This window comes from Pseudomonas azadiae (assembly GCF_019145355.1).
GTDB classification, from domain to species: Bacteria; Pseudomonadota; Gammaproteobacteria; order Pseudomonadales; family Pseudomonadaceae; genus Aquipseudomonas; species Aquipseudomonas azadiae.
The window spans coordinates 1,603,748-1,719,090 of sequence record NZ_JAHSTY010000001.1 but is presented as its reverse complement, the minus strand read 5'-3'; the positions used below and the strand labels follow the sequence as shown (position 1 = coordinate 1,719,090).

Sequence of the window (115,343 nt, the reverse complement as noted above, 5' to 3'; positions counted from 1 at the left end):
TGGAGGAGCTTGGGAAAATCCGCATTGGGGTCGACTAATGCCGCTTCGAGCCAGCCGTCGATGCGGTTCTGTGCATCGGTAGGAACGTCGAAGGCAAAAGCGCCGCCTTCGACACCGGCGATAAGCCGGCACCCTTCGTCGACCATCCGCGCGGCCGTCTCCATACCCCAATCCATATGCGGTTGCGGAAGGGTGGTAAGCGCTTCAAACATAGCACCAAAGGCTGGCTCGTAGCGAAACCAGTTGTGTTTCAGGTGCTTCTCAAAACCTGCACGCACGCTTGGATGAGCAAAGGCAATCGAAGTGGTCGGCTGACGCAGGTGTCGTGCGGCGATCATGATGTCGATTAGCTTGTCGAGGCCATTGGCGAGATCTGGTGCGGCGAGCCGCATGGAGCGCATCAGCGCAACGAGTTGCCTACGGTCGATTGACCCGCGGGCGGCCAGCACGCCCCAGATGACGGCGGAATGCCCGTTTTTGTCGGCATGGGTCAGATAACGATCGACTACCCCCTCGACTGCATCCCGATGGGCGAGTCCAACTAGGCGATGCAGCCACTCCGAGTCGTTCTCGCCCTCGCCGCAACCTGCCAGGATGTTGGCGAAGAATAGGTCAAGTTCGAGCGGTTTTTCGAGCGCGTCCAGGACGTTCGGTCTGAAACTGAGCGCCTTCGACTGAAGGTCAGGCGGGAGAAGGTCCATCCGCTTGTCATAGATTTGGGCGAGCCGGCCATTGAGATAGCGATCAGGCTCAAGCTCTATCGACCAAGGCGCAAGCCCGTCGACGGCCTGCGCACCGCGCAACATATCGCTCCTGGACGTCACGACGAACTGATTGTCGGGATGTGCATCGCGCAGCATCCGCGGTAGCTGCTCTGTCCACGTTTCGGAGCCAGTCCGCAGGCTGTTCTGGCCCCAAGGGTCTTCGACATAAAAGAGCTTCGGTCCGGTCTGGACGACCTGCCGGATGCTCGATGGATCGCTATTCGGATTGACCACGACGACATCGAGCGCGCCATTGCGCTTGCGTGCCTGATCGCACAGCGCGCGTGCGGTGAGCGTCTTACCCGTGCCGGATGATCCGGTGATCACGACTGCGTTCTTCTTTTCGAGCTGCCGGATCATATCTGGGAAGTTTGTAGGCTCGACGAATGCGTCGAGTTCGGCGACGCTCGCTAGGAATCCGCCATGGCCACGTATCGTGCCGAGCAGATCGTTATAGGCCCAGACTCCCGGTGAGGTGCCGCGCATGCGGGCCTTGGCTTCCTCGCGGAGCGCGGCGAGGCACGGTCCTTGCCGATCCTTGGGCACCCGCAGGATGGCTGTCAGGATATGTTCGATTTCATACCCAAGGAGCTTCGGCGTCAGGCTGGCGTAAATGGCGACCCGCCCCTCCGGGTCGTCTGGCAGAATCTTGCGCAGTGAGGCCGGAAAATCCTCCTGCCCGGGCCGTTCCTCGAAATCCTTGACCAGAAGACTGCGGGCTTCACCCGAGACATCGGCATTTGTGACCAACAGATACCGGACGTCTGGATAGGTCAGGTGGTCCTTCGCCGGTGTGCGCCGTTTTCCATGCTTGAGCAGCCGCTCGAATGCAGTGAGCGACCAAGGATCACCGCCGCGTAACTTGACCTGCATGATGAGCCGGATCGCGCCGCCCAATTGCGCCTGCGTTTCGATTTGTCCGGGATCATCTTCCTCAAGCTCGACCTCGATGTCGTCGGCATTTGCAGGTTCGAGCGTGATGCGCGAGGCCGATTTGGTTACAAAGAGAATCCGCAAGGCCGCCAGGATCGAGACGTCGAGCTGAAAGTCATAACCGGCGAGCGCGGCGGTGGCGCCGGTGTTGTCTGGCGGGGCTGGAGCTAGGTTGATAGGTTCGGTCATCAGCCTACAATAAACTGGAAAGGGCGCTTAGAGATAGCGAAGAGGGATGACAAGTGGCCGGACGTAACGACTATAGCGAGCAGCCCGAATCTCACGTTTCGCCCCGTCATTTGATGTAGAGATAATGACGGTCTCACCCTCGAACCCCTCCCTATTGCTCATATAATATGGTAAATCGTAAGCGATTGAGTAATCGACATGAAGTCTTTAGATAATTGAGAGGGACCCAAATCATATGCATCTTCATTCTCTAGTGTTTAAAAATTTTCGTAGATTGAATGATGCGCGTGTCGAGTTTGCGAACGACCTGACCATATTTGTTGGAGCCAACAATAGCGGAAAGACATCTGCAACTCACGCTGTAGACCTGTTCTTGTCCGGCTCTAAGGACAAGTTCACTGTCAATGATTTCAGCGCAGGTTGCTGGCCGGCTTTTGAAAATTTCCCAGCAAAAGATGCGGCTGAGCAAGCCTTCGAATTTCCAGCCATAATTCTTGACGTGTGGATCAGCGTCGATCCGGACAATCTCTACCGGGTCGTGGATCTCCTGCCTCGAGCCGCATGGGAAGGTGCACTCGTCGGTATCCGGATTGAATTTGCCGTAAAGGACGCCACCCAAACGCTGGCCAGCTACCGGAAAGTTGCGACCGAGGCTGCAAAGTTCGCCCAGAATAAGGCTGAGCATGGTGCAGACTACAAGCCTTGGCCTCGCAACATGCGCGACTACCTAGCGCGCGAGCTGAAGAATGAATACGGCCTGCGCTATTTCATTCTCGACGAAGCGTCGCTCGATCCCGCCAACGCTGGCGAGACGTACACGCCGAAAGAGATCCTGGGAGACACCGAACGAACGGGACACTCAATTATCAATTCGCTGATCAAAGTGGACTTCCTGAGCGCTCAGCGGCACCTGAGCGACGGTAACGCACAAGCTCGAACCGAAGACTTGTCCAAGCGCCTCAGCCGTTTCTACACTCGCAACCAGAGCAAGCGCGAGGACGACCATAACGCCCTGCGCGCTTTAGCGCTCTCTGAGGATCAACTGACGAAGCATTTTTCGGACGTGTTCAAGGACACGTTCAAATCGCTGCGTAAGCTTGGGTATCCCGGCCTATCCAACCCTTCGCTGGAGATCCGCGCCGCTCTGCGGCTGGAGCGCCTGATGGGCGATCAACAGGCTAAGGTTCACTACCTGCTCGAAGAGGCAACGGGTGGCGCAGAAGCCCTGTCTCTCCCCGACAGCTACAACGGGTTGGGTTTTAAAAACCTCATCTACATGGGCGTCGAGCTCCTCGACCTCCACGCTGTGTGGTCGGTCACGGAGGAGGGCGAGGAAGACAAACGCCAGCCAATCCACTTGATGTTTATCGAGGAGCCGGAGGCGCACATGCACGCGCAACTCCAGCAGGCCTTCGTTCGCAAGCTCACCGAACTCATCCCGCCCGCAGGGGCGGACGGTCACGCCACGCAGTTCGTGATCACGACGCACTCCCCGCACATTCTGTACGAGCGGGGCTTCAAACCGATCCGCTATTTCCGCCGTTCGGCCGAAATCGGCTCCAAGCAATGCTCCGCTGTTTTCAACCTCTCCGCTTTCTACGAGAGCAACAAGGACGACCGGGATTTCCTCCAGCGATATATGAAACTGACGCATTGCGACCTCTTCTTCGCTGACGGCGCAATACTTGTTGAGGGCAACGTCGAGCGCCTCGTACTGCCGTTGATGATCGGTCATGGCGCGGAGAAGCTGAACGCGGCTTATCTCAGTATTCTTGAGGTTGGCGGAGCTTTCGCCTTTCGTTTCCAGAAGCTGATTGAGTTTCTTGGTTTGCCGACCCTGATCGTGACGGACCTCGACAGCGTTTACCCGCCCAAGCCTAAGAAGGTTGCAGACGCCGCTCCGGCGGCCAACGGGAACGCCGCTGCCCAATGCGATAACGACGCTGGTGAAGAAGACGAGGACGATGATCTGGACGATGAGGCTGCGGCTGAAGGAGATGAGCCGAAGCCAAGCTCAAAATGCCCTGCCGGAACGGCTGGAGCTGTGACGGCAAACCAGACCCTGCGTCAGTGGCTCCCCGGTAAGATATTGATTGAAGACCTTTTGACCGCGGCGCCTGAAAGCAAGCTGCAAGCGCCGCACAATGGCTCGGGTGCGCATGTGATGGTGACGTATCAGTGTCCTGTGACCGTGACGTGGGGAGCGGAGACGGCCGAGCTGAAGAGCCGAACCCTCGAAGAGGCCTTCGCCTACGAAAACCTTGAGTGGTGCCAGAAGAAAGAGCACCACGATCTGAAGCTGAGATGGAGCAAGGCGGGAACGATGCCGCTGGCCGATCTCGCTTCGAAAATCCATACGCGCGTCAAAGGTCAGCATTTCAAGAAAACCAACTTCGCCTTGGGCCTGTTGGCTAGCAGCGACACGACGTGGGTCGTCCCTACTTACATCCAGCAGGGCTTGGACTGGCTGACGCAGCACGTCGCAATCGTAAAAGAGGAGGCGGACGACACGGCTGGAGTCGCCGGTGCCGACGAAGCTCCTCCCCAACCTCAAGACGTTCAGGTGGGTCAATGACCAGCCGCGCAGGAAAGCCGGATACGCCGGCTGATATCGAACTGAGGAGCGTGCTGGACGATGATGCGTCTACCGGGTTCGTGATGGTCTCAGGTGCAGGGTCGGGAAAAACGACTTCGATTGTCAGAGCGCTCGATCATCTTCTCAAAACAAGAGGCCGCGCTCTGCGAGCGCAGTCCAAAAAGATCGCCTGCATTACTTACACAGAAGTCGCGGTCGGAGAGATTTGGGGTGATGTCGGCAACAACCCGTTATTCCACGTGTCCACAATCCACAGCTTCCTCTGGGCGGCCGTGAAGCCGTTTCAAAGCGACATCGCATGCTGGGTCGGACGTCGGCTCGACAAGAAAATCACCGATACTGAAGCTGAGATTGAAGGCTTCACGAACAGGACCCGGGCACCAACGCGCGAACGTAAACACGCCGACTTAGAGCGGTATCGAGCTCAAAAGCTCACGATCGGTGATGTGAAGCGCTTCACCTACGGTGTCGGGAGCGACTATCCGAAGGGCATTTTGGGGCACGACGACGTTATCAAACTTTCGACCGAGCTGATCCGCGACCTGCCGGTTATCGCCAAGGTCGTTGGGCAGAAGTACCCGTTCATCTTTGTCGATGAGAGTCAGGACACCGATCCGGATGTCGTTGCGGCACTCAAGGCGATCTCAGTCTTGCTCGGCAATAAGTTCTGCCTCGGGTTCATTGGCGATCCGATGCAAAAAATCTACACGTCCGGGGCGGGCGTCATAGCCCCTCTCGACGGTTGGACGTCTATCGAGAAGCCTGAAAATTTTCGCTGCCCTGTCGCTGTTCTCGACGTGATCAACCAGATCCGCGCGGGTGATGACGGTCTTGTTCAGACCGGTGGCAAAACAAAAGAGGTCGGAGGCGCACGCGTTCCGGTCCAAGGCTCTGCGAAGCTGCTCGTGGTGTCCAAGGCGGACCGTACCCGGAGCCTTGGCGAAGCGCGACAGTGGCTGGCCCATCACAACAACGATGCCCTTTGGCTTAGCGATGAAGCTGACGCAGACGTAAAGGTCTTGGTGATTGCCCACCGGATGGCAGCCAACCGTCTTGGCTTCGGCTCCCTTTACAAAGCCTTCCACGACAAAACGTCTGACGGTCTCAAAGACGGTTTCGATGACGGTACACATTGGTCCGTCATCCCTTTATTGAAGCTGCTGGTCCCCTTGATGCTGGCCAATGTCGATAACGATCAATTCGAGGTTATGAGCCTTCTGCGTCGCTATGCGCCTTTTTTGCAGCGCGAGTACATGCAGACGAACGCTGTGCCCGGCATTTTGAAGGATATGGACACTCGGGTGAAGGCGCTCGCGCAGATCTGCGGAGAGTCTTCAGCAACTCCTGTATTCGCTGCGTTCGAGCACCTGCGGGACGGAGGCATGTTTAAGCTGGATGATCGCCTCCTTGCGGCTATGGCCGAATACGATGCTGAGGCGCCATCGGCCGAGAGCGGTGACCATGCCGCTTTGGTGAAGCTCCTTCACACGCCGATCCGGCAACTATGGGGCTATCGTCGCTACATCGAGGAGCAGTCGCCGTTCAAGACGCATCAGGGGGTAAAGGGCACGGAGTTCAGCCGAGTTCTCGCGATCCTCGATGACGAAGAAGGTCGCCATAACCAGTTCAATTACGGGAAGTATTTCGGCATAACGCCTCTCTCCGACACGGACGAGCAGAACATTCGGGACGGCAAGGAAACGACGATTATGCGCACCCGTCGCCTTCTGTATGTCTGCTGTTCCAGAGCCGGCAAAGATCTTGGTGTCGTGTTTTTTGCGGATAATCCTGCGCAGGCTCATGCCGCCATTGTCGCGTCGCGTCTCTTCCCCGCTCAGGACGTCATCAATCTCGACGGGCCCTAGCCGGATACCGGCCTACCATCCTGTCAGAAGGCTATCGAGGGGTGATCGTTCCGCGTCTCCGTTCGGGGTGATGCCAAATGTCCGCTGCTGGGCAGATCTGCCGTTCGATAAGGCGCGAGGGAACGGCAGAGATGCCCCAGGCCCGGCAATACTTCCAACGTCCGCTTGTAGTCGTGGCGAATCGTTGAACGGTAAAAGAGAGCGCCGACGCGCCTTTAGTTCGTAATATGGTATTAATCATGGCATTGTTTATTTTTTATTTTGTAATGTACTGATAAATATGGAGTTTATATTACTATCAACAATAGAGTGGGAGTAAGGTCGGTCTTCAACAACCTGTTTTATAGGTAAGAGATCGCTTTACCATCCGCCTAAAACAACAAAACCCGCCTTGGCGGGTTTTGTTGTTTTTGGCGAAGACGTATCAGAAGTCGTAACGCACGTTTGCACTGAAGGTGTCGGCGTCGAAACCACTGCTGGTCAGGTAGTTGTACGTGCCTCCCACGGTCCATGCGCCCACGCGGTAGTTCGCGCCCAGGCCCAGCTCGTAGCTGTCGCGCGCGGGCGTCGCGCCGGTGGTGGTGAACGGGGTACCGCCGAGCACGAAGGTGGAGGTGGTGCCGGCCTTGTCGCCGATGAAGTCGTGCCAGGCCATCAGCTTGGCTTCCGGTTCCAGGCTGCCCACACCTACGTCAAAAGCCGCCGCCAGACGCGCGCCCAGGCCCATTTCGCCGATTTCATAGCGCTGGCTGCCGACATTGAGGGCGGCTGAGCTGCCTTTTTCACGGTACGAATCCATCGAGACGTTGGCATAACGCGCACCGACCTGTGGTTCCAGCAGCCACTGCTTGTCGAGCTGGAAGGTGTAGCCTGCCAGTGCGTTAACGCCGAAGATCTCACTGTCGTAGTCGCCCTTGGCACGGGTGCCGGCGATGTAGCGTTTGGACTCGTTGTCGTTCCAGCCATACATCAGCGAAGTGTCGACGAAGAAGTTGTCGCGGGCCCAGTTGCCGTACAGGGTCAGTGCATGGCCGCTGACGTCGGTTTTGCTGCCCAGGTCGGATTTGACGTCGCTGGTCAGGTAGCTGTAAGCCAGGCCCACGGTGGTATCGGTGTTGAGCTTGCCGTCGGCACCCACGGCGATGCCATTGGTATTGGCGTCGTAGCCGTCGATACCGTGGCGGCCGTCCTGGTTGGCATCGCTGGACAGCGCTTGCAGCCATACGCCTTGTTCTGCCAGGACGTCACCGGAGGACAGACCGCTACGCGCTTTGCTGGCGCGGCGGTTGATGGCGCTTGCGACCAGGTTCTGGCTGTTGGTGGCGGCGTGGATCGCCCCACGGCTGACATCCGGGGTCAGGGTTTCGGCAAGTTTGGCCAGCTCTTCGCTGGTGGCGGCGTTGGCGAAACGCTGGAATACCGGGTCGCTTTCGTCCATCTGGCCCAGGACCGTGTTTTTGAACGGCTTGATGGCGTTTACCGCGTTGCGTGAACCACGTGCGCCCAGCAGGTCTTGCGTGATCACCTCATCACTGCGGGTGGCAACCAGTGCTTTCACGTCCTGGCCTTCAATGCCGAAGTTCTTCACCTCAAGCAACGCCGAGGAAGAAACCACGGACAGGTTCTGCGGGTCTTCCCACGTGCCGGAGTTGATGAGGGTGTAGCGAGTGCCCTGGGCCGACGTGCGGAAGTCGTCGGAGCGAGCCTGCAGTTCGATCTGGCTGCCTGCAGAGAAGTAGGTATTGCCGGTGACTTTCAGGATCGGCGCGTTGGGCAGTGTGTTGTTGTCCAGCAGCAGGCGCAGGCGCGCCGTTTCGCTGTCCATGTCGAGGTCGCCCACAATCGTCGTCTGCGGACGAAGCAGCGTCAGGCGGCCGCCGTCGATATCGACGAAGCCGGCGCGGATGGTCGAGCCATCGAACATCGCGTCCCCTCGCACCAGCACGCCACTCAGGCCCAGCAGGTCACCTTTGACCTGACCACCTTCCCAGTAGAAATACGAAGAGGAGGTATTGTCGTCGTCCACCGAAATGGCTGCCGTGCCGCCTTCGATCAGGCCGCCTGTCTGCGTGATGGAGAGGCTGTTGGAACCGCCGGCGGTGTCGAGACTGCGAAAGCGGATACCGATGCCTTCGGCGGAGATAGTCCCGCTGTTGTTGATATCGCTCTTGGATGGAGCGCCTGTCATCTGACCGGTAAAGCGGGCTTTCTCGATATCGATACCCATAGAGTCGATGCCACGCGCGGTGATAGTGCCCGAGTTATTGACGCGCGCCTGGGTCGAGGTGAACAGCATGCCTTCGGCTTTTTCGCCAGTCACAGTGATGTTGCCGTTGTTGTTCACTTCACCCGCGATGGTCGCCAGATACACGTCCAGCCCGACGACGGCGTTGCCGCTAACCGTAATGTCCCCATTATTTACCAAGTCGCCAGCGATGTTGGAATTGAGGACCAAGGAGATACCGCTTGGGAAGGCGGTGGGATGCGCAGCCGTCACGTTGATTTTGCCCTGGTTGACCAGGTTGCCTGCCAGGGTCACGTTCATCAGCCTTACATCTGCGTTTTGCGACGTCCCGGTGAAGGTGGCGTTATTGAAAACATCACCGGAGCTGTTGTATGCCCCGGTGCTCAGGTCGTAGTTGAGGTCGGGTGCGGGTGCGGCATGGATCGCGGCAGTGGCAGTTGCGACGGACAGGGCCAACAACGAGCGGCGCAGGTGGGAAATGTTCAAGGCAGTATCCTTACAGGGCAGAAACTGACAGGGAACTACCTACGCGTCAGCGTCTTTTTTGGCTTCCCTGCCAGCTTGTCAGTGAATGCTGATTCAAGCGCGTGCAAATTTACACGATGCCTGTAGGTCAATTCATCCTAAAAACAATCAACGCCGGAAAAAAAGCTAAAAAATGCGACGCTACGGGCGTTTTTTGAGGTTTTAAGGGGCGATTCAGCAATGAAAGGAACTTTCGGGTAGGCCTTGAGGTCGCGCCCGGATTCATGGCGTGGGCGGATGGTATTCGGGCGTTTTTAAATGGGCCTGCTCACCCTTAATCTCAGGATTCTCACGTGCCAGTGGCGTTTTAACCCATCGGCTCCATGCTGCTTCCCAGCCCTTGTCATGGCTTGCACCTGGGACATAAACGCATTGGGAGAGGGGCGAGCCAAGCGCCTGTTGGTACCTCTGAGCCAAACCAGCTGGAATAATCAGGTCTGCTTCTGTGATGAAATGACGCTGGGGTAACAAGGCGAGTCGGGCACGATAGTCCAGCGGATCCAGTGAACCGTCGAGGGGTGACAATCTTTTCATCGTTGCCCACAGGCGTGGGCTGAGATTGCCGGCAAGGGTTTGTACCTGGGTAACATCATTGCGCTGCGCCGCTAACAATAAGGCGAGAGCGGCGCCACCTGAATACCCCACCAGTTCGAACTCTTCATTGCCATATCGCTGTTTCAATTGGTCCAGCGCCTGGCTGAGGCGGGTGACCACTTCCTGGGAAAATCGTCGATGGGTCCAGAGGGAGGGTTGACAGGCTGCGGTCATGACGAACTGGCAGGGCCGCGCCAGGTAGGCATTCGGCGTCGGATCATCGACCGCCAGCCGTGGCACCAACAGATTGTGCGGGCTCGGATCCAGGCTGGGTTGAGTGGCCGTCGCCCATGCATGGCCATCGCCTTCCAGATAGACACGCAGGCGCGTCATTTTTTCTGCCGTGCGCGGCGCAAGGATCAAGAGGGGGAAGGCATGCCCCGGCAGTATCTCCAATTGTCGGCCGTGTTCGTCAGCCAGTTGTTGCAGCGCCTCGCGCGGCGATTGGCAGGCGATGAGAAGCGCGCTGACCATCACTATCGAGGCTTTATAGAAGCCGGTCAGTGTTCGACGGGGAGAGTATCTGCTCGCCATATGCGACCTAGGCAATGGAGGCATCGCCATTGAAGGAAGAAAGAACTGCCATGTTCAATGAGCGCCAAAGGCTGCTATCAAAGAAACCCTGATCGAATCAAATCCGTATCGAACGGTGTTACCCCTTGATCAGGCGCAAACACCGCCTGTGCCTGCTGCGGTGAAGCCACGCGTTCTCCCCGTGCGCGAGCATGTAAATCGAACAGGGTCTCCAGATCCGGCCTTGGTGTATGCACCAAAGCTCGCAGCATCAACGATACCCCACTGAGGTTGTTCTGGACATTGTTCCATCGCGCCGATGAAGTGAGCCCCAAATCGGCCCAGATCATGCGTCGTTCCTGCACATCCATCACGAATGGCAGACAGATCGCTGTGTCGGATGCGATATCAATACGGTCGAATACGGAGCGCGGCTCGAATACTTCACCCGACGCCACATCGGCGCGGGCCATCCAGCCCGCGAAGCATTCTGGAAGATCGCAGTACGGTTGCTCGGTGTATGAGTTGATAGACGTGACGACATAGCGGATACCTTTCTTGACGAGCACATCAAGGTCAAGATCGATGAACTCCGAAGCCCCTTTGGGCGCGTCGACGATGTCGCCGCTGTGGTAGCCGCCGTAACCCTTAAGGTTGTAGTAAGCGACCGTTTCCTTGAACACGAAGTTGGCGTCGAAAAATGCTGCGGACAAGTCGATGTCTGTGCGTCCGTCACCGTTTTTCCACCACAGGAAGAGGCGGATGAAGCGTGTCTCAGGCATAGGCAACCGACTGCCTCGCACCAGCGTACGTAGTGACTTCGATGAGGCACGTTGCGCCAGCGGCACCTTGTATTCGCGTAGTGTTGGATCGATGAAGCAGCGGCCCAGTGGCGGTAGCGACGCAAAGCGCGTGACGAGAGCGTCCTCGCAGATTCTGGCTGCACGCGCCACTACATCGCAAGCGAGCGGTTCGCGTCGATCCTTGATGCCATAAATTTTGGCAAGTGTGCCTTTCGGGGTGAAGGCCCGCAGGGGCAGGGGGCGCGGAGCACGCAGTTGGGTCAGCAACTGCAGCAGGACAGCTGAAGACACTTGTGCCGCAACCGCCTCGAACGCGTCGAGAACCGGCTCGGGTTGCGCCGCACGCCGCAGGGTCGCATCCAGCCGCCTTGCGAATTCGCCAGGACGGCTCTGCAGTATGGGCGTAAGCGCGGCCATGTGACGCTGGGCAAACAGTGTCTCGACACGTGACCCAAATGAGGCTGGCGCTTCGTTGCGACGTGCTGCTGTGATGGCCGCTAGCGCTTGTGGGTATTTATCGGCGTAGTCGCCCGGGTGCAGTACCTCAGCCAGGCGTTTCCATCGCTCGGCATGGCGCATCACATCTTCTACAGCATTGGGTATTTGGTCGAGCAGGCGCAACAGCAGGCGGCGTATTGATCGCTTCATCGCGGTGAAACGTGTCGAAGTGGACGTCAGTGACACGTCTCCTTCATTCAACGCGACCGCGAGTCGTAGCACGTCAGTCGCCGTTTCGACGTTTCGCTCAAGGAACGCATCCACCCGTGCATCGCCGGCTACATGCGAGATCAGTGCGCCGCCAACCTGTGCACGGATCTCGCGGAACGGGACGACCTCAGGCAGCAGACGGAACACATCGCTTTTGTACTCGCGGATAAACCAGACGACATCGGCAGCGTCGTTTTCGGAGAGCGAGGTGCGCGCTGAAACCAGCGGCGCGAGCAGTGACTCGAACTCAAAGACGCTTCCCGGTTCGATAACACGGGATATGACGTTGCCTTCCAGCAATGCAGGTCGAGAGTGTTCTGCGGGTGGTAAACGCCAAAGCGTCAGGTAGTGCATGACGGCGTTAAGATACAACTCTGCCTCTGAGGCCTTCAGAACCTGCTCTGGAAAGTCAGGATAGAACGGCCGATGGTGTACATGAGCGCCCGTTTCCCGCCGGAGAACTCCGACAATTTCGCGCAGCCAGTGCTTGAGTCCTGTCGCTGACAACGTACCGATTTGCTCAATCAGAGGCTCTGACAACACGCATCGGAACGCCGTGACTTCCCGGACAGCCGACGCAACCTGAGCGCGCGTGGCACCACCAGTGCCCGTCGGGACGTGAACTTTGCTACGGCGACGCAGGAACAGATCCTGATTCATGCTTGATTTTCTCCCTGGCCGCCGTCGTGGACGAGCTGCAGCATTGTTCTGCTGATGTAAAAACGCCTGCAAAAAGCAGGCGCGGTGTGGAGAGCGGAACCCCTAGGTCATAGGAGGATAGAAGGAAGGTGTTCCATAGCCACGCAGGCATTCTAGGTAAGGTTGAATCTGTTTGTCAGCTCGCTTCGGACCTCAAAGGTAACAAGCTGCTTCGAGGAATAGGGGCCGCTTCGCAACCCTGTGTGAAACGGGCACGCCCAGCGTCAGAAAAACTCGTCCAGCAGACAGTAGAACTTCATCCGCTGCTCATCGGGTTCTGCACCGTAAAGCTCAAAAAAGGGTTTCACCCATGCCTGCCCAAGGTTGCGTTCGATGCTTCGCGCCGCAAGGGCGAGGTCTTGATGACGGTCACTGATCCCCAGCCGTGCGCAGTCGATGAAGCCGCTGAAACGACCGTCTGCCGTCATGAAGTTCGGCAGGCAGGCATCGCCATGGGTCACCACCAGATCGTGGGTCTTTGGCTGAGTCGACAGAAGCTCTGCCAGCACGTCCCCAGCACTTTGTCCCAGTCGCTCGTCGTCGAAGTCTGTCTCGTCCACCCGTCCCGCACTGACGTGCGTTTGGGCCTGTGCGATGCGTCGTTCAAGTGAATGATCGAAGGGGCAAAGTGCGATGGGCACCTGATGCAAAGTACGTAGCGCGGTTGCCAGTATGTTGATGATCCGCGCGGCAGAAAGCTCGCTGGCGCTGGCCAGGTTCTGTCCCGGCACGGTGGTCATCAGCAGCCAATGGCGATGGTCTTCCGTGACTTCGTCCAAGACCGCAGGCGCAGGCAGATTCATGTGCCGCAGCCAGCGCAGCCGCTCGATTTCGTTTGCAAGCTCACCGAACTCATCAAGGGGCTCGGACTTCAGGAACACGTCCGTACCGTCGTCCCGGCTTAGGCGAAAGACGTTTGCGCGCGATTCCCCGATAGTCTGCTGTTCAAGGAGCGCATGGAGGAATTGTTTACGCCATTTGTTAGGAATCTTCATGGTCGCCGCCGGCTCACCGCCGCGCAACATCCGAAAAGTAAAACTTATCCAACGTATGCCGCGACTCGGTGTACTCGAACTGCCGCCCATCCTGCAAAAACGTCTGGTTACTCACCACAATCACATGGCTTTGCCCGTCAAGGTCCAGGTGTGCCTGATCGTCCTTGCTGCGGGGCAGGGCTTCGATGGTGCGCTGGGCGTAGCTGATCTGCAGTTGCAGGGTTTGTTCGATAAACGCGTAGATCGATTGTTCGGCAATCACGCGGTCCAGGCCGGGAATTACGTCGGCGACGAAGTGGTTGATGTCGAGGATCACGCGTTTGCCGCCTATACGCCGCACGCGCTTGATGCGCGTGATCAGGGCGCCGGGTTCGGCTTCGATGTGTTGCAGCAGTGCGCCTTCGAGTGGCAACTGGGTGAATTCCACCACTTCGGTGTGTACGTCATCGCCCAGGTCGGCGTGGGTTTCGTGGAAGCTGACGATGCCGCCCAGTTGGAACTCAATCGGGTTGGGTGACAACACGAAAGTGCCCTTGCCGTGGATCTTTTGCGCAAAGCCGCGCTCCTGCAACTGCTCGATGGCCCGGCGCACGGTGCCGCGGCTGGCCTGGTAGCTGTCCATCAGTTCGGTTTCGGAGGGAAGGCGCGTGCCGCGCTGCAGGCGTTCGGTGGTGATGCTGGCAAGCAGATCCGTATAGATCTGGTTGTATTTGCTCATGGCGTTGGCTCTGTGCCCGGCGTGATGAAGGTGTACTGCGCGGTCAAGGCAGGAACCTTAGTGGCACCGTACAAGTTTGTCCATTAGACCCTTTGATTCATGCGGCTTGCAGCGGTTCGACGGCCAGCAAAATTAAACAATGTGTAACTCGTACAGACGAGTTGTTGCTTTAGCTCGTCTGTACGAGTACTTTTGCTTTCGGCGTGCTGCCAATGACTGCCCCCCAATAAAAAAATCAAAGTGGAAACCAAGCATGAGCCACGACTATTCGACTATCGCCCGCGAGGTCCTCGAGCACCTCGGGGGCCGCGACAACCTTGAGCAAGCTGCCCATTGCGTGACCCGCCTGCGCCTGGCGCTCAAGGACCCGAGCCGGGTCAATGGCAGCGCGTTGAACCAGGTCGATCTGGTCAAGGGTTCGTTCTTTACCGGCGGCCTGTTCCAAGTGGTGATCGGTCCCGGCGAAGTGGAAAAGGTCTACGCCGCCCTGCGCGAGCTGACCGGTCTCGCCGCCGCCACCATCGCGGACGTGAAGAAGAAAGGCGCCGATAAGACCAACGCCATGCAGCGGCTGGTGCGGGTGTTTTCCGACGTGTTCATGCCGATCCTGCCCGCGTTGATCATTGCCGGCCTGTTGATGGGCGTGAACAACCTGATGGGCGCCAAGGGCATGTTCATCGAGGGTCAGACGCTGCTGCAGGCTTATCCGAACCTGGACGGCCTGTGGAGCCTGATCAACCTGATGGCCAACACCTCGTTCGTGTTCCTGCCGGCGCTGGTGGGGTGGTCGGCGGCCAAGCGGTTTGGCGGCAGTGAAATCCTCGGCATCGTGCTGGGCCTGATGCTGGTGCACCCCGATCTGCTCAATGCCTGGAACTACGGCAAGGCCGTGGCCGGCCTCGACGGCCAGAGCCTGCCGTACTTCGATATTTTTGGCTGGTTCCAGATCGAAAAGGTCGGCTATCAGGGACAGATCCTGCCGATTCTGATGGCGGCCTATGTGATGAGCGTGATCGAGAAATGGCTGCGGGCCAGGGTGCCCAACGCGATCCAATTGCTCGTCGTGCCGATCACCACCATCGTCGTCACCGGCGTCCTGGCCCTGGCGATCATCGGCCCGGTGACCCGTCACCTCGGCATCCTGATCACCGAAGGCATGGTCACGCTGTTTGACCTGGCGCCGATGGTCGGCGGCGCGCTGTTCGGCCTGCTCTATGCGCCGCTGGTGATCACTGGCATGCATCACATGTTTCTTGCCGTGGACCTGCAGCTAATTTCGACCCAGGGCGGCACCTTTATCTGGCCGATGATCGTCATGTCCAACCTGGCCCAGGGCAGCGCGGCGCTGGCGGTGTTCTACACCAGCCGCAATGCGCGGGACAAAAGCATGGCCTCGACCTCGGCGATCTCGGCGTATTTCGGCATTACGGAACCGGCGATGTTCGGGGTGAACCTGCGCTTCAAGTTCCCCTTTTATGCGGCCCTGCTGGGCTCGGCGTTGGGCAGCGTTTTCCTGTCGTTGAACAAGGTGCAGGCCTCGGCCATCGGGGTGGGGGGCTTGCCTGGGTTTATTTCGATCGTGCCGCAATCCATTGCGGTGTTTGTGACCGGCATGGTCATCGCGATGGTGGTGCCGTTTGTTTTGACCTGTGGGTTGAGCATGAAGATTGTTCGGCCGGGTTATCGCGTCGCTTGATAGATCGCCATCGCGGGCAAGCCCGACTCCCACCTGGATTTGTGAACACATTCAAGTGTGGGAGCTGGCTTGCCTGCGATGAGGCCCTCAAGGCCAGCACACAATTATTGAAGGAACCCCCCATGCAAAACTGGCAACACTCGGTGATCTACCAGATCTACCCCAAAAGCTTCCACAGCCACGCGGGTAACGCCACCGGTGACCTGCTGGGCATCGTGGACAAGCTAGACTACCTGCAATGGCTGGGCGTGGATTGCCTGTGGATCACCCCGTTCCTGCGATCGCCCCAGCGCGACAACGGCTATGACATCAGCGACTACTACGCCATCGACCCGAGCTACGGGACCATGGCCGACTGCGACCTGCTGATCAGCGAAGCGGCCAAGCGCGGCATCCGGCTGATGCTCGACATCGTGGTCAACCACACGTCCATCGAGCACGAGTGGTTCCAGCAAGCGCGCAGCAGCCTCGACAACCCGTACCGCGACTTCTACATCTGGCGTGACCAGCCGAACAACTGGGAATCCAAGTTCGGCGGCTCGGCCTGGGAATACGAGGCGCAAACCGGCCAGTACTTCCTGCACCTGTTTGACCACACCCAGGCCGACCTCAATTGGGACAACCCCAAGGTGCGCGCCGAGGTGTTCAAGCTGATGCGCTTCTGGCGCGACAAGGGCGTGGGCGGCTTCCGCCTGGACGTGATCAACCTGATCTCCAAGCCCGCCGATTTCCCCGAAGACGAGAGCGACGGCCGCCGTTTCTACACCGATGGCCCCAACGTGCATGCGTACCTGCAGGAGATGCACCGCGAAGTCTTCGAAGGCCACGACCTGATCAACGTCGGCGAGATGTCGTCCACCCGCCTGGAGCATTGCATTCGCTACTCCAATCCGGCGTCGAAAGAACTGTCGATGACCTTCAACTTTCATCACCTGAAAGTCGACTACCCGAACCTGCAGAAGTGGGTGAAGGCCGACTTCGACTTCCTGCAACTCAAGCAAATCTTCTCCGATTGGCAAATGGGCATGCAGGCCGGTGGCGGCTGGAATGCGCTGTTCTGGTGTAACCACGACCAACCGCGGGTGGTTTCGCGCTTCGGCAATGACGGTGAGCATCGCGTGGTCTCGGCCAAGATGCTCGCCACCGCATTGCACTTCCTCCAGGGCACGCCGTTTGTGTACCAGGGCGAAGAGCTGGGCATGACCAATCCGGGCTTTGACAGGATCGAGCAATACCGCGATGTGGAGACCCTGAACATCTTTCGCCTCAAGCGCGATGCGGGCGAGTCCGAGGCGGCGAGCATGGCGGCGATCATGCAGAAATCGCGGGACAACGGGCGAACGCCGATGCAGTGGAATGCGGGGATGAACGCCGGCTTCAGCACAGGTGAACCCTGGATCGGCATTGCGGCCAATGCCTCGAGTATCAACGTCGAATGCCAGCGCGATGACCCGGATTCGGTGCTGCATCACTACCGCGCGTTGATTGCCTTGCGCCGCCATGAACCGCTGATTCAGGAAGGCCTATATCGACCACTGCTGCAGGACCATCTGCAGGTCTGGGCGTACCTGCGCGAAGGTCATGGCGAGCGCCTGCTGGTGCTCAATAACTTCTACGGCACGCCCTGCGAAATCCACCTACCGCACGGCGTCATCAACCCGGCAAGCGAGCAACGCCTGCTGATCAGCAACTACCCCGACTGCCCGGTGCGTACGGGCACGGTCGCGCTGCGGCCTTACGAATCCTTTGTGCTGCACCTCAAGGATTGAGACCTGCTGTAACCCCGTGTGGGAGCACGGGTCGCGTTGAAAAACATAATAAAAATATCGGAGTGCTTTATGAAAGCAACAATAAAGCTGGGCCTCGTTGCGTCTTGCCTGAGCCTGCCATTGGGTGCTCAGGCCCTGGAATTTGCGGGGTATGTGCGCAGCGGTGTGGGGACTTCAACCGGCAGCGGCCCGCAGCAGTGTTTCCAACTGCCGGGGGCGCAAACCAAATACCGTCTGGGCAACGAATGCGAGCAGTACGGCGAGCTGCAACTGCGTCAGGACCTGCTGACCCTCGACGACGGCTCGGTGCTCAGCGTCGACGCCATGGCATCGCTCTATAACAAGTACGACCGCCAGTTGAAGTTCCAGGGCGAGAACAACGGCACCGCGCGCATGCCGCAGATGTATGCGCAGTGGTCCAACCTGCCCAGCCTCAATGGCGGCTCGCTGTGGGCCGGGCGGCGTTACTACAAGCGCAACGACATCCACATCTCCGATTTCTACTACTGGAACCAGAGCGCCACGGGCGGCGGTATTGAGGATGTGCTGCTCGGCGACCTCAAGTACAGCTATGCCATTTCCCGCAAGGACAACCTGTACCAGAAAGAATACGCCACCCGTCACGATTTCAACGTCGCGGGCTTCAAGACCAACCCCGGCGGTGAGTTGGAGCTGGGCTTGAGCTACATCGAAAAAGCCGGCGGACGCGACACCAACAGCGGCTGGGCACTCACCGCGCAGCATGAGCAAAAGCCCTTCCTCGGCGGCAAGAACAAGTTCGCCTTGCAGTACGGCGAAGGCCCGGGCACCGGCCTGGGTTACACCGGCAATACCTTCCTGGACCGCAGCAGCAAAAGTTACCGCGCCGTGGAGTTTTTTGACTGGCAGGTGACGCCGCGGTTGGGTGGGCAGGTCGAGGCGGTGTACCAGAAAGACATTCGTCCGGGCAGCCGGGACCAGACTTGGATGTCCCTCGGTGTGCGCCCGGCGTATGCCATCAGCGAGCAGTTCAAACTGGTCGCCGAGCTTGGGCATGACCAAGTCGACGCCGCCGGCGGCACGCGCAAGCTGAGCAAAGTTACCTTTGCCCCGACCTGGTCGCCCAAAGGCCCGGAATTCTGGGCGCGGCCGGAAGTGCGTTTGTACTACACCTATGCGACCTGGAACGAAGCGGCCAAGCGCGCGGCGAATGAGTTGGCGGCGGGGTCGGCATTGTCCGACACCGGCTCCTATGGCACGGCGCGGCATGGGTCGAATGTGGGTGTGCAAGTCGAGTACTGGTGGAAATAACCAAGCCCAATGTGGACGCGCTTATGTGGGAGCCGGGCTTGCCCGCGATGCAGGCGACTCGGTATCCCAGTGGTGCCGAGGTGATGCCATCGCAGGCAAGCCAGCTCCCACAGGTGCGGCGCTCTGGATCAAGCCTTTGTCCCCGACCAGTGATTTTTACAGAACAAAACAGCAGGTGAAGCCATGACCGCAACTCAACCCCTGGAACTGTTGGCGCCTCTATCCGGTGTGCTGCTGGCGCTGGATAAGGTGCCCGACCCGGTGTTCTCCAGCCGCCTGATCGGTGACGGCCTGTGCATCGACCCCACCTCGCAGACCCTCTGCGCGCCGCTGGCCGGGGTGATCAGCAATATCCAGGACAGTGGGCATGCGCTCAGCATCACCGCTGACAATGGCGTCCAGGTGCTGTTGCACATCGGCCTGGACACCGTGAACCTGGCGGGCCAGGGTTTCACCCGGCGGGTGCAGGAAGGCCAGCGGGTGGAGGCCGGGCAAGCGCTGGTCGAATTCGATGCCGACTACGTAGCGCTCAACGCGCGCAGCTTGCTGACCTTGATGCTGGTGGTCAGCGGCGAGCCGTTTACCGTACTGGCAACCGACCTTGTGCAAACCGGTCAGCCACTGATGCAGTTATCCCCGGCACCGTCCGCTCAAGCGCTGGACGAAGAGGCGGGCGATGCGCTGTTCTCCAAGCCTGTGACCTTGCCCAACGCCAACGGTTTGCACGCGCGCCCGGCCGGGGTGTTCGCCCAGGCGGCGAAGGGGTTCACCGCGAGTATTTACCTGCACAAGCAAACCCAGAGCGCCAACGCCAAGTCGCTGGTGGCGATCATGGCGTTGCAAACCATGCAGGGCGATTCCTTGCAGGTGAGCGCGGCGGGGGAGGACGCCGAGGCGGCGATCAACGTGCTGGCTGCTTTGTTGGCTGATGGCTGTGGCGAGGCGGTGACGCGCACGGCCGAGCCGGTCGCAACGGTGTCGTCGACGACGTTGCTGCGCGGCGTGTGTGCGTCACCGGGTTCGGCGTTTGGTCAGGTCGTTCAGGTGACCGAACCCGAGCTGAATATCGCTGAAACGGGGGCCGGTGAAGCGCTCGAACGTGCTGCGTTGGCGCGTGGCCTGCGCACCGCAACCGAAGCGCTGCAAGCCCAGGCTGCCGGCGGCGTCCAGGCGGACATTTTCCGTGCTCACCAGCAATTGCTCGAAGACCCGACCTTGCTGGACCAGGCCCATGGCCTGCTGGCGGAAGGCAAGAGTGCCGCCTTTGCCTGGAACCGTGCCACGGTTGCCACCGCCAAACTGTTCCAGGGTTCGGGCAATGCGTTGCTTGCCGAACGTGCGGCCGACCTGGCGGACGTCGGCCAGCGCGTGCTGAAACTGATCCTGGGTATTGCGGACAGCGCCTGGGACCTGCCGGAGCGCGCGATCCTGATTGCCGAGCAACTGACGCCTTCGCAAACCGCCGGCCTGGATACACGCAAGGTGCTGGGGTTTGTCACGGTTGGCGGTGGCGCGACCAGCCACGTCGCGATTCTGGCACGAGCCCTGGGGCTGCCGGCTATTTGCGGTGTTTCGGCCCAGGTCCTGGGCTTGGCCAATGGCAAGCAGGTGCTGCTGGACGCCGACAAAGGCGAGTTGCACCTGGACCCGGACCTGGCCGATATCGAGCAACGGGAAGCGGCGCGCCAGCAGCAAGCACTGCGTCACCAACGCGACGTGGCGCAAGCGTTCTTGCCGGCAACCACCCGCGACGGTCATCACATTGAAGTCACCGCCAACGTTGCCTCGCTGCAGGAAGTGGAGCAGTCGTTGAGCCTCGGCGGCGAAGGCGTCGGCCTGTTGCGTTCGGAGTTTCTCTACCTGGATCGCAACCGCGCGCCGAGCCCCGACGAACAAGCGGCGACCTACACGGCGATCGCCCGTGCCCTGGGCGGTGAGCGCAACCTGGTGGTGCGCACCCTGGATGTCGGTGGCGACAAACCTTTGGCCTATGTGCCGATGGAAGCCGAGACCAACCCATTCCTCGGCCTGCGCGGCATTCGCCTGTGCCTGGAGCGCCCGCACCTGCTGCGCGAACAGTTCCGCGCGATCCTTGCCAGTGCCGGTTTTGCGCGACTGCATATCATGTTGCCGATGGTCAGCCTGCTCTCGGAGTTGCACTTGGCGCGCGCAATGCTTGAAGAGGAGGCGCTGGCGCTCGGGCTTACCGAGTTGCCGAAGCTGGGCATCATGGTTGAAGTACCGTCTGCCGCGCTGATGGCGGATGTCTTCGCGCCCCATGTGGACTTTTTCTCGATCGGCACCAATGACCTGACCCAATACACCCTGGCCATGGACCGCGACCACCCGCGCCTGGCAAGCCAGGCCGACAGCTTCCACCCGGCGGTGCTGCGGCTGATCGACGCCACCGTCAAGGCCGCCCATGCCCACGGCAAATGGGTGGGCGTGTGCGGTGCCTTGGCATCCGAGGCGCTGGCGGTACCGGTGTTGATCGGGTTGGGGGTGGATGAACTTTCGGTCAGCGTACCGTTGATCCCCAGTATCAAGGCGAACGTGCGTGAACGGGACTTGGCCGACTGCCAGCTCATCGCCCGCCAAGTGCTGGGTCTGGAAGAAGCCGGTCAGGTGCGTGAGGCCTTGCGCCTGTATCACGCCGCCGCTGTTGAAACCTTACCTGTCGTGGAGCACTGAGATGTTCGAGAAATGGCAAAGAGCGTTCTGGAAGGCGCTGACCCCGGATTTGATCGCCGAAACTGCAGCGGCGCCGGGTTTGTTGTCGGCGGATGTGCTGAGTGCGCTGGGCGGCGCGGGTAATCTCAAGTCGCAGCAGCGTGTGGCGCTGACGCGGGTGCGGGTGCAATTGCTGGATGCGGCGAAGGTGGATGCTGCAGCGTTAAAGGCTGCGGGGGTGCCGGGAATGATGGTATTGACGGGCGGGGTGGTTCATCTGCTCACCGGTCTCTAAGCCAAGCGCGGATCAAAATGTGGGAGCTGGCTTGCCTGCGATAGCATCACCTCGGTGCGACAGATACACCGAGGTGCCTGCATCGCAGGCAAGCCAGCTCCCACATGGGTTTTGTGGTGGTATGGAAAACTGCGTTTACAACTGCGGGGTATCTTCCGGCGGCTTGGTCTTATCCACACCCGGCACATGCAAGTTGCCTTCGACCACCTGGTTGCCCTCCAGCTGCGGCTGGGTCACCCAGGTCAGGATGTCGTAGTAGCGCCGGATGTTCGCCACGAAATGCACCGGCTCGCCACCGCGCGCATAGCCGTAGCGGGTTTTGCTGTACCACTGCTTCTGCGACAGGCGCGGCAGCATCTTTTTCACGTCCAGCCATTTGTTCGGGTTCAGGCCCTCGCGCTTGGCCAGGGTGCGGGCGTCTTCCAAGTGGCCAGTGCCGACGTTGTAGGCGGCGAGGGCGAACCAGGTGCGATCCGGCTCGGCGATGCTGTCGTCCAGTTCGTCCTTGATCTTGGCCAGGTACTTGGCGCCGCCCATGATGCTTTGCTTGGGATCCAGTCGGTTGGACACGCCCATCGCCTGGGCGGTGTTCTGGGTCAGCATCATCAGGCCGCGCACGCCGGTCTTGGAGGTGACGGCCGGCTGCCACAGCGATTCCTGGTAGCCGATCGCTGCCAACAGGCGCCAATCGACCTTTTCTGCCTTGGCGTAGGCACGGAAGTGTTTCTCGTATTTGGGCAAGCGCTGCTGCAGATGCTGGGCGAACGTGTAGGCGCCCACATAACCCAGTACATCGACGTGCCCGTAATAGCGATCTTTCAGACGCTGCAACGTGCCGTTCTTTTCAACTTTATCCAGGTAGCCGTTGATCTCGTTGAGCAGGCTGTTGTCTTCACCCGCCGCCACGGCCCAGCTCTGGTTGCTGGCGTTGCCGAGGTCGAACGCCACGCGCACGTTGGGGAAGTACACCTGGTTCATCGCCACTTCGTTGGAGTCCACCAGGGTCAGGTCGATTTGCCCTTCGTCCACCATGCGTAGCAAGTCGACGACCTCAACGGCGTCGGATTCTTCGTATTCAATTGCAGGATTTTGCTTTTTAAGCGCCGCCATCTGTTCGGCGTGAGTGCTGCCCTTGAGCACCATGATCTTCTTGCCCACCAGCTCCGCCGCATTCGTCGGGCGCGATTGGCCGTTGCGGTAGATGATCTGCGGGGTCACTTCAAGGTACGGGTGGGAGAAACGTACCTGCTGCTGGCGTTGTTCACTGCTGACCAGGCCGGCGGCAGCGAGGACCGGGCCGTTGGGCTTGCCCAACTGGCCGAACAGGTCGTCGAGGTTGTCGGCGGTCTCGATCTCAAGCTTTACTCCCAGGTCATCGGCAAAGCGCTTGACCAGTTCGTATTCGAAACCGGTTTCACCGTTGCGGTCCTGGAAATACGTCGCCGGACTGTTCCGGGTGATCACCCGCAATACGCCATCCTCCTTGATTCGCTCGAGCGTGCTGGGTTTATCAACACAGGCGCTGAGCATCAGGAAGAGTCCGGTTGCGATGAGCCATTTGGCGCATCGCGGGCGCAAAGCAGTTGGGGAGAACATCTGCGCAGTATACGCAAACGGCCCACGGCGCCATATCTCGACAGCGTGGGACTTGTCTGCTAGCGCCCGCAAAACTGTGCTGCAGCCCGCAGAAATGCGGCTTGGCGCACGATTGTGACGGTTAAAATAACTGTGCGGAATGCCCCATATGACCCTCGGAATGAGGTGCAATCCGGCCAACTGACGTCCGGCGGCGGCCAGCAGTAGCGTTTCGGGTGCCGTTGACGGCGGTTTACGCTAGAATGCACGGCCTCAAAGCACACCCCTTCCCGAGGCTGTCCCGAAGATGTTGATCCTGCGCGGCGCTCCTGCCCTTTCTGCCTTTCGCCACAGCAAACTCCTTGAGCAACTGAGCCAGAAGGTTCCAGCGGTTACAGGCTTGTATGCTGAATTTGCTCACTTCGCCGACGTGAACGGCGTCTTGACCGCCGACGAACAGCAAGTGCTCGCACGCCTTCTGAAGTACGGCCCAAGCGTTCCCGTGCAAGAGCCGACCGGCCGCTTGTTCCTGGTTCTGCCGCGGTTCGGCACCATTTCGCCGTGGTCGAGCAAGGCCAGCGACATCGCCCGCAACTGCGGCCTTGCGAGCATCCAGCGCTTGGAGCGTGGTATCGCGTTCTACGTCGCTGGGCAGTTCAGCGAGGCCGACGCCGAGCTGATCGCCAGCAGCCTGCACGACCGCATGACCCAGATCATCGTCAGCCGGCTGGAACAGGCTGCCGGCCTGTTCAGCCACGCCGAGCCCAAGCCGCTCACCGCGATTGACGTGCTCGGTGGTGGCCGCGCCGCCCTCGAGAAGGCCAACACCGAACTGGGCCTGGCCCTGGCCGAAGACGAGATCGACTACCTGGTCAACGCCTTCAACGGCTTGAAGCGCAACCCGCACGACATCGAGCTTATGATGTTTGCGCAAGCCAACTCCGAGCATTGCCGTCACAAGATCTTCAACGCCAGTTGGGACATCGACGGCCAGAGCCAGGAAAAAAGCCTGTTCGGCATGATCAAGAACACCTACGTGATGCACAGCGAAGGCGTTCTGTCGGCTTATAAGGACAACGCCTCGGTCATCGTCGGCAGCGTCGCCGGTCGTTTCTTCCCGGACCCGGAAACCCGCCAGTACGGCGCGGTGCAGGAGCCGGTGCACATCCTGATGAAGGTCGAGACCCACAACCACCCGACCGCGATTGCTCCGTTCCCGGGCGCAGCCACCGGTTCCGGCGGCGAGATCCGCGACGAAGGCGCCACCGGCCGTGGCGCCAAGCCCAAGGCGGGCCTCACCGGTTTTACCGTGTCCAACCTGCAGATCCCGGGTTTCGAACAGCCGTGGGAAGTGCCCTACGGCAAGCCTGAGCGCATCGTCACCGCGCTGGACATCATGATCGAAGGCCCGCTGGGCGGCGCCGCGTTCAACAACGAATTCGGGCGTCCGGCACTCACCGGCTACTTCCGTACCTTCGAACAGTCCATCACCACCCCGCGTGGCGATGAAGTGCGCGGCTACCACAAGCCGATCATGTTGGCTGGCGGCATGGGCAACATCCGTGAAGAACACGTCAAGAAAGGCGAGATTCTGGTCGGCTCCAAGCTGATCGTGCTCGGCGGCCCGGCCATGCTGATCGGCCTGGGCGGCGGCGCGGCTTCTTCCATGGCCACCGGCACCAGCTCGGCCGACCTGGACTTCGCGTCGGTACAGCGTGAAAACCCGGAAATGGAACGTCGCTGCCAGGAAGTCATCGACCGTTGCTGGCAGTTGGGTGACAAGAACCCGATCAGCTTCATCCACGACGTCGGCGCCGGCGGTTTGTCCAACGCCTTCCCGGAACTGGTCAACGATGGCGAGCGTGGCGGTCGTTTCGAGCTGCGCAACATTCCCAACGACGAGCCGGGCATGGCCCCGCACGAAATCTGGAGCAACGAATCCCAGGAACGCTACGTACTGGCCGTCGGCCCTGAAGACTTCGCGCGCTTCCAGGCCATCTGCGAACGCGAGCGCTGCCCGTTTGCCGTGGTTGGCGAAGCCACTGCCGAGCCGCAACTGACGGTCACCGACAGCCACTTCGGCAACAGCCCGGTGGACATGCCGCTCGAAGTGCTGCTGGGCAAGGCCCCGCGCATGCACCGTTCGGCGGTCCGTGAAGCCGAGCTGGGCGATGATTTCGACCCAAGCGCCCTGGAACTGGCCGACAGCATCGAACGCGTGCTGCACCACCCGGCCGTGGCGAGCAAAAGCTTTTTGATCACCATCGGCGACCGCACCATCACCGGCCTTGTGGCCCGTGACCAAATGGTCGGCCCTTGGCAGGTGCCCGTGGCCGACGTTGCCGTCACCGCCACCAGCTTCGACGTCTACACCGGTGAAGCCATGGCCATGGGCGAGCGCACGCCGCTGGCCTTGCTGGACGCGCCGGCGTCGGGCCGCATGGCGATTGGTGAAACCCTCACTAACATCGCCGCGTCGCGCATCGGCAAGCTGTCCGACATCAAACTGTCGGCCAACTGGATGTCCGCTGCCGGTCACCCGGGTGAAGATGCGCGCCTGTACGACACCGTCAAGGCTGTCGGCATGGAGCTGTGCCCTGAGCTGGGGATCACCATTCCGGTGGGCAAGGACTCCATGTCCATGGCCACCCGTTGGAACGAAGACGGCACCGACAAGAGCGTCACCTCGCCGCTGTCGCTGATCGTCACCGGTTTTGCACCGGTCACCGACATCCGCCAGACCCTGACCCCGCAACTGCGCATGGACAAGGGCACCACCGATCTGATCCTGATCGACCTGGGCCGTGGCCAGAACCGCATGGGTGCCTCGATCCTCGCGCAGACTCACGGCAAGCTCGGCAAGCAGGCTCCGGACGTCGATGACGCCGAAGACCTCAAAGCCTTCTTCGCCGTGATCCAGGGCCTCAACGCCGACGGTCACCTGCTGGCTTACCACGACCGTTCCGACGGTGGTTTGCTGACCAGCGTGGTCGAGATGGCCTTCGCCGGTCACTGCGGCCTGAACATCGTGCTCGACAGCGTTGCCGAGGACGCCGCCGAGATCAACGGCATCCTGTTCAACGAAGAGTTGGGCGCCGTGATCCAGGTGCGCCAGGACGCGACCCCGGACGTACTCGCCCAATTCAGCGCCGCTGGCCTGGACGACTGCGTGGCGGTGATCGGCCAGCCGATCAACAACGGTGAAGTGAACATCTCCTTCAATGGCGATACCGTGTTTGCCGGCCAGCGCCGTCTGCTGCAACGCCAGTGGGCCGAGACCAGCTATCAGATCCAGCGCCTGCGCGACAACGTCGAGTGCGCCGAGCAGGAATTCGACGCGATCCTGGAAGAAGACAACCCGGGCCTGAGCACCATGCTCAGCTTTGACGTCAACCAGGACGTCGCCGCGCCTTACATCAAGAAGGGCATCCGCCCACAGGTTGCCGTGCTGCGTGAGCAGGGCGTCAACGGCCAGGTGGAAATGGCGGCGGCGTTCGACCGTGCCGGCTTCAATGCGATCGACGTGCACATGAGCGACATCCTCGCCGGTCGCGTTGACCTCAATGAGTTCAAAGGCCTGGTGGCCTGCGGCGGTTTCTCCTACGGCGACGTGCTGGGTGCCGGTGAAGGCTGGGCCAAGTCGGCGCTGTTCAACAGCCGTGCCCGCGATGCGTTCCAGGGCTTCTTCGAACGCAACGACAGCTTCACCCTGGGCGTGTGCAACGGTTGCCAGATGATGTCCAACCTCAGCGAACTGATCCCGGGCAGCGAGTTCTGGCCGCACTTTGTGCGCAACCGTTCCGAGCAGTTCGAAGCCCGTGTCGCCATGGTGCAGGTGCAGGAATCCAACTCGATCTTCCTGCAAGGCATGGCCGGTTCGCGCATGCCGATCGCCATCGCCCACGGTGAAGGCCATGCCGAGTTCGCCAGCGAAGAAGCGCTGCTTGAGGCCGATCTGTCCGGCACCGTGGCCCTGCGTTTCGTCGACAATCACGGCAAGGTCACCGAGACCTACCCGGCCAACCCGAACGGCTCGCCGCGCGGGATCACCGGCCTCACCAGCCGCGACGGCCGCGTGACCATCATGATGCCGCACCCGGAGCGCGTATTCCGCGCCGTGCAAAACTCGTGGCGCCCGGAAGAGTGGAACGAAGACGGCGCCTGGATGCGCATGTTCCGCAACGCGCGCGTGTGGGTGAACTAAGGCCGTGTACAAACTCGCCTTCTTCGTACCCGACAGCCACGTGGAGACGGTAAAAACCGCCGTCTTCGCAGCGGGCGGCGGGCGCATCGGCAACTACGACCACTGCGCCTGGCAAGTGCTGGGCCATGGGCAATTCCGCGCATTGGGCGGCAGCCAGCCGTTTATCGGGCAGGAGGGTCAGGTTGAAGTGGTTGAGGAGTGGAAGGTTGAGCTGGTGGTGGCGGATGAGTTGATCGTGGCTGTTGTGGCTGCTTTGAAACTGAGCCACCCGTATGAGACACCGGCGTATGAGGTGTGGCAGTTGGCGGATTTTTGATTCGTTGGCAGTAGAAACAAGAAACCCGCTGGGCCAGTTTGGTCGGCGGGTTTTTTGTTGCCCGTGAGGGCCTCATCGCGGGCAAGCCCGGCTCCCACATTTGATCGAGTTCCAACTTTGGAATGCCATTGTGGGAGCGGGCTTGCCCGCGATGGCGTCCGCACAGGCGGCCCAGAACTTTCCCACAAGCCTTTCAGGTTGTCCCTCGGAACCTGGCTCAATAGCCTTCTTCGGTCGCTGTCAGTTCAGTGACCGGGATGATCATATTTTGCACGATTATCTGGAGACTGCAGATGGCGAAGCCTTTTAGCGATCCCGCCCTCTCGTCCGCCTTGGACATACTGGTCAAAAGCCCTTTGAACCAGGCTGATGACGATGCCCTTGTCAGTGCAGCGAAAGCTGTGTGGTATTCGGATGCGAATCTTTTGGACGAGGTGATGGCGTTTCTGGAGGAGCACTCCAGTGAGATGGAGCTTCGTCGCGCAGGTTATTTGCTTGAGCGCTTTACACGCTTTTCGTGTGCGACAGATGGTCGGGTGAAGGAGGTGTTGAAGGCGCTTGAGCAGTTTTCAGCGTCAGCTTCCAAGCAAGACGTGAAACCACAAGGCGCTGTTGCGCTGCGCAGTCGTCGTGATGACCTGGCAGTGTCCTGGGGACTGAGTGAGGGGCTGGGGTTGAAGGCTCAAGCGCTGATGCCCTTCCAGACTCGCCATTACGAAGCGGAACAACGTACGGCGTCTGCCTAGACGCAGATTACAAAAATAACGAGAGTGTGAAACAGGAAACCCGCCGGGCCAGTTTGGTCAGCGGGTTTTTTGTTGGCTGTGAGGGCCTCTTCGCGGGCAAGCCCGGCTCCCACATTCGACCGAATTCCAACCTTGGAATGCCATTAAAACTGTGGGAGCGGGCTTGCCCGCGATGGCGTCCGAACAGGCGCCTCAGATCTTTCCCACAAGCCTTTCAGGTTGTCCGTCGGAATTTGCGCAACTAACCTTCGTCAGTCGCTGCCAATTCAGCGACCGGGACTGCAAGCCCGCCGAAATTATGTTGGAGCTCATAAGCGCCGCTATAATCGTGGCGCTTTTCATGGTCATCGCTTTATGGTGGCTGTGTGCGGGAGACCTTTGGGTCTACCCGGGATGCTCCTTCCTTGGTCTTGCAGGCCCGCACACAGCTGCCACCCATCATCTGCAAGTGATGTTGGTAGTACCTATTTTTTGAGGAGCATTACCATGATCAAAGACAGTCCCAATCCCCCATCCGATCAGTTATTCAGCGTACGACTCAGTATCGATAGCGAAACCTTACTCGCCAATACCTCGCAGGACATCGCGTCTCTGCAGGCACTCACGAGCCATCTGGCGTTTGAAGTCGCTGGCGCACCGCGTGATGTTGTGTTGGCGATTTGCCGAATGTTGGAGGGTATTCAGCTAATGGTGGATCGGGTGTTGGACTTGAACGAAGTGCCCGAGCTTAAACCTTCCGGCGCCAGTTAAAACCCATTCGCGAGCAAGCCCGCTCCCACATTTTGATCGGAGCCTGACTTGGCAATGCGGTCAAATGTGGGAGCGGGCTTGCTCGCGAATAGGCCAGAATAGCCACGACATCTCTAGGACCTGGCACCGACCTCAACGCCACTGACCAACCGCTCCAGCGCCTCGCCCAACCACTGAAGTGGCGCGAACCGCTCATCGAAACTGTTATTTCTAACAGTTACCCCTGTTCGCCAATAATGGCTCACTAACTGCTCATTTACGCAGATGGAGAATGATCATGGCTGTTTTGATTACCAGCGTTACAGCGGCAGGTGGGCCACAGATTCCAAGCGGCGGCAGTACGCCTCATAAAACTTTGGACTTTACCGGTCGCGTCATTGTTTCTGGGTTTGTTGATATCAAAGATGGCCCGCAAGGGCAGGCCTTAGGGAGTGCGCAAGCTATTGCTGGTACCGCCTTCGACATTACTGTGAACAATTTGGATGCCAAGAAATACGAGTTCGTGGCCGTTCACAGAGATACACAAGATAGCTCGGAACCATGGGTGATCACGGTTACTTAGGACGCTTACTAAAGTTTGATCGTTCCCACGCTCTGCGTGGGAACGCATCCTGTGACGCCCTGCGTCACCCTCGCGCTGTCAGGCGTTGATCGGGCGAGTCACCAACCGCTCCAGCGCTTCACCCAACCCTGATGCCTTGTCACCCATCAACAGGTGCCAAACACCGCTGTCGAGCTGACTGACACCTTGGCAACCAAGCGCAGTGAGTTGAGCCTCAGACAACCGCGAATCATCCCCCAACTCCACCCGCAACCGGGTCATTGCCACCGCTTCCAGTTGGCGCACATTCTCCCTGCCACCCAGGGCATTCAGCCATTTCTCGGCTTCCTGCACATTCACCGTCACCGGCTTATCCACAGGTGCAACCGCTACTGGTGTTGAGGCAACAAACCCCGGCATCGCCAGGCGAATCTCATCGGCGATGCTGTCAGCCATCGGCCCGACCACCACCTGCAAGCTCCCGCCATTACCCGGCCGAACCACGGCCATGGCGCCCAGTGCTTTGAGCTGCGCATCCACAGCCTTGTTGCGGTCAACCATGTCCAAACGCAGGCGCGTGGTGCAAGCACCCACACTCAGCAAGTTCTCAGCACCGCCCAACGCCTGGATATAAGCCGTAGCCCGCTGGTTGTCACTCATCGCTTCAGCCTGCACCACCGGGATATCTTCCCGGCCCGGCGTCTTCAGGTTGAAGCGGCGGATGCAGTAGCTGAATACGGTGTAGTAGATCACCGAGTAGGCCAGGCCCACCGGTACCACCAGCCAGCCATTGGTGGACTTGCCCCAGCCCAGCACCATGTCGATAAACCCGCCGGAGAAGGTAAAGCCCAGGTGGATATTCAGCATGTTGGTGACCGCCATCGACAGGCCGGTGAGCACCGCATGGATCAGGTACAGAAACGGTGCCAGAAACATAAACGCAAACTCGATCGGCTCCGTCACCCCGGTCAAGAACGAGGTCAGTGCCATCGACAGGAAAATCCCGCCCATGACTTTACGCCGCTCCGGCAAAGCATTGCGGTACATCGCCAGGCACGCCGCCGGTAGGCCGAACAGCATCACCGGGAACATGCCGGTCATGAACTGGCCGCCTTTGGGGTCGCCGGCGAAATAGCGGGTCAGGTCGCCCGTCACCACCGCGCCGGTTATCGGATCGGTAAAACTGCCGAATACGAACCACGCCATATTGTTGAGGATGTGGTGCAGGCCAGTGACGATCAGCAAGCGGTTGAACACGCCAAACACGAACGCGCCGAGGCTGCCGCTTTCCATCAGCAACACGCCGAAGCTGTTGATGCCCTGCTGAATCGGCGGCCAGATCAGGCCAAAGATCACACCCAGGCCCACCGCCGAAAACCCGGTGACAATCGGCACAAACCGCCGCCCGCCGAAGAACGCCAGGTACTCCGGCAGCTTGATGTCCTTGAAGCGGTTGTACAGCCCGCCGGCCAACAAGCCGCTGGCGATACCGGCGAGCATGCCCATGTTGATGGACGTATCCATCACCTTGAGCGTCGAGATCATCACCAGGTAGCCAATCGCCCCGGCCAAACCCGCTGTGCCGTTATTGTCGCGGGCAAACCCCACGGCAATGCCGATGGCGAAGATCAGCGCCAGGTTGGCGAAGATCGCCTGCCCGGCGTCGTGCATCACTGCGATATTCAAAAGATCGGTGTCGCCCAGGCGCAGCAACAGGCCGGCGATCGGCAAAATCGCAATCGGCAGCATCAGTGCACGGCCCAGGCGTTGCAGGCCTTCGATAAAGTGTTGGTACATGGCGTGTCTCCCTATTCTTGTTGTTGTCAGCTCAGCGGCCAGTGGTGTTGACAGGCTTGGCGAACCGCCTGGGCGCTGCTCAGGTCGAGCAGGTCAAGGCTGCGTTGCCGGCATTGCGCCGCGTCCAGGTGGCGGACGCGGTCCTTGATTTCGCCGATCTGCGGCGGGCTCACCGACAGCTCGGTAACCCCCAGGCCGACCAGCACCGGCGTGGCCAGCGGGTCGGACGCAAGAGCGCCGCACACGCCGACCCAACGCCCGTGTTTCGCCGCGCCGGCGCAGGTTTGCGCGATCAGCCGCAGCAAGGCCGGGTGCAGCGCATCAACGCGTGCGGCAAGGCCGGCGTGGTCGCGGTCCATGGCCAGGGTGTACTGGGACAGGTCATTGGTGCCGATGGACAGAAAGTCCGCATGTGCGGCCAACTGCTCGGCCATCAGCGCGGCGGCGGGTACTTCGATCATCACGCCCAGTTCGGGGCGCTGGCTCAATTCCAGCTCGGCACACAGTTCATCCAGGCGCTGACGAATTTGCAGCAATTCGTCCACTTCGCTGACCATTGGCAACAGGATGCGGCAGCGCTCCAATGGGGAGACTTGCAGCAGTGCGCGCAGTTGCTGGTCGAGCACATCGGGGCGCACTTGAGCCAGACGAATGCCGCGCAAGCCCAGCACCGGGTTGGCTTCGACCGGCAGTGGCAGGTAATCGAGCTGCTTGTCGCCGCCCACGTCGATGGTGCGGATGATCACCGACTTATCGCCCATGGCATCCAGCGCGGCCTGATAAGCCTGGCGCTGCTCCTGTTCATCCGGCGCGGTGCGGCGGTCGACGAAGAGGAATTCGGTGCGCAACAGGCCGACGCCATCGGCGCCGTTTTCAAAGGCCACCTGGGCCTCGGCGCTGGAGGCGACATTGGCGGCGACTTCGATGGTCACGCCATCGGTGGTGCGCGCCGGCGCTTGGGCTTGGGCCTGTTGCTGTTGGCGGCGCAGTTTCTGCGCGTCGCGAATCTGGTGCACTTCGGCGTGGCGCGCGTCGCTGGGTTGCAGTTCCAGGCGACCGTTGACAGCGTCCAGCACGACGCGCTGGCCTTGGGGCACGTCGAGGACGTCGGCGCCCAGCGCAACCACGCAGGGCAAGCCTTTGCCACGGGCCAGGATTGCCACATGGGAAGTCGCGCCGCCCTCGGCCATGCAGATACCGGCGGCTTGTTGCGCGCTCAGGTGCAGCAAGTCGGATGGGGTCAATTCATGGGCGCTGACGATCGCCCCTGCGGGCAACTCGAAGTGCCAGGCTTCGCCCAGCAGCGCGCGCAGCACCCGTTGTTGCAGGTCGCGCAGGTCGTTGGAGCGTTCGGCAAACAGCGGTTTGCCCAGGGCCAGCAAGACGGCGCATTGCGCTTGAATGGCGTCGCGCCAGGCATGAGTCGCCGCGCGGCCTTTTCCGATGGCGCCAGTCGCCGCGTCCAACAGCGCAGGATCCTCCAACAGCGCGAGATGGGCGGCGAAAATCTCTTCTTCCTCGACGTTTTTACGCTGGCGAGCGTGCTCCAGTGTGTTGCGGATTTCGCTGCGCACCTGTTCCAGCGCTGTGTCCAGGCGTTGCAGTTGTTCATCGGCGCAATGGTTGCCGGTGTCGGCCGGCAGTTCGATACCCGTCAGGCGAAACAGTGGCCCGCAGACCAGTCCTGGCGCGGCGCACACACCTTGCAGTACACCGGCTTCAGTATGTGCCCGGCGTTGCGCGACGACGACGGGGGCGTGATGCTCTTCTTTAATGGCGGCGGATAAGGCCGCGACCAATGCTTGCAGCGCCGCGTCGGCATCTTTGCCGCGACAGCTCACACGCACTTCATCACCTTCGCCGATCCCCAGGCCCATCAAGCCAATCAGGCTGTCGCACGAGGCCGACTTGTCACCAAAATGCAGCTGCGCCTGGCTGCTGAAACCCTGGGCGGTCTTGCGGACCAGCGCGGCCGGACGTGCATGCAGGCCGCCACGATGAGTGATACGTACGTGTGCGCTGGCTTCCTCCCCCGAGTTATCCACAGCCGCTTGAGCCGAGGCGCCCGAGCGCGCCACGACCTGCAGCAGCGGCTCACCGAGCTTGACCGTTTGCCCAGCGATCGTTTGCAATTCAAAGCGTTCGCCATTGGTCAGGACGATCAGGCTCACCAGGCTTTTGCATTGGCGCGCGATACGGTCCAGATCGAACTGCACCAGCGGCTGGCCCTTGCTGACGCGGGCGCCGTCCTTCACCAGCAAGGTAAAGCCTTCGCCATTGAGTTCCACCGTGTCGATGCCCACATGCATCAGCACCTCGGCACCGTTGTCGGCACGAATGGTCAGCGCATGCCCGGTACGGGCGACGTGGATGATCAGCCCGTCACAGGGCGCATGCAGGCAGTCATTCAACGGGTCGATGGCAATGCCGTCGCCCATGGCGCCGCTGGCGAACACTTCGTCGGGAACACGGCCCAGGGTCAGCACCGGCCCGCTTAAGGGGGCGCCAAGGGTCAATGCATTATTGTTGTAAGACATGGGCACGGTACTCATCAGGAAAACACGGCAATTGACTCAGTGAGTGCGAGTGACTTTGCTCAGGTGGCGCGGTTGGTCCGGGTCCATGCCCCGAGCGACCGCCAAATCTGCCGCCATCACGTAGAAACTCTGGATCGCCAGGATCGGGTCCAGGCTGGGGTGTTCGGCGCGGCTCAGGGTCAGCTCGCGTTCGGCGATGTCGTCCGGCGCCGCCAGCAGCACCCGGGCGCCGCGCTGGCGCATGTCGGCGGCCAGTGTCAGCAGGCCAGCCTGTTCGGCGCCGCGTGGGGCGAACACCAGCAGCGGGTAGTCTGCGTCGATCAAGGCCATCGGCCCGTGGCGTACTTCGGCGCTGCTGAAGGCTTCGGCCTGGATCGCCGAGGTTTCCTTGAGCTTGAGCGCGGCTTCCTGGGCGATGGCGAAACCGGCGCCACGGCCGATCACCATCAAGCGCTGGCTGCCTTTGAGGGCCTCGATGGCCGCGCGCCAATCCTGTTTGGCGGCGTCTCGCAAGCCAGCGGGCAGGGCCTGGCAGGCCTGCAGCAGGTCGGCTTCCTGGTGCCAGTGGCCGACCAGCAATGCGCTGGCGCTGAGCGTGGCGATAAAGCTCTTGGTGGCGGCCACGCTGAGTTCCGGTCCGGCGCACAGCGGTACGTGGAATTCACACGCGGCTTGCAGCGGCGAGTCTTCGGCGTTGACCATCGAGATGCTCAAGGCGCCACGCTTGCGCAGCAGGCGCAGGCTGTTGACCAGATCCGGGCTCTGCCCCGACTGGGAGAAACCGAACGCCACCTGGCCGCTGACTTTCATCGGCGCCTGCAACAAGGTCACCACCGACATTGGCAGCGACGCCACCGGAATGCCCACATGCTGCATGGCCAGGTAGGCGAAGTAGCTGGCGGCGTGGTCCGAGCTGCCACGGGCGATGGTCATCGCCACTTGCGGCGGCTGACGGCGCAGACGGCCGGCGATTTCCTGCAAGGCCGGGTCCAGGCGTTGCAGTTGTGCCGCGACGGCGTCACAGGAGGCCAGGGCCTCTTCAAGCATTCTTGAACTCAATGGTTTCTCCTTCGACCATGACGTCGGTGAGTGTCAGGGAGCGGTCCAGGCGCACGCAGTCGGCAAAGCTGCCGGGTTGCAGGCGGCCGCGTTCTTCCAGGCCCAGGTAGTCGGCGGGAAATTGCGACAGGCGTTGTGAGGCTTCGCTGATCGGCAGGCCGATCTTCACCAGGTTGCGCAGCGCTTGGTCCATGGTCAGGGTGCTGCCGGCCAGGGTGCCGTCAGCCAGGCGTACGCCGCCCAGGCATTTGGTCACGGTGTGGCTGCCCAGCTTGTATTCGCCATCGGGCATGCCGGCGGCGGCGGTGGAGTCGGTGACGCAATACAGGCACGGGATCGCGCGCAGCGCCACGCGCATGGCGCCGGGGTGTACGTGGAGCAAGTCCGGGATCAATTCGGCGTATTTGGCATGGGCCAGCGCGGCGCCGACGATGCCCGGCTCGCGGTGATGCAGCGGGCTCATGGCGTTGTACAAATGCGTAAAGCTGGTGGCACCGGCGGCGAGGGCGGCGACGCCTTCTTCATAGCTGCCCAGGGTGTGGCCGATCTGCATGCGCACGCCGCGTTCGCTGAGGGCGCGGATCAGCGCATCGTGGCCGGCGATTTCCGGGGCGATGGTAATGACGCGGATCGGCGCCAGGCGCAGGTAGGCTTCCACTTCGGCCATCAAGGCGGTGTGGGCGAAGTTGGGTTGGGCGCCGAGTTTTCCGGGATTGATGTAAGGCCCTTCCAGGTGCACGCCGAGTACCCGGGCGCTGCCTGTAGGACGTTGTTCGCAAAAGCTGCCGAGCTGGCCGAGTACGCGGGTGATCTCGTCGACCGGCGCTGTCATGGTGGTGGCCAACAGCGACGTCGTACCAAAACGCACATGGGTGCGGGTAATCGTTTCGAAGGCATCCAAACCTTCCATGATGTCCTTGCCGCCACCACCATGCACATGCAGGTCGATAAAGCCCGGCAGCAGGTAGGGCAGATCGTTTTCAGCCGGGTCGCACGGCGTGCCTTCAATGGCGGTCACCTTGCCGTGCTCATGCACCAGGCGGCCGCGAATCCAGCCGCTGGGCGTGAGGATGTTGTCTTCGGACATGGGGCAGTTCTCTAGAGGCGCAGTTCAGCGGAATAATCGTGGCGGCGCAGCTCTGCGACGAAGTCGTAGTAGTCGTTGCGGCAGTAGGTGTCGGTGATTTCGATTGGCGTGTTGTCGGCGGTGTAGCCCACGCGGGTCATCAGCAGCATGGCGGTGCCGGGAGCGATGCCCACCAGCTTGGCGAACTCATCCGAGGCATTGATCGCCTGGATATGCTGCAAGGCACGCACCACGGGTTTGCCGATGCCTTCGAGGTATTCGTACAGCGAATTGCCGATGGCTTGCGGATGCGGCAGCACCGAGGCGGGCAGGGTGCTCATTTCAATCGCCATCACCGTGTCATCGGCCTTACGCAAGCGCTTGAGCCGCGCCACTTTGTCGGCGGGCGAGAGCCCCAGGCGAATCAGTTCTTCGTGGGTCGGCTGGGTGATTTCCCGCTCCAGCCAGTGAGAGCTGGGCACAAAGCCCTTGAGCCGCAGCATTTCGCTGAACCCCGACAGGCGCGACAGCGGCTGTTCCAGGCGTGGCGAAATATAGGTGCCGGAGCCTTGATTGCGGCGGATCAGCCCTTGGGTAAACAACACTTCCAGCGCCTTGCGCGCGGTGACGCGCGAGATGCCCAGTTGCTCGCTCAGGACGCGTTCCGACGGCAGGGCCTGCTCGGACGTCCACTGGCCGGCATGGATCGCCACTTCCAGTTTGCGCGCCAACTGCAGGTACAGCGGCGTGGATTGCTTGTCGTCGGGGCGCAGGGCCAGGATGGGGTTCATCTGTCAGGTTTCCGATGCGGTTATTGGAGTGTTGTCGCCCGGTAATGGCCGGAAATTAATACCACTTAAATACCATGTCAATGCAGCCAAAACGGTGCGGGCGATGGTTTCAGGGCGCCTTATTGGGGCCTGGTGTCAAGTGGTATTAGAGAGGTCTTTGTTGCGCGCAGAACTGCGCAGCTCAGCGCAGTGAACTGGTATTCACCGGCGGGCGCTGGGCGGGGCAGCAAATATTTTCGAATTATTTTACGAACGGCACGAGATTACGGACGAATCTCGATGAGGGTGCCGTCTTTGACCAGGTTCCAGACTTCGCGCATGTCCACGTTGCGCATGCCGATGCAGCCGTCGGTCCAGTCCAGGGTGTGGAACCACTGTTCCGGGTAATCTTCGGTGTCGGGGGTGCCGTGGATCATGATCATGCTGCCGGGCTTTACGCCTTCGCGGCGGGCGCGGGCGGCATCGCTGATGTTGGGGTAGGAAATGTGCATGGACAGGTTGAAACGGTCGCTGGTCTTGCGCCAATCGATCCAGTAGAAACCTTCCGGTGTGCGGCGGTCGCCTTCGATCAGCTTGTGGCCCTTGGGGTTCTTGCCCAGGGAGATGCGATAGGTCTTGATGGGCTTGCCGTCGTTGATCAACTGAAGTTGATGAGCGGACTTGAGCACCAGGACTTTTTCGACAGGTAGGCCGCCCAGGGTCTGCACGGTGGAGGCTGGGGCCAGCGTGGCGAACGAGAGGCAAAGCAGGGCGAGCAACCAACGCATTGAAGGCGGTATCCGTGGTGTCATGGGGTGGGCTTGCCCAGCGGCGGCACGGCCTCGCTGCGCACCGGAAAGGACTTGAGCCTGCGGTCAGCGAAAAAGTATTCCAGCGTACGCCCGACCGTGCGGAAAGCCAGTTCGGACCAAGGGATGTCGGCTTCATCGAACAGCTTCACCTCAAGGCTTTCTATGCCGGCGGCAAAGTCCAGATCGAGCAGGTCGGCGCGGTAGAAGATATGCACTTGGTTGATATGCGGCACGTCGATCAAGGTGTAGATGTTCAGGTTGTGCACGCGGGCGCAGGCTTCTTCCAGGGTTTCGCGCAGGGCGGCCTGTTCGACGGTCTCGCCGTTTTCCATAAAGCCTGCGGGCAAGGTCCAGTAGCCCAGGCGCGGCTCGATGGCGCGGCGGCACAGCAGCACTTTACCGTCCCACACCGGAACGGTGCCGGCGACGATATTGGGGTTCTGATAGTGGATGGTCGAACAGTGATCACACACAAAGCGCAGACGGCCGTCGCCTTCGGGAATGCGCTGGGTAACCGGTTTACCGCACTGGCTGCAGAAATTCATGCTGGGGTTCCTGGAAAGTGCGTCTATCTTGGCGTGACGGGCAAGGCGCTGCAAGTTGTCGTTTAGCGACACCAGGTGGGTTTTGGGCTTGGGCACCCGCCCGCTTTGGTGCATGATGCAAGGTAGCCAACAGACCGAGATGACTCATGCTGGACGAGCTACTTCGCCGGGTAAGCAATCACACCCCCCACACGCTGGAAACCGATGGACGTTTCCCCGAGGCTGCGGTGCTGGTGCCGATTACCCGCAGTGACGAACCTGAGCTGATCCTGACCCTGCGCGCCAGCGGCCTGTCGACCCATGGTGGCGAAGTGGCCTTTCCCGGCGGGCGCCGCGACCCTGAAGACCCGGACCTGATCTTCACCGCCTTGCGTGAAGCCGAAGAAGAAATCGGCCTGCCACCCGGGCTGGTCGAGGTGATCGGCCCATTGAGCCCTTTGATCTCCCTGCACGGCATTCGGGTGACGCCCTACGTCGGCGTTATCCCCGATTACGTCGAATACCTGGCCAACGATGCCGAGATCGCCGCCGTTTTCAGCGTGCCCCTGGACTTTTTCCGACAGGACCCGCGCGAACATACCCACCGCATCGATTACCAGGGCCGCAGTTGGTACGTGCCCAGCTATCGGTTCGGCGAATACAAGATCTGGGGGCTGACGGCGATCATGATCGTCGAGCTGATCAACTTGCTCTATGACGACGCCAACATCAGCCTGCACCAGCCACCCAAGAGCTTCATCAATACCTGAGCCATCGTTTGGATGGCAACGCCGCGAGGGAACAGCATGAAATACCGCCTGGGCGACGCCCGCGTCGAGACTCATCCGCACAGCTGGGTGGCTCCCAATGCCACGCTGGTGGGCAAGGTCAAGCTGGAAGAGGGCGCCAATGTCTGGTTCAACGCGGTATTGCGTGGCGACAACGAACTGATCCTGATCGGCAAGAACAGCAACGTGCAGGACGGCAGCGTCATGCACACCGACATGGGTTACCCGCTGACCCTGGGCACTGGCGTGACCATTGGCCATAACGCCATGTTGCATGGGTGCACGGTGGGCGATTACAGCCTGATCGGCATCAATGCGGTGATCCTCAACGGCGCGAAGATCGGTAAACATTGCATCATCGGCGCCAATTCGCTGATCGGCGAAGGCAAGGAAATCCCCGATGGTTCGCTGGTGATGGGCTCGCCGGGCAAGGTGGTGCGTGAACTGACCGACGCGCAGAAGCGCATGCTTGAGGCCAGCGCCGCGCACTATGTGCATAACGCGCAGCGGTATGCGCGGGACCTGGTTGAGCAGGAAGAATGACGGCGGTTGAGCGTCCTGTCGCTTCGCCCTGTGTGAGCATCTGCGCGCTGGACGATGACGATATCTGCACCGGTTGCCAGCGCACAGTGGACGAGATTACGCGCTGGAGCCGCATGGACAATGCCGAGCGCTGGGTGGTGTTGGGGTTGTGTCAGGAGCGGGCGGTGGCGGGAGGGATGGTGTTTATGGTTTCCGGGAAATCTGGCGGCTGATAGACCGCTTTCGCGAGCAAGCCCGCTCCCATTCGACCGCGTTTAACCTGTTGGAATACGGTCAAAATGTGGGAGCGGGCTTGCTCGCGAAGGGGCCCTCCCAGACGACATATTTCTGATTGTGAAGTACCCTGTGCGGCATTACCCACAGGTCCATCCCCCATGCTCTTCCTGATCGCCTACATCAGCAGCGTCGTGCTGATCAACTTCGCCTTTTCCACCGCCCCGCACCTGGACGTGATCTGGTCCGCCTGGGGCGGCCTGGTGTTTATCCTGCGCGACATGGTGCAAACCCGCTTCGGCCACGGCGCGATCATCGCCATGCTGGCCGCGCTGGTGCTGTCGTATATCACCTCCGACCCGTCCATCGCGCTGGCCAGCGCCACGGCGTTCGCGGTGTCCGAGTGCATCGACTGGCTGGTGTTCAGCATCACCAAGCGCCCGCTCCACGATCGCCTGTGGATAAGTTCGGCGCTGAGCATCCCCCTCGATACCTTCATCTTCTTCGGCCTGATTGGCGCGCTGACGCCGGCGGTGGTGGGCACTGCCCTGGCGTCGAAGTTCGCCGGGGTCACGGCTGTGTGGCTGATCATGGCCTGGCGCATCCGCAGGCGGACCGTCGCCAACTGAGGCCAATTCTTGCAGTTCATGTAAAATGCCGGCCTTTCTCCCCATGATCCGCTCCCCTGAGGACCTGAGATGACCCGAATCGGAACTCCATTGTCGCCAACCGCGACCCGCGTTTTGCTGTGTGGCTGCGGTGAGCTGGGCAAGGAAGTGGTAATCGAACTGCAACGCCTGGGCGTTGAAGTGATTGCCGTGGATCGCTACGCCAACGCGCCGGCCATGCAGGTGGCGCACCGCAGTCATGTGATCAACATGCTTGACGGTGCCGCGCTGCGTGCGGTGATCGAAGCGGAGAAACCGCACTTCATCGTGCCGGAAATCGAAGCCATCGCCACTGCCACGCTGGTCGAGCTGGAAGCCGAAGGCTTCACCGTGATCCCGACCGCGCGCGCCACCTCGCTGACCATGAACCGCGAAGGCATCCGTCGCCTGGCCGCCGAAGAGCTGGACCTGCCGACGTCGCCGTACCACTTCGCCGACACCTTCGAAGACTACAGCAAGGCCGTGCAGGACCTGGGCTTCCCGTGTGTGGTCAAGCCGGTGATGAGTTCGTCGGGCAAAGGCCAGAGCCTGCTGCGCAGCGTTGACGACGTGCAAACGGCCTGGGATTACGCCCAGGAAGGCGGGCGTGCCGGTAAAGGCCGGGTGATCATCGAAGGCTTTATCGATTTCGACTACGAAATCACCCTGCTCACCGTGCGCCACATTGGCGGCACCACCTTCTGCGCGCCGGTTGGCCATCGTCAGGAAAAGGGCGACTACCAGGAATCCTGGCAGCCACAGGCCATGAGCCCGGTGGCCCTGGCCGAGTCCGAGCGCGTCGCCAAAGCGGTGACCGAGGCCCTGGGCGGTCGTGGATTGTTTGGCGTGGAGTTGTTCATCAAGGGTGACCAGGTGTGGTTCAGCGAAGTGTCGCCGCGCCCGCACGACACGGGCCTGGTGACTTTGATTTCCCAGGACTTGTCGCAGTTTGCGCTGCACGCGCGCGCGATTCTCGGCCTGCCGATCCCATTGATCCGCCAGTTCGGGCCTTCGGCTTCGGCGGTGATTCTGGTGGAAGGGCAGTCGACCCAGACCGCGTTCGCCAACCTCGGCGCGGCGTTGAGCGAGCCGGACACGGCGTTGCGGCTGTTTGGCAAGCCTGAAGTGAATGGTCAGCGTCGGATGGGGGTGGCGTTGGCGCGGGATGAGTCGATTGAAGCGGCGCGGGCCAAGGCTACCCGTGCTTCGAAGGCCGTCGTAGTAGAGCTCTAAACCGCGTCGCGCCCATCGCGGGCAAGCCCGGCTCCCACACTTGAATGGGTTCACAAATCAAAATGTGTGAACCCGATCAAATGTGGGAGCTTGCTCGCGAAGGCGATCTATCAGGCGACCTTGTTCAAATCATTATCCCGCGTCTCTTTCAGGCACAGCACCGCGATCAAGCTGAGCAACGCTGCCGCCGACACATACCCTCCGACATAACTCAGCCCACCCATCGCCACCAGCTTGGTCGCGAAGAACGGTGCCGCTGAAGCCCCCACGATTCCACCCAGGTTATACGCCGCCGAAGCCCCGGTATAACGCACGCGCGTCGGGAACAATTCCGGCAGCATGGCGCCCATCGGCGCGAAGGTTACGCCCATCAGGAACAGCTCCAGCGCCAGGAACAACGCCACGGCCCAGGTCGAACCGTGGGTCAGCAGCGGCTCCATGGTGAAACCCGACAGAATCGCCAGGACTGCACCGACGATCAGCACCGGCCTGCGTCCCCAGCGATCACTGGCCAGGGCCGCCAGAGGTGTCGCCAGCCCCATGAACAGCACGGCAAAGCACAGCAGGCCAAGGAAGGTTTCGCGGCTGTAGCCCAGGGTGGAAACGCCGTAGCTCAGGGAAAATGCAGTGGTGATGTAGAACAGTGCATAGCACACCACCATCGACAGGGCGCCGAGCAATACCGGCAACCAATGTTGGCTGAACAGCTCGAACAGCGGCACTTTCACCGGCGCTTCTTTCGCGACGGCGTTGGCGAATACCGGGGTTTCATGCAACTTCAGGCGTGCATACAGGCCAACCATCACCAGCGCTGCGCTGAGGATGAACGGAATGCGCCAGCCCCAACTGCGAAATTGCTCGTCGTTCAGGCTCATGGCGAGGATCAGGAACAAGCCGTTGGCCGCCAAAAAGCCAATCGAAGGTCCAAGCTGCGGGAACATGCCGAACCAGGCGCGTTTGCCTTTGGGCGCATTCTCGGTCGCCAGCAGCGCCGCGCCGCCCCATTCCCCGCCGAGGCCCAGGCCCTGGCCGAAACGCAGCACACACAGCAGGATCGGGGCCCAGGCGCCGATGCTGTCATACCCCGGCAGCAAACCGATCAGCGTGGTGCACACGCCCATCAGCAGCAAGGACGCCACCAGCGTGGATTTACGCCCGATGCGGTCGCCAAAGTGGCCGAACAGGGCAGAGCCCAGTGGGCGGGCGATAAAGGCAATGCCGAAGGTCAGGAACGACGCCAGCATCTGCGCGGTGCCGGACGATTGCGGGAAGAACACCGGGCCGATGACCAGCGCAGCGGCCGTGGCGTAGATGTAGAAGTCGTAGAATTCGATGGCGGTGCCGACGATGCTCGCCGTGGCGACCCGTGCCGTCGAGTTGGTCGGGGCTTCGGGCGCAGCGGGCGCGGCCTCGTTATAGGTGGTGCTCATGGCGGTATCCCTGACGGTCATTGCGCGTTTGGACGCGGATTATTATTGGTCGTACACCCATGGGGCCGGATAGCACGCGGTCGGGCGGGGCTTTGGTCAGCCGCTGGGATTATAGGAAGGGGCGTCGCGATACAACAAGTGGCTGGCAGGGATCTTGAGTTGAAACCGGTTCAATGTGGGAGCTGGCTTGCCTGCGATAGGATCGCCTCGGTTTACCTGAAAGACTGAGTCGCTGGCATCGCAGGCAAGCCAGCTCCCACATTGACCAAGGTGATTCAGGCGGCGACGGGCATACGGCTGGTATGCCAGATCAGCACCTTGCTCACCCGGTTGTCCTCAGTCTCGAGGATTTCCAGGCGGTAGCGGCCGATCTTCAGGCACACCGCGCAATCGGGAATGGTTTCCAGCGCCTCGGTCACCAGGCCATTGAGCGTCTTGGGCCCGTCGCTGGGCAGGTGCCAGTTGAGGCTTTTGTTCAAGTCACGGATCGAAGCGGCGCCGTCGATGATGTAGCGGCCGTCGGGCTGCGCCTCGATATGTGGGTTGTCGCCACTCTGCTCGCTTTCGAATTCGCCGACGATTTCTTCGAGGATGTCTTCCAGGGTCACGATGCCGAGCACTTCGCCGTACTCGTCCACCACCATGCCCAGGCGTCGCTGCTGCTTGTGGAAGTTCAGCAGTTGCAGTTGCAGCGGCGTGCTTTCCGGGACGAAATAAGGCTCGTGGCAGGCGGCGAGCAATGCCTCCTTGGTCAGGCTGGCATCGGCCAGCAAGTGCTGGATCTGCCGGGTGTTGAGCACGGCCTGGACCTGGTTGATGTCGCTGTGGAACACCGGCAGGCGCGTACGCTCGGACGTGCGCAATTGCTCGATGATCTCCTCGACCGAGTCATCCAGGTTGATGCCGTCCACTTCGCTGCGCGGCACCAGGATGTCGTTGACCGTGATGTTGTCCAGTGCGTGGATACCGGGCATGCCGGGGGTGCGGTCTTCGTCGGCCTCGGGTTCCGGTTCGTCGTCGTGGTCGGGCAGCGGGTCGTCGCTCTTTTTCACCACGCCGGGTGTGCGTGTGAACGGACGCAGCAGCAACAGGCTGATGCCATTGAGCAGCCAGGCCAGCGGATACAGAATTTTCAGCGGCACGCCCAACAGCGCATTGCCAAAGCCCAGCACCGTTTGCGGATGGCGCACGGCGAGGGCGCGAGGCAGGTAGTCGGCAAGTATCAGCAAGATTGCGCAGGAGATCAGCCAGCCGAGCCACGGACCGTTCTGCGCCCAGGCATAAATTGCCAGCAGGGTGCAAAGGATCACCACGGCGGCACGGCACAGGCTGTTGCACAGGATCAGGCTATGGCGCGGGAAGCTCAGGCGGGCGGCAGCCTTGTCGCCCTGGCGTGTTCCCGGGCGCAAGGCCAGCACGTGTTGCTGTGCAGCTTCGATGGCGGTAAACAGCGCGGCCCATAACACCAGCAGGGCGATTACGGCGAGCATCGGCTCCAGGGGCAAGTTGTCCATCATCGCCGCTCGTCAGATATGCAGGATGTATTCGCGGACCAGCTTGCTGCCGAAGTAGGCCAGCATCAGCAGGCAGAAGCCGGCCAGGGTCCAGCGGATGGCCTTGTGTCCGCGCCAGCCGAGGCGGTTGCGGCCCCACAGCAGCACGCTGAACACCACCCAGGCCAGGCATGCCAGCAGGGTCTTGTGCACCAGGTGCTGGGCGAAGAGGTTTTCGACGAACAGCCAGCCGGAGATCAGCGACAGCGAGAGCAGCGTCCAGCCGGCCCACAGGAAACCGAACAGCAGGCTTTCCATGGTTTGCAGCGGCGGGAAGTTCTTGATCAGTCCCAGCGGGTGCTTGTGCTTGAGCTGGTGGTCCTGCAGCAGCAGGAGCAGGGCCTGGAACACCGCAATGGTGAACATCCCGTAGGCCAGGATCGACAGCAGGATATGCGCGAGGATGCCCGGCTCTTCATCAATCACCTGCACCGTGCCGGTGGGGGCGAAGTGCGCCAGCAGCACCGTCAGCATGCCCAGCGGGAAGAGCAGCACCAGCAGGTTCTCGACCGGGATCCGGTAGCAGGCCAACAGGGTCAGGGCGATGACGGCGGCCGCAATCAGGCTGGCGGCGCTGAAAAAATCCAGGCCCAGGCCGACGGGGGTCATCAGGTGTGTAAACAGGCTGACAGCGTGGGCCAGCAGGGCGATGACGCCCAGGCCAACCAGCAGGCGTTTGTCCGCCTTGGTGCCTTGGGCCAGACGAGTGCCCTGATAGAGAGTCGCAGCGGCATACAGAATGGCGGCGGCGAGGCTGGGTAGCAAACTGGGTGACAAGGGGAGCATAAATCCTGATAGGCAAGCCCGAAAGGCGCTGAGTTTGGCATACCCAGGCCGTGCACGAAAGACTCCCGGGTCAGACAGCGGGTGTGCAGGGACGCAGTCTTCGCTATAATCCGCGACCTGCCCACGCCGCAGGCTCGCCGAGCGCTGTTTTTAATAGCGATTTACCACAGCCTGGGCCTCCATTACCTCGGTCTGACCATGCATTTCGATGAATAGGGCCTGAAAGGATCGCGCATGTTTGAAAACTTGACTGACCGTCTCTCGCAGACGCTGCGCCATGTCACCGGCAAGGCCAAGCTGACCGAGGACAATATTAAAGACACCCTGCGTGAAGTGCGCATGGCGTTGCTGGAAGCCGACGTGGCCTTGCCTGTGGTGAAGGACTTCGTCAACTCGGTCAAAGAGCGCGCGGTGGGCACCGAAGTGTCCCGCAGCCTGACCCCGGGCCAGGCGTTCGTGAAGATCGTCCAGGCCGAACTCGAAAGCCTGATGGGCGCGGCCAACGAAGATCTGAACCTCAGCGCCGTGCCGCCGGCCGTCGTACTGATGGCGGGTCTGCAAGGCGCGGGTAAGACCACCACCGCCGGCAAGCTGGCGCGCTTCCTTAAAGAGCGCAAGAAGAAGTCGGTGATGGTGGTGTCGGCCGACATTTATCGCCCGGCCGCCATCAAGCAGCTGGAAATGCTCGCTGGCGAAGTGGGTGTGACCTTCTTCCCGTCCGACCTGAGCCAGAAGCCGGTCGACATTGCCAACGCGGCGATTAAAGAAGCCAAGCTCAAGTTCATCGACGTGGTCATCGTCGATACCGCCGGCCGCCTGCACATCGATGAAGAGATGATGGGCGAGATCAAGGCGCTGCACGCCGCGATCAACCCGGTCGAGACGTTGTTCGTGGTCGACGCCATGACCGGCCAGGACGCGGCCAACACCGCCAAGGCCTTCGGCGATGCATTGCCGCTGACCGGCGTGATCCTCACCAAGGTCGACGGCGACGCCCGTGGCGGTGCCGCGCTGTCGGTGCGTGCCATCACCGGCAAGCCGATCAAGTTCATCGGTATGGGCGAGAAGAGCGATGCGCTCGAACCGTTCCACCCGGAGCGTATCGCCTCGCGCATCCTCGGCATGGGCGACGTGCTCAGCCTGATCGAACAGGCCGAAGCCACGCTCGATAAAGATAAGGCCGACAAGCTGGCCAAGAAGCTGAAGAAGGGCAAGGGCTTCGACCTTGAAGACTTCCGTGATCAGTTGCAACAAATGAAGAACATGGGCGGCCTTGGCGGCCTGATGGACAAGCTGCCGAACATCGGCGGTGTGAACCTGGCGCAAATGGGCAACGCCCAGGGCGCGGCAGAGAAGCAGTTCAAGCAGATGGAAGCCATCATCAACTCCATGACCCCGGCCGAGCGCCGCGACCCTGAGCTGATCAGCGGTTCGCGCAAACGCCGGATCGCCATGGGCTCCGGCACCCAGGTGCAGGACATCGGACGCTTGATCAAGCAGCACAAGCAGATGCAGAAGATGATGAAAAAATTCTCCGCAAAAGGCGGAATGGCCAAGATGATGCGCGGCATGGGCGGTATGTTGCCCGGCGGCGGCATGCCGAAAATGTAAAGTATTCGAGCGCAAGCCCGGCTTGCGCTCCGACCCACAGGGATGTGGGATCTCCAGCAAACCCGCCGTTGGCGGGGGCTGACCTGCCGTTTTAACCGACGGCTCTATAGCAGATCTGAACGGCACGCCCATAGGCGCCGGAAAAAGACATTTGCAAAAGTCCGGATATTCCTTAGAATATGCGGCCTTTCGGGCACCTATGCCCGCTGTGCATTTAGATTTGCAGCACCGACTACAGGAACGATGTTCACATGCTAACAATCCGTCTTGCCCTTGGCGGCTCCAAAAAGCGCCCGTTTTACCACTTGACCGTAACCGACAGCCGCAACCCGCGCGACGGTTCGCACAAGGAACAGGTTGGTTTCTTCAACCCTGTTGCTCGTGGTCAGGAAGTTCGTCTGTCCGTGAACCAAGAGCGCGTAGCCTACTGGCTGAGCGTGGGTGCACAGCCATCCGAGCGCGTTGCAAAACTGTTGAAGGACTCGGCTAAGGCCGCAGCCTGAGCAATATGAACGCGACGCCGACTGTTGCTGATGATTTGATCGTTATCGGCAAGATTTACTCTGTTCATGGCGTTCGCGGCGAAGTGAAGGTGTATTCCTTTACTGATCCGACTGAAAACCTGTTGCAGTACAAAACCTGGACGCTCAAGCGCGAAGGCAGCGTGAAACAGGTCGAGCTGGTCAGTGGACGCGGGAGCGATAAGTTCCTGGTCGCAAAGCTCAAGGGTCTTGATGATCGTGAAGAAGCGCGTCTTCTGGCCGGTTATGAGATCTGCGTGCCGCGCAACCTGTTCCCTGAATTGACCGACGGCGAGTACTACTGGTACCAGCTGGAAGGTCTGAAGGTTATTGATCAACTCGGGCAACTGTTCGGGAAAATCGATCATCTTCTGGAAACCGGCGCCAATGATGTAATGGTGGTCAAGCCTTGCGCTGGCAGCCTGGATGATCGCGAACGTCTGTTGCCTTATACCAAGCAATGCGTGTTGGCTGTTGACCTGGAAGCGGGCGAGATGAAGGTGGAATGGGACGCGGACTTCTAAGCGTGGCTAATTTGCGCATTGAAGTGATCAGTTTGTTTCCCGAGATGTTTTCCGCCATCAGCGAGTACGGCATCACCAGTCGGGCGGTGAAACAGGGGCTGTTGCAGCTCACCTGTTGGAACCCGCGAGACTACACGACGGATCGACATCACACTGTGGACGATCGCCCATTTGGCGGTGGCCCGGGCATGGTGATGAAGATCAAGCCCCTGGAAGACGCGTTGGCCCAGGCCAAGGCCGCCGCCGGGGAGAAGGCGAAGGTAATTTACCTGTCCCCTCAAGGCCGCCAGCTGAAACAGGCTGGGGTTCGCGAACTGGCGAATGAGGATGCACTGATCCTGATTGCCGGTCGCTATGAAGGCATTGACGAGCGCTTTATTGAGGCTCATGTCGATGAAGAGTGGTCGATTGGGGACTATGTATTGTCTGGTGGCGAGCTGCCGGCAATGGTCCTGATAGATGCGGTTACACGACTGCTGCCTGGAGCTTTAGGGCATGCGGACTCCGCGGAGGAAGATTCCTTCACGGATGGTTTGCTGGATTGCCCGCACTACACCCGACCGGAGGTGTATGCGGATCAGCGTGTTCCCGACGTATTGCTAAGTGGCAATCACGCACACATCCGGCGTTGGCGTTTACAGCAGTCCCTTGGTCGGACCTATGAACGACGCGCCGATCTTCTGGAAAGCCGCTCGCTTTCTGGAGAAGAGAAGAAGCTGCTCGAGGAATACATCCTCGCGCGGGACGATAGTTAACAACGTATCGATGGTAGGTCCATTGACTTACCTTAGGAGCACAGCATGACTAACAAAATCATCCTTGCACTCGAAGCAGAGCAGATGACCAAAGAGATCCCTACCTTTGCCCCGGGCGACACCATTGTCGTTCAGGTGAAAGTGAAGGAAGGCGACCGTTCGCGTCTGCAAGCGTTCGAAGGCGTGGTAATCGCCAAGCGTAACCGTGGTGTGAACAGTGCTTTCACTGTTCGTAAAATCTCCAACGGTGTTGGCGTAGAGCGTACTTTCCAGACCTACAGCCCGCAGATCGACAGCATGGCTGTGAAACGTCGCGGTGACGTACGCAAAGCCAAGCTGTACTACCTGCGTGACCTGTCCGGTAAAGCAGCTCGCATCAAGGAAAAACTGGCTTAAGTCCAGCTTCCGATGCAGAAAAAAGCAGCCTACGGGCTGCTTTTTTGTGCCTGGGATTTGCTGGCAGATCCGAAACCGAGTTGCAATCATCGCAGGCAAGCCAGCCCCCACATTTGATCGATGCTGTCCATAAGTCCGAAGCGCGCCACAAATCCTGTGTGGGAGCTGGCTTGCCTGCGATAGGATCCACCAGACACTACAACATCCAGTTCGAGCCCTCATGCCCGCCATTGACCACCCCCTGATCGACCGCTTCCTCGACGCCCTCTGGCTGGAAAAAGGCCTGTCGGACAATACTCGCCAGGCCTACCGCAGTGACCTCGCGCTCTTCAACGGTTGGTTGCAGGAAAAAAACCTCGAGCTGATCAACGCCGGCCGTGAGCTGATCCTCGATCACTTGGCCTGGCGTCTTGAGCAGAACTATAAACCGCGCTCCACCGCACGCTTTCTCTCCGGGGTGCGTGGCTTCTATCGCTACCTGCTGAGGGAGAAACTGATAGCCCTTGATCCCACCCTGCAAATCGACATGCCACAACTCGGTAGGCCTTTACCTAAATCTTTGTCGGAAGCCGACGTGGAGGCCTTGCTCGCCGCGCCCGACCTCAGTGAGTCCATCGGCCAGCGCGACCGCGCCATGCTCGAAGTCCTATACGCCTGCGGCCTGCGGGTAACCGAACTGATCAGCCTGACCCTGGAGCAAGTCAACCTGCGCCAGGGGGTGTTGCGGGTGATGGGCAAGGGCAGCAAGGAACGGCTGGTGCCGATGGGCGAGGAGGCGATTGTATGGGTCGAGCGCTACATGCGTGATGCGCGCAGCGAACTGCTTGGTGGGCGGCCCAGCGACGTGTTGTTCCCCAGCCTGCGCGGTGAGCAGATGACACGCCAGACGTTCTGGCACCGCATCAAGCACCAGGCCAAGGTCGCCGGGATCGGCAAGGCGCTATCGCCCCACACCTTGCGCCATGCCTTCGCCACCCATTTGCTCAACCACGGCGCGGACCTGCGTGTGGTGCAAATGCTGCTCGGCCACAGCGATTTATCCACGACCCAGATCTACACCCATGTGGCGCGCGCACGTTTGCAGGAAATGCACGCCAAGCACCATCCGCGTGGCTGAAAACCGCCAATTTATCCTGCCACGGGCTGCCCTGCGGCCCAACTGTGGTAGGCTTTGCCGGTTAGCAAAGGGGATGGCACGAGCCTGTGTTCCTACCAGTGTTCCTTCCCGTCCCTGCGTCTGCCTTCAGGAGTTCCCATGCGCTTGACCCAGATTATTGCCGCCGCAGCCATTGCGTTGGTGTCCACCTTTGTTGTCGCCGATGACGCTGCCGAGCAGACCATTCGCAAGAGCCTGGCCAACCTGGAGCTCGACACGCCAATCGAAAGCATCAGCGCCAGCCCGATGGCCGGCCTGTATGAAGTCAAACTCAAGGGCAGCCGTGTGCTGTACGCCAGTGCCGACGGCCAGTACATCGTCCAGGGCTACCTGTTCCAGTTGAAGGAGGGCAAGCCGGTCAACCTGACCGAGAAAGCCGAGCGCCTGGGCGTGTCGAAGCTGATCAACGGTATTCCGGTGGCTGAAACCGTGGTTTACCCGGCCATCGGCGAGACCAAGACCCACATCACCGTGTTCACCGACACCACCTGCCCTTACTGCCACAAGCTGCACGCCGAAGTGCCTGCGCTGAACAAGCTGGGCGTGGAAGTGCGCTACGTCGCGTTCCCGCGCCAGGGCCTGGGTTCCCCGGGTGACGAGCAGTTGCAGGCGGTATGGTGCTCGGCCGACAAGAAAGCGGCCATGGACAAGATGGTCGATGGCAAGGAAATCAAGGCGGCCAAATGCGATAACCCGGTTTCCCGGCAGTTCGCCCTGGGCCAGTCGATCGGCGTGAACGGCACACCGGCCATCGTTTTGGCTGACGGCCAGGTGATTCCGGGCTACCAGCCGGCGCCACAAGTTGCCAAACTGGCGCTGAGTGCCAAATAAACCAGCATCGTCGAACCTTTGACGATCATGGCCCGTGCACAGTCGGCGGGCCACTAATTGAAAGCCGCGGTTGTGCGGCTGTTTTCCACGGCCGACCTAGCGTCGGCCGTTTCATGGGGAGTTTTCAGTGAAACCGGTCAAAGTAGGCATCTGTGGGTTAGGGACCGTCGGTGGCGGTACCCTCAACGTACTTCAGCGTAACGCTGAGGAAATTTCCCGCCGCGCAGGCCGTGGGATTGAAGTGGCGCAAATTGCCACGCGTTCGCCAAAGCCTCAGTTCGAAACGACCGGTATTGCCATTACCAACGATGTCTTCGCCGTGGCCACCAACCCTGAAATCGATATCGTCATCGAACTGGTGGGCGGCTACACCGTGGCCCGCGAGCTGGTGCTCAAGGCCATCGAGAACGGCAAGCACGTGGTCACCGCCAACAAGGCGCTGATCGCCGTGCACGGCAACGAGATCTTCGCCAAGGCGCGCGAGAAGGGTGTGATCGTCGCGTTCGAAGCGGCGGTGGCCGGCGGCATCCCGGTGATCAAGGCGATTCGTGAAGGCCTGTCCGCCAACCGCATCAACTGGGTCGCCGGCATCATCAACGGCACCGGTAACTTCATCCTCACCGAAATGCGCGAGAAGGGCCGTACCTTCGAAGACGTGCTGGCCGAAGCCCAGGCCCTGGGTTACGCCGAAGCCGACCCGACCTTTGACGTGGAAGGTATCGACGCGGCGCACAAGCTGACCATCCTGGCGTCCATCGCCTTTGGTATACCGTTGCAGTTCGACAAGGCCTACACCGAAGGCATCACCCAGCTGACCACCGCCGACGTGAACTACGCCGAAGCCCTGGGCTACCGCATCAAGCACCTGGGCGTTGCACGCAGCACGCCAGCGGGTATCGAGCTGCGTGTGCACCCGACGCTGATCCCGGCCGACCGCCTGATCGCCAACGTCAATGGCGTGATGAACGCGGTGATGGTCAATGGCGACGCCGCCGGTTCGACCTTGTTCTACGGCGCCGGCGCCGGCATGGAGCCGACCGCTTCGTCGGTGATCGCCGACCTGGTGGACGTGGTTCGCGCCATGACCAGCGACCCGGAAAACCGCGTACCGCACCTGGCCTTCCAGCCGGACTCGCTGTCGGCGCACCCGATCCTGCCGATCGAAGCCTGCGAAAGCGCCTACTACCTGCGCATCCAGGCCCAGGATCACCCGGGCGTATTGGCTCAGGTGGCCAGTATCCTGTCGGAGCGCGGGATCAACATCGAATCGATCATGCAGAAGGAAGTCGAGGAGCAAAACGGCCAGGTGCCGATGATCCTGCTGACCCACCGCGTGCTCGAACAGCACATCAACGATGCCATCGCCGCCCTGGAAGCCCTGCAGGGCGTAGTCGGCCCAGTGGTGCGGATTCGCGTCGAACACTTGAACTAACCGATTTGTTCAAGGGGCCCCGTGCGTTCGGCGGCCTCTGTTCTGGAATGTTTAGAGGAACCAGTCATGCGTTATATCAGCACCCGCGGCCAGGCACCGGCCCTGAATTTCGAAGACGTCTTGCTCACAGGCCTTGCCACCGACGGCGGCCTGTACGTGCCGGAAAACCTGCCACGCTTCACCCAGGAGGAGATCGCCTCCTGGGCCGGCTTGCCGTACCACGAGCTGGCGTTCCGGGTGATGCGCCCGTTCGTCACCGGCAGCATTCCGGATGCGGATTTCAAGAAGATCCTCGAAGACACGTACGGCGTGTTTTCCCACAGTGCCATCGCGCCTCTGCGCCAACTGAACGGCAACGAGTGGGTGCTGGAGCTGTTCCACGGCCCGACCCTGGCGTTCAAGGATTTCGCCCTGCAACTGCTCGGTCGCCTGCTCGACTACGTGTTGGAAAAGCGCGGCGAGCGCGTGGTGATCATGGGCGCTACGTCCGGTGATACCGGATCGGCTGCCATCGAAGGCTGCAAGCACTGCGAAAACGTCGACATCTTCATCCTGCACCCGCACCAGCGTGTGTCCGAAGTGCAGCGTCGCCAGATGACCAGCATCTTCGGTGAGAACATCCACAACATTGCCATCGAAGGCAACTTCGATGACTGCCAGGAAATGGTCAAGAACAGCTTCGCCGACCAGAGCTTCCTCAAAGGCACGCGCCTGGTGGCGGTGAACTCGATCAACTGGGCGCGGATCATGGCCCAGATCGTCTACTACTTCCACGCATCGCTGCAGTTGGGCGGGCCGGCGCGTTCGGTGTCGTTCTCAGTGCCGACCGGCAACTTCGGCGACATCTTCGCCGGCTACCTGGCGCGCAACATGGGCCTGCCGATCAACCAGTTGATCGTCGCCACCAACCGCAATGACATCCTGCACCGCTTCATGAGCGGTAACGGCTACGTCAAGGAAACCCTGCACGCCACGCTGTCGCCGTCCATGGACATCATGGTCTCGTCGAACTTCGAACGCCTGCTGTTCGATATGCACGGTCGCAACGGCGCAGCCATTGCCGGGCTGATGGACACCTTCAAAAGCGGTGGCGGTTTCAGCGTCGAGCAAGAGCGCTGGACCGAAACCCGCAAGCTGTTCGATTCCCTGGCCGTGGACGATGCGCAGACCTGCGAAACCATCGCACAGGTCTACGCCCAGACCGGCGAGCTGCTGGACCCGCACACCGCTATCGGCGTGAAGGCTGCCCGCGAATGCCGTCGCAGCCTGGATATCCCAATGGTGATCCTGGGCACCGCCCACCCGGTCAAATTCCCGGAAGCGGTGGAGAAGGCGGGCGTTGGCAAGGCGCTGGAACTGCCGCAGCACCTGGCGGATCTGTTCGAGCGTGAAGAGCGCTGCACGGTGTTGGTCAATGACCTGAAGGCGGTGCAGGCGTTCGTGAGCCAGCATGGCAACCGGGGCAAGCCGCTGTAAGGCAGGCCGCGTAGATAAGAACGCCGCTTTCCCTTCCTTGGGTCAGCGGCGTTTTTTGTTTATGGCAGGCCCGGCAACGTGCTGTTTACAAGAGCAGTTTAATAGCCACTCCGGTGATTGAAGCAATCGTTGCGACCACGGCCATCGCTACGCCCATGGGATACCAGAAAGTTTCGCAGTTTATCTTCAGGGATTCCGATTTGAGCTTGTCTTGCTCAGCCTGCATGCGTGATATTTCGGCATAGATGCGCCGTACATCGGCATGCATCTTCTCCATCGACGCTTGCTGTTCATTTTGTTCCACCATTATCTTCATCCTTCGCAATAAGGGCCTTTTGACATGCGCTCTTGCCCGCACGGCAGAGTGATCAGCGCTCACCGAGTATAGGATTCACCCCCGGCTTGCGCGCCCGGCGAACCCCAAAACAGCAACTCATTGCGTAAGCAGTTATGTGCCGCCGTTTTTTGCCTGTCATGTTGCAAGCGCATGCTGGATACGTCATCCCCCGACAACCCTTGAAAGACGAAAAAGCGAACTTTCCTACGTCACAACCAGTCACTTAGGATAGATGCGGCACCCCGTTGAAACGATTGTTCCCGAACTATTGAGTGGTGATCGAGATGGAAAGTATCAGCCTATTGCTCGAAGAAGCACTGAGCCCTTATCAGGTTACGCTGACCACCTCTGGTGTGCAGGACGAGTGCCTGGTGACCGTGAAGAATCCTGCCGGCGCTATCGTGGTCGAGCGTGAAGTCGACCGTGCTCAGCTGATGGACAAGCGCGTGCTGGTGGATGTGGTCGACTGCCTGTTGCGCGACCTGAAGATTGCCGAAGGGCGCCTGGAACCCTCGGTCATCGCAGCGATGCGCAACGCGGCCCAAACCCGCGGCGCTGCGGCTGCATGAAGAATTGTTTAAGCGTGGAAACTTCCCATAACGCGGCCGGTCAGAGTTCGTAACAGCAAGAGCAAGCATTGTGCTCCGGTGCTTGTGGCTTGTTGTACTGGTCATTGTAAGGCCACGTTTAACCCCGAAGTGTCTCCCCACGCTTCGGGGTTTCTTTTTGCCTACGGTTTACCGCGCGCCGCGGCGTCAGATGGCGCCTTGTTCGCGCAGGCGCGTGATGGCTGCGGCGTCGTACCCCAACTTGCCGAGCACCAGGCTGTTGTGCTCGCCCAATTGCGGCCCTACCCATTCACAGCTGCCGGGCGTGTCCGATAGTTTGGGTACGATGCCGGGCATCTTGAATGCCTTGCCGTCGGGAAGCTGGGCTTTGAGGAACATTTCCCGGGCGAGAAACTGCGGGTCGCCCAGCATGTCTTCGGCGCTGTAGATCCGGCTGGCGGGCACTTGTGCCTTGTTCAGGGCCTCTATCACTTGGTCCAGTGTCAGAGAGTTGACCCAGCGATCGATCACCCCGTACAGCTCGTCACGACGACTATCGCGCCCGTCATTGCCAGCAAGCACAGGGTCGTTGGCCAAGTCTTCGCGGCCAATGGCTGTCATGAAGCGCTTGAAGATCGCATCGCCGTTGGCGCCTATCTGTACATGCTTGCCGTCGGCGCTGGTGTGGATCGAGGACGGGGTGATACCCGGCATGATGTTGCCGGTGCGCTCGCGAATAAAGCCGAACACGTCAAACTCGGGGATCATGCTTTCCATCATGGCAAAGATGGCTTCGTACAGCGCCACATCCACGACCTGGCCGAGGCCGCCGTTGACTTCGCGATGACGCAGCGCCATCAATGCGCCGATCACTGCCCACAGTGCCGCGATCGAGTCGCCGATGGAAATGCCGGTGCGCACGGGCGGGCGGTCTTCGAAGCCGGTGATGTAGCGCAGGCCTCCCATGGATTCACCCACCGCGCCGAACCCTGGCTGGTCTTTCATCGGCCCGGTCTGCCCGAAGCCGGAGAGGCGCACCATCACCAGTTTTGGGTTGAGCGCATGCAGGGTTTCCCAGCTCAGGCCGAGCTTTTCCAGCACGCCGGGGCGGAAGTTTTCGATCAGGATGTCGGCGTCCGCCAGCAACTGCTTGAGGATGGCCAGGCCGTCGGGGTGCTTGAGGTTCAGCGTCAGCGACTGCTTGTTGCGCGCCTGCACGAACCACCACAGCGAAGTGCCCTCGTACAACTTGCGCCATTTGCGCAGTGGGTCGCCACCGTCCGGCGATTCGACCTTGATGACCTCGGCGCCGAATTCGGCGCAGATCCGTGAGGCGAACGGGCCGGCGATCAGGGTGCCGAGTTCGATGACTTTCAGGCCGGCAAGCGGTTTGGCATTAAACGACATGGAGATCCTTGTCTGCGCAGGGCGGTGGTGTGATGCCTTTTAACATAGGCGGGCCGTTCAAGGATAAGCCTGATGCAGCGCAGGATTCGTTGAATCGCCTCGCCATCGGTTAGACTGGCCGCCTTTCCCTGTCTCTAGAAGTCCGTTCATGGCCCAGCCGTCCACGACCTACAAATTCGAACTCAACCTCACCGACCTTGATCGTTCGGTGTACGAGAGCGTCAAACAGACCATTGCCCGCCACCCGTCGGAAACCGAAGAGCGCATGACCGTGCGTCTGCTGGCCTACGCCCTCTGGTACAACGAGCAGTTGTCGTTCGGCCGTGGCCTGTCAGATGTAGACGAACCGGCCCTGTGGGAAAAAAGCCTGGATGATCGCGTGTTGCACTGGATCGAAGTGGGCCAGCCCGATGCCGATCGCCTGACCTGGTGCTCGCGCCGCACCGAACGCACCAGCCTGCTGGCCTACGGCAGCCTGCGTGTCTGGGAAGGCAAGGTGGTGCCGGTGGCGAACAACCTGAAGAACGTGCACATCGCCGCCGTGCCGCAGGAGATCCTGGAGGTTCTGGCCAAAGACATGCCCCGCGTGATCAAGTGGGATGTGATGATCAGCGAAGGCACGATCTTCGTGACCGACGACCGTGGCCAGCATGAAGTGCAATTGCAGTGGCTGGTCGGCGGACGCGATTGAAAAGGTGGGAAGCGGCTTGTGTGGGAGCGGGCTTGCCCGCGATTGTATCGCCGCGGTGTAACTGGTTCACCGAGCCGTCCGCATCGCAGGCAAGCCAGCTCCCACATCAGGTCTGTACCGTTTGCAGGATTGTTGTTTAACCGTTGTATCAGTAGAGAAGTTTTCGTCACCCCATGCGTATCGATCCCCGCCCGTTGCCCGCTGTCCTGCCGTTTCTTGGTGAATTGCCCCCGCTGTTGACCCGTCTGTATGCCGCGCGCGGGGTGCAGTCCGAGGCCGAGCTGGATAAAAGCCTGGCGCGGTTGATTCCCTATCAGCAGCTCAAGGGGATCGACGCGGCGGTGGACTTGCTGGTGACGGCACTGGAGCAGCGCCAGCGCATCCTCATCGTCGGCGACTTCGACGCCGATGGCGCCACCGCCAGCACCGTGGGCACCTTGGGCCTGCGCCTGCTCGGCGCGGCCCATGTCGACTACCTGGTGCCCAATCGCTTCGAGTACGGCTACGGCCTGACCCCGGAGATTGTCGCCGTGGCCCTGCAGCGTGAGCCGCAGTTGTTGATTACCGTGGACAACGGCATTTCCAGCGTCGAAGGCGTGGCGGCGGCGAAAGCGGCGGGCTTGCAGGTACTGGTGACCGACCACCACTTGCCCGGCGATCAATTGCCGGCGGCCGATGCGATCGTCAACCCGAACCAGCCCGGCTGCGAGTTCCCGAGCAAGGCCCTGGCGGGCGTTGGCGTGATCTTTTACGTGCTGATGGCCTTGCGTGCGCGCCTGCGCAGCCTGGGCTGGTACGCGAACACACCCCAGCCGAACATCGGCGAACTGCTCGACCTCGTCGCCCTGGGCAGCGTCGCCGACGTGGTGCCCCTGGACGCCAACAATCGCATTCTCGTACATCAGGGCCTGGAGCGCATTCGCGCCGGTCGGGCGCGCCCGGGGATCAAGGCGATCCTTGAAGTGGCCAAGCGCGACGCTGCGCGCATCACTTCGACCGACCTGGGCTTTATCCTCGGGCCGCGCCTGAACGCCGCCGGGCGCCTGGATGACATGAGCCTGGGCATCGAATGCCTGCTTACCACCGACGTCGCCGCCGCACGGGAAATGGCGGCGCAGTTGGACGGCATGAACCAGGACCGCAAATCCATCGAACAAGGCATGCAGCGCGAAGCCCTGGCCCAGCTCAAGGACTTGCCGGTGGAGTCGATGCCCTACGGCTTATGCCTGTTTGATCCGCAGTGGCACCAGGGCGTAATCGGCATCCTCGCCTCGCGCATGAAGGAGCGCTATTTCCGCCCGACCATCGCCTTCGCCGACGCCGGCGATGGCCTGCTCAAGGGCTCAGGGCGCTCGGTGCAGGGTTTTCACATCCGTGATGCGCTGGCGGTGGTTGCGAGCCAGCATCCCAACCTGATCGCCAAATACGGCGGCCATGCCATGGCGGCGGGACTGACGCTGCGTGAAGAGAACTTCCCACTGTTTGCCGAGGCTTTTGATGCCGAGGTGCGTCGGCAGTTGTGCGAAGAGGATCTCACCGGCCGGCTGCTGACCGACGGCACCCTGGCGGTGGAAGAGTTTCACCTGGAACTGGCCCGTGCATTGCGCCACGCCGGCCCGTGGGGGCAACACTTTCCCGAGCCGCTGTTTCACGGCGTGTTCCAGTTGGTGGAGCAGCGGGTGGTGGGCGAGCGGCACCTGAAAGTGGTGCTCAAGAGCGAATGCGGGTCGGTGAAACTCGATGGCATTGCGTTCGGCGTGGACCGTGAGGTCTGGCCTAACCCGACGGTGCGTTGGGTGGAGTTGGCCTACAAGCTGGATGTGAACGAGTTTCGTGGGAATGAAACCGTGCAGTTGATGATTGCCCATATCGAACCGCGCTGATTTCAGCAACACCCCAAATCCAAATGTGGGAGCGGGCTTGCTCGCGAAAGCGGTGGATCAGTCACAGCAACATTGACTGACACTCCGTATTCGCGAGCAAGCCCGCTCCCACATGGGGTCTTGCATGTAACCTGGACTATTCAGCTTTATCCTTGGCTTGATGCTTCACGATGATATCCACCAAGCGCTTGGCCAGCGCCGGGTAGTTCTCGTCGAAGTGATGGCCACCCGGCAGCTTCAAGGCTTCACCCACCGCCGTCTTGTCCGTGCAGCCGCTCTCGTCGACTTCTTCGGCGCCGTAGATACACACCACTTTGTCAGCCGGCAGCTTGGCCATCTCCGGGCCCGTGGCGGCTTCTTTGCCGGCGTTACCCAGCCAGCCTTCCACTTCGATTTCAAAGCTGCCGGTGCGCGCGAACGCCAGCAGGATGATTGCATCCACGCGTTGCTGCTCGTTTGCCGGCATGCGGTTATAGATGGCTGGCAATACATCGGCACCGAACGAGTAACCGGTCAGCACGAAGCGCTTGGTGCCCCATTTCTGCCGGTAGTGCTGCATCAGCTCGGTCAGGTCCTTGGCGCTTTGTTCCGGGGTCTTGTGCTGCCAGTAGTAGCGCAGGGTGTCGATGCCCACCACCGGGTAGCCGATCTTGGCCATCTCTGCGGCTACGTCGCGGTCCAGATCACGCCAGCCGCCGTCACCTGAAAGGAACAGGGTGACGGTGTCATTGGCTTGGCCGGCCGGTACTTCAACCACCGGAATCGCCAGGCCGCCGTTGTCCGAACCCACCAGTTGCTTGCGCAGCTCGTTGTTCAGCACCTGCGGGTAATGAATGTCGTAGTCGCTGATGCTGGTGGTGGCGCGTGGTGTGTCGCGTACGAAACTGGCGCTCTCATCGTCAGGGTTGTCGTTCCAGGCCACCAGCCAATTGCCGTGTGCTGCGGTTTTCGGCAGGGGGTGCTTGCAGCCTTCCTGCACCAACGCGAAGCCGACGGAGATGGCATTGGCCTTGTCGTCATTCTGGCTGGCAAGCCAGCGCCAGGCGAGCGCCGCGCCAGGACCGATGCCGCTGACCAGGGTCGCCGGGCCTTTCAATTGGTCCAGTGCGCTTTGCAGCGCCTGTTCCTGCAGCTTGCAATCATCCTTGGGCAGGATCACCTGGACGATCTGTGCCTTGCCGCCCAGGCTCAAGGCTATCAGTTGGCTGTCGGTCAGGCGCTCATCGGCCATCACGGCCACGGCCACGCGGGCTCTGGGCGTGCCGTTCGGGGTCACGCGGGTCATGACCGAGCCGTCGGCCTGGGGCAGTTGCTCCAGGGCCGGCTGCGGGGCAGGGCGGTTCCAGTACCAGAAGCCGCCACCCGCGATCAGGGCGAGCAGCACTATCAGGGCCAATACATACCGCCAGGAACGTCGAATCATCAGCGTTTCACCAATCCAGTCAAGCCGCCCGCGATCAGGGCGGCGGTATCGGCCAGTGCCACCAGCGGATCAAGTCCCGCGGGCACGGCCATGTAACGGGGTTCCCAGTCGGGCTGGAACTTGTCTTTGAAGCGGCGCAAACCTTGAAAGTTATACAGTTGCTCGCCACGGCGGAACACCATCGAGCCCAGCCGCTGGGTCAACGGGGCGCCGCGTCGCGGTTGCAGGCCCGACAACGGCACCATGCCGAGGCTGAAGCGGGCGTAGCCGTGACTCTTATAGTGTTGAATCAGGCCGACCATCATGAATTCCATGGTCAGCTTGGGCGCATCCGGATGGGCGCGCATCAGGTCGAGGCTGGCCAGGTCGTGGTTGTAGGTCTCGAGCAAGTTGGCGAAGGCCACCGGGCGTCCTTCGAAGCGGATGATCGCAATGCGAAAGTGCTTGAGGTAGTCGTTGTTGAAGCGCCCGAGGGAAAAGCCTTTTTCCCGCACATTCTTGCCCGTCAGCCAGGCATCGGAAATCACCTTGAGTTCGTCCATCGGCGCCGTGCCCGGCTCATGGATTTCCAGCGACAGGCCATCGCGGGTGCCACGGTTCCAGGTGTAGCGCAGGTCCTTCATCTCTTTGCCCTTGGCTTCCAGGTCAAAGCGTTTCAGGTCGACGCGGGCTTCTTCGCCCAGCTTGATCGCGGTGAGGCCGATGTCCATGTAGTACGGCAGGTTTTCCGCGCGCACCTGGTAGAACACCGGGCGCGCGTGGTGAATGTCGCACAGGTCGCGGAACTGCCAGATCATCTCGGCCCGTGGCTGGGTCGGGCCGATCGGGTCGTACAAGGCTACCAGGCTGCGCCCGCGGCGGGCGTACATGAGGAAAGCTTCATCATTGGGGTGAAACAGCAGCGCCTTATCGCCGGTCAGCGCGAGGCCGCCGTCGGGCTGGGAGGAGGCCATCAGAATCTTGCTGGCGCGCTCCAGCTCATCGGGTGTCGGCAAGTGGATCACCGGACGCGCGGTGCGCAGCAGCCAGGTCAGCGACACGATCACCAGCAGCACGGCGGCGCCCAGCAGCGAGCGCAGGCCGCGTGGGGCATTGGCGTCCAGGGTGAACTGCCACCACAGCTGGTGGCTATAAGGCACATCCTGGTAGGCGAACAGCAGCAGCCAGATCGAAGCGCCCAGCACGCAGACGCTGGCCACCAGGTACAGCGGCGAGAAGGGCAGTTCGGTGAGGCGGCTGGCGCGGTAGAACGAGCGTCGGAAGATCGCCAGCAGGATCGCTGTCATGGTCATCAGGCTGGCTTCTTCCCAGTCGAAACCCTTGAGCAGCGAGAGCAGGGCGCCTGCCAGCAGCAACACCATGGTCAGCATCCAGGCGGCCGACAAGCGTCGACGCAAACCCTGGGCCAGCAACAGGCACAGTACGCCGATCAGGCTGGCGCCAAAGTGCGACGCATCAATCAGGCGGTGGGGAATCAGAAAGCCGATGTTTTCCAGGCGGGAGTCGATTTCGGGCGTGGCGCCAGAGAACAGCAGGACCACGCCGGACAAAAAAACCAGTACGGCCAGTACTGGCGCCGCCAGCCCCGAGGCAACCCGCAGACTTTGCTGGGTCTGGAACAGACGCTGCGCTTCGTTGACCAGCAGGAACACGCAGGCAATCAACAGCGGCAGCACCACATAGATCATGCGGTACAGCAGCAGGGCGGCGGCCAATGGCGCGGCGCCCAGTTTGTCGGCGAAGGCTGCCAGCAGGATCGCTTCGAATACACCCACACCGCCGGGGACATGGCTGAGCACACCGGCGGCCAGGGCCAGCAGGTACACCAGCAGGAAGGGGCCGAACGGCGGCGCTTCCGGCAGCAGCAGATAAAGCACGGTGGCGGCAGCCGCCACGTCCAGCGCGGTGATGACCAACTGCAGAAAGGTCAGGCGACGGCCGGGCAGGCGCAGGGTGCGGCGTCCGGCTTTTACCAGCAGGTTGTCGGGGTAAGGTTGTTCCGGCAGGCGGCGGCGGTAAATGCCGATGCACAGTACCGCCGACAGCAGCAGGACGGCGCCGGCAACGCCACCCAGCACGCTTTGTGGCAAATGCAGGTAAGTGGACGCGGCCGGCAAATTGCTCAATGTGGCCAATGCCGCGAGAGGCGGCAATGCGCAGCCCAGGGCCAGGCTGGCGAACACCGTCATGTGCGCGACTTCCGAGGCGCCGATGCCATGGCGTGCATATAGACGGTAGCGCACCGAGCCGCCGGAAAGCATCGACAAGCCGATCGCATTGCCGATGGCGAATGCGGTAAAGCCGCCCAGTGCCAGGGTTTTGGCGGGCAGTTTTACCCCCGCGTAGCGCGCACCGGAAAACTCGTATCCCAAGAGAATGACGAAACCGGCGACCGCTGCGGCAACGGCACCGAGCAGGGCCGGCTTGGGTACTTCCAGGATCGAATCGTGGAGCGCGTAAAGATCCAGTTCCAACAGCAGGTGTCGGCAGGCGATCAGGGCAATGGCAAACAGCAGCAACGTCACGGCCAGTCCGATGGGTTGCCGGTACTTGCTCACCAGATCCAGCCATCGCAAACGAGTAGGTGTGATCGGTTGTTCTGCTGTGACAGTGTCTTGTGGTTCAGACGAGTTGGCGCGCATCAATCACCTCGTGGATTGTGCGCGACAGGATGGAGGTATCCAGCCAAGTTACCAATCCCTATGGACAAAATAATTACAAATATTAACGCGTATCGCCGGGGGCGGCGACAGCGGCCATTGGTCGTAGGGGGAAGCGCTGAAACAGTGAGCATAGCTCGCATGGAGATGGACTCAACAAAACCCGCAGGGTTTCATGAAAGATGCCATACCATTGTTTCAGAAGAACTTTTTCACCGGATACAAAAAAGGCCACTCTTTCGAGTAGCCTTTCTTGATGTTTGGTTGCGGGAGCCGGATTTGAACCGACGACCTTCGGGTTATGAGCCCGACGAGCTACCAGACTGCTCCATCCCGCGTCTGTGGGCGGCATTCTACAGTCCAGCGCCGAGGTGTCAACTGTTAATGGATGTATCGGTCAAATAAGTGTGAATTAACCGTTTAATGACCGCTATGCGCGGTAAGTGCGCGGCAGGCAAAGATTTTTGTTCGACAATAGCCATGCATACAAAAAACAGGCAGGCACAAAAAAGGCCACTCTTTCGAGTAGCCTTTTTTGATGTTTGGTTGCGGGAGCCGGATTTGAACCGACGACCTTCGGGTTATGAGCCCGACGAGCTACCAGACTGCTCCATCCCGCGTCTGTGTGTCGGCATTCTACAGAGGAACGCGAGTGTGTCAACCCGCGAATTAAAGAAAAGCGCTTGCGCTTCAATCGGTTAGCTCTCCATAAAGGCTGCTTGATGCCCGCCGGCCCAGTATGGCCGAGGGTTTCAGCTCTATCGGAACGCCAAATTCGATTGAGAAAATAAATTCATCAGGGACTTTTCCTACCGCTCAAGCGGAAGATTCAAACTACTGGTGCTATATACAGGTGCGGATGCGATACTGGCCACCCGTAGGTTCACACCCCGTTTATATGACGCAGCGCAAAATCATCCACGTAGATTGTGATTGCTTCTACGCCGCCATCGAGATGCGCGATGACCCGAGCCTGGCGCAAAAACCGTTGGCGGTCGGCGGCTCGGCGGACCGACGCGGGGTGATCGCCACCTGCAACTACGAGGCGCGTGCCTACGGCGTGCGCTCGGCCATGTCATCCCGTCACGCCTTGAAGCTGTGCCCGGACCTGACCATCGTCAAGCCGCGCATGGAGGCTTATAAAGAAGCGTCGAAGGAAATCCAGACGATCTTTCGTGATTACACCGACCTGATCGAGCCTTTATCGCTGGATGAAGCCTACCTGGACGTATCCGACAGCCCGCACTTTGGCGGCAGTGCCACGCGGATCGCCCAGGACATCCGCCGCCGCGTCTCCAACCAACTGCACATCACGGTGTCCGCGGGTGTGGCGCCGAACAAGTTCCTGGCCAAGATCGCCAGCGACTGGAAAAAGCCCAACGGGTTGTTCGTGATTACCCCCGACCAAATCGAAGATTTCGTCTCGCAGTTGCGGGTCAGCAAGTTGCACGGTGTCGGCAAGGTGACCGCTGACAAACTGGCGCGCTTGGGCATCGAAGACTGCCTGCAGCTGCGCGAGTGGAACAAGCTGGCGCTGGTGCGCGAATTCGGCAGTTTTGGCGAGCGACTCTGGAGCCTGGCCCGTGGCATAGATGATCGTGTGGTGCAGAACGACAGTCGCCGGCAATCGATCAGCGTGGAAAACACCTACGATGTGGACTTGCCAGATCTCTCAAGCTGCCTGGCCAAGCTCCCTGAGCTGATGGACACCCTGGCCGGGCGCATGTCGCGTATCGACAGCAGTTATCGGGCAGGAAAACCGTTCGTCAAAGTGAAGTTTCACGACTTTACCCAGACGACCCTGGAACAAGCCGGAGCGGGGCGGGATCTGGAGAGTTATCAACAGTTGATGACCCAGGCATTTAACCGAGGCGGCAAGCCGGTGCGGTTGCTGGGGATCGGGGTGCGGTTGCTGGACCTGAGTGGCGGCAACGAACAACTCGAATTTTCCTGGTAGAAACCGGACCCAGAAAATGTGGGAGCTGGCTTGCCTGCGATAGCGGAGTGTCAGTCACTGCTGCTTTAACTGATGCATCGCTATCGCAGGCAAGCCAGCTCCCACATTTGAATGTGCAGCAGTTTCAAAATATCAGCGCGCGCCTGGATCCGCGACGAGCCGTCCCGCATCCTTGGTCAGTGCCTGCAGAAATTCCTGCTGCAACTCCGGATCATTGCGCGTCAGTTCGATCAGGCTTTGTTCCAGTTCGCTGGCTTCCTCTTCCAGGCCCAGCTCCGACAGGCGCTTGACCCGGTGCACCCACTGGCTGACTTCGTCGTCTTCCAGGTCGTCGTAGATCAAACCATGGGCTTCGAGCAACTTGCCACGCAAGGTGTTGCTCACCGCCAGGGTCGAGTCCGAATGCACGTCGTCCTGGCCATCTTGCACACTGATCTTCAAGGTGGTGACGCGGTTCAGGTCCTGCTCGGCAAAGGGGCTGTCCAACAGGTTCAGGCGCAGCACGCCGTTGCGGTCGGTGGTCAGCTCATGCACCTGCTTGCCAGCGGTGACCTGTACCGGCCGTTCGCTCCACGGCAGGCTCGAATACTCCACACGCTTGTCGCGCTGGACTTCATCGATACCCGCCAGGTTCTGCTGCGCACGGCCGTGTGACTGCACGTTCATGAACGGATTGAGGCCGTCCACGCCGTAAATCAGCCAATCGTGGGTCATGCTGGTGGGCAGGTTGCCGAGGGCGAAGATATTCGCCACGTTGGCACCGGCGCCCGCCACCAACGCCACGGCCCCCAGCGGCATCTCGTAGAGCTTGCGCCAGGGTTGGTAGGGCGTGTAGCGGTCGTAGCGACGGGTGACTTCGAATTCGGTGACTTCGAAGGTCTTCTGCTCATGAATGCGAACCCGGCGTTGCGGCAGCTCCAGCACTTTGGGTTCGCCTACATCGATCTGCAGGCTGTGGTCGAGCAACTTACGCTCGACCCGCTCCTCGTGCTCACTGCGTTGCGACATCTGGTTGGCGCAGCCGCTGACCAGCAGGGCGCCGCACAAGGCGGCGCCCCCCAGGGCTCTGGTGTTTCGCTTGAACATGACTTCTCTTGATCTGGTTTTCAGCGACGAATACGCGCCTGAAGGAAAGACAGCACGTCAGCCACCGGCAACGGTTGAGCTTCGGCTTCGGTCCGGCTCTTGTATTCCAGATTGCCATCGGCCAGGCCGCGGTCACTGACCACGATCCGGTGCGGGATGCCAATCAGTTCCATGTCGGCGAACTTGATGCCCGGGCTGGTTTTCTTGTCCCGGTCATCGAGCAACACGTCAAAACCCGCCGCCGTCAGTTGGGCATAAAGTGTGTCGGTGGCTTCGCGCACTTGCTCGGTTTCATAGCGCAGCGGTACCAGCGCGACCTGGAACGGCGCCAGCGCGTCACTCCAGATGATGCCTTTTTCGTCGTTGTTCTGCTCGATCGCAGCGGCCACCACGCGGGACACGCCGATGCCATAGCAGCCCATTTCCAGGGTGATAGGCTTGCCGTTCTCGCCCAGCACTTCGCACTTCATCGCCTTGCTGTACTTGTTGCCCAGCTGGAAGATGTGCCCGACTTCGATGCCGCGCTTGATTTCCAGCGTGCCCTTGCCGTCCGGGCTTGGGTCGCCGGCGACCACGTTACGCAGGTCGGCCACGGTCGGCACCGGCAGGTCGCGCTCCCAGTTCACGCCGAAGTAGTGCTTGTCGTCGATGTTCGCGCCGATAGCGAAGTCGCTCATCAGCTCGACCGAACGGTCGATGATGATCGGCAGCGGCAGGTTCAGCGGGCCGAGCGAGCCGGCGCCGGCGCCAATGGCGTCGCGCAGTTCGGCATCGGTGGCCATCACCAGCGGGTTGGCCACGCCAGGCTGCTGGGCGGCTTTGATTTCGTTGAGTTCGTGGTCGCCACGGATCACCAGTGCAATCAGCTTGCCTTCTTCTTCGGCGCGCACGATCAGGGTCTTGATGGTCTTTTCAATCGGCAGATTGAATTTCTCCACCAGGGCCGCGATGGTCTTGGTGTCCGGTGTATCCACCAGGCGCAGTTCTTCAGCCGGGGCCGGGCGCGAAGTTTCCCGTGGCACGGCTTCGGCTTTTTCGATGTTCGCCGCGTAGTCGGAACCGTTGCTGAACACGATGTCGTCTTCGCCGGACTCGGCCAATACGTGGAATTCGTGGGAGCCGGCACCGCCGATGGAACCGTTGTCCGCTTCAACCGGGCGGAATTTCAGGCCCAGGCGCGTGAACACATTACAGTAGGCCTGGTGCATGCGGTCATAGGTGACCTGCAGCGATGCCTGGTCAGGGTGGAACGAATAGGCATCCTTCATGATGAATTCGCGGCCACGCATCAAACCGAAGCGTGGGCGGATCTCATCACGGAATTTGGTCTGGATCTGATACAGGTTCAGCGGCAGCTGCTTGTAGCTGCTCAGCTCGTTGCGCATCAGGTCGGTGATCACTTCTTCGTGGGTCGGGCCGGCGCAGAAATCGCGGCCGTGACGGTCCTTGAAGCGCAGCAACTCGGGGCCGTACTCTTCCCAGCGCCCGGATTCCTGCCACAGCTCAGCCGGTTGAGTGCTCGGCATCAACACTTCCAGAGAGCCGGCGGCGTTCATTTCTTCACGAACGATGGCCTCGACCTTGCGCATCACCTTCAAGCCCATGGGCAGCCAGGTGTACAGGCCGGAAGCGAGCTTGCGGATCATGCCGGCGCGCAGCATCAGCTGATGGCTGATCACGACCGCGTCGGAAGGCGTTTCTTTCTGTGTGGCGAGCAAATATTGACTGGTACGCATGGTAGGCCGTTGTCGGTTGCTTGGACTTGAAATGACTTGGGATTGTACGGGCGGTTGCTGTCGGAGTACAGGCGTCAGAAGTGCAGGGCTTTCTGTGGGAGCTGGCTTGCCTGCGATGCGGACGGCGCGGTGCATCTGTCGCACCGAGTCGATTTCATCGCAGGCAAGCCAGCTCCCACAGAACCGAGTCGGGTCAGTCTTCCTCGGGTGGATTCAACCGAATCCGCCGGTTCTCCTGATACCAGTGCAACGCAATCAGCAGCAGCGTCGGCACGCCCAGCATGCAGGTGATCAGGAAGAAATTGTGATACCCGAATTTCTCCACCATCACCCCCGAATACCCGCCGATCAGGCGCGGCAGCAACAGCATGATCGAGCTGAGCAGGGCGTATTGGGTGGCGGAGAACTTGAGGTTGGTCAGGCTCGACAAGTAGGCAACGAAGGCAGAGGTCGCCATGCCGGAGCTGAAGTTATCCAGGGAAATCGTGAAAATCAGCATCTGCAAGTCGGGGCCCATGTCGGCCAGCGCCACGAACAGCAGGTTGGTACCGGCGGAAAACACCCCGCCAATGAACAGGATCGGCAGGATGCCGAACCGCACAATCAACAGGCCGCCCATGCCGGCGCCGAGCAGGGTCATGATCAGGCCGAAGATCTTGCTGACCCCCGCGATCTGGTCCTTGGTAAAGCCCTGGTCGATGTAGAACACGTTGGCCATTACGCCCATCACCGTGTCGGACATGCGATAGGTGGCGATCAGCCCCAGCAGCAGCAACGCCTGCCAGCGGTAGCGCAGGATAAAGTCGTTGACCGGTGTGAGCACCGGCGCCAGGCCTCGGCGGCCCATGGCCGAGAGGCACAGCGCGGTGAGGGTTATATAAAGGATGGCACGCAGGAACGCCCGGTCATCCATCAGCAAGTCCCACAGGCTGACGCCCTGAAACACCACGCTGGCGAAATCGGTGTTGTACAACTGGGTAAACATCGCCGGTACCGACACCAGCAGCACGATCAGCACAAACACCGAGACGAGCTGGTGCACGAAGCTGTAGCGTCCGGCCTGCAGTTGGGTGCGCAGCGGCACATTGGGTTCGCGCATGAACAGGGTCGTCAGCAGCGCCGGGATCATCAGCACGCCAAACAGCACGTAGGTGCCGGCCCAGGCCGAGTGCTTATAATTGAAGCCCGTGGAACCGAAACCTTCGGCAAAAAACAGTGCGCCCGCGGTGGCCAGCAGGGCGGCGATCCGGTAACCGGACATATAGCTGGCGGCGAGGGCAGCCTGGCGGCTGTCGTCAGCGATTTCCAGGCGGTAGGCGTCGACCGCGATGTCCTGGGTGGCGGACGCGAAGGCGACGACCACCGCGATAGCGATCAACCAGGACAAGTGTTTCTGTGGGTCGCAAAAGCCCATGCCGATCAATCCGAGGATCACCAGCGACTGGGCCAGCACCAGCCAGGAGCGGCGGCGTCCGAGTTTGCCGAGCAGCGGCAGGCGCCATTGGTCGAGCAGCGGCGACCAGACCCATTTAAAGGCATAGGCCAGACCGATCAGGCTCGCATAGCCGATGGTCTCGCGGGCCACACCGGCTTCACGCAACCACACTGAGAGCGTCGAGAACACCAACATGTAAGGCAAGCCGGCGGCAAAGCCGAGCAACAACAGCACTAACGTCGAGGGGCTGGCATAGGCGGCGAGCGCGGCGCGCCAGGTTTTACGGGGCATGGGCTGGAGTCTGCCTCAGATTCACGGAAACAAAGCGCGCACTCTAACCGCTGTGCTCTACCGGGCGCCAGCCATGGCGCTGAATATCCACGCGATTGTTGCGGACTGTGACGCCTTCATCGCGCAAACGCGCGCGTTGCTCGTCACCCGAGACACTGCCCACCGGCAGACTTATCCGACCACCGGCACCCAGCACGCGGTGCCAGGGTAATTTGGTGTCGTCGGGCAGTTGGCTCAAGGTACGGCCCACCCAGCGTGCCGCACGACCGAGGCCGGCCAGTTGAGCCAGCTCGCCGTAGCTCACCACGCAGCCTTCGGGCACTTGCGCCAAGGTCAGGTAAAGCGCGGTGCGGCGCATTTCGGCGGGGCTTTGCGGGGGCTCGGCGGGTTGATTCACTGTGGGTATCCGTTGAGATCGTCTGTCTTATTGTAAGAAACGTCTGTAAACATGGGGGCGGCGATTGAACTGAATATAAATCCTTGAGTCAGTCGTAGCTAACGCGATAATGCCCTCTTTTTCGCCAACTTCGAGCCTCGAATCCGCTTATGTTGTCCAGAACCCTGCTATGCCTCGCTGTTTTCAGCGCCTCCACGCCCTTGCTGGCCGATACCGTCTGGTTGAAGAACGGTGACCGCCTGACCGGTAAGATCAAAGTCTTCGACGGCGGCAAGCTGCTGATCCAGACCGATTATGCGGGCGCCATTCCCGTGGACTGGAAGCAGGTGAAAACCCTGGAAAGCGACCAGGAGCTGCTGGTCAAACAGGACGCTTATACAGGCGAGAAGGCTAAATCGCTGAAAGCGGCGGACGACGGCAAAGTGGTGCTGGCCAATGGCGAAGCACCCAAGACCGTCGAGCTGGCCAGCATCCAGCAGATCATCAAGCCCAAGCCTGTGATCGAAGACCTGGTGTGGAAGGGTAATGTGGACATGGCGCTGGACTACAAGCGTGCCGACAAAGACACCAATGATTACGATGTTGATTTCAAGACCACTGCGCGTCATGGCCAATGGCGCCATACCGGGCAGGGCGAATACAACCGTGAATTCCAGGACGATGTCACCACTACCGATAACTGGGCCCTGGAGTACGACCTGGACCGCTTCCTGACCGAGCATTGGTTCTGGCAGGGACGTTTGGCCTACAAGCGTGACAAGGTTGAAGACCTGGCCCGTCAACGCACGGTCGGTACGGGTCCTGGCTATCAGTTCTGGGACGATGAGCTGGGCGCGTTCTCCCTCGGCTCGTTGCTCAACCGCACCGATTACGAATACGCCGATGGCGGCAAGGACAATTTCTATTCCCTGGCCATGAAGTGGAGCTACAACCGCTACCTGATCGGCAAGACCGTCGAATTCTTCACCGACGGCGAAGTCGGCAAGCCCATCGGCGGGCCGTCGTCGTATTCGCTGGATGCGGAAATGGGCCTGCGCTACAAAGTCACCGAGTGGGCCTCCCTCAACCTCAAGGCCGAGCGCGACGTTATCAGCGGCGACTCCGACAGCAGCCTGAGCAAGACGCGCTACACCGCAGGATTTGGCGTGGCCTGGTAATACCGACGAACAAAACCTGCTTGGCAACCTTTGCGGTTATTGATTACCTTGCGTTGAGATCCATTCCCATAGGCCATGGGCGGCTGCATACCCGAGGAGTCAAACGTTGAGCGCACAGGTTGCCAAGAACGCCCGAGAGCTGTTGCTCAAGGAATACCGTGGGGCTCTTTCCACACAGTCCAAAGCCATGCCTGGCTTCCCGTTCGGGTCGGTCGTGCCGTACTGCCTCGACGCGCAGGGCCATCCGTTGATCCTGATCAGCCGTATCGCCCAGCACACCCATAATCTGCAAAAAGACCCGAAGTGCTCGTTGCTGGTGGGCGAGCGGGGGGCGGATGACGTACAGGCAGTCGGGCGCCTGACCTACCTGGCGCAAGCTGAAAAACTCGAGGAGGGCGTTGCCATCGAGGCGGCGGCCGAGCGTTATTACCGCTACTTCCCTGATTCGGCCAACTACCATAAGGCCCACGACTTCGATTTCTGGGTGCTCAAGCCGGTGCGCCACCGTTATATCGGCGGCTTTGGCGCGATCCACTGGGTCGACCAGTTGACCCTGGCCAACCCGTTCGCGGGCAAGGCCGAGCGCAGCATGGTCGAGCACATGAACAGCGATCACGCCAAGGCCCTGGCCCATTACGTCGAGTTGGCCGGCCTGCCTGCTTCGCAGCCTGCGCAATTGGCCGGTATCGACAGCGAAGGCATGCACCTGCGCATTGGTCAGTCCTTGCATTGGCTGCCGTTTGCAGAATCTTGCAACACCCCGACACAGGTACGCGAAGCCTTGGTTTCATTGGCTCAAGCCGAGGTTTGGCCGAAAAAAGAAGCCGTTGACGCTTGAATTCACGAAATGGCGACGTCATCTAAGGTGGACTGGCAAGGCATTCTTGCGTTGAGGAACCATTTGATGCGCCCTTTTTTATTGCTCTTTCTGCTGTTCCCGGTGTTGGAGCTGTTCGTATTCGTTCAAGTCAGCAGCGCGATCGGGTTTTTCCCCGCCCTGCTGTTGATCATCCTCGGCTCGATGCTGGGCGTCCTGGTGCTGCGCGTCGCCGGCCTGGCCACGGCACTGCGTGCCCGCGAAAGCCTGAACCGTGGCGAGCTGCCCGCGCAGACCATGCTTGAAGGCCTGATGATGGCCCTGGCCGGCGGCCTGTTGATCCTGCCGGGCTTTATCAGTGATGTGCTCGGCCTTGTGATGTTGCTGCCGGTCACCCGCAAGCTGCTGGCCGGCAAGATGCGCAAGCGTGCTGAAGAGGCCGCGATCCGCCAGCGTGCCTTCGCCGATGACCTGCAACCCCGTGGCGGTCCGGCCCCGCGCCAGCCGTTGGGACGAGAAGGGGATGTGATCGAAGGCGAATTCGAACATCGCGACAACAAATAATCGCTTCACCTGCACGGCACCTTCGGGTGCCGTGCTGCATTTAGCCAGCGGCAGACACAAAAATTTTCATCCGCAGCCCCTTGTAATAAGCGCGGGCGCCCTTATGTAAGGGTCACCGCAAGGTTTCTGGTGGTGACACTAGACAGACTTCCGCGTCTCGCCCTGCGAGCCGCGACCGGCACCGCCGGAATTTAACCCGCCGGAATTGATACCGGCCGATGAAAAACACAATTAGGAGAGATCGACAATGAAGCTTCGTCCTCTGCATGACCGCGTCGTTATCCGTCGCAGTGAAGAAGAAAAGAAAACCGCTGGCGGCATCGTCCTGCCAGGTTCGGCTGCTGAAAAAGCCAACCACGGTGTGATTCTGGCTGCGGGTCCGGGCAAGGCCCTGGAAAACGGTGAAGTACGTGCGCTGGCCGTGAAAGTGGGTGACAAGGTTGTTTTCGGCCCTTACTCCGGCAGCAACACTGTGAAAGTCGACGGCGAAGACCTGCTGGTAATGAGCGAGAACGAAATTCTCGCCGTTCTGGAAGACTGATTTCCCCGCTCATTTTCCCGTTACTACAAAGTATTTAAGGAATATCGATCATGGCTGCTAAAGAAGTTAAATTCGGCGATTCCGCCCGCAAGAAAATGCTCACCGGTGTCAACATCCTGGCTGACGCAGTAAAAGCGACCTTGGGCCCTAAAGGCCGTAACGTGATCATCGAGAAAAGCTTCGGCGCTCCGACCATCACCAAGGACGGCGTTTCGGTAGCAAAAGAAATCGAACTGGAAGACCGTTTCGAGAACATGGGCGCGCAGCTGGTCAAAGACGTTGCCTCCCGTGCCAACGATGACGCAGGCGACGGCACCACCACCGCCACCGTTCTGGCCCAGGCCATCGTCAACGAAGGCTACAAAGCCGTCGCTGCCGGCATGAACCCGATGGACCTCAAGCGCGGTATCGACAAGGCGACCATCGCCATCGTGGCCGAGCTGAAAAACCTGTCCAAGCCTTGCGCTGACACTAAGGCGATCGCTCAGGTAGGCACCATCTCCGCCAACTCCGACAGCTCCATCGGCGACATCATTGCCGAAGCCATGGAAAAAGTCGGCAAGGAAGGCGTGATCACCGTTGAAGAAGGCTCGGGCCTGGAAAACGAACTGTCGGTTGTAGAAGGCATGCAGTTCGACCGTGGCTACCTGTCCCCGTACTTCGTCAACAAGCCGGACACCATGGTTGCCGAGCTGGACAGCCCGCTGATCCTGCTGGTCGACAAAAAGATCTCCAACATCCGCGAAATGCTGCCAGTACTGGAAGCCGTTGCCAAAGCCGGCCGCCCACTGCTGATCGTTTCCGAAGACGTTGAAGGCGAAGCCCTGGCGACCCTGGTTGTGAACAACATGCGTGGCATCGTTAAAGTCGCAGCCGTCAAGGCGCCAGGCTTCGGCGATCGTCGCAAGGCCATGCTGCAGGACATCGCCGTATTGACCGGCGGTACCGTTATCTCCGAAGAGATCGGCCTGAGCCTGGAAAGCGCCACCCTGGAAAACCTGGGTAGCGCCAAGCGCGTGACCATCTCCAAGGAAAACACCATCATCGTTGACGGTGCTGGCGTTGAAGGCGACATCGAATCGCGTATCGCCCAGATCCGTGCCCAGGTTGCTGAAACTTCCTCGGACTACGACCGTGAAAAACTGCAAGAGCGTCTGGCCAAGCTGTCCGGCGGCGTTGCAGTGATCAAGGTGGGTGCTGGTTCCGAAGTTGAAATGAAAGAGAAGAAGGCCCGCGTTGAAGACGCCCTGCACGCAACCCGTGCAGCCGTCGAAGAAGGCGTGGTACCTGGCGGTGGCGTTGCGCTGATCCGTGCTCTGGAAGCCTTGACCAACCTGACCGGCGACAACGCTGACCAGAACGTCGGTATCGCTGTACTGCGTCGTGCTGTTGAAGCACCGCTGCGTCAGATCGCTGCCAACTCCGGTGACGAGCCAAGCGTTGTGGTTAATCAGGTCAAGAGCGGCCAGGGCAACTACGGTTACAACGCTGCGACTGGCGAATACGGCGACATGATCGAAATGGGCATCCTGGACCCTACCAAGGTGACTCGTTCGGCGCTGCAAGCGGCATCCTCCATCGGTGGTCTGATCCTGACCACGGAAGCGGCGATCGCTGAAGCACCGAAGAAAGACGGTGGTTCTGGCGGCGGTATGCCAGACATGGGCGGCATGGGTGGCATGGGCGGCATGATGTAAGCCAGCTTTACCCCCGTACCGAAAAGCCCCGCCTGCAGTGATGCAGGCGGGGCTTTTTAATGGAACGAATAAGACTGGTGTAGTGAGCGGGCTTGCCCCGCGCTGGGTGGCGAAGCCGCCCCAAACCAGGCGGCTCGGTTCTACCTGAAGGTCGAAGGTGTCTCTATTGGGGCCGCTTCACGCCCAGCGCGGGGCAAGCCCGCTCACTACATGGATTCGTGAGTGGCGTATCAATGGGCAATAAGCGACGATTTTCTATGCCTCACCGTGGTCAGTCTGTGAAGGTATAGTGAAAATCTCGTTCAATTGAAATATCGGTTGAAAACCTATATCGATAGCCTTCCCGGGTCTATCCCTTAACCCCGCTTGGCCTTAAGCTGCGCGAGCCATCACGGCCGTTACCGCGTACGGAGACACTGCCCATGCGAATTTTATTGGTTGAAGACAACCGCGATATTCTGGCCAACCTGGCCGATTACCTGGGGTTGAAGGGTTATACCGTGGACTGTGCGCAGGACGGTTTGTCGGGCTTGCACCTGGCTGCCACCGAGCATTACGACTTGATCGTGCTCGACATCATGCTCCCCGGCATTGATGGCTACACCCTGTGCAAACGGCTGCGCGAAGATGCGCGGCGCGACACGCCAGTGATCATGCTGACTGCCCGTGACCAACTGGATGACCGGCTGCAGGGCTTCAAGTCCGGCGCCGATGATTACCTGCTCAAGCCGTTTGCCCTGTCGGAGCTGGCCGCGCGCATCGAAGCCGTGCTGCGCCGTGCCCAGGGTGGCGGACGTCGCGCCCTGCAAGTCGCCGACCTGAGCTACGACCTCGATACCCTGGAAGTGACCCGCGAAGGCCGCCTGCTCAAGCTCAACCCGGTCGGCCTGAAGCTGTTGGCGGTGCTGATGCAGAAGAGCCCGCATGTACTGCGCCGCGAGATTCTTGAAGAAGCGTTGTGGGGCGACGACTGCCCGGACAGCGACAGTCTCCGCAGCCATGTTCACCAACTGCGCCAAGTGATCGATAAACCGTTCGCCAAGCCGTTGCTGCAAACGGTGCACGGCGTCGGTTATCGCCTGGCCGAGGGTCGAGATGGAGTTTAAGCAAAGCCTTGCCCAGCGGATCATCATTGCCTTTGCGTTGATGAGCGCATTGGTGGCGGGGGCCTTCGCCATGGGCATCGTCGCGACCGTGCACCTGGTCGAAGAGAAGCTGATTTCGGCAGGGTTGGGCGGAGACCTGCAACGCCTGCTGCTGATGGACACGGTCGAGGACTGGCGGCACCGGCCCGAGCCGGACCAGCTGTTCTATTTCAGCGGTGGGCCTGGCGACTTTGAGCTGCCCAAGGACCTGCGCCACCTGGAGCCTGGCTTCCATGAAGTGTTCCGCGAATCGCTGTCGTACCATGCCATGGTCGAAGTGGTCGACGGCCGACGCTACGTGCTGTTGCAGGACCAGAGTGATTTCGAAGAGCGTGAGCGTGTACTGTTTGCGGTGGTCATGGTGGGCTTCGTGCTCAGCCTGGCGCTGGCAGTGTTCCTCGGCTGGGTGCTGGCGCGCAAAGTGATGGCGCCGGTCGTGCGCCTGGCCCGCCAGGTACGTCACCGTGACCAATTGCTGGGCCTGGCACCGCCGTTGGCGCCGGACTACGCAGCAGATGAAGTGGGAGAGCTGGCCGTGGCGTTCGACGCCACATTGGGGCGCCTGCGCCAGGCACTGTCCCGTGAGCAGTTGTTTACCAGCGACGTCAGCCACGAGTTGCGTACGCCCTTGATGGTGCTGGCCAGCTCCTGCGAGCTGTTGCTGGAAAACCCGGCGATCGATCAGCGTGGGCGTAACCAGGTCGAGCGTATCGCCCGTGCCTGTGAAGAAATGCGCGAACTGGTGCAGACCTTCCTGATGCTGGCTCGCGCCGAGCATGACGACGGCACCATGTCGCCCCAAGTTACCCTGGAGCAGGTGGCCGATGACCTGCTCGGTATCTGGCGTGAACCCATCGAGCGCAAGGGCCTGGAGTTGATCTACCAGCCGGGCGACCCATTGGATACCCGTTATAACGCCACCTTCCTGCACGCCGTCATGGGCAACCTGCTGCGCAATGCCCTGCATTACACCGAGCACGGCTTCATTCGGCTCACCCTGGAGCCGAGTGGATTTGTGGTGGAAGACTCCGGTGTGGGCATTCCCGAGGACAAACGCGAAGCGATGTTCGAGCCATTCGTGCGCGGCAACGAGAAACGCGGTGACGGCCTGGGCCTGGGTCTGTCGCTGGTCCAGCGTATCTGCGAAAACCAGGCTTGGAGCGTGAGCCTCAGCACCATGGAACCCAATGGTTGTCGCTTCCATGTGCAATTGAGCCAGGCCAACGCCTGACGCGGCCCTCTGCCGCTATCCTGCCAGAGGTCCCCGCAATTCGGCGAATATGGCCCCATGCTATTGCTTATCTCTGTAAAGTCTTGAAATGTATGGGGATTGGACAGGACGAGTTTTTCACAAAGGGTTGACCTGTTGATCACAGATTGCTGCCTAAGGTTGTAGGCATCAGCAACTGGAGGTCTGCAAGATGTCTGCCCCGATCAAACTCGAATTTTCCGACAAGTACGACGACGAGCACGCTCACGAATATTTGCTCAAGCATCAGGACAAGCTGGCTCGCCGGTTATCCCACAAGCGCGACGAGCAATTGGCCCGTGGTGCGCTGGCGATGGCGGGCGAGCCCGGCCTGGTGCTGGACTTGCCGTGCGGAGCCGGGCGTTTCTGGCCGCTTCTGGCCGAAAAACCCAACCGTGTGATTATCGGTGCCGATAACTCTGCATCCATGTTGAAGGTGGCGACGGTCGCCCAGCCCGCCGACGTGGTGAAACGGGTACGACCCTTGCAGACATCTGCGTTTGATATCGAGCTGCCGGACAACTCGGTCGACAGCATTTTTTGTATGCGCCTATTGCACCATATTGGTGACCCGGCGCACCGGCTGGCGCTATTGCGGGAGTTTCAGCGTGTCACCCGGGACAGCGTGATCATATCGCTGTGGGTTGACGGCAATTTCAAGGCCTGGAAACGCAAGCGTCTCGAAGGGCAGCGTCGCAAGAAAGGTGAGCAGGAAGGTTACCAAAACAGATTTGTGTTACCGGCTGCTACTGTCGAAGCGGAATTCGAGGAAGCCGGTTTTCGTGTTCAGGAGTCCCTGGACTTCATACCGTTGTACGCCATGTGGCGGGTGTACGTATTACGCAAGAGGTAACAGGATGGCAGTTGAGTGCGTAGCAGGCAGTCACGTAGCTCCCGAAGAGAGATTCGATTATTTCTGGCGCCAGCAAGGCGAGTGGGTTGAAGAGCCCAACCGCCGCCGCGGTGGTGAAAGCGGTGTGCAGCGCGTGATGAGCGCCAATGGACGCTTGCTCTACAGCAAGCGCCAGACCGGGCATATCTACCGCAGTTGGCTGCACCCTTTGGGCCGTCCCACCGTGCTGCGCGAGCGGGACGCCATCAAAGGCCTGCGCCTGTTGGAAGTGCGTGTCCCGGAGATGGTGTTTTGCGAAGCGCGCCGCGACCCGGAGCACCGCTGGCAGGCACTGCTGGTGACGGCGGCCCTCGACGGTTTCGATGAAATTGAAAACTGGTACGCCGCCGGTGGCCGTGAGCGCTACGGTGAGGGGGTTCATGAGCGTGTGCTCAAGGAATTGGCCGGCACTCTGGCGCGCATGCACAAAGGCCGCTGGCAGCATGGCTGCCTGTACATCAAGCATATTTTCGTACGGGTGACGGGCGAAGGTGACTCGGCCAACGTTCAAGTCGCGCTGCTGGATTTCGAGAAATGCCGCCAGCGTCTGACCGCTTATCGGGCAGCCTCCCATGACATGCTGCAATTGCGCCGCCATTCGTCGTGGAGCGATACCGACTGGAAAAAACTCAGCTACTTTTACGAGACGGCGTTTGGCAGCGCTATCAAGGGTTTAAGCAGATGAAGCTAGAAATGGCACGAGGTTTGTTTCTGGTCGGGGCGCTGGGCGTTGCAGCCTTGGCGCTGGCGGCGTGGGAACAGCCTCGCACACAGGTGCTCAGTGCAACGCGCAGTGGCGAGCAATGCCCGCTGCCGCGCGTTGCCAAGGCAAGTGTGGCGGTCAAGCCTGATCATGACCTGTTGCTGTTCATGTTCGGCATGTCCCAAGGCATGAGGCCGCAGAGTTGAAACGATTCAAACCCCCAGGAAAGGGCCTTGCGATGCGAGGCCCTTTTTTTCTGCGCGGGGTTCAGACCAGGTGCAGATGGTTATCCCAGAGCCCTGCCGGCAACTCCAGCGGTTTGGCTACCAGCTGTTTCTGGCGGCAATCGTAGAAGCGGCAACGGCCCTGGCCCGATGTCACCACAAACCCATCGTCCACTGCACCCACGCCGGCGCAGTCGGGTAAGGGCGCATCCAGGCGTAGCGCGCCGCTGTCCATGTCCCAGATGAAGAAGCGGTTGCCCCTTGGCGCGGTCAACGCCACCAGGCGCAGTTCGCTGTGCACCGCGACGCTGGCGGTGTAGTGCCCCATGGCCTGCAATTGTTCATCGGCCACCGGGAAGGCCGCGAAAGCCTGGCCCGGCCGCTTGATCGCCAGCAACTCGGAGCGCTCCTGTGACGGCCCCATGAACTGTTGCCCGGTGAGGATGGTGCCATCGCTGGCGATCCCCATATGGCGCACGCTGTTCATCTGCTGGCCCAGGGTTTCCTTGCTGATCAGGCTGCCATCGCGGTGCATCAACACCAGGCTCGGTTCCATGGCGTCGAGGTTCATTTCCACGCGGCTTTCGGCTTCGGTACGTATGCCGCCGTTGGCCACCACCAGGGTTTCGCCATCGGGCATCCACGACACCTGATGCGGGCCGATACCGTGGGTGGAGATTTCGCCGCTGTGCACCAGCCGCTCGCCTTCGAACTTGTATACGCCGAGCAGGCCACGGCCGGGGTCGGAGGTGTCGTTTTCGGTGGCGTACAGCCAGTCGCCGCTCTTGTGGATAACCGCGTGGCCGTAAAAGTGGCGATTGGCGTTGGAGGTGATGGTTTGCAGCAGCGCGCCATTGCGCAGGTCGACCAGGTAACTCTCGGTGCCCGGGCGACGGGCCACAAACAGCGCTATCGGCAGCGTCGGGTGGTTGATGATGTCGTGGCAGCGCTGGCCAACCTGAGTGGCAAACACCTGCTTGCCGTCCAGGCGATACCCCACCGCGTAGTGCTTGCCGTCGGCATCATCGCGCGCCGACAGCAACAGCGGGCCTGTGGACTTGCCTTTGAACAGCGTCCAGCCACCCAAGGTGAGCGCGCTGAGCAGCACGCTGCCAACGGCCAAAACCTGTCGCCTGAGCATCATCAGTCACCGTCGTTGGCGTTAAAGCCCAGTTGGATGCCCAGCGCCTTGGCCAGCTCGCCTTCGTGCAGGCGGTGGACAACGTTGAGGCTGTCGTAGAGGTCGTTGAGCTGCTGGCGTCCGGCGTCGTCGGCCAGCAGTTCATTGAGGGTGCGCTGGTTGCTGGCGAACAGTTTCAGGGACGCAGCATAGGCGGCGTCGATCTTGTCGGCCAACGGCTTCTGCTCGGACGGCAACAGGCCACGCAGGCCTTTGTTGTCGACGCCGACCCACACGGTCTGGGCCGCGGCGAGGCTGGCCTCGAGACTTTGCAGTGATGACTGGCTGCGCCACGCGTCGGCCTGGAACGGCTGCGCAATGCCCTTGGTCTGGCGACCCATCGGCGTGCCGAGCTTTTTCTTCAGGGTGTCCAGGGCGGTCACCTGGACGCGCAGCAGATCGGCGATGGCTTCGTGGGAATCGGCGTAGCGCTGGTTCGGAAACTTGGTCATCTGCGCCAGCATGCCGTCGGTGCTGTTCCAGCTGGCCAGTATCTCCTCGGCCAAGGCTTTCTGGCGGTCACCGATGGCCACCAGCAGCGGGCAATAACGGGCTTTCTGGGCGTCGTCGGCGAGGTCGGTCTTGGCGTCGTAGAGAATGTACTCGTAGGCCGACAGGCCTTGCACCACCACGCTGGACTTGGCCAGGGCCGCGCCATCGATCTGTGGCTGGCTGGCAACCAGTTGCTCGACCTGGCGGCCGACCAGGTTCTTCTTGTCCGGCCAGAACTGCACCTGCCACGCGCGGTTGCCTTCAGCCAGCGGGCCGATCAACAGCGGTTGCAGTTCGGCCCAGGCTTTTTGCGCATGCAGGAAGTCGGCGCGGGCGGTGTCCAGGCTTTCCTTGCCCTGGCAATAGGCCAGGGCGCTGACGGCCAGTTGGCGGTCGGCTTCGACCCAACGGCTGTAGGTCGGCAGGATCACTTGCTTGGCGATGGCCGCCGAGGTCACCGCTTGCGGGTCTTGGGGCGAGCAGGCACCGAGGGCAAGGGCGGCAAGGCTGGTGAACAACAACTTGGGACGGAACATGTCGAGCTCCCTTCTGTAAGTGGGGCAAAGCTTATAGAGAATTCAGGAACGCCAGCAACGCAGCGCGCTGCTCGGCATTGAAGGACAGCACATGCTGCTGCGCCGCCTGTGCTTCACCGCCATGCCACAGCACGGCTTCGAGCAGGTTGCGGGCGCGGCCGTCATGCAAGAACTGGGTGTGGCCACTGACGGTCTGCGTCAGGCCGATGCCCCACAACGGCGGCGTGCGCCAGTCGCGGCCACCGGCCTTGAATTCGGTGCGGTTGTCGGCCAGGCCCGGGCCCATGTCGTGCAACAGCAGGTCGGTGTAGGGGCGGATCACCTGGTTGGCCAGTTCAGGTTCGGCGGCAGAGGCGGACGTGGTGAAAGAGGGTCTGTGGCAGCCCTGGCAGCCCGCTTGGTAGAACAGGTTCTTGCCGGCCAGCACCTGCGGCGAGTCAACGTCACGGCGCACCGGCACGGCGAGGTTGCGCGTGTAGAACAGCACCAGGCGCAGGATGTTGTCGCTGACTTCCGGCTCGCCCTGCGGACCATTGCCGTTAGGCGCCTGTTTGCAGGCGACTTGGGTGTCGGTGCAGTCATCAAATGGCCTCAGGGATGTGGTGAGGCCCATATCACCCGAAAACGCGTGAACATTTTGTTGATTGAGGTTTGGCTGGCCGGCTTTCCAGCCGAAACGCCCCAGCACGGTTTTCTGCTGGGCGTCATCCCACACTTGGTTGGCGCGGCCGACGATGGCGCCCTTGACGGCGGTCTTCGGGTCGGTGTTGCGCAGGATATCGGCGTCGCTGATGGCTTCGAGCAAACCCAGGCCGATCATTGGCGGGGCGATGCGTGCCGAGAAGCGCGTGTCCGGGTGCATCGGGCCGTAGCCGAGCTGGGTGATCTGCAGGTCCGGCTTGCGCAATTCGACGACCGTACCGTCCTTGAACGTGACGTTGACCGGTGTGTAGTCGACCCGCACCTTGCCTTCGGGCGCGACGCCGGGCACCGCCATGTCTTGCAGCTGCCCACCGTAAACGGGCTCGGGGACCACACCGATCTGTTCGATGAGTTTTACGTAAGGCGGCGCGTCTGGAATGGACAGGCGCACCAGCATCGACACTGCATTCGGCGCGTCGGCAAGCGGCGGATGACCACGACCGTCTTTTATATGGCAATTCTGGCAAGCGTTGGTATTGAACAGCGGGCCCAGGCCATCGCGCGCCGTGGTGGTGGATGGCGCGATCACCCAGGGGCTGCGAAAGAAGCTGTTGCCCACGCTGAAATCCAGGCGACGCGTGGGCGACAGGTTGGCCGAAGGCAGGGAAAACGCGTTCTGGTCGCGCTTGTTCACTGTTGCAGCACCGCCCGCTCGCGATTCACCGGGCTCGGCCTGGGTAAAGCGAGGCGCGTCATCGCAGGCAGCCAGGCTCAAGGCCAGCAGTGCTGCGTACAGGCGAAAAAGCGAACGGAACATCGAGTTTCCCGAGCGAAGACACAAAATGAGGGCGCAAAGTTTAACAGGGCGGGGCGCAATGAATAAGAGCAATTATCGTTTGGTCGAATCCGAGTCATTCCCGCTAGAATGACCGCACATTTTTCTCTGGAGGTGGCCATGCAGGCTCTCGACGCTTTGCTCAACCGTGTTTCCGTGCCGCGCTTGCTGGAACCGGCGCCGACCCAGGAGCAGCGCGACGTGCTGTTCGCCGCGGCCATGCGTGCGCCCGACCACGGGCAACTGCGCCCTTGGCGCTTCCTCACCGTTGAAGGCGCTGCCCGCGAGCAGATGGGTACATTGCTGGCCGAAGCGGCCCGCCTGCAGGATGCCGACGCACCGCAAGCGGCCATCGACAAGGCGCAGAACGGCCCGTTGCGCGCGCCGCTGGTGGTGGTGGTGATTGCCCGCCTGCAGGAGCACTTCAAGGTGCCGAAATCCGAGCAACTGCTGGCCGCCGCATGCGCGGCCCATGGCATCCTGTTGGCGGCTTATGCACAGGGGATTGGTGCGGTGTGGCGCACCGGCGAATTGTCCTACTCGGCCCACGTCGCCAAAGGCCTGGGGCTCGCGGCGGGCGAGGAAGTGATTGGCTTCCTCTACCTGGGCACGCCGCAGAACCCGCCGCGCACGGCGCCGAGGGAAGACCTGACGCCTTTTGTGCAAGCCTGGCCCGGCGTTTAAACCACCACAGTTCCTGTGGGGCTGGCTTGGCTGCGATAGTATCGACTCGGTTCCTCAGGGAAACCGAGTCGTCTGCATCGCGGGCAAGCCCGGCTCCCACAGGGGATCCCTGGTGTTCAAGGGATCGGTTTATACCTTGAACTGATCCATCAACTTCATCTGCTGGCTGGCCAATGCATTGAGTTGGCTGCTGATGGCCGCCGACTCGGTGGCTTGGCCGGTGAGGGTTTCGGTCACGGTGCGGATCGCCGAGACGTTGCGGTTGACCTCTTCGGCTACCGCGCTCTGTTGTTCGGCGGCGCTGGCGATCTGCAGGTTCATGTCGCTGATCACGGTGACCGCATCGCTGATCTTGCCCAGGGCCTGCACCGCTTGGTGGATCTGCCCGGCGTTGCTCTGGGCCTGGCTCTGGCTCGAATGCATGGTGGCCACCACGCCACGCGTGCCGCTCTGGATGCGTTCGATCACCTGGCGAATTTCCTCCACCGAATCCTGGGTGCGCTTGGCCAGGTTGCGCACTTCGTCGGCGACTACTGCAAACCCCCGCCCGCTTTCCCCGGCGCGTGCCGCTTCGATGGCGGCGTTGAGGGCCAGCAGGTTGGTCTGCTCGGCAATGCTGCGGATCACTTCCAGGACTGAGCCGATCTGCTCGCTGTTGACCGCCAGGGCTTCAACTTCGCCCACGGCCTTGCTGACTTCTTCGGCCAGGGTGGTGATATCGCGCGTGCTCTTCTCGATGATCGACATGCCTTCACGCGCCGATAGGTCAGCACCGCGGGCCGCGCTGGCAGCGTTGGAGGCGCTGTTCGCCACGTCGTGGGCGGTGGCGCTCATTTCATTGGAGGCGGTGGCCACCTGGTCGATTTCGCGGAACTGCACCTGCATGCCTTCGCTGGTCTGGCGCGCGATGGCCGATGACTGGTCAGCCGTGCCACGGGCTTCAGTGATGCTTTGCTTGATCTGCGCGATGGTCGGTTGCAGCTTGTCGAGGAAACGGTTGAACCAGTTGACCAGTTCGCCCAGTTCATCCTTTTTGGCGTAGGCCAGGCGCTGGGTAAGGTCGCCGTCGCCGCTGGCGATGTCCTTGAGCATGGCGGCCACGCTGTTGATCGGGCGGGTCACGCCGGTGGCGGTCAGCCAGATCAGCAACAAGCCAAGCAAGCCTGCGCCGGCGCCTACCAGCAAGGCCTTCAGGGTGCCGCTGGCCTGGGCTTGGTCGAGCAGGCCTTGCAGCTTCAAGGCATCGGCGAGCATCACGTGCTTGGGCAGTTTGATCACCACGCCCCAGGCTTTCGCGTCGGCGATGGGCTTGACCGAATAAACCGCACGGATCGTATCGCCCTGTTCACGGTTGACCTGAGCGTTACTGGCCAGCAGTTGCACGATTTCCTTGCCCTCGGCACCGAGGATGTCGATCAGGTTCTTGCCCACCTTGGCCGGCTCACCGCTGTAGGCGGCAATCAGGCCGGTGCTGGAAATGATCTCCAGGTGCGTGGCGCCGTCGAACAAGGTTTTTTGCGCGGCATCGGTGAGGGCTTGCAGGCTGTTCAGCGCAATATCGAGACCGACCACACCGATCACGTTACCGTCCACGATCAGCGGCAAGGAAATAGTCGTCATCAGTACCGGCGTGCCGCCCACCGTGTCTTCGTACGGGTCGAGCAAACAAACGTTGCGCGTGTCCCTTGGGCAGGTGTACCAGATGTTGTAGGGCGTACCGCTAAGGTTAAGGGTGGTCTTGGTCAGGTCTTCTTCGACCATGATGGTGTTCTCGCCTTGGCCGCCGGCGCGGCTCCAGTAGCTGGAGAAGCGGCCTGTTTCGTTGGACGCGCGGGCCTTGTCGTCGATGAATTCGCTGTCCTTGCCATCCAGGCCGTTGGGCTCGAATGACAGCCAGACGCCCAGCACTTTGCTGTTGCGTTCGAATGCGGTCTTCAGGCTCTGGTTGAGTTCTTCACGCAGGGCGCCCGGTTCCAGCGAGCGCTTGGCGGCCAGGTTGCGCAAATCCTTGATCTGATCGGCAAGGGCGGTCACCACCAGCAGGTTTTCGCCAAAGGTCTTCTGTAGCTGCACCGCTTGTTCGGCGGCTTTGGATTGCAGCAGGTTCTCCACACTGCTGGTGAGCATTCGCGAGCTTGAATCACTGATCAGATGGTCGTTCTGATTTGTTTCGTACAGGTTGATGCTGATGATCAACGCAATCACACCGAGCAGGCACAGCCCGGACAGCAGTACGATTTTCAGGCGGATGGAGAGGGTGTCGAACATGAGTTCACTCGCGAATGGACAGGTTGAGATGCAGGCAGAGCCAATTCCATTCGACGCCATACCTGAAACATCGGCGTCTCAAATCAATTCATGAGAGGCAGGCGATGAGCGGTAGGAAACGCCACACGCCACGTTATACGGGGACTGCGGGCCGTTCCGGACGTGACCAGATCCACAGGTTGCCCAGGCTCATGCCGGCAATCGCCAGGTAGATCGGCCAGCCGTGGTCGAGCATCACCAGCATCAGGATGGCGCATAGCAGCATGCTCAGCGTGGCGCTGACCTTGGCCCTGCGGGCGATGATCCTGCCATTGCGCCAGTTGAACAGGATCGGCCCGAACAACCGGTGGTTTTCCAGCCAGGCGCTCAGACGTGGCGAGCTTTTAGTGGCGGCCCAGGCAGCCAGCAGGATGAACTCGGTGGTGGGCAAACCCGGTATGACAATCGCCACCAGCCCGATGCCCAGGCTGACGTAGGCCAGCAGGCCGAAGAGCAGCTGCGCGATTTTCGAGGTGGGGTGGGGTTTGCCGGTCATAGATAGATAGGGGTATCACAGAGGGGAGCGGGCTTGCTCGCGAATACGGCTGTAGTGAGCGGGCTTGCCCCGCGCTGGGTGGCGAAGCCGCCCCAAACCACGCGACTCGGTTCTACTAGGAGGTCGGCGGTGTTTTCATTGGGGCGGCTTCGCCACCCAGCGCGGGGCAAGCCCGCTCACTACACGCCGCTATCGCAGGCAAGCCAGCTCTCACATGGGACTGCATTCCAATTCAGGTATCAGGCCAGTTCAGGCGCGCTAGCGTACGCCTGTCCAGCAATACGGTGAAGCGTACAAACGCGTCGATCGCGCCTTTTTCCGCTGCGGCTTCTTCTTCTGCGGTGAATTCCAGGGCGTCCAGCGTGCGGGTGAAGCGTTTCCAGCCTTCGGCGCGGCCACCCGCCGGCTCACCCAGGTGGCGGGCGCCGAAGGTTTCGCTCAGGCCCAGGCCCACGGCGCGCTTGATCAGGAACGCGGCGCCCAGTTTGGAACCTTCCGACACGAACAGCCAGCCCAGGGCTTCGGCCTTGCCTGGGTGTTTCACGGCGCCGGCGACCGGTGCCGGCACGTCGGTGTCCAGGTCGGCCAGGTCCAGCCTGGCGGCTTCGGCGCGGCAGCGCTCGGCCAGGTCCGGCACGATGTTGTTCAGCTCGGCGTCGTTGTACAGCGCTACCAGTTCTGACTGGAACAGGTACTGCGCCACGACGAAGCGCGCGAAGTTGGCCTGGGTTTCGAAGGGGGCGTGGGCTTTGACCAATGCGTCGAGTTTGGTGTGTGGCTCGTGGGTGATCTGGTTCAGGCGCTGGGAGCGTAGGCTTGCGCGTTCTGCGGCAGAGGAAGCGGTCATTGAAAAATTCCTTGGGAAGGGGGAGCGCCTGGCCCTGAAGAGCGCTGTTATCAACTAGACGAACAAGAAGGCGCGGCACAGTAAAAAATCTTCACCCCGTCGAGGAAATTTCGACGAGGTGAGTGGGGCGGGGTTAGATGTCCCAGATCACGTTGATCGCGAAGTTGCGACCCGGCTGGGTCAACCGGTCGAGGTTGGCCGGCGAGGTCACGCCGGCTTCGCCGACGCCGTCGTAGCTGCGCACGTCATCCCAGTTCCAGTACTTTTTGTCGGTCAGGTTGTAGAGGCCACCGTTGACGGTCACATCGTTGGTGACTTTGTAGAAGGCGGTCAGGTGGAGGACGCCGAAGCCCGGGGTCTTGAACGGGCCCGTGGCGCTGCCGTCAGGCGCGTGGAAGGTGGTGCTGTCGACGCGATTCTGTTTTTTCACCAGGGTCCAGCTCAGCAGGCCACCGTAGTTGTCCTGGTCGTAGCCCAGGCCGAATACGCCCTTGAGCGGGTTGACGCTGTTGAGCGCCTCGCCATTGTCGTCGTTGCGGCCATAGGTGTAGCCAATCGAACCCTGGCTGTACAGGCCTTGCGGCGCGCCGAACGCGTCGAGGTTCAGGCGCCCTTTGGCTTCGATCCCCTTGATGGTGGCGTGCCTGATATTGTTGGCTTCGAATTGCTGTGAGGTATCGCCGGCGACGGAGGCGTCCTCGTCGATGAAGTTGCGGTATTTGTTGTAGAACACGGCAATATCAAACGAACCGGAATCGAAGTTGCCGCGGATCCCGGTTTCCACGCCCTTGCTGCTTTCCGGCTTGAGGTCCGGGTTGGGTTCCACGGTGTAACCCTGCTGCAGGTTCTCAAAACGCCCGTACAAGGCTTTGGCGGAGGGGGTGCGGAAGCCTTCAGCGTACTGGCCAAACCAGGTGTAGTGATCGGTCAGCGCGTAGGTCAGGCCGAACTTGGGCGTCACACGGTGCCAGGTTTTTTCCTTGTCACTGTGGGCGTAGATCCGCGTCGGGTCGACGGTGTTGAGGAACTCTTCGGTCAATTTGGGCTTGAGTTGGGTGTAGTCGTAGCGCACGGCGGGCAGGAATGTCCATTTGCCCCAGGCGATCTGGTCCTGTGCGAACAGCGAATAAGTGTTGATGGTCGGATCCGGAAAGTCGCTGGCCTTGCGTACGCTGTCCCCGGCCGATGGACTGGGTGCGCCGATGGCGGTGCAACCACTGCCGACGGCCAGGCAAGTGGCCGCGCCTTCACGAGAGCCAGTGACTTTCTGCTGCTTGAGGGTGGTGCCGTAGGTCACCTGGTGATCGGTGTCGCCGAGGCTGAAGGCCTTGTCCAATTGCGCGTCGAAGACCCACTGCCTTTCTTGATACAAGGTCTCGCGGGTGCGCAACACGCGGCGACTTGGCTGATAGATTTCAGCCGTCGTCTGGTCGGTCTTGGCGATCTGATAATTGAGGCTGGTCTTGATGCGGTCGGCAATCGGCGACTCGAGGGCGAAGCTGTTTTCCAGGCCGAAGCGCTCACGGGTAAGGGTGTCATTGCCGGTGCGGGCGCGGTACCAGTTGGAGACGAAGGGGCCCGCGTTGAACGGCCCGCCCACGGCACTTTTCAGGTTGACGTCGCGATCATCCTTGTACTTCTCGTAGGTCAGGCCAAGGCGATTGTCGTCGCCGTATTTCCAGCCCAGCTTGGCCAGCACGTTGGTGGTGCGTGCCTCTTCCGGGTTGGCGCCGGTGCGCGCCAGGCCGGTGGCGTTGTTGCCGTCGTAGGACTCCATTTCGTGGCCATTGCGCTGGCTCAGGTGCAGCAAACCGTCGAAGTCCTGCACGCGACCGGCGACGGTGCCGGAGGTCAGCCAGCTCTCGTCGGCGGAGCTGTAGCCGGTTTTGAGACGGGCGCCGACGTCCTGGCCGGGCTTGATGATGTCATCCGGGTCGAGGGTGAAATAGCTGACGGCGCCGCCGATGGCGCTGCTGCCGTACAGCGCCGAGGCCGGGCCGCGCAGGATCTCCACGCGCTTGACGATTTCCGGGTCGACGTAGTTGCGACGGGTCTTGGCATAGGGGCCGTTGAAGAAGTTGTCCGGCACTTCCACGCCATCCACCTGGGTGAGGATGCGGTCGCCGTCGATGCCGCGAATGTTGTAGCCCGAATTGCTCGAGCGACCCCCGGCGCCGCCTACCGAGACGTTGGGTTCATAGCGCACCAGTTCACGAATGGTATTCACGTTCTGGCGGTCGAGCGCTTCGCGTTCCTGCACGCTGACGGTGCTCGGAACGCTGTCCACATCCTGTGCATTGCGGGTGGCGCTGATGGTCACCTGCTGCAGGTTGAGGGTGCTGCCCGCTGTGCGTTTTTCCAGGACGATGGTGTTGCTGCCCAGTTTGCGGTAGCTCAGGCTGGTCCCCACCAACAGCCGGTCCAGGGCTTTGTCCGGCGGCAGCGCGCCGCGTACGCCGGGCGACGACACACCCTGGCCCAGCTCTGCCGGCAGGCCGACTTGCCAGCCGGTTACCGTGGTAAAGGCATTGAGTGCCGAAACCAGCGGCTGCTGTTCGATGCTGAAGGTGTAATTGCCGTGGCTGCGTGGCGCAGGTTCGGCGGCGCTGGCGGTCATCACCGGCACGCCGGCCAGCAGGAGGGCGGCGGTCAGCAAGGACAGGGCAGGCGAAGAAGACCGGCGGATGAAACAAGAGGACATCGAGAGCGCTCCGGAGTACGAATCTTATAGTTGCGAACCGACCAAATAGGAATCAGTTGCATTGACTAAGACGAGACGTACCGTCGGGTGCTATCGAGTAAAAATAATTCTCATTTAGTTCAAGATGACCAGCGCCGGATATTCCGACAGCTTGGCCGAGGTGATGTGCGCCAGCGAGCGCACCACGTCCAGCGGTTGGTCGAGCCGATAATTGCCGGTCACAGCCACGCTGGCGAGCCTGTCGTTGGTGCTGACGATCCAGCCGGGGTAGTAGCGCCGCAACTCGGCGAGCACTTCGCCCATCGGGCAGTTTTCGAAGACCAGCCGGCCTTGTACCCAGGCCAGGTCTTTGTCGGCATCCAGCTTGGAGGGCTGGCCAAAGCCCTTGGGCCCGATGCGGATACTTTCACCCGCGCTCAGGCGCACGACGGCATCGTTGACGGTAGTGCTCAGGTCGACGTCGCCGCGCTGCACTTGCACTTGGGCTTCGCCATCGAGGTAGCGCACGGCGAAGGCGGTATCGCGCACACTGGCGCGCACCGGGCCGGCGTCGATTTCCAGAGGCAGGCCATGGCCCGGGGCTATTTCGAAAAACGCTTCGCCCTGGTAGAGGCGGGCGATGCGCTGGTGGTTCTGCACGGTGCTGGAGAACGCCGAATTGGTGTTGAGCAACACCTTGGAGCCATCGTCCAGTTGCAGGCGCTGGCGTTCGCCCACCACGGTGAGGTGGTCGGCTTGCAGGCGCACCGGCAGGTTGCTGAAGTTGAACAGACCGATCAGCAGCACGGCGGCCGTGGCCAGCGGTTTCCAATGCGGCTTGATCCGGCGCCAGGTGCTGGGCTTGCGCGGCGCCGCCAGGGCAATGGCGGCACTGTGCACCGGTGCGCCACCCCAGGCGGCCTGTGCCTTGGCGAACGCCTGGGCATGGGCCGGATCGCTGGTCAGCCAGGCTTCGAATTCGGCCTGTTGGCCGGGCTGCGCGCACTGCAAGGCGATCAGCCAATCGAGGGCCTGGTCCATAGCCGTGTCTTGCAACACCTCATGAGCCAACGCATGGGGGGGCAGTTTATTCGGGTCCGTCACGGTGTGCCTCGGGTCTTCGCCACGTTCTATTCATCTTTCCTACAGCTTGGGTCGACACTTCTGTCGGGGGGCAGCTTAAGGCTGATCCAGTCGCTCGGCCACACCTACACAGATGGCCATGATCAATTTCAGTTCCTTTTGCACGGTGCTCAAGGACACCGCCAACTGATCGGCAATCTCCTGGTAGCTGCAGCCGTGCAGGCGACTGAGGATGAAGATCTGCTGCTGACGCGGGCTCAACTGGCCGAGGCTGACGCTCAGGTGCTCCAGCAGTTGCTCGGCCTGGGTGGCATCTTCGGGCGTACTGATGGGAGCGGCGACACCTTGCAGGACGTCCAGCGGTACATCTTCCTGCAACGTACGGGCTTGGATCCTGCGCGCGCGCAGATGATCCAGCGCCAGGTTACGCGCGGTTTGATAGACAAAGGGTTCAAGGTGATCGATCGGCCGCTCGCTCAGGGCCCGGGTGACGCGCAGGTAGGTTTCCTGCAACAGGTCCTCAGCGGTGCTGTGGTTATTCACCATGCGCTGCAGGGTGCGAAGCAGAATCACCCGTTGGGTGAGAAAGACGTGGTTGAAGCGAGATTGGCTCACAGAGATACCAGACCGGTTTGCAGTTAATGATAATGCTTATCATCAACTGAAATGGCAAGTGGCACTTTGAGATGCAACCCGGCTATCGGTTGGAACCGAGCCTCTGTGGGAGCCGGGCTTGCCCGCGATGCAGACGACTCGGCCTTTCAGCCAGACCGAGGTGATGCAATCGCAGGCAAGCCAGCTCCCACAGGGGATCTGCATGTCCGATTATTCGGCGTTGCAGAGCGCCAGGCAGTTGTCCAGCATACGGTTGGAGAAGCCCCATTCGTTGTCGTACCAGGCCAGCACCTTCAGCAGTTTGCCGCTGACCTTGGTGTGGTTGGCATCGAAGATCGACGACAGCGGGTTGTGGTTGAAGTCGCTGGAAACCAGCGGCAGGGTGTTGTAGCCGAGGATCTTCGAATGCTGGCTGGCGTCCTTGAGCAGCGCGTTGACTTCCTCTGCCGTGGCTTCCTTCTTCAGTTGCACGGTAAGGTCTACCAGCGACACGTTGATCACCGGCACGCGCACGGCCATGCCGGTCAGCTTGCCCGCCAGTTCCGGCAGGACCAGGCCCACCGCTTCGGCGGCGCCGGTTTTGCTCGGGATCATGTTCTGGGTCGCCGAACGCGCACGGTATGGGTCGGCGTGATAGACGTCGGTCAGGTTCTGGTCGTTGGTGTAGGCGTGAATGGTGGTCATCAGGCCGCTTTCGATACCCAATTCGCGGTGCAGCACCTGGGCAACCGGCGCCAGGCAGTTGGTGGTGCACGAGGCGTTGGAGATGATCTGGTGGGATTGACGCAGAATGTCATGGTTGACGCCGTAGACCACGGTGGCGTCCGCGCCCTTGGCCGGTGCCGAGATGATCACCTTGCGCGCGCCGGCGCTGATATGGGCGGCGGCCTTGTCACGGTCGGTGAACAGACCGGTGCATTCGAACACCACGTCGATCTGGTGCGCAGCCCACGGCAGGTCGGCCGGGTTGCGGATGGCGCTGACGGCAATCCGGTCACCGTTGACGGTCAGGCTTTCCTGATCGTGGGCGACCTCTGCGTCGAAAGTGCCATGCACGGTGTCGTATTTGAGCAGGTGGGCATTGATCGAACTGTCGCCCAGATCATTGATGGCGACGATCTGCAAATCCTGGCGGTAGCCTTGGGTATACAGTGCGCGCAGGACATTACGGCCGATACGGCCAAAACCATTGATTGCGATACGAAGAGTCATTGGAAAGCGCCTATCGTCGATTTGTTGTAAGAATTACAAGATTATTCGCATAAAAATAGAAAACAAGCCTTTTTAGTGGCAATATTTTGTTCAATCTACAACGAGTGACCTGAATCAACTGGTCCGATGATCCAAACGACTCCCTGCCATCCCATGAGCTGCGGGCGTTTGATCAGCATAGACACTCAGGTCGCCACATCCGTTAGCCTGGAGTTCTACACATGCATCCCCGCGTCCTTGAGGTCACCGAACGGCTTATCGCCCGCAGCCGCGCCACCCGCGAGGCTTACCTTGCGCTCATTCGCGGCGCAGCCAGCGACGGTCCGATGCGCGGCAAGCTGCAGTGCGCCAACTTCGCCCACGGCGTGGCCGGTTGCGGCACTGAAGATAAAAATAGTCTGCGCATGATGAATGCCGCCAACGTGGCAATTGTTTCTTCATATAACGACATGCTCTCGGCGCATCAGCCGTACGAGCATTTCCCTGAGCAGATCAAGAAGGCCCTGCGCGAAGTCGGCTCGGTCGGCCAGTTCGCCGGTGGCACCCCGGCCATGTGCGACGGTGTGACCCAGGGCGAGCCCGGCATGGAGCTGAGCCTGCTCAGCCGTGAAGTCATTGCCATGTCCACAGCGGTCGCGCTGTCCCACAACATGTTCGATGCCGCGCTGATGCTGGGCATCTGCGACAAGATCGTCCCCGGCCTGATGATGGGGGCGCTGCGCTACGGCCACCTGCCGATGATCTTCGTGCCGGGCGGGCCGATGCCGTCGGGCATCTCCAACAAGCAGAAGGCCGACGTGCGCCAGCGCTACGCCGAAGGCAAGGCCAGCCGCGAAGAGCTGCTGGAGTCGGAGATGAAGTCCTACCACAGCCCCGGCACCTGTACGTTCTACGGCACCGCCAACACCAACCAGTTGCTGATGGAAGTGATGGGCCTGCACTTGCCGGGCGCCTCGTTTGTCAACCCGTACACGCCGCTGCGTGATGCCCTGACCCGCGAAGCCGCGCACCAGGTCACGCGCCTGACCAAGGCCAACGGCAACTTCACGCCGATCGGCGAGATCGTCGACGAGAAATCCATCGTCAACGCCATTGTTGCGCTCAACGCTACGGGCGGCTCCACCAACCACACCCTGCACATGCCGGCCATCGCCATGTCGGCGGGCATTATCCTCACGTGGGACGACATGGCCGACCTCTCCGAGGTGGTACCGACCCTGTCCCACGTGTATCCAAACGGCAAGGCCGATATCAATCACTTCCAGGCGGCGGGCGGCATGTCGTTCCTGATCCGCGAGTTGCTCGAAGCCGGGCTGCTCCACGAAGACGTCAACACCGTGGCGGGCAAGGGCCTGAGCCGTTACACCGCGGAGCCGTTCCTGGTCGACGGCGAGCTGATCTGGCGCGACGGGCCTATCGAAAGCCTCGACGAAACCATCCTGCGCCCCGTGGCCCGTGCGTTTTCACCGGAAGGCGGCTTGCGCGTGATGGAAGGCAACCTGGGGCGCGGCGTGATGAAAGTGTCTGCGGTGGCGCCGGAGCACCAGGTCGTCGAAGCGCCTGCCGTGGTGTTCCAGGATCAACAAGACCTGGCCGATGCGTTCAAGGCCGGCCAGCTGGAAAAAGACTTTGTCGCGGTGATGCGCTTTCAGGGCCCGCGCTCCAATGGCATGCCGGAATTGCACAAGATGACGCCGTTCCTCGGCGTATTGCAGGACCGTGGCTTCAAGGTCGCATTGGTAACGGACGGGCGTATGTCCGGCGCGTCGGGTAAGATCCCCGCCGCGATTCACGTCAACCCCGAAGCCCAGAGCGGCGGGCCACTGGCGCGGGTACGCGATGGCGATATCATTCGCGTGGATGGCGTGAAGGGCACCTTGGAGCTTAAGGTGGACGCCGAAGCATTTGCAGCGCGCACGCCTGCCACTGGCCTGTTGGGCAATAACGTGGGGGCCGGTCGCGAGCTGTTTGCATTTATGCGCCTGGCCGCCAGCTCCGCAGAGCAGGGTGCCAGCGCCTTTACCTGTGCCTTGGAGACGCTTAAGTGAAGTTAGCGCTGGTCGGTGATATCGGGGGGACCAACGCGCGTTTTGCGTTGTGGCGCGATCAGGCACTGCATTCGATCCGAGTGCAGGCCACGGCGGATCATTCAAGCCCCGAGGACGCGATCAAGGTCTACCTCAAGGAGGAAGGCCTGCACATCGGCGACATCGGCGCTGTTTGTCTGTCGGTGGCGGGGCCGGTGAGCGGGGATGAATTTAAATTCACCAACAATCACTGGCGCTTGAGCAAGACTGCGTTTTGCCAGACGTTGCAGGTGGATGAACTGCTGCTGATCAATGATTTCTCGGCCATGGCCCTGGGCATGACCCAGCTCAAGCCCGACGAATTCCGCGTGGTCTGCGAAGGCACGCCGGAACCCCTGCGGCCAGCCGTGGTGATCGGCCCGGGCACTGGCCTGGGTGTCGGCACTTTGCTGGATCTGGGCGCGGGGCGCTTTGCCGCGTTGCCGGGGGAGGGCGGGCATGTCGACCTGCCCCTGAGCAGCCAGCGGGAAACCCAGCTGTGGCAGCATATCTACACCGAGATCGGGCATGTCAGCGCTGAAACCGCCTTGAGCGGTGGTGGGTTGCCGCGACTGTATCGGGCGATCTGCGCGGTCGATGGGCATGCGCCGGTGCTGGAGACGCCTGAAGCGATCACGGCGGCAGGCCTGGCCGGCGACCCGGTGGCGATGGAAGTACTGGACCAGTTCAGCATTTGGCTGGGCCGGGTGGCGGGCAATAACGTGCTGACCACCGGTGGTCGCGGCGGGGTGTATATCGTGGGCGGGGTGATTCCCAGGTTTGCCGACTTCTTTATCGCCAGTGGTTTCGCCAAGAGCTTTGCCGACAAAGGCTGCATGAGCGACTACTTCAAGGGCATCCCGGTGTGGCTGGTGACTGCGCCGTATTCGGGGTTGACTGGGGCGGGTGTGGCTTTGGAGCAGGCATTTGCGTAAGCCGTGATGACGCCATCGCGGGCAAGCCCAGCTCCCACAGAGGAATGCGTTTCAATGTGGGAGCTTGCTTGCCTGCGATGAGTCCCTCAAGGGCAACAAATGACTTAAGCTTGGCCATAACAACAAGGAGGACCCCGTGAGCGTAATCAGTAAATCGATTCTCCTCGTCGACGACGACCAGGAAATCCGCGAATTGCTGCAAACCTACCTCAGTCGCGCCGGTTTCCAGGTGCGTGGCGTGCCGGATGGCGCGGGGTTCCGCCAGGCGATGAACGAAGCGCCGTGCGACCTGGTCATCCTTGATGTGATGTTGCCGGACGAAGACGGTTTCAGCCTCTGCCGCTGGATCCGTCAGCACCCGCGCCAGGCGCAGGTGCCCATCATCATGCTTACCGCCAGCTCCGATGAGGCCGACCGCGTGATCGGCCTGGAGCTGGGCGCCGACGACTATATCGGCAAGCCATTCAGCCCGCGCGAGTTGCAGGCACGGATCAAGGCGTTGTTGCGCCGTTGCCAGTTTGGCCAGGAACGCAGCAGTGGTGGCGACGTGCTGGTATTCGATGAATGGCGCCTGGATATGATCAGCCACCGCCTGTTCCATGTGGATGGTGAAGAGGTCATCCTCTCCGGCGCTGACTTTGCCCTGCTCAAATTGTTTCTCGACCACCCGCAACAAATCCTCGACCGCGACACCATCGGCAACGCCACCCGTGGTCGCGACCTGATGCCGCTGGACCGGATCGTCGACATGGCCGTCAGCCGCTTGCGCCAGCGCCTGCGCGATACCGAAAAACCCCCGAGGCTGATCCGCACCGTTCGCGGCAGCGGTTATCAACTGGCAGCCAGCGTGGTTGCCGGCAATGCCCACTGAACCGGTAACCGAACGCCACCGACGTTTCCCCGTGCCGCGCTCGTTGCTGGGGCGCATGCTGCTCCTGACGCTGCTGGCCGTGTTGTTTGCCCAGGCGCTGTCCAGCGTGATCTGGGTTTCGCAATTGCGTGCCACCCAGCTTGAAGGCCTGGTCACCAGCGCCCGCAGCCTGGCGCATTCGATGACCGCCAGTGCAAGTTATTTCCGTTCGCTGCCCGTGGCGTATCGCCCGTTGGTCCTCGACCAGTTACGCAGCATGGGCGGCACGCGTTTTGTGGTGACCCTCAATGATCGCCCGCTGGACATGGCCATCCTGCCGCAGACCCCGCGTAAACAAGCGGTGCTCGAAACGGTGGATGAGGTGCTCAAACAGACCCTCGGTGCCGATGTGCACATGTCGGTGGAGTTTGTCAGCGCCGAAGACCTGCGCATTTTCAATGCCGGCCTGAAGCTCGATGAGCTGCCGCGCTCCTGGGCCCATTACGCGCTGACCCTGGAGCCGGTGAACCCACCGGTGCTGGTCACCCAGATCCAGCTCGCGCCTGGCGAATGGCTGTACATCGCCTCGCTGTTGCCCGAGCCCTACACCAGCCTCGAAGAACAAGGCCTGCCGTCCCAGCAAGTGTGGTTCATCGTGCTGACCAGCGGTTTCCTGCTGCTGTTTATCGGCTTGCTGGTGCACTGGCAGAGCCGGCCCCTCAAGCGCCTGGCGCGGGCGGCGCGGGACATGTCCCTGGGCGCCCATGTGGAGCCGGTCGCTGAAGGCGGAGGCAGTGAAGTCGTGGAAGTGGGCCGTGCGTTCAATGCCATGCGCGAGCGCATCAGCCGTTACCTCACGGAACGCAGCCAATTGTTCAGTGCAATCTCCCACGACTTGCGCACCCCCATCACCCGCCTGCGCCTGCGCGTGGAACTGCTCGAAGATGAAAACCTGCAAACCAAGTTCGGCCGGGACCTGGATGAGCTCGAATTGCTGGTCAAAGGCGCGCTGCAGTGCGTGAAAGATACCGATATTCACGAGAACATCGAGCCGGTGGACCTCAATCATGTGCTCGACTGCCTGGTCGAACCTTACCTGGCGCCCAATGGCAATGGCCGCGTCACCCAGTACGGCCGTGCATTGACCGCTTACCCGGGTAAACCGCTGGCGCTCAAGCGCTGCATCGGTAACCTGATCGATAATGCGTTGAAGTACGGGCAGAACGCCCATCTGCACATCGAGGACGACGGCGCGCAATTCGTCCTGCACGTGGATGACGAAGGCCCTGGGGTTCCGGAGCAGCGTCTGGAGCAGGTGTTCGAACCGCACTTCCGCCTGGCGGGGCAGCAGCAGGGCTACGGCTTGGGGTTGGGGATTGCGCGCAACATTGCCCACAGCCATGGCGGTGAAGTGAGTTTGCAGAATTTGCGCGAGGGTGGGTTGCGGGTGACCCTGCAATTGCCCCGAGGCTTGGACTGACTACACACAGGCCCAATGTGGGAGCTGGCTTATGTGGGAGCTGGCTTGCCTGCGATACAGACGCCTCGGTGGTTCAGACAAACCGAGGTGATGCTATCGCAGGCAAGCCAGCTCCCACATTTTGATCTCTGTTGAGTCAGATGCTTTGACGCAATCTGGCCAGGTCTCTTAACGGCGGCGCCCCGAATAGCCGGCTGTACTCCCGGCTGAACTGCGACGGGCTTTCATACCCCACGCGATACCCCGCCGCCGACGCTTCGAGCCCTTCGGCAATCATCAACCGGCGCGCTTCCTGCAAGCGCAGTTGCTTCTGATACTGCAGCGGGCTCATGGCAGTGATCGCCTTGAAGCGGTGGTGCAAGGTCGAGACGCTCAGGTTTACTTCCTTGGCCAGGTCATCAATGCGCAGCGGTTGCTCGTAGTTGCGGTTCAACCATGTGATCGCCTGGCTGACCCGATGGCTCTGGCTGTTGGCCACGGCGATTTCATACAGCCGATAACCCTGGGGACCGCGCAGCAAGCGGTAGAGGATCTCGCGGTTGATCAGCGGCGCGAGCATGGCGATGTCTTTGGGCGTGTCCAGCAGCCGCGTCAGACGCAGCACGGCGTCGAGCAGCTGATGGTCGATGCGGTCGACGTACATGCCACGGGAGGTCGGTCGCGACGGCACGCCCATCGGGCCTGCCTCGGCGATCAAGGCCGTCAGTTGCGCCGGGTCGATATTGATGCGCACCGACAGGTTCGGGTGTTCCGGGGTGGCTTCGATGATCCGCCCGGCCACCGGCATCGCCACCGAAAACACCAGGTAGTTGAGCGGATCGTAGGCAAAAATCTCGTCGGCCAGGCGCACTTCCTTGCTGCCGCTGGCAAGAATGCACAGGGCAGGCTCCACCAACACCGGCATGAAGTCGCGCGGTGTGTTGTGGCGGTTCAGAAACAACGCAGTGATGGCCGTACCGTAGGAACCATCCTCCCAGGTATGCCGTTGCACGATGCTGGCCAGTTCGGCGCGCTGCTTTTCCATCTCGGCATCGAGAGGCATGGCTTTAAGGTCGGGCGACGGCATGGAACGTCCTCTGCTGGCTACTTCGATGGGTTCAGCTTAGCGGCGGCTTTTCAAACAGTGTTACGTCGATTCTGCACAATCCTTGCCTGATCCTGCGGCCTATCGTGAATCAGGCAATCGCGGCGCCTGTCATCTGCCTGAAACAACGCCGGGGCCCTTGGAATAAAACCGGCTGCCCAACGTCTTCCCTGCGCTTCTCGCAGGATTGTGCAATAAGCCGGCAGGAATCGACTAACCGCGCCCAGACCCGCGCCGTTATCGTTGATCCTGTGGCAACACACCCCCCACAGTGCTTGCCGAGCATCACTTCTCAACGGGAGAGTCGAACATGTCCACCCCCATTCCCGCGAGCCATATGGCCTTTATCCGCGCCCGCACCGGGTGCAGCACCGAACTCGGTGCACGCTTGAGCAGTCTGATCGAACCGGGCCGCCAGGCTCAGGGTTGCCTGCAATTCTCGTTGCAGCATTCCCAGGTCGACCCCGATATATGGTTGGTCACAGGTTTCTGGAGCAGCGAGCAGGCGATGAACGCCTACTTCAGTTCGCCGGCCCTGATGATCTTTACCGAGCTGCTGAACGACATGGTGGTGCGCAGCATGGATTTCCAGACGTTCACCGATGCATCCGCCGCCCATGCCTATGGCGAGTACCTGCAACTGGCCGGTTAGGGTTTAGAATGGCCGACTTTCCATTGGCCAGGACCTGCAACATGGCACGTAAACAGTTTGCCCAGCACGAAGTCGTTTCCGCCGTCGTACCGGGAGAGGATGGCTACAGCGCTGCTGTCGCCGTCAAGCCCCTGGATGGCATGGGTGCACCACGGTTCCACAAGATCCTTGACGGGCAGAAGTTCAAGACCGCCTCCGATGCCGATGATGCGGCCGCTGTCGAGTTGGAGCGATTGGTCGATGTGGACGAAGAGGGTCAGTTGACCTGGGCCACTGCCGCCAACTAAAGAGCGCTGCCGATCCAAATGTGGGAGCTGGCTTGCCTGCGATACAGGCACCTCGGTGGCTCAGCCAAACCGAGGTGATGCTATCGCAGGCAAGCCAGCTCCCACAGTTTTGACTGCATTGCAGTCAGGGTTTTGTGGCACCTGGGCGATACATCTTGAACAGCGCTTCAGGCCCCAGCTGGAAGTAATCCGCCGGGCCGCCGCCACGCAGGATCGGCTCGGCGGCGGCAGTGTCGTAGATGCCATCCTTGAGCAGCCACTTGGCAATATGCACCGCGACCACCTCGCCGAGCACCAGCCAGCTGGGCACCAGCGCTTTGTCGGCACGCTGCAGCTGGATGATCTGCGTGACCTTGCACTCGAACGACACCGGGCTCTCGCCCACGCGCGGTACGCCGATGATTTTCGAGGCCACCGGCGTCAGGCCGGCCAACTCGAATTCATTCACCTCGGGCGATACGGCGGCGCAGCTCTGGTTCATCTGCTCGGCCAGCGGACGGGTGGCCAGGTTCCACACGAATTCGCCGGTCTGTTCGATGTTGTTCAGGCTGTCTTTGCGCCCGACACTGGAAAACCCGATGATCGGCGGAATGTAGTTGAACGCATTGAAGAAGCTGTAGGGCGCCAGGTTCAGGCGACCCTCGCTGTCGTGCGACGAGATCCAGCCGATCGGCCGGGGACCGACGATGGCGTTGAACGGGTCATGGGGCAGGCCGTGGCCGTTGGCGGGTTCGTAGAAGTGGATATCGTCGGACATGGGCCTGGTCTGCTCTCAATTCGGGGGAGTAATCATATCCAATGTGGGAGCGGGCTTGCTCGCGAATGCGGTGGATCAGTCACAGATGGTTTGACTGACAGACCGCATTCGCGAGCAAGCCCGCTCCCACATTTTTACCGCGTCAGACCTTCAGTCCGTGGTGATCCGCGAGTGCTTGCGCGTGTCCTTCATGGTCACATACACCACCAGCGACACCGCGATACACGCGGTGACATACCAGTAGTAGCCGGTTTCCATGCCGATGCTCTTGAACCACAGCGCGATGTATTCAGCGGTGCCGCCGAAGATCGATACGGTCAGCGCATACGGCAGGCCTACACCCAACGCACGGATTTCGGTGGGGAACAGCTCGGCTTTCACCACCGCGTTGATCGAGGTATAGCCGCTGACGATGATCAGTGCCGCCATGATCAGGAAGAACGCGCCCCACCAGGTCTGGATGGTGTGCAAGGTGGTGAGGATAGGAACGGTGCAAAGCGTGCCGAGGATACCGAACGCGATCAGGATCGGCCGGCGGCCAACCTTGTCCGACAGCGCACCGACCAGCGGCTGCAGGCACATGAACAGAAATAGCGTGGCCGCCGAGATGGTGGTTGAGTCGGAAATGCTCATGCCGACGGTGTTCACCAGGTATTTCTGCATGTAGGTGGTGTAGGTGTAGAAGGCCAGGGTGCCGCCCATGGTCAGGCCAACCACGGTCATCAGCTCCTTGGGGTGGCGCATCAAGGTGCGCATCGCGCTTTCCTTGGCTTTTTCCTTCTTGGTGAACGACTCGGTTTCTTCCATGCCGCGACGCAGGTACAACGCGACCACGGCACACAGGGCACCGATGGCGAACGGGATGCGCCAGCCCCAGGCGTACAGCTGTTCGGTGGTCAGGGTTTGCTGCAGCACGATCAGCACGGCCAGCGCGATGAGCTGGCCGGAGATGAGGGTCACGTACTGGAAGCTGGAAAAGAAACCGCGACGTTCCTTGGTCGCCATTTCACTCAGGTACGTAGCCGAGGTACCGTATTCGCCACCCACCGACAAGCCCTGCAGCAGGCGGGCGAACACCAGCAGGATCGGTGCGCCGATACCGATGGTCTCATAGCCTGGGCTCAGGGCGATCAGCAGGGAGCCGAAACACATCAGCAGCACCGAAGCCATCAACGCAGCCTTGCGGCCCTTGTAGTCGGCATACATGCCCATCAGCCAGCCGCCAATTGGGCGCATCAGGAAGCCGACCGCGAAAATGGCGGCGGTGTTCATCAATTGTGCGGTGGAAGAGCCGGCCGGGAAGAAAGCCTTGGCGAAGTACAGCGAGAAGGCGGCGTAGACATACCAGTCGTACCACTCGACCATGTTGCCGACCGATCCACTGAAGATCGATTTGATCCGGCTGGACGTAGTGCGCGGTGTTGCCGGCGCAGCCGCCGACCCCAGGGGCAGGGAGTTGGAGTTATCCATTGAAGGATCCTTCATCTAATTGTTTTTGTGGAGCGTGCTTGAGCACTGCCTGGCTTGGGCTATAGCAGGAGCTGTGCCAGGTGGCTGAAGGCCCGGAATAGAGGGATCGCTGGATTTTTTTGAGCGGAAAGTTGCTGATGATTTTCAGGTGGTGAGCGAAAATCCGCTTATGGCTACTGGCGCCATCGCAGGCAAGCCAGCTCCCACATTCGACGGTTTTCACAAATCAAAAGTGGGAGCTGGCTTGCCTGCGATGGCGGCCTCAAGGTTGCTGGAGAAACATCTCCCGCACCAACCCATGCCGCTGCATTTTTTCATTAAGCGTCCGGCGCGGCAGTTGCAGCTCGGCCAGCACCGCCTTGATATCGCCCTTGTGCCGAGTCAGCGCGGCTTTAAGGCAATGCGCTTCGAACGCTTCCTGCTGCGCCGCCAGGGATTGCCCGGCCTCGACGCCCTCCGGTTCCGGTTCGCCAAGGCCGAGCACTTGGCGCTCGGCGACGTTGGCCAACTCCCGCACGTTGCCCGGCCAATCATGGCTGAGCAGGCGCCCCAGTTGCGCACCGCTCAGGGGCTCGACGTTGCGACCGAGGCGCTCGGCAGCGCTCTGTGCAAAATGGTCGAACAGCAGCGGGATGTCTTCGCGGCGCTCACGCAAGGGCGGCAGGCGCAATTGCGCGACGTTCAAGCGGTAGGCCAGGTCTTCACGAAAGCGCCCGGCCCGGGCCTCGTCCAGCAAGTCCGGCTTGGTCGCGGCAATGATGCGCAGGTCCACGTGGATGCTCTGGTTAGAGCCCAGTCGTTCCAGTTTCTGTTCCTGCAACACGCGCAGCAGCTTCACTTGCTGGGCCAGCGGCATGCTTTCGATTTCATCGAGAAATAGCGTGCCACCGTGGGCGTATTCCAGTTTGCCGATGCGTTTGCCCTGGGCGCCGGTGAACGCGCCGCTTTCATGGCCGAACAATTCGGCTTCAAACAGCTGCTCGGGGATCGCCGCGCAGTTGAGCGCCACAAAGTGTTTCTTCGCCCGTGGGCCGAAGTCATGCAGGCAGCGGGCGACCAGCTCCTTGCCGCTGCCGGTCTCGCCACGAATCAGCACGTTGACCGGCAAGCCCGCCAACTCCAGGACCTGACGGCGCAGGGTCTGCAGCGCCCGGGACACACCCAGAAGGGTCGAGTCCATCTGCGCGCGATGATCGGCCTGCTGGTGCAGGCGGCGGTTCTCCAGGATCAGCCCGCGCTTGTCCAACGCGCGGCGCAGGCTGTTGAGCAGGGCGTCGGGGCTGAAGGGTTTTTCCAGGAAATCGTAGGCACCGTCGCGCATGGCCTCGACCGCCATTGGCACATCGCCGTGGCCCGTCAGCAGGATCACCGGCAAGTCCGCATCGCGGCGCTGCACTTCGGCCAGCAGCTCCAGGCCGCTGAGGCCCGGCATGCGCACGTCGCTCAGGATCACGCCGGGAAAGTCCTTGGGCAGTTGTGCCAGGCATTCCTCGGCACGGCTGAACAACTGCACCGCGAACCCCGACAAGCTCAGCCACTGTTCGACAGCCGTGCGGATGCTGGCTTCGTCATCGACCACAATCACTGCGTTCAACATAGGTCGGGCGTCTCCAGCGCAATAGGCAGGGTCAGGATGAATTGCGCGCCGTCACCGCGGTTGCCGGCCATCAGGCGGCCGCCCAATTCGTGCACGATAGCGTAGGACACCGCCAGCCCCAGGCCGAGCCCATCACCTACGGGCTTGGTGGTGAAGAACGGGTCGAACACACTGTTCAGGTGTTCCTCGGCAATCCCGCCGCCGCTGTCGCTGACGCTGAGTTGCCACAGTTGCTCATCGGCATGCAGGCGGATCTCCAGGCGCTTGCGCGTTTTGTCGGCCATGGCGTCGAGTGCGTTGCGCAGCAGGTTGATCAGCACCTGTTCCAGGCGGATCGCGTCACCGCGCACCCAGGCGGGGCGGGTCAGGTCGAGCACGACGCCGATGGCTTCATCGCGCAGGCGCGCATCGAGCAACTGCAGGGACTGATCAACCACAGTGGCCAAATCCAGACGCTCGCGCAGGCCACTCGGGCTTTTGCGCGCGAAGGTCTTGAGATGGCCGGTAAGCGCGGCCATGCGGGTGAGCATATCGTCCAGCGGCGTGATGGCCTTGTAGGCGTCGTCGACGCGGCCATGATCGAGCAGCAGGCGCAAGGTGGCGAGCTGCATGCGCTGAGCCGTGAGCGGCTGATTGATCTCGTGGGCGAGGGCGGCGGACATTTGCCCCAGCGCCGCCAGCTTAGCCGATTGCACCAGGCCGTCCTGGGCGGTGCGCAGTGCCTGGGTACGCTCTTCCACCAGTTGTTCAAGCTCCTCGCGACTGCGCTGACGCAAGCGGGCCAGGCGCCAACGTTGGGTCAGGAACAGCACCAGGAACACCAGCGCCAGCCAGGAGCCGGCGGCGGCCAGGCCGGCGTTGCGTTGGTCCTCGAACGCAAACTGCGGTTTGCGCAGCAGGTGCAGGGTCCAGCCTTCAGCCTTTAACGGCAGGGATTCCCAGATGTAGTTGGCGTTGCCATCCGGGCCGTTGACGCGCATCAGGTGGCTGTTTTCGTCAAAGCGTTGCAGCGTCTGCGTCTCCAGCGCTTGCAGGTGTTTCTTGTCGTATTGGCGCGTGGCCTTGAGTTCGGTGAGGTCGTCGGCCGACAACGGCCGCAGGTTGCGATAACGCCAGCCGGGTTGATTGGCGATAAATACGATGCCCCGCGCATCGCTGACCAGCAGCAGATCATTGCCCTGGGCCCACTCGCGTTCAAGCTCGGGGAACTCCAGCTTGACCACCATGGCACCGAGGAATTGCTCATGTTCATCCATCACTGCGCTGGACAGAAAATACCCCGGAATGCCGGTGGTCACACCCACCGCATAAAACCGCCCGGTGCCCTGACTCAAGGTCTGGCTGAAGTACGGACGGAACGCGTAGTTGTGTCCCACATAACTGCTGGGCAAGTTCCAGTTACTGGCCGCTACGGCCAGGCCGGTGCGGTCCATCAACTCCAGGGTGGAAGACTGTGCTGCGCCATTGATGCGTTCCAGCTTGCGGTTGAGCAGGTCCTGAGTGGTGGCATCCAGCGGGCCTTTCAAGGCATTGATCATCTCCGAGTCCAGCGCCAGTACGGCGGGCAGGGCGCGGTAGCGTTCGATCAGGGTGTGCAGCGAATTGGCATACAGCGCGAGCTGCTGATTGGCGCGGGCGGCGTCGTCCACCAACGCCTGGCGTTCGGCATGGCGCGTGGCCAAGGCAGTTGCGCCAATGGCGCCAGCGACGATCAGCAAGGTATACAGCGTCAAACGCAGCGTACGGGAGGTCGGCTTCATGCTAGGGCGCAGAGCGGGAAATGGGCTCGCACCATAGCATGGGCTTATCAGATTGAAAGCCGTCTGATTCTTGATGCAATGGGCGCTGTGGTCAGGCGATTAACCTCGGTCAGACCCGTGATGACATGAATCAGTGGAGATACGATCCCACTGCAGTGATCGCAGGAGGGAAACTCACGATTGGGTGGCGTGATCCTCACTGTGTACATAGCGGCATCGCGCATCGCGGTGGCGATGCCTAGGCCGCTGGCGTCCAAGCGATGCAGCAGGTCGTTCTGTGCCAGCACTTCGGCGTGGGTTCCCGGTATTCCCGCTCGGTAGGGAAGTAAGTAGTGGCTGTCCTTGACGTGGGCTCTTATGCGCTGCTCGGTGAAGGGATGCATCTGCACGTGATTTTGGCCATACACGTTCTTGACTGCGCCGATCATTGCGTCCAAGTCAGTAACCTCGACATGGGGATGGGCCTGGCTGAGGGTGATCGGCAGTGCTGGTGCGCCTTTGAATCCGGGTATTGGCATGCTTTTACGCATGGCTGAGCGCGTCGCTACTTCCTTGTCGTTCATGGCGCGAACATATTCGGTGCCAGGGAAACCGACGGATTTGACCGGGAAATTGTAAAAGTGGTTTTGCGCTAGCGTATGTCCACTCGCGGTATAGCCTGCATGCGCCAGTTTGGGTTTTAGCAATTCCAGATCGGATTTGGGATCGAGGTTGTTCTCAGCGATGACTTTGCGCCTTTGTGCCCCGCCCAAGCCGCGTGTGTGTGCCGCGAAACTTTCAGCGGTGCGCATCATGTGATCCGTGGCTTCTATGAATGTATCGAAATGGTCCGCCAGCGAGCTGTTCGCCGCCAGTGCGCTTTCCCTGACCCTATCCGGCGCCGGCCCAGCGGCAAGATCCAGGTAGTCCAGGCGGCTTCTGGCCAGGCCGGTGGGGTCCACATAACTCATTGGATTGTTTCTGAGCATGGCATAGAGGTTGAGTCCATCCACAGACCCTGCCGGATCAGGGCTGATCCAACGCATCAGCCATGGCGCGTAGTATCTGGCCCCAAAATAGTACAGGCCGCTGTGGTCGCGCTCCTTGTTCGAATAGCGAATGGTTTTGCAGTCGGCCTGTACTTGGGAAACCGCTGCCCACCAGGCCGTGCCGCCAAACGGGTAGTAGCCTTCATGGGTGATGACTGTGGCATCGCCCGAAAGCTCCAGTGCAGTCGAACCCAGGTGGTCGTGCAGGCCGTAACGCAACGGGTTGTTTTCGACGCCGTGGGGGAGCGCCTGCACCCAGTGCAAAAAACGGATCGGGCCGGCAGGCGTTTGCAGGCTGGTGACGTGGCATTGTTCGTCACCCCCCACTGCCTTGATATCCAGGCCTGGCAAATAACGTGTTTCTTGGACGTGCATCAGCGTTGCGCTCCATGCACTGTGTACCTTGCGCACACGATTGCCCTGGGCGCAGTAGGCGTAGCGCTCGTCGTCATTGACTGCATTTTTACGACTGACCAGCACCACGCTTTGCAACTGATTGCGCGGCGTCCACGCCAGCTTCTGCGCACCGGGGTACAGCATTTGCAGATTGCCGTCTGCATCGTAGCTGAAGGTCGTTGTGCGAAGCGCCGCGCCCTTGGCCCAACTCAGGCAGCGATTACTGAGGGGGGCGATGGTCATGGTGAGCGTGTAACCCTGGCCGCTGGTTGCACTGTGATGAACCAGGCTGGTCAGGTTTTCACCCTGATCGTAGGCGTAGGTCTGTGTGTAATTGCGCAGGCGGTTGCGGTCGCTCAGCGGGATCAAGTCAGGCAACTGCGGTTGCGCGCCAGCACCGGTGCTTTCGTAACCGGTCGCGCGGATCAGTTGGTAGCGGGTGTTGTAGGCAAACGTACGTATCGGCTCGACGCGTTGGCCCGAGAAAAACTCGCTGGCCTGTGCCGAGTCCGTTACGCGGATGACATTGCCGACCGGGTCATAATCGTAAGTCAGGCATTGATGGCGCACAGAGCCTTTGACTGAGCGTTGTTCGGTGCGGCGTCCGTTGGCCGGGTCGAACCGCCAGGATGTGACCACGCCATTGCCGGCGATCTGGGTTTGCACCTGCCCGTTCGCGGCGTAGTCGAGAGTCTGCACCAACGTTTGCGCGGCGTCCCCTGGCGCAATGAGCTGAAGCCCGGCAAGTTGTCCGGCTACATTCAGACGGCTGCGTTGCTGATAGTGTCGAGCATTGGTCTGCTCAATTTGATCTCCTGTCGCGTTATAACCCCACTGGGTTTCGTAGCGTCCGGGTTCGAGCATGGCTTCCTGCTGTTCCAGGCTTGCGGGCCAATCGGGCATATCCAGCGTGTTGAGGTAGCGCCGCTGTTCCTGCAACACGGCGCTGTCCAGTGCGTACTCGCTGACCTCCAGGCTGCCTGCCGGATCAAGATGGCGCACGCGTTGGCCGCACTGGTTGTGTTGGGCGAATTGGCTTGAACCGTCAGCATAAAACTGCCGCTCGACGGTGAGGGCGGCGGGGGCGGTGCAGCGTTGCTCATGGTGTGCAATCGCACGTCCCAGTGAGTCATAGTCGATGGTTTGCCGACTGCCTCGCTGATCCCATCGGCAGATGACCTGTCCTGTGTCTGCGTAGAGTTCGGCGCGCCACCCGGCGTCGACATGGTCGGTGAACAACGTCCGGCCCGACAGACTGAAGGTGCTGGTCAGATCAGGTTGGGATGTTGTCACGCGCGCATCCCACTGCTCCAATGCATTGCCCGCCGCATCGAAGACCTGACGGGTGGACAGGGGTAACGGCGCCTCGCTCGTAACGCTTCGCAGGTAAGCGACTTCCCTCACCACCAAACCACGGCTGTCGCTCACTCTGAGCGTAGGGGTATGCGTATCGAGGGAATCGCCCATGGCGCTATCTCCTCGCGCGGGCAAGGATATCTCGATGCCGGTCCATGCGCTGCGGGAAAAACACTCCGTCGATCTGGTACATGACGAGGCGCCAGTCACCACGTCCGCCAGCGGTGCCTTCAAAAGATGTGATGTCCAGTGTATGAATGGCGCGTAGCGTTCTCTGTTTGCCGGGCACGTGGGCGATGTTTTGATCCTGTTCGGTATCGTGAGCGTATTTATGGTAGCCAGCAGCCGATAGCGAACCTGCGAATGCCTCGAGCGCGTCGGTGATTTTGCCGCGTTGGGTCTCGTCCAACTCAAGGAAGTGCGGGCTGAGAAAAAACTGGTCAGTGTTGATGTTGGCCCCCCTTGGGCCGCTGGTGGTGCTGTTTGCGGTCGGTTGTACCACTTCCTCCACGGCGGCGATGCGTTCGGCTTTCTTGCGCGAAACTGTCGTCGTCGCGCCGACCTCAAACGGCGAGTAGGCGACCGGGGCGGCGATTTTTTTGCTGGGCGGTGGAGGCGCGTCGCGCAGTCTGATGGACGGCAGCCCGTTGGCGACTTGTTTTTGCAATCTGGCGTCGTTGGCGTTGGACAAGTCAGTGGCGTGTTGCAGGTTTTTAGGCACGTAAGCGAGTACCGAGCCATCGGTCAGTTTTCGCACTTGCAGCGTCTCGGCGCTGGTTAATTTTTTACTGAATGCTTGAAGGCGTTTCAGTTCATCGGGGTGCAGGTCAAAGTCCAACGAGGGGAGCGCGCGTTCCTGCGCTGCTGGCGCTGCCTGTTTGAAGTAGGCGAGTGCCGCTGCTGCCAGCCCCGCCCCTAATAACGTCGTTGCGCCGCCGATCAAATAGGCGAAGTCGGTATTCAACCCTTGTTTGTCGACGTTGTTGATCGGATTGTTGTGCACCATGCAATACAGGTTGGGCCCATCTGCCGTGCCGCCGGGGTCCGGGCTTATCCAGCAACTCAGCCAGGGTGCGTAATAGCGCGCACCGTAGTAGTAGAGGCCACTGCGGTCACGCTGCTTGCCGTTGTGGCGGTGCGTCTTGCCGTTGGCGTCTACCTCGGAGCGTGCGGCCCAGCAGGCCGTTCCGCCATAAGGGTAATAGTCCTCGTGGCTGATCAACTGCGCGGCACCGTCCAATTCGATCAGGCAGGACTCCTGATGGTCAGTGAGGCTAAAGCGCAAGGCATCCTGTTCGACTCCGGCGGGTGGTACTTGCGGCCAATGCAGGCAGCGCACCTGGCTGGTGCCTGCCTGCAGGGTGATCACATGCAGTACTTCGTGGCCTTGCTCAGTGTGCACTTCGAGGTCAGGCACGTAGTGCTGTTTGTGCAGGCGGGTGCTGGATGCAGCCTGAGCACTGTGCCATTTGCGCAAGCGCATTCCCTGGCTGTCATAGTCGTACTGTTCAAAATCATCTTCGCCTTGCGGGCGTTGCAGCAGGGTAACGCGGTGAAGCTGGTCGCGGGGGGTCCAGAGCAAGGGGTGGACGCCGGGTTGCAGTGTTTGCACATTACCGCCGGCGTCATAGTCGAATGCGTTTGCCGGCGCATCACCTCGCGTCCAACTGACGGCGCGATTGCTGGCCGGGTCGATCGTGGTGACACAGGTGTGACCCTGCCCGGCGACCGGGCTGGTGTGCACCAGCTTGATAAGGTTACCGCCGTTGTCATAGGTGTAATGCCGGGTATAGTGGCTGCGCCGCGTGAGATCAATGGGTGTGATGAGCGTGGGCAACTGCGGCTGGGTGGTGGCACCCACGGCTTCAAGGCCGGTCGCAGTGATCAATTGTCTGAGACTGTCGTAGGTAAAGTAACGCACGCCCTCGACGCGTCGATTGGCGATGTGCCGTGCGCCTTGAGTAGCGTCGTCCACGGCAATCACATTGCCGACCGGGTCGTAGTCGTAGCTCATGTCCTGCAGGCGCTGATGATCTTTCTTCGAGGACAGGTGCATTATCCGTCCGTCGGCAGGGTGGAAGGTCAGACGGTTGACTACTCCATTGCCTGCCGTATGCCCTTGCTGCCGATCCAAGGCATCGTAGTGCAAATCGTCGACGATGATGCGCGCGGCAGCGGCGTGCTTGAGTTGCAGGGATAAGCGTTTGAGCTGGCCGGCGATGTTGAGTGCATAGAACTGGCGATGGCCTTTGGCATCGGTTTGTACAATCACTTGATTCATGGCGTTGTATTGCCAGTGGGTCGTATAAGGCGTCGGTTCCAGAGCGCTGCGTGCTGCCTTGAGGTCACCAGCCCAGTCCACCGGGTCCAGTGTCAGGAGGAAGCTGCGCGACTGGCTCAGCGGTGCGCGGGTCAATGCGTAGTCGGGGGTGTTGAGTAAACCGGCTGGATCATAGTGATGGATTACCTGCCCACACTGATTATGGGCGGCCGACTGTGGTGAATTATCACCGTAGACCAGTCGCTCAATGGTTCTGCGGGGTTGGGACCGCGCGGTTTGATGGCAGGCGACGGGGCGCAGTTGCGTATCGTATTCGTTCTGCCAATGACTGCCGCGCTGATCCCAGTGGTGCAGCACCTGCCGTGCTTCACTCAATAGGTGCAGTTGCCAGCCGGCGTCGACATTCTGGCTCAGCAGGCGCGCACCGTTGAGGCTGTAGCGATTGGTCTGATTGGGTGCGCCTGCCGGTAGGCGTGGGTCTTGCTCCGCGGCCAACTGCCCGGCGGCGTCGAAGCGTCGGCGATGAATGCGCGTCTGGCTAAGCGTGTCATGGGGCAGTCGGCAGTACTGCACCTGCCTGACGTTCAAGCCGCGACTGTCGACCACGCTGAGACTGGGGGTAGCGATGTTCATGGCGCTAGCGCTTGAGTTCGCGGGGTTGCCGCTGTTTGGTTGGCGGGGCATCGAACAAGTCGTTTTCATCGAACATCACGTTGTTCCAGAGCCAATACCAAATCTCCCGGCGCAGAGGCCGTTGCTGCGGCGGATCCCCTTGCAGCATTGTTTTGGCCAGCAGGGTGCTGACAAGACGGCCCCGGGCATCGTAAAAATGTTGGTCGTGCAGGGCGTGTGCGCGCATCGACCGATCATCAATATAACTCCACCGGTCGGCGAAATAGGATCGGTATTCCCGCACCGGCAACCCCTTGTTGTTGTATTCGACGGGTTGGCTCACCCACCAGCGCCGTGGCACTTCTGCGACTTGGGGAGTGCCGTCGGGGTTGAGTAGCAATTGGCCTTGGTCATCGACCAACCAGGCCGCGCCCCGTTCGACTTCCCGCTTGGTTTGCAGGTGTCGACCAAAGCCATCCAGGCAGGTGATGGTCGCGCGAATCTGCGCCCTCTGCCCCGGGGTATCGGGGTACTGATCCGACACCAGGGTCAAGGTGTTCACCGGTTCCCGGCGTGCCGCGTGAATATAGCGTTTGAGCGCCTGCTCATTGACGCTAAGGGTCTGCACATTGTCCAGGTAGCGGCGGGCCCGGTCGTAAAAATGCCCGCTGGGCAAAATAAAGCCCGCTTCGATGGCCCATGCGCGCCACTCGGAAGTGTGGGGGAGTGAATCGGGGATTTGCCCCATCCAGCAGAACAGGTCCCAGAACCCGGCGCTGGCGAACTTGCCAATAGCGCTCTCCTTGTTCGCCAGTGCGGTGGCCGGGGTTCGGTCCGGCGGCGCCTCGTAGCGTTCAAGCGCCTGAAAACCTGTGGCGACACCCCGCTCGGTGCCATGGAAGGTGGTAATGTACGGTTCGCCGAAAGCGCTGTAACGCGCTTGCTGGATATTGCGATTGGGGTCTTCGATAGTGGTGGGCAGCAGGGTGCGATAGTCGATGTCGAGGGTGCGAGTGGTACACCCATCCGGCAAGCGCACCTCAGTGACCAGGCATTGATACTTATCGTAGGTGAAGCGGGTTTCGCCATGGCTGCGGGTTTCGCGGTAGCTGAGCAGGTGATGAAACCCGCTGGCATAGATCGGGAATCCGGTTTGCAGAGACCACAAATAGTTCTTCGCGTCATTGCTGGCGGGCAGCTTTGCAACGGTAGGCAGGAACAGGTCCATGATGTGGTAACCGGCTTGTGGCGATTGGAGCAAGGCCATCAGGTCGAAGGCGTTGTCGGCGTCCTTGAGTCGGTCAAAGGCTTGCAGGGCGGTTGCGTCCAGCTCGGCGTGTTCGTGGTAGGCCGTCAGTGCCTCGAATGTCGACCTGCCCGCAGGGAGGACTTGAGCGTTGGACGGGTCCATGTAGAACTGTCGGGACAAGCCACCGAGCACTGACAGATTCGCCCATTCGCCGTCGTCCCGGCTCCAATGCAGCACGTTTTCATGGCTGATGTCCTCGGGGGCCAACGCTGCTTTTTCCAGCGTCAGAAAGTTGCTGCGCTGCAAGTAGGGCAGGTTCAGGCGCCAGGCTTCGACGTCGGCGTGTTCGGCTCCCTGGTGGTGGATAAATTGCGCTTTGTCCTGCTGCAAATGCCAGGTTTGCTGAGCTTCGTCGTGAGCGTCCCGCCACCAGCGTCGCTGATGTTGGTCGCTGAAGGGCGGTGCATCGTCGACGACCTTGCGCCGGGGATAGTGCACGGTCATGGTGCGTGTGGCATTGCCAAATTGATCCCACTCCAGGCTCAACGCATGTTGGCAGAGCGGATCATCCGGAATCTGCGGTTCATACTGATAGCTGCGTGTTTCCACCACGAGTGGCATTACTATCGCGTAGGGCTGATTATTGCCTCGGGGGCGCTGTACGCTGACCCGGTAGCGGTAGTCAACGACAGTATAGGGAACGGCATCGGCGGGCAGGTCGTCGGCGTTTGACACTTCGGTGCGCAGCGTTCGGCCGCTCAAGCTGCGCGCTATATCGCGCGCGAGCAGCGGGTCGGTGACCATGGCCTGGTCATTGTGCAGTAATGTCGGCTTCAGAGGACTGACCAACGGGTCGTGGGCACTGAAGCCCTGAGTGCCTCGGTCGATGCTTTCGCCAGTATGGAACCATGTTTTAGTCAACACCGGAGCGCTGAAACCTGTCTGCGCACGTTCGGCTTCCGAGGCTTCGGTATCGCCCTGCAGCAACAGCCCAAAGCCGCGAAACTCTCGTTCAACCCCATCGTGATAACCTTCGCGATAGGTGAACGTCTGGGTCAAGCGATTTTCAGTGACCTCGTCAATCAGTACCAACTGTTTGACCAGTTGCACCACCAGCGGCAGGCGCGCCACCGGCGGCAGGCTGCCTGCAACGCGCGGTGCCTGTTTTTCGTCGAGCCATTCCTGAGCCGAGCTGCGGTAAATCAACTGCGTGCTGGAGCCCATATTGTTGCAGCTGGCGTTCATCAGATAAGGCTTGGCGCCGTTGAGGTCGAGGTGCCAGTGCCGGGGAGTGAGAAGAGGGGAGGATACGATCAGGCTGCTGCGACCACTGCCATACAGGTCCGCTGTGCTGACCTGGCAGGATCGGTCATAGCGCATGCCGGCGGGCCAGGGCAGCTCGGAGGGCGTTGCGGGGTAGCCGTTCCCGGCCTGGTTCATGAACACCAGGATGGCGTCGTAGGTCAGGTAGAGCAGGTCTGCCGCACCGCTGCCATCCAGGTCGGCGAGAAGGACCTGTGATGCATTGAAGGTCTCGGACGCGAAAGGCAGTGCGGACCATACAAAACCGTCGCCGAAGCGCCCGCCACCCAGGCTCGGCCAGCATTTGATTTCATTACTTCGGATACGCACCAACTGCACGCTCGCGCAACCCAACAAATCGCTGAACGCCACCAGCTCGGTCTGACTGTCGCTGAATATGGGCAGTTCATCCCGGCTGTCTGAATCGGCCGGGTGAGGCACATCGATGCCCCGGGCGAACCCGGCGTCGCGCTGGTTGGCGTACAGCCGCACGCTACGTGGGCCGATCAACGTGATGTCGCTCAGCCCCGTGCCGATCAGGTCTGCCATCTGAGCCGACGGCTCAAGCAGTTCGTTGGGAAGCGCTTCGAAGGGCACGAAGTTCGACCACTCGCGGTTTGGGGAAAGGGTGAAAAAGCCCTTCAGTCCCGGGGCTGCTATCACCCAGTCGAGTTTTCCGTTACCCGTCAGATCGGTCAGCGACTGGTACCACCGCTGGCGGCTGTTCGCTACAGGAGTGCGCTCCAGTCTTTGCCACGGGCTGTAGCTCACTGCGTCGCTTGCGGCTGTATCACGCAGCGGTTCGCGGTAGTACCAGGCACCTTCGACTCGGTAAAGCATCCCCGGCAGTCCTTCGCCGTAGAGATCAACCAGGTGCAATTCTGGCGTGTCATCGGGTGCGGCAAGCGGTTTCCACTGTGCGCCATGCAGGGTAAATTCGTTGTAGTGATATTCCGTCGGTGGCCGACTTTCCACCTGGCCGAGGCTGTCATAGGCCTGGACGTGAAATGCGCTCAGCAGGCTATAACCGAGCGAACTTTGTCGGTACTCCAGCAAAAGTCGTTGAGTCAGTACCGGTATTGGCCCCAGGTCATCAGGGAAGTGATGAAACATCAGCACCTGTCGGCACAGGCGCCGAGTGCCCAGTTCAAAACCGTAGGCATAGTTCCAGAACGGATCGCTGCGTGTTTGCCAAACCTGGCTTTGCGCGTAACTGGGGGGGACTTGCAGGTCGGTACTGCGCTGGGCGTAATCGAAGACCAGTTGAAAATGC

89 protein-coding genes, 2 tRNA genes and 1 pseudogene (2 of these 92 running past the window's edge) are annotated in these 115,343 nt (G+C 60.9%); 47 read left to right on the top strand and 45 right to left on the bottom strand.

What is annotated here, in order from left to right; translation table 11 throughout:
• Window positions 1–1,886, bottom strand: partial view of an nSTAND3 domain-containing NTPase gene (locus KVG91_RS07700; protein WP_169377086.1) — the 5' portion only. It extends 2,107 nt beyond the left edge of the window; only the first 1,886 of its 3,993 coding nucleotides appear in the window; the start codon lies at window positions 1,884–1,886; its stop codon lies off the left edge, out of view.
• A 235-nt stretch (window positions 1,887–2,121) separates the two neighbouring features.
• On the opposite strand from KVG91_RS07700, the gene KVG91_RS07695 reads away from it, so the two are divergent.
• Both KVG91_RS07695 and KVG91_RS07690 read left to right on the top strand, forming a co-directional pair.
• Window positions 2,122–4,461 (top strand): ATP-dependent nuclease, encoded by a 2,340-nt coding sequence (locus KVG91_RS07695; protein WP_169377087.1) that lies wholly within the window; start codon window positions 2,122–2,124, stop codon window positions 4,459–4,461.
• On the top strand, window positions 4,458–6,347 hold the full coding sequence (locus tag KVG91_RS07690) for a UvrD-helicase domain-containing protein (protein ID WP_169377088.1): 1,890 nt from the start codon (window positions 4,458–4,460) through the stop codon (window positions 6,345–6,347). Before KVG91_RS07695 ends, KVG91_RS07690 begins: the two co-directional genes overlap by 4 nt.
• Window positions 6,348–6,771: 424 nt before the next feature.
• Here KVG91_RS07690 and KVG91_RS07685 read toward each other — a convergent pair whose 3' ends face one another.
• The 5 genes from KVG91_RS07685 to treR form a co-directional block, all read right to left on the bottom strand.
• A complete protein-coding gene (locus tag KVG91_RS07685) occupies window positions 6,772–9,078 on the bottom strand; it encodes an autotransporter family protein (RefSeq protein WP_169377089.1) in 2,307 nt (768 codons plus the stop codon).
• 261 nt (window positions 9,079–9,339) lie between these two features.
• Window positions 9,340–10,245, bottom strand: coding sequence for an alpha/beta hydrolase (locus tag KVG91_RS07680; RefSeq protein WP_169377090.1), 906 nt, complete (start codon window positions 10,243–10,245; stop codon window positions 9,340–9,342).
• A 77-nt stretch (window positions 10,246–10,322) separates the two neighbouring features.
• A complete protein-coding gene (locus KVG91_RS07675) occupies window positions 10,323–12,395 on the bottom strand; it encodes a TerD family protein (RefSeq protein ID WP_169377091.1) in 2,073 nt (690 codons plus the stop codon).
• A 263-nt stretch (window positions 12,396–12,658) separates the two neighbouring features.
• Entirely contained in the window at window positions 12,659–13,459 is an 801-nt protein-coding gene (locus KVG91_RS07670; RefSeq protein WP_404822342.1) for an APH(3')-II family aminoglycoside O-phosphotransferase, read from the bottom strand.
• Window positions 13,443–14,147 (bottom strand): trehalose operon repressor, encoded by a 705-nt coding sequence (treR, locus tag KVG91_RS07665; RefSeq protein ID WP_076949858.1) that lies wholly within the window; start codon window positions 14,145–14,147, stop codon window positions 13,443–13,445. Before treR ends, KVG91_RS07670 begins: the two co-directional genes overlap by 17 nt.
• 253 nt (window positions 14,148–14,400) lie before the next feature.
• Between treR and treP the strand changes: the two genes are divergently transcribed.
• The 5 genes from treP (at window position 14,401) to KVG91_RS07640 (ending at window position 21,867) form a co-directional block, all read left to right on the top strand.
• Window positions 14,401–15,843 (top strand): PTS system trehalose-specific EIIBC component, encoded by a 1,443-nt coding sequence (gene treP / locus KVG91_RS07660; protein WP_169377093.1) that lies wholly within the window; start codon window positions 14,401–14,403, stop codon window positions 15,841–15,843.
• 122 nt (window positions 15,844–15,965) lie between these two features.
• Complete coding sequence (treC, locus tag KVG91_RS07655; protein ID WP_169377094.1) at window positions 15,966–17,612, top strand: alpha,alpha-phosphotrehalase; 1,647 nt, start codon at window positions 15,966–15,968, stop codon at window positions 17,610–17,612.
• A gap of 69 nt (window positions 17,613–17,681) precedes the next feature.
• The gene (locus tag KVG91_RS07650) at window positions 17,682–18,902 is read left to right on the top strand and encodes a maltoporin (RefSeq protein WP_169377095.1); all 1,221 of its coding nucleotides are present in this window, start codon (window positions 17,682–17,684) and stop codon (window positions 18,900–18,902) included.
• A gap of 183 nt (window positions 18,903–19,085) precedes the next feature.
• Window positions 19,086–21,593, top strand: coding sequence for a phosphoenolpyruvate--protein phosphotransferase (gene ptsP / locus KVG91_RS07645; protein ID WP_169377096.1), 2,508 nt, complete (start codon window positions 19,086–19,088; stop codon window positions 21,591–21,593).
• 1 nt (window position 21,594) lies between these two features.
• The gene (locus KVG91_RS07640) at window positions 21,595–21,867 is read left to right on the top strand and encodes a PTS transporter subunit EIIB (protein WP_169377097.1); all 273 of its coding nucleotides are present in this window, start codon (window positions 21,595–21,597) and stop codon (window positions 21,865–21,867) included.
• Window positions 21,868–22,002: 135 nt separating this feature from the next.
• On the opposite strand, the gene mltF is transcribed toward KVG91_RS07640, so the two are convergent.
• Entirely contained in the window at window positions 22,003–23,463 is a 1,461-nt protein-coding gene (mltF, locus tag KVG91_RS07635; protein WP_169377098.1) for a membrane-bound lytic murein transglycosylase MltF, read from the bottom strand.
• Window positions 23,464–23,749: 286 nt separating this feature from the next.
• Between mltF and purL the strand changes: the two genes are divergently transcribed.
• From purL to KVG91_RS07610, 5 genes are all read left to right on the top strand, one after another.
• Window positions 23,750–27,646 (top strand): phosphoribosylformylglycinamidine synthase, encoded by a 3,897-nt coding sequence (purL, locus tag KVG91_RS07630; RefSeq protein ID WP_169377099.1) that lies wholly within the window; start codon window positions 23,750–23,752, stop codon window positions 27,644–27,646.
• A 4-nt stretch (window positions 27,647–27,650) separates the two neighbouring features.
• Window positions 27,651–27,962, top strand: a complete 312-nt coding sequence (locus KVG91_RS07625; RefSeq protein WP_169377100.1) for an NGG1p interacting factor NIF3 — start codon at window positions 27,651–27,653, stop codon at window positions 27,960–27,962.
• Window positions 27,963–28,255: 293 nt separating this feature from the next.
• Window positions 28,256–28,708, top strand: coding sequence for a hypothetical protein (locus tag KVG91_RS07620; protein ID WP_169377101.1), 453 nt, complete (start codon window positions 28,256–28,258; stop codon window positions 28,706–28,708).
• Window positions 28,709–29,194: 486 nt separating this feature from the next.
• Window positions 29,195–29,458, top strand: coding sequence for a DUF6124 family protein (locus KVG91_RS07615; RefSeq protein ID WP_169377102.1), 264 nt, complete (start codon window positions 29,195–29,197; stop codon window positions 29,456–29,458).
• 277 nt (window positions 29,459–29,735) lie between these two features.
• The gene (locus KVG91_RS07610; protein WP_169377103.1) at window positions 29,736–30,020 is read left to right on the top strand and encodes a hypothetical protein; all 285 of its coding nucleotides are present in this window, start codon (window positions 29,736–29,738) and stop codon (window positions 30,018–30,020) included.
• 78 nt (window positions 30,021–30,098) lie between these two features.
• Here the strand turns inward: KVG91_RS07610 and nagE are convergent, their stop codons facing one another.
• The 7 genes from nagE to KVG91_RS07575 all read right to left on the bottom strand — a co-directional run bounded on the left by nagE (window position 30,099) and on the right by KVG91_RS07575 (window position 38,585).
• Window positions 30,099–31,796 (bottom strand): N-acetylglucosamine-specific PTS transporter subunit IIBC, encoded by a 1,698-nt coding sequence (nagE, locus tag KVG91_RS07605; RefSeq protein ID WP_169377104.1) that lies wholly within the window; start codon window positions 31,794–31,796, stop codon window positions 30,099–30,101.
• 26 nt (window positions 31,797–31,822) lie between these two features.
• The gene (gene ptsP, locus KVG91_RS07600; protein WP_169377105.1) at window positions 31,823–34,333 is read right to left on the bottom strand and encodes a phosphoenolpyruvate--protein phosphotransferase; all 2,511 of its coding nucleotides are present in this window, start codon (window positions 34,331–34,333) and stop codon (window positions 31,823–31,825) included.
• A 36-nt stretch (window positions 34,334–34,369) separates the two neighbouring features.
• Window positions 34,370–35,380 (bottom strand): SIS domain-containing protein, encoded by a 1,011-nt coding sequence (locus tag KVG91_RS07595; RefSeq protein WP_169377129.1) that lies wholly within the window; start codon window positions 35,378–35,380, stop codon window positions 34,370–34,372.
• The gene (gene nagA, locus KVG91_RS07590; protein ID WP_169377106.1) at window positions 35,373–36,479 is read right to left on the bottom strand and encodes an N-acetylglucosamine-6-phosphate deacetylase; all 1,107 of its coding nucleotides are present in this window, start codon (window positions 36,477–36,479) and stop codon (window positions 35,373–35,375) included. The genes KVG91_RS07595 and nagA overlap by 8 nt, the downstream gene beginning before the upstream one ends.
• Window positions 36,480–36,490: 11 nt before the next feature.
• Complete coding sequence (locus tag KVG91_RS07585) at window positions 36,491–37,249, bottom strand: GntR family transcriptional regulator (protein WP_169377107.1); 759 nt, start codon at window positions 37,247–37,249, stop codon at window positions 36,491–36,493.
• 263 nt (window positions 37,250–37,512) lie between these two features.
• The gene (locus KVG91_RS07580; RefSeq protein WP_169377108.1) at window positions 37,513–38,016 is read right to left on the bottom strand and encodes a L,D-transpeptidase family protein; all 504 of its coding nucleotides are present in this window, start codon (window positions 38,014–38,016) and stop codon (window positions 37,513–37,515) included.
• A gap of 20 nt (window positions 38,017–38,036) precedes the next feature.
• Window positions 38,037–38,585, bottom strand: a complete 549-nt coding sequence (locus KVG91_RS07575) for an NUDIX hydrolase (RefSeq protein ID WP_169377109.1) — start codon at window positions 38,583–38,585, stop codon at window positions 38,037–38,039.
• A 146-nt stretch (window positions 38,586–38,731) separates the two neighbouring features.
• Between KVG91_RS07575 and KVG91_RS07570 the strand changes: the two genes are divergently transcribed.
• The 5 genes from KVG91_RS07570 to purT all read left to right on the top strand — a co-directional run bounded on the left by KVG91_RS07570 (window position 38,732) and on the right by purT (window position 41,988).
• A complete protein-coding gene (locus KVG91_RS07570) occupies window positions 38,732–39,334 on the top strand; it encodes a CoA pyrophosphatase (RefSeq protein WP_159937049.1) in 603 nt (200 codons plus the stop codon).
• Window positions 39,335–39,370: 36 nt separating this feature from the next.
• Window positions 39,371–39,895, top strand: coding sequence for a gamma carbonic anhydrase family protein (locus tag KVG91_RS07565; RefSeq protein WP_169377110.1), 525 nt, complete (start codon window positions 39,371–39,373; stop codon window positions 39,893–39,895).
• Window positions 39,892–40,107: a DUF1289 domain-containing protein gene (locus KVG91_RS07560; RefSeq protein WP_169377111.1), complete on the top strand. Its 216-nt coding sequence runs from the start codon at window positions 39,892–39,894 to the stop codon at window positions 40,105–40,107. The genes KVG91_RS07565 and KVG91_RS07560 overlap by 4 nt, the downstream gene beginning before the upstream one ends.
• A 162-nt stretch (window positions 40,108–40,269) precedes the next feature.
• The gene (locus KVG91_RS07555) at window positions 40,270–40,737 is read left to right on the top strand and encodes a VUT family protein (protein WP_169377112.1); all 468 of its coding nucleotides are present in this window, start codon (window positions 40,270–40,272) and stop codon (window positions 40,735–40,737) included.
• 69 nt (window positions 40,738–40,806) lie between these two features.
• Window positions 40,807–41,988: a formate-dependent phosphoribosylglycinamide formyltransferase gene (purT, locus tag KVG91_RS07550; RefSeq protein ID WP_169377113.1), complete on the top strand. Its 1,182-nt coding sequence runs from the start codon at window positions 40,807–40,809 to the stop codon at window positions 41,986–41,988.
• 110 nt (window positions 41,989–42,098) lie between these two features.
• Here purT and KVG91_RS07545 read toward each other — a convergent pair whose 3' ends face one another.
• The 3 genes from KVG91_RS07545 to KVG91_RS07535 all read right to left on the bottom strand — a co-directional run bounded on the left by KVG91_RS07545 (window position 42,099) and on the right by KVG91_RS07535 (window position 45,757).
• Window positions 42,099–43,418: an MFS transporter gene (locus KVG91_RS07545; protein ID WP_169377114.1), complete on the bottom strand. Its 1,320-nt coding sequence runs from the start codon at window positions 43,416–43,418 to the stop codon at window positions 42,099–42,101.
• Window positions 43,419–43,693: 275 nt separating this feature from the next.
• A complete protein-coding gene (locus tag KVG91_RS07540) occupies window positions 43,694–44,932 on the bottom strand; it encodes a transporter associated domain-containing protein (RefSeq protein ID WP_169377115.1) in 1,239 nt (412 codons plus the stop codon).
• A gap of 12 nt (window positions 44,933–44,944) precedes the next feature.
• Window positions 44,945–45,757 (bottom strand): cytochrome C assembly family protein, encoded by an 813-nt coding sequence (locus tag KVG91_RS07535; RefSeq protein ID WP_169377116.1) that lies wholly within the window; start codon window positions 45,755–45,757, stop codon window positions 44,945–44,947.
• A gap of 234 nt (window positions 45,758–45,991) precedes the next feature.
• Here KVG91_RS07535 and ffh point away from each other — a divergent pair, with 234 nt between their 5' ends.
• The 9 genes from ffh to thrC all read left to right on the top strand — a co-directional run bounded on the left by ffh (window position 45,992) and on the right by thrC (window position 54,459).
• Window positions 45,992–47,368 carry a signal recognition particle protein gene (ffh, locus tag KVG91_RS07530; protein WP_169377117.1) on the top strand — a complete coding sequence of 459 codons (1,377 nt, stop codon included), beginning with the start codon at window positions 45,992–45,994 and terminating at the stop codon, window positions 47,366–47,368.
• Window positions 47,369–47,619: 251 nt separating this feature from the next.
• Window positions 47,620–47,871: a 30S ribosomal protein S16 gene (gene rpsP / locus KVG91_RS07525; protein ID WP_003175899.1), complete on the top strand. Its 252-nt coding sequence runs from the start codon at window positions 47,620–47,622 to the stop codon at window positions 47,869–47,871.
• A gap of 5 nt (window positions 47,872–47,876) precedes the next feature.
• Window positions 47,877–48,413 carry a ribosome maturation factor RimM gene (gene rimM / locus KVG91_RS07520; RefSeq protein WP_076949830.1) on the top strand — a complete coding sequence of 179 codons (537 nt, stop codon included), beginning with the start codon at window positions 47,877–47,879 and terminating at the stop codon, window positions 48,411–48,413.
• Window positions 48,395–49,168 carry a tRNA (guanosine(37)-N1)-methyltransferase TrmD gene (gene trmD / locus KVG91_RS07515; RefSeq protein WP_178115171.1) on the top strand — a complete coding sequence of 258 codons (774 nt, stop codon included), beginning with the start codon at window positions 48,395–48,397 and terminating at the stop codon, window positions 49,166–49,168. Before rimM ends, trmD begins: the two co-directional genes overlap by 19 nt.
• 45 nt (window positions 49,169–49,213) lie before the next feature.
• The gene (rplS, locus tag KVG91_RS07510; RefSeq protein WP_003175895.1) at window positions 49,214–49,564 is read left to right on the top strand and encodes a 50S ribosomal protein L19; all 351 of its coding nucleotides are present in this window, start codon (window positions 49,214–49,216) and stop codon (window positions 49,562–49,564) included.
• Between the two features lie 220 nt (window positions 49,565–49,784).
• Complete coding sequence (xerD, locus tag KVG91_RS07505) at window positions 49,785–50,681, top strand: site-specific tyrosine recombinase XerD (RefSeq protein ID WP_169377119.1); 897 nt, start codon at window positions 49,785–49,787, stop codon at window positions 50,679–50,681.
• A 138-nt stretch (window positions 50,682–50,819) separates the two neighbouring features.
• Complete coding sequence (locus tag KVG91_RS07500; protein WP_169377120.1) at window positions 50,820–51,551, top strand: thioredoxin fold domain-containing protein; 732 nt, start codon at window positions 50,820–50,822, stop codon at window positions 51,549–51,551.
• 127 nt (window positions 51,552–51,678) lie between these two features.
• Window positions 51,679–52,983 (top strand): homoserine dehydrogenase, encoded by a 1,305-nt coding sequence (locus tag KVG91_RS07495; RefSeq protein WP_169377121.1) that lies wholly within the window; start codon window positions 51,679–51,681, stop codon window positions 52,981–52,983.
• Between the two features lie 66 nt (window positions 52,984–53,049).
• Window positions 53,050–54,459 carry a threonine synthase gene (gene thrC, locus KVG91_RS07490; protein WP_169377122.1) on the top strand — a complete coding sequence of 470 codons (1,410 nt, stop codon included), beginning with the start codon at window positions 53,050–53,052 and terminating at the stop codon, window positions 54,457–54,459.
• Window positions 54,460–54,544: 85 nt separating this feature from the next.
• On the opposite strand, the gene KVG91_RS07485 is transcribed toward thrC, so the two are convergent.
• Window positions 54,545–54,766, bottom strand: a complete 222-nt coding sequence (locus KVG91_RS07485; protein WP_169377123.1) for a hypothetical protein — start codon at window positions 54,764–54,766, stop codon at window positions 54,545–54,547.
• Between the two features lie 314 nt (window positions 54,767–55,080).
• Here KVG91_RS07485 and KVG91_RS07480 point away from each other — a divergent pair, with 314 nt between their 5' ends.
• The gene (locus KVG91_RS07480) at window positions 55,081–55,365 is read left to right on the top strand and encodes a DUF3509 domain-containing protein (protein ID WP_169377124.1); all 285 of its coding nucleotides are present in this window, start codon (window positions 55,081–55,083) and stop codon (window positions 55,363–55,365) included.
• 186 nt (window positions 55,366–55,551) lie between these two features.
• Here KVG91_RS07480 and KVG91_RS07475 read toward each other — a convergent pair whose 3' ends face one another.
• Window positions 55,552–56,751: a CaiB/BaiF CoA transferase family protein gene (locus KVG91_RS07475; RefSeq protein ID WP_169377125.1), complete on the bottom strand. Its 1,200-nt coding sequence runs from the start codon at window positions 56,749–56,751 to the stop codon at window positions 55,552–55,554.
• 148 nt (window positions 56,752–56,899) lie between these two features.
• Here KVG91_RS07475 and KVG91_RS07470 point away from each other — a divergent pair, with 148 nt between their 5' ends.
• Together KVG91_RS07470 and recJ are read left to right on the top strand one after the other, a co-directional pair.
• A complete protein-coding gene (locus tag KVG91_RS07470) occupies window positions 56,900–57,442 on the top strand; it encodes a YaeQ family protein (protein ID WP_076949822.1) in 543 nt (180 codons plus the stop codon).
• A gap of 173 nt (window positions 57,443–57,615) precedes the next feature.
• Entirely contained in the window at window positions 57,616–59,325 is a 1,710-nt protein-coding gene (recJ, locus tag KVG91_RS07465) for a single-stranded-DNA-specific exonuclease RecJ (RefSeq protein WP_169377126.1), read from the top strand.
• A 136-nt stretch (window positions 59,326–59,461) separates the two neighbouring features.
• Here recJ and KVG91_RS07460 read toward each other — a convergent pair whose 3' ends face one another.
• From KVG91_RS07460 to KVG91_RS07445, 4 genes are all read right to left on the bottom strand, one after another.
• A complete protein-coding gene (locus KVG91_RS07460; RefSeq protein ID WP_169377127.1) occupies window positions 59,462–60,748 on the bottom strand; it encodes a virulence factor family protein in 1,287 nt (428 codons plus the stop codon).
• Window positions 60,748–63,390, bottom strand: coding sequence for a bifunctional lysylphosphatidylglycerol flippase/synthetase MprF (mprF, locus tag KVG91_RS07455; RefSeq protein WP_169377128.1), 2,643 nt, complete (start codon window positions 63,388–63,390; stop codon window positions 60,748–60,750). The genes KVG91_RS07460 and mprF overlap by 1 nt, the downstream gene beginning before the upstream one ends.
• A gap of 279 nt (window positions 63,391–63,669) precedes the next feature.
• Window positions 63,670–63,746 (bottom strand) — tRNA-Met (locus KVG91_RS07450).
• A 205-nt stretch (window positions 63,747–63,951) separates the two neighbouring features.
• A tRNA-Met gene (locus KVG91_RS07445) sits at window positions 63,952–64,028 on the bottom strand.
• Between the two features lie 278 nt (window positions 64,029–64,306).
• Here KVG91_RS07445 and dinB point away from each other — a divergent pair.
• Entirely contained in the window at window positions 64,307–65,365 is a 1,059-nt protein-coding gene (gene dinB, locus KVG91_RS07440) for a DNA polymerase IV (protein WP_169376886.1), read from the top strand.
• Between the two features lie 132 nt (window positions 65,366–65,497).
• Here the strand turns inward: dinB and KVG91_RS07435 are convergent, their stop codons facing one another.
• From KVG91_RS07435 to KVG91_RS07420, 4 genes are all read right to left on the bottom strand, one after another.
• The gene (locus KVG91_RS07435; RefSeq protein WP_169376885.1) at window positions 65,498–66,451 is read right to left on the bottom strand and encodes a hypothetical protein; all 954 of its coding nucleotides are present in this window, start codon (window positions 66,449–66,451) and stop codon (window positions 65,498–65,500) included.
• A 20-nt stretch (window positions 66,452–66,471) separates the two neighbouring features.
• On the bottom strand, window positions 66,472–68,187 hold the full coding sequence (locus tag KVG91_RS07430; RefSeq protein WP_169376884.1) for a proline--tRNA ligase: 1,716 nt from the start codon (window positions 68,185–68,187) through the stop codon (window positions 66,472–66,474).
• A gap of 193 nt (window positions 68,188–68,380) precedes the next feature.
• Complete coding sequence (locus KVG91_RS07425; protein ID WP_169376883.1) at window positions 68,381–69,913, bottom strand: AmpG family muropeptide MFS transporter; 1,533 nt, start codon at window positions 69,911–69,913, stop codon at window positions 68,381–68,383.
• Between the two features lie 43 nt (window positions 69,914–69,956).
• Window positions 69,957–70,271: an MGMT family protein gene (locus KVG91_RS07420; RefSeq protein ID WP_178115159.1), complete on the bottom strand. Its 315-nt coding sequence runs from the start codon at window positions 70,269–70,271 to the stop codon at window positions 69,957–69,959.
• A gap of 188 nt (window positions 70,272–70,459) precedes the next feature.
• Between KVG91_RS07420 and KVG91_RS07415 the strand changes: the two genes are divergently transcribed.
• From KVG91_RS07415 to KVG91_RS07370, 10 genes are all read left to right on the top strand, one after another.
• Entirely contained in the window at window positions 70,460–71,467 is a 1,008-nt protein-coding gene (locus KVG91_RS07415) for a DUF481 domain-containing protein (RefSeq protein ID WP_169376881.1), read from the top strand.
• A gap of 106 nt (window positions 71,468–71,573) precedes the next feature.
• Window positions 71,574–72,305: a HugZ family pyridoxamine 5'-phosphate oxidase gene (locus KVG91_RS07410; RefSeq protein ID WP_169376880.1), complete on the top strand. Its 732-nt coding sequence runs from the start codon at window positions 71,574–71,576 to the stop codon at window positions 72,303–72,305.
• A gap of 66 nt (window positions 72,306–72,371) precedes the next feature.
• Complete coding sequence (locus KVG91_RS07405; RefSeq protein ID WP_169376879.1) at window positions 72,372–72,848, top strand: FxsA family protein; 477 nt, start codon at window positions 72,372–72,374, stop codon at window positions 72,846–72,848.
• Window positions 72,849–73,095: 247 nt separating this feature from the next.
• Window positions 73,096–73,389: a co-chaperone GroES gene (locus KVG91_RS07400; RefSeq protein ID WP_057723898.1), complete on the top strand. Its 294-nt coding sequence runs from the start codon at window positions 73,096–73,098 to the stop codon at window positions 73,387–73,389.
• A 50-nt stretch (window positions 73,390–73,439) separates the two neighbouring features.
• Complete coding sequence (groL, locus tag KVG91_RS07395) at window positions 73,440–75,086, top strand: chaperonin GroEL (protein ID WP_169376878.1); 1,647 nt, start codon at window positions 73,440–73,442, stop codon at window positions 75,084–75,086.
• Between the two features lie 422 nt (window positions 75,087–75,508).
• A complete protein-coding gene (gene colR / locus KVG91_RS07390; protein WP_026136965.1) occupies window positions 75,509–76,192 on the top strand; it encodes a two-component system response regulator ColR in 684 nt (227 codons plus the stop codon).
• Window positions 76,182–77,462 carry a sensor histidine kinase gene (locus tag KVG91_RS07385; protein WP_169378086.1) on the top strand — a complete coding sequence of 427 codons (1,281 nt, stop codon included), beginning with the start codon at window positions 76,182–76,184 and terminating at the stop codon, window positions 77,460–77,462. Before colR ends, KVG91_RS07385 begins: the two co-directional genes overlap by 11 nt.
• Before the next feature lie 190 nt (window positions 77,463–77,652).
• Window positions 77,653–78,333: a class I SAM-dependent methyltransferase gene (locus tag KVG91_RS07380; protein WP_169378084.1), complete on the top strand. Its 681-nt coding sequence runs from the start codon at window positions 77,653–77,655 to the stop codon at window positions 78,331–78,333.
• 4 nt (window positions 78,334–78,337) lie between these two features.
• On the top strand, window positions 78,338–79,057 hold the full coding sequence (locus KVG91_RS07375) for a lipopolysaccharide kinase InaA family protein (RefSeq protein ID WP_169378083.1): 720 nt from the start codon (window positions 78,338–78,340) through the stop codon (window positions 79,055–79,057).
• Window positions 79,054–79,281 (top strand): hypothetical protein, encoded by a 228-nt coding sequence (locus KVG91_RS07370; RefSeq protein ID WP_169378081.1) that lies wholly within the window; start codon window positions 79,054–79,056, stop codon window positions 79,279–79,281. Before KVG91_RS07375 ends, KVG91_RS07370 begins: the two co-directional genes overlap by 4 nt.
• Before the next feature lie 61 nt (window positions 79,282–79,342).
• Here the strand turns inward: KVG91_RS07370 and KVG91_RS07365 are convergent, their stop codons facing one another.
• From KVG91_RS07365 to KVG91_RS07355, 3 genes are read right to left on the bottom strand one after another with little or no spacing between them, the layout of a single operon-like run.
• Window positions 79,343–80,440, bottom strand: coding sequence for a DUF1513 domain-containing protein (locus KVG91_RS07365; RefSeq protein ID WP_169378087.1), 1,098 nt, complete (start codon window positions 80,438–80,440; stop codon window positions 79,343–79,345).
• Window positions 80,441–80,442: 2 nt separating this feature from the next.
• Window positions 80,443–81,507 carry an imelysin family protein gene (locus tag KVG91_RS07360; protein ID WP_169378080.1) on the bottom strand — a complete coding sequence of 355 codons (1,065 nt, stop codon included), beginning with the start codon at window positions 81,505–81,507 and terminating at the stop codon, window positions 80,443–80,445.
• A 31-nt stretch (window positions 81,508–81,538) separates the two neighbouring features.
• A complete protein-coding gene (locus KVG91_RS07355; RefSeq protein ID WP_169378079.1) occupies window positions 81,539–82,966 on the bottom strand; it encodes a di-heme oxidoreductase family protein in 1,428 nt (475 codons plus the stop codon).
• Window positions 82,967–83,104: 138 nt separating this feature from the next.
• Between KVG91_RS07355 and KVG91_RS07350 the strand changes: the two genes are divergently transcribed.
• Window positions 83,105–83,668: an NAD(P)H nitroreductase gene (locus KVG91_RS07350; RefSeq protein ID WP_169378077.1), complete on the top strand. Its 564-nt coding sequence runs from the start codon at window positions 83,105–83,107 to the stop codon at window positions 83,666–83,668.
• A gap of 129 nt (window positions 83,669–83,797) precedes the next feature.
• Here the strand turns inward: KVG91_RS07350 and KVG91_RS28210 are convergent, their stop codons facing one another.
• From KVG91_RS28210 to gap, 7 genes and pseudogenes are all read right to left on the bottom strand, one after another.
• Window positions 83,798–85,936 (bottom strand): methyl-accepting chemotaxis protein, encoded by a 2,139-nt coding sequence (locus KVG91_RS28210; protein WP_169378075.1) that lies wholly within the window; start codon window positions 85,934–85,936, stop codon window positions 83,798–83,800.
• Window positions 85,937–86,069: 133 nt separating this feature from the next.
• On the bottom strand, window positions 86,070–86,471 hold the full coding sequence (locus KVG91_RS07340) for a YbaN family protein (protein ID WP_169378074.1): 402 nt from the start codon (window positions 86,469–86,471) through the stop codon (window positions 86,070–86,072).
• A 239-nt stretch (window positions 86,472–86,710) separates the two neighbouring features.
• Window positions 86,711–87,318 (bottom strand): annotated as a pseudogene (locus KVG91_RS07335) (biliverdin-producing heme oxygenase).
• A 133-nt stretch (window positions 87,319–87,451) separates the two neighbouring features.
• On the bottom strand, window positions 87,452–90,019 hold the full coding sequence (locus KVG91_RS07330) for a TonB-dependent receptor (protein ID WP_169378070.1): 2,568 nt from the start codon (window positions 90,017–90,019) through the stop codon (window positions 87,452–87,454).
• 114 nt (window positions 90,020–90,133) lie between these two features.
• Window positions 90,134–91,102 carry a FecR family protein gene (locus KVG91_RS07325; protein WP_169378068.1) on the bottom strand — a complete coding sequence of 323 codons (969 nt, stop codon included), beginning with the start codon at window positions 91,100–91,102 and terminating at the stop codon, window positions 90,134–90,136.
• A 75-nt stretch (window positions 91,103–91,177) separates the two neighbouring features.
• Window positions 91,178–91,696 (bottom strand): RNA polymerase sigma factor, encoded by a 519-nt coding sequence (locus tag KVG91_RS07320; RefSeq protein ID WP_169378065.1) that lies wholly within the window; start codon window positions 91,694–91,696, stop codon window positions 91,178–91,180.
• A 210-nt stretch (window positions 91,697–91,906) separates the two neighbouring features.
• The gene (gene gap / locus KVG91_RS07315) at window positions 91,907–92,908 is read right to left on the bottom strand and encodes a type I glyceraldehyde-3-phosphate dehydrogenase (protein ID WP_169378064.1); all 1,002 of its coding nucleotides are present in this window, start codon (window positions 92,906–92,908) and stop codon (window positions 91,907–91,909) included.
• Between the two features lie 221 nt (window positions 92,909–93,129).
• Between gap and edd the strand changes: the two genes are divergently transcribed.
• From edd to KVG91_RS07295, 4 genes are all read left to right on the top strand, one after another.
• Window positions 93,130–94,956: a phosphogluconate dehydratase gene (gene edd / locus KVG91_RS07310; RefSeq protein WP_217894881.1), complete on the top strand. Its 1,827-nt coding sequence runs from the start codon at window positions 93,130–93,132 to the stop codon at window positions 94,954–94,956.
• The gene (locus tag KVG91_RS07305; protein ID WP_169377390.1) at window positions 94,953–95,909 is read left to right on the top strand and encodes a glucokinase; all 957 of its coding nucleotides are present in this window, start codon (window positions 94,953–94,955) and stop codon (window positions 95,907–95,909) included. Before edd ends, KVG91_RS07305 begins: the two co-directional genes overlap by 4 nt.
• Before the next feature lie 136 nt (window positions 95,910–96,045).
• Window positions 96,046–96,780 (top strand): response regulator, encoded by a 735-nt coding sequence (locus tag KVG91_RS07300; protein ID WP_015885655.1) that lies wholly within the window; start codon window positions 96,046–96,048, stop codon window positions 96,778–96,780.
• A gap of 31 nt (window positions 96,781–96,811) precedes the next feature.
• Window positions 96,812–98,239, top strand: coding sequence for an ATP-binding protein (locus KVG91_RS07295; RefSeq protein ID WP_217894911.1), 1,428 nt, complete (start codon window positions 96,812–96,814; stop codon window positions 98,237–98,239).
• 136 nt (window positions 98,240–98,375) lie between these two features.
• On the opposite strand, the gene KVG91_RS07290 is transcribed toward KVG91_RS07295, so the two are convergent.
• Window positions 98,376–99,305 (bottom strand): AraC family transcriptional regulator, encoded by a 930-nt coding sequence (locus KVG91_RS07290; protein ID WP_169377392.1) that lies wholly within the window; start codon window positions 99,303–99,305, stop codon window positions 98,376–98,378.
• Window positions 99,306–99,633: 328 nt separating this feature from the next.
• Between KVG91_RS07290 and KVG91_RS07285 the strand changes: the two genes are divergently transcribed.
• Both KVG91_RS07285 and KVG91_RS07280 read left to right on the top strand, forming a co-directional pair.
• The gene (locus tag KVG91_RS07285; RefSeq protein WP_169377393.1) at window positions 99,634–99,975 is read left to right on the top strand and encodes an antibiotic biosynthesis monooxygenase family protein; all 342 of its coding nucleotides are present in this window, start codon (window positions 99,634–99,636) and stop codon (window positions 99,973–99,975) included.
• 8 nt (window positions 99,976–99,983) lie between these two features.
• On the top strand, window positions 99,984–100,262 hold the full coding sequence (locus tag KVG91_RS07280; protein ID WP_169377394.1) for a hypothetical protein: 279 nt from the start codon (window positions 99,984–99,986) through the stop codon (window positions 100,260–100,262).
• Window positions 100,263–100,386: 124 nt separating this feature from the next.
• Here KVG91_RS07280 and KVG91_RS07275 read toward each other — a convergent pair whose 3' ends face one another.
• From KVG91_RS07275 to KVG91_RS07245, 7 genes are all read right to left on the bottom strand, one after another.
• The gene (locus tag KVG91_RS07275) at window positions 100,387–101,019 is read right to left on the bottom strand and encodes a flavin reductase family protein (RefSeq protein ID WP_076949787.1); all 633 of its coding nucleotides are present in this window, start codon (window positions 101,017–101,019) and stop codon (window positions 100,387–100,389) included.
• Between the two features lie 150 nt (window positions 101,020–101,169).
• Complete coding sequence (locus tag KVG91_RS07270) at window positions 101,170–102,489, bottom strand: MFS transporter (protein WP_169377395.1); 1,320 nt, start codon at window positions 102,487–102,489, stop codon at window positions 101,170–101,172.
• 262 nt (window positions 102,490–102,751) lie between these two features.
• Complete coding sequence (locus KVG91_RS07265) at window positions 102,752–104,086, bottom strand: sigma-54-dependent transcriptional regulator (RefSeq protein ID WP_169377396.1); 1,335 nt, start codon at window positions 104,084–104,086, stop codon at window positions 102,752–102,754.
• Entirely contained in the window at window positions 104,080–105,846 is a 1,767-nt protein-coding gene (locus tag KVG91_RS07260; RefSeq protein ID WP_169377397.1) for a sensor histidine kinase, read from the bottom strand. The genes KVG91_RS07265 and KVG91_RS07260 overlap by 7 nt, the downstream gene beginning before the upstream one ends.
• Before the next feature lie 47 nt (window positions 105,847–105,893).
• Window positions 105,894–108,737 carry an RHS repeat-associated core domain-containing protein gene (locus tag KVG91_RS07255; RefSeq protein WP_169377398.1) on the bottom strand — a complete coding sequence of 948 codons (2,844 nt, stop codon included), beginning with the start codon at window positions 108,735–108,737 and terminating at the stop codon, window positions 105,894–105,896.
• A gap of 4 nt (window positions 108,738–108,741) precedes the next feature.
• The gene (locus tag KVG91_RS07250) at window positions 108,742–111,540 is read right to left on the bottom strand and encodes an RHS repeat-associated core domain-containing protein (RefSeq protein ID WP_169377399.1); all 2,799 of its coding nucleotides are present in this window, start codon (window positions 111,538–111,540) and stop codon (window positions 108,742–108,744) included.
• Window positions 111,541–111,544: 4 nt separating this feature from the next.
• A protein-coding gene (locus KVG91_RS07245) for a SpvB/TcaC N-terminal domain-containing protein (RefSeq protein WP_169377400.1) crosses the window boundary here: on the bottom strand, window positions 111,545–115,343 show its 3' portion. The gene runs 770 nt beyond the window's last position; only the last 3,799 of its 4,569 coding nucleotides appear in the window; its start codon lies beyond the right edge, outside the window; its stop codon occupies window positions 111,545–111,547.

Excerpts from the sequence above, each read along its gene's own strand:
- KVG91_RS07500 (WP_169377120.1), top strand. The coding sequence starts at position 50,820 with ATGCGCTTGACCCAGATTATTGCCGCCGCAGCCATTGCGTTGGTGTCC.
- groL (WP_169376878.1), top strand. The coding sequence starts at position 73,440 with ATGGCTGCTAAAGAAGTTAAATTCGGCGATTCCGCCCGCAAGAAAATG.
- KVG91_RS07405 (WP_169376879.1), top strand. The coding sequence starts at position 72,372 with ATGCGCCCTTTTTTATTGCTCTTTCTGCTGTTCCCGGTGTTGGAGCTG.
- nagA (WP_169377106.1), bottom strand. The coding sequence starts at position 36,479 with ATGTCCGAAGACAACATCCTCACGCCCAGCGGCTGGATTCGCGGCCGC.
- ptsP (WP_169377105.1), bottom strand. The coding sequence starts at position 34,333 with ATGTCTTACAACAATAATGCATTGACCCTTGGCGCCCCCTTAAGCGGG.
- KVG91_RS07280 (WP_169377394.1), top strand. The coding sequence starts at position 99,984 with ATGGCCGACTTTCCATTGGCCAGGACCTGCAACATGGCACGTAAACAG.
- nagE (WP_169377104.1), bottom strand. The coding sequence starts at position 31,796 with ATGTACCAACACTTTATCGAAGGCCTGCAACGCCTGGGCCGTGCACTG.
- KVG91_RS07425 (WP_169376883.1), bottom strand. The coding sequence starts at position 69,913 with ATGCCCCGTAAAACCTGGCGCGCCGCGCTCGCCGCCTATGCCAGCCCC.
- mprF (WP_169377128.1), bottom strand. The coding sequence starts at position 63,390 with ATGCGCGCCAACTCGTCTGAACCACAAGACACTGTCACAGCAGAACAA.
- KVG91_RS07250 (WP_169377399.1), bottom strand. The coding sequence starts at position 111,540 with ATGAACATCGCTACCCCCAGTCTCAGCGTGGTCGACAGTCGCGGCTTG.
- KVG91_RS07485 (WP_169377123.1), bottom strand. The coding sequence starts at position 54,766 with ATGGTGGAACAAAATGAACAGCAAGCGTCGATGGAGAAGATGCATGCC.
- KVG91_RS07585 (WP_169377107.1), bottom strand. The coding sequence starts at position 37,249 with ATGAACCCCATCCTGGCCCTGCGCCCCGACGACAAGCAATCCACGCCG.
- KVG91_RS07350 (WP_169378077.1), top strand. The coding sequence starts at position 83,105 with ATGCAGGCTCTCGACGCTTTGCTCAACCGTGTTTCCGTGCCGCGCTTG.
- KVG91_RS07480 (WP_169377124.1), top strand. The coding sequence starts at position 55,081 with ATGGAAAGTATCAGCCTATTGCTCGAAGAAGCACTGAGCCCTTATCAG.
- KVG91_RS07620 (WP_169377101.1), top strand. The coding sequence starts at position 28,256 with ATGGCGAAGCCTTTTAGCGATCCCGCCCTCTCGTCCGCCTTGGACATA.
- KVG91_RS07420 (WP_178115159.1), bottom strand. The coding sequence starts at position 70,271 with ATGCGCCGCACCGCGCTTTACCTGACCTTGGCGCAAGTGCCCGAAGGC.
- treP (WP_169377093.1), top strand. The coding sequence starts at position 14,401 with ATGAGCCACGACTATTCGACTATCGCCCGCGAGGTCCTCGAGCACCTC.
- KVG91_RS07595 (WP_169377129.1), bottom strand. The coding sequence starts at position 35,380 with ATGCTTGAAGAGGCCCTGGCCTCCTGTGACGCCGTCGCGGCACAACTG.
- KVG91_RS07545 (WP_169377114.1), bottom strand. The coding sequence starts at position 43,418 with ATGAGCACCACCTATAACGAGGCCGCGCCCGCTGCGCCCGAAGCCCCG.
- KVG91_RS07690 (WP_169377088.1), top strand. The coding sequence starts at position 4,458 with ATGACCAGCCGCGCAGGAAAGCCGGATACGCCGGCTGATATCGAACTG.
- KVG91_RS07330 (WP_169378070.1), bottom strand. The coding sequence starts at position 90,019 with ATGTCCTCTTGTTTCATCCGCCGGTCTTCTTCGCCTGCCCTGTCCTTG.
- KVG91_RS07290 (WP_169377392.1), bottom strand. The coding sequence starts at position 99,305 with ATGCCGTCGCCCGACCTTAAAGCCATGCCTCTCGATGCCGAGATGGAA.
- xerD (WP_169377119.1), top strand. The coding sequence starts at position 49,785 with ATGCCCGCCATTGACCACCCCCTGATCGACCGCTTCCTCGACGCCCTC.
- KVG91_RS07385 (WP_169378086.1), top strand. The coding sequence starts at position 76,182 with ATGGAGTTTAAGCAAAGCCTTGCCCAGCGGATCATCATTGCCTTTGCG.
- purL (WP_169377099.1), top strand. The coding sequence starts at position 23,750 with ATGTTGATCCTGCGCGGCGCTCCTGCCCTTTCTGCCTTTCGCCACAGC.
- KVG91_RS07610 (WP_169377103.1), top strand. The coding sequence starts at position 29,736 with ATGGCTGTTTTGATTACCAGCGTTACAGCGGCAGGTGGGCCACAGATT.
- gap (WP_169378064.1), bottom strand. The coding sequence starts at position 92,908 with ATGACTCTTCGTATCGCAATCAATGGTTTTGGCCGTATCGGCCGTAAT.
- purT (WP_169377113.1), top strand. The coding sequence starts at position 40,807 with ATGACCCGAATCGGAACTCCATTGTCGCCAACCGCGACCCGCGTTTTG.
- KVG91_RS07565 (WP_169377110.1), top strand. The coding sequence starts at position 39,371 with ATGAAATACCGCCTGGGCGACGCCCGCGTCGAGACTCATCCGCACAGC.
- KVG91_RS07365 (WP_169378087.1), bottom strand. The coding sequence starts at position 80,440 with ATGCTCAGGCGACAGGTTTTGGCCGTTGGCAGCGTGCTGCTCAGCGCG.
- KVG91_RS07675 (WP_169377091.1), bottom strand. The coding sequence starts at position 12,395 with ATGAATCAGGATCTGTTCCTGCGTCGCCGTAGCAAAGTTCACGTCCCG.
- KVG91_RS28210 (WP_169378075.1), bottom strand. The coding sequence starts at position 85,936 with ATGTTCGACACCCTCTCCATCCGCCTGAAAATCGTACTGCTGTCCGGG.
- KVG91_RS07340 (WP_169378074.1), bottom strand. The coding sequence starts at position 86,471 with ATGACCGGCAAACCCCACCCCACCTCGAAAATCGCGCAGCTGCTCTTC.
- rimM (WP_076949830.1), top strand. The coding sequence starts at position 47,877 with ATGAACGCGACGCCGACTGTTGCTGATGATTTGATCGTTATCGGCAAG.
- KVG91_RS07460 (WP_169377127.1), bottom strand. The coding sequence starts at position 60,748 with ATGATTCGACGTTCCTGGCGGTATGTATTGGCCCTGATAGTGCTGCTC.
- KVG91_RS07650 (WP_169377095.1), top strand. The coding sequence starts at position 17,682 with ATGAAAGCAACAATAAAGCTGGGCCTCGTTGCGTCTTGCCTGAGCCTG.
- KVG91_RS07380 (WP_169378084.1), top strand. The coding sequence starts at position 77,653 with ATGTCTGCCCCGATCAAACTCGAATTTTCCGACAAGTACGACGACGAG.
- KVG91_RS07475 (WP_169377125.1), bottom strand. The coding sequence starts at position 56,751 with ATGTCGTTTAATGCCAAACCGCTTGCCGGCCTGAAAGTCATCGAACTC.
- KVG91_RS07535 (WP_169377116.1), bottom strand. The coding sequence starts at position 45,757 with ATGCTCCCCTTGTCACCCAGTTTGCTACCCAGCCTCGCCGCCGCCATT.
- KVG91_RS07415 (WP_169376881.1), top strand. The coding sequence starts at position 70,460 with ATGTTGTCCAGAACCCTGCTATGCCTCGCTGTTTTCAGCGCCTCCACG.
- KVG91_RS07540 (WP_169377115.1), bottom strand. The coding sequence starts at position 44,932 with ATGGACAACTTGCCCCTGGAGCCGATGCTCGCCGTAATCGCCCTGCTG.
- KVG91_RS07615 (WP_169377102.1), top strand. The coding sequence starts at position 29,195 with ATGATCAAAGACAGTCCCAATCCCCCATCCGATCAGTTATTCAGCGTA.
- trmD (WP_178115171.1), top strand. The coding sequence starts at position 48,395 with ATGGGACGCGGACTTCTAAGCGTGGCTAATTTGCGCATTGAAGTGATC.
- rpsP (WP_003175899.1), top strand. The coding sequence starts at position 47,620 with ATGCTAACAATCCGTCTTGCCCTTGGCGGCTCCAAAAAGCGCCCGTTT.
- colR (WP_026136965.1), top strand. The coding sequence starts at position 75,509 with ATGCGAATTTTATTGGTTGAAGACAACCGCGATATTCTGGCCAACCTG.
- dinB (WP_169376886.1), top strand. The coding sequence starts at position 64,307 with ATGACGCAGCGCAAAATCATCCACGTAGATTGTGATTGCTTCTACGCC.
- KVG91_RS07580 (WP_169377108.1), bottom strand. The coding sequence starts at position 38,016 with ATGCGTTGGTTGCTCGCCCTGCTTTGCCTCTCGTTCGCCACGCTGGCC.
- KVG91_RS07355 (WP_169378079.1), bottom strand. The coding sequence starts at position 82,966 with ATGTTCCGTTCGCTTTTTCGCCTGTACGCAGCACTGCTGGCCTTGAGC.
- KVG91_RS07435 (WP_169376885.1), bottom strand. The coding sequence starts at position 66,451 with ATGTTCAAGCGAAACACCAGAGCCCTGGGGGGCGCCGCCTTGTGCGGC.
- KVG91_RS07400 (WP_057723898.1), top strand. The coding sequence starts at position 73,096 with ATGAAGCTTCGTCCTCTGCATGACCGCGTCGTTATCCGTCGCAGTGAA.
- edd (WP_217894881.1), top strand. The coding sequence starts at position 93,130 with ATGCATCCCCGCGTCCTTGAGGTCACCGAACGGCTTATCGCCCGCAGC.
- ptsP (WP_169377096.1), top strand. The coding sequence starts at position 19,086 with ATGACCGCAACTCAACCCCTGGAACTGTTGGCGCCTCTATCCGGTGTG.
- thrC (WP_169377122.1), top strand. The coding sequence starts at position 53,050 with ATGCGTTATATCAGCACCCGCGGCCAGGCACCGGCCCTGAATTTCGAA.
- KVG91_RS07275 (WP_076949787.1), bottom strand. The coding sequence starts at position 101,019 with ATGTCCGACGATATCCACTTCTACGAACCCGCCAACGGCCACGGCCTG.
- KVG91_RS07285 (WP_169377393.1), top strand. The coding sequence starts at position 99,634 with ATGTCCACCCCCATTCCCGCGAGCCATATGGCCTTTATCCGCGCCCGC.
- KVG91_RS07430 (WP_169376884.1), bottom strand. The coding sequence starts at position 68,187 with ATGCGTACCAGTCAATATTTGCTCGCCACACAGAAAGAAACGCCTTCC.
- KVG91_RS07695 (WP_169377087.1), top strand. The coding sequence starts at position 2,122 with ATGCATCTTCATTCTCTAGTGTTTAAAAATTTTCGTAGATTGAATGAT.
- mltF (WP_169377098.1), bottom strand. The coding sequence starts at position 23,463 with ATGTTCTCCCCAACTGCTTTGCGCCCGCGATGCGCCAAATGGCTCATC.
- KVG91_RS07670 (WP_404822342.1), bottom strand. The coding sequence starts at position 13,459 with ATGTTGCGCGGCGGTGAGCCGGCGGCGACCATGAAGATTCCTAACAAA.
- KVG91_RS07575 (WP_169377109.1), bottom strand. The coding sequence starts at position 38,585 with ATGAATTTCTGCAGCCAGTGCGGTAAACCGGTTACCCAGCGCATTCCC.
- KVG91_RS07265 (WP_169377396.1), bottom strand. The coding sequence starts at position 104,086 with ATGTTGAACGCAGTGATTGTGGTCGATGACGAAGCCAGCATCCGCACG.
- KVG91_RS07260 (WP_169377397.1), bottom strand. The coding sequence starts at position 105,846 with ATGAAGCCGACCTCCCGTACGCTGCGTTTGACGCTGTATACCTTGCTG.
- KVG91_RS07375 (WP_169378083.1), top strand. The coding sequence starts at position 78,338 with ATGGCAGTTGAGTGCGTAGCAGGCAGTCACGTAGCTCCCGAAGAGAGA.
- ffh (WP_169377117.1), top strand. The coding sequence starts at position 45,992 with ATGTTTGAAAACTTGACTGACCGTCTCTCGCAGACGCTGCGCCATGTC.
- KVG91_RS07680 (WP_169377090.1), bottom strand. The coding sequence starts at position 10,245 with ATGGCGAGCAGATACTCTCCCCGTCGAACACTGACCGGCTTCTATAAA.
- KVG91_RS07270 (WP_169377395.1), bottom strand. The coding sequence starts at position 102,489 with ATGGATAACTCCAACTCCCTGCCCCTGGGGTCGGCGGCTGCGCCGGCA.
- KVG91_RS07640 (WP_169377097.1), top strand. The coding sequence starts at position 21,595 with ATGTTCGAGAAATGGCAAAGAGCGTTCTGGAAGGCGCTGACCCCGGAT.
- rplS (WP_003175895.1), top strand. The coding sequence starts at position 49,214 with ATGACTAACAAAATCATCCTTGCACTCGAAGCAGAGCAGATGACCAAA.
- KVG91_RS07470 (WP_076949822.1), top strand. The coding sequence starts at position 56,900 with ATGGCCCAGCCGTCCACGACCTACAAATTCGAACTCAACCTCACCGAC.
- recJ (WP_169377126.1), top strand. The coding sequence starts at position 57,616 with ATGCGTATCGATCCCCGCCCGTTGCCCGCTGTCCTGCCGTTTCTTGGT.
- KVG91_RS07555 (WP_169377112.1), top strand. The coding sequence starts at position 40,270 with ATGCTCTTCCTGATCGCCTACATCAGCAGCGTCGTGCTGATCAACTTC.
- KVG91_RS07370 (WP_169378081.1), top strand. The coding sequence starts at position 79,054 with ATGAAGCTAGAAATGGCACGAGGTTTGTTTCTGGTCGGGGCGCTGGGC.
- KVG91_RS07360 (WP_169378080.1), bottom strand. The coding sequence starts at position 81,507 with ATGTTCCGTCCCAAGTTGTTGTTCACCAGCCTTGCCGCCCTTGCCCTC.
- treR (WP_076949858.1), bottom strand. The coding sequence starts at position 14,147 with ATGAGCAAATACAACCAGATCTATACGGATCTGCTTGCCAGCATCACC.
- KVG91_RS07560 (WP_169377111.1), top strand. The coding sequence starts at position 39,892 with ATGACGGCGGTTGAGCGTCCTGTCGCTTCGCCCTGTGTGAGCATCTGC.
- KVG91_RS07255 (WP_169377398.1), bottom strand. The coding sequence starts at position 108,737 with ATGGGCGATTCCCTCGATACGCATACCCCTACGCTCAGAGTGAGCGAC.
- KVG91_RS07570 (WP_159937049.1), top strand. The coding sequence starts at position 38,732 with ATGCTGGACGAGCTACTTCGCCGGGTAAGCAATCACACCCCCCACACG.
- treC (WP_169377094.1), top strand. The coding sequence starts at position 15,966 with ATGCAAAACTGGCAACACTCGGTGATCTACCAGATCTACCCCAAAAGC.